The sequence below is a fragment of the Micromonospora pallida genome (assembly GCF_900090325.1).
Classification (GTDB): Bacteria; Actinomycetota; Actinomycetes; order Mycobacteriales; family Micromonosporaceae; genus Micromonospora; species Micromonospora pallida.
In genome coordinates this window covers 286,469-401,811 of sequence record NZ_FMHW01000002.1, presented here as the reverse complement: position 1 = coordinate 401,811, position 115,343 = coordinate 286,469, and the positions used below count along the sequence as shown (strand labels likewise).

Below are 115,343 nucleotides of genomic sequence, written 5' to 3'. Positions count from 1 at the left end.
CGGGCAGGCTCACCCTCCCCGGCCTTCCGGTTCACCTAAACGTCACCACGTCGGGGGCGCTGACGTCGATGGTGTCGGCATTCCGACCGAGCAGGGTGGTCGCCACCCGGGCCTTGTCCGCGCCCCGGGTAGCGTCGCCCCAGACGACCGTGCGTCCACCGGAGAGCCGGACCGTGATCCGGGCCAGCCCCTCCACGGTGACGTCCACCAGCGCCTCCCGGAGCTGCGGGGTGAGCGCGGCGAGCACGTCCAGCGCCGCGCGGGTCTCCGGGTCGTCCGGGCCGGGCCGGGCCACCCGTGCCAACGGCAGGTCCGCCGGGCGACTCGGCTCGGTCCGGAACGCCACCCCGGCCCGGTCCACCACGACGAACCGCTCCCCCTGCGGGACCACCGCCACCGGCGTCCGTTCCACCACCCGTACCACCAGGGACCCCGGCCACTCCCGGGTCACCGTGGCCCGCTCCACGGGCGGCAGCTCGCCGATCCGGCGGGCCGTCGCCGCCAGGTCGACCCGGGCCAGTGGTACGCCGTCCGGCACCGCTGCCGCCTCGCGGACCTGCACCGGGGTGACCAGCTCCGCGCCGACCACCCGTACCTCGCGGACGCCGAACAGGCCGGTGCCGAGTAGCACCCAGGCGACCAGTCCGGCCAGGGCCAGCACGCCGCCCGCCACCGCCCACGGCAACGCGGCGCGCAGTCGGCGCTGCCGGGCACGCTGCATGAACCGGCGGGTCGACGGCGGCACCGCGTCGGTACCGGCCCGGACGAGCTGCCACCGGCGGGCCGGGCCGCGCCGTCCGCCGGGCTCCGCGCCGGCCGTCCGCCCCCGCGCCGGGCCGGGGCTCATCCGGCCGCGGGCGACGCGCCGGCCGTACCGGCGGTGGGGGCGTCTCCGGCGGCTTCGGTGACCGGCGCGGTGGTGGTGCCGACCGGGGGCCCGGCGGGCGCCGGCCCGGCCGCGCCGGGATCACCGGTACGGGCCAGCAGCGCGTCGAGGAGCTGGTCGCCCATCAGCGAGATCGGCGGCGCGCCCATGGTCACCACCACGTCGCCGGGGCGGGCCCGCCGGGCCACCTCCACCGGCGCCGCCTCCCACGAGTCGACGAAGACCTTCCGCTCGGCCGGCAGGTCGATCGCCTCGATCAGGGCGGCTGACCCCTCCCCCGGCTGGCGCAGCTCCCCCGGGCCGAAGACCTCCAGCAGCACCACCTCGTCGGCGATGGCCAGTCCCTCGGCGATCTCCGCCTGGAGATCGCGGGTGCGGTAGAGCCGGTACGGCTGGAAGACGACGATCAGCCGGCCGTCCCCGGCCACCTCGCGCAGCGTCTGCAGGGCCAGCGTGATGGAGGTCGGGTGGTAGGCGTACTCGTCGTAGACCAGGACGTCGTCGGCGACCCCCTTGCGCTCGAACCGCCGCCGGACCCCGGGGAAGGCCGCCAGCGCGTCCGTGGTGGCGGTCGTCGGCAGCTCCAGCAGGTACGCGGTGAGCACCGCGGCGGCGCTGTTGAGTCCCATGTGGCGACCGGGCACCGGCAGGCGGATCTCCCCGAGCGAGCGTCCGTCCACCTCGGCCAGGTAGCGGACCCCCCGGGCCGACGAGGACATCCCGGTCAGCCGCAGGTCGGCGTCGGGCGCCTCGCCGTACGTGTGCACCCGGCGACCCTCGGCCCGCAGCGTCGCGGCCAACTCCCGGGTGGCCGGGTCGTCGGCGCAGGTGACGATGAAGCCCTCCGGGTCGGTGAGCCGGGCGAAGTCGGCGAAGGCCGCCTTCAGGGTGGCGAAGTCGCCGTAGGTGTTGAGGTGATCGGGCTCGATGTTGGTGATCACCGAAACGAACGGCCGGTAGATCAGGAACGACCGGTCGCTCTCGTCCGCCTCCACCACGAAGTACTGCCCGGTGCCGTGGTGCGCGCCCGAACCCACCTCGGAGATCTCCCCGCCGATGACGAACGACGGGTCCTCCCCGGCCTGCTGGAGCACCATGGTCGCCATCGAGGTGGTGGTGGTCTTGCCGTGCGTGCCGGCGATCGCCACCGCCCGCCGTCCGGTCATCGCCGCGGCCAGGGCCTCGGAGCGGTGCAGCACCCGCAGCCCGCGCCGGCCGGCCTCCACCATCTCCAGGTGGTCCGCCGGAATCGCCGACGAGTAGACCACGGTGTCCACGCCGTCGAGGTTGGCCGGTTCGTGGGTCATGTGGATGGTGCCGCCCAGGGCGCGCAGCCCGGCCAGCGAGGGCCACTCCCGCAGCTCGCTGCCGGTGGTACGGATGCCCCGGGTGAGGAAGAGCCGGGCCAGGCCGCTCATGCCGACCCCGCCCACCCCGATCAGGTGGATGGTGCCCAGGTCCTCGGCGGTGAGTGTGCCGGCCGGGGAGAACTGCGCGGTATTCATCAGGTGCCTTCCGTCGTAATCGCCCGGGTCATCGGGCCACCGCCTCGTGGACGAATCGGAGCAGCGCCTCGTCGCCGTCGCGGCGGCCGTAGTTGGCGGCGGCGGCGCCCATCTCGGCGAGTCGGCGCGGGTCGCGGATCAGCGGGATCACCGTCCGCTCCAGCCAGTCCGGGGTGAGTTCACCGTCGTCGACCAGCAGCCCGCCACCGGCCTCCACCACGGGCAGCGCGTTGCGCTTCTGCTCCTGGTTGCTGTGCGGGTACGGCACGTAGATGGTGGGCAGCCCGATCGCGGCCACCTCGGCGCAGGTCATCGCGCCGCCCCGGCCGAGCATCAGGTCGGCGGCGGCGTAGCCCAGCTCCATCTCGGACAGGTAGGGCAGGGTGACGTACGGCACCGGCAGGTCGGAGGGGATCGGCACCGGCTCGTTGCGGGCGCCGATCACGTGCAGCACCTGCACGCCGTAGCGGGCCAGCTCCTTGGCCGCGCCGGAGACCGCGAGGTTGATCGAACGGGCCCCCTGCGAGCCGCCGGCCACGAAGAGGACCGGCAGGTCGGGACGGAGTCCGAAGCGGGCCCGGGCGGCGTTGCGGTAGGCGACCCGGTCCAGCCCGGCGATGCCCCGGCGCAGCGGAACCCCGACGACGCGGGCGTCCCTCAGCACCTCGGCCTGCACCGGCTGGTGGGGGAAGCCCACCGCCACGTGCCGGGTGAACTTCATGCCGAGCCGGTTGGCCACGCCCGGCGGCACGTTGACCTCGTGGATGACGATCGGCAGCTCCCGCCGCCAGGCGGCGAGGTAGCCGGGCACCGAGACGTACCCGCCGAAGCCGACGACCACGTCGGCGCGTACCTCGTCGATCACCTTGCCGGCGGCGCGGGCCGCGGTCCACATCCGCGTCGGGGTCTTCACCAGGTTCATGTTGACCGAGCGGGGCAGCTGGTAGGCGGGAATCGTCCGCAGGTCGTAGCCGTGCGGCGGGATCAGCTCGTTCTCCAGGCCCTTGGGTGTGCCCAGGCAGGTGATCCGGACGTTCGGGTCGTGCCGGCGGAGGCAGTCGGCGAAGGCGAGCAGCGGGTAGATGTGCCCCCCGGTGCCCCCTCCACAGAGCACCACCGAGCGCAGCGGACCCATCAGCGTCTCCTCTCCCGTGCCGATCCGGCACGCGCCCGGGTGCCCCGGACACGCGGCACGGTCTCCTCGTCGTCGTCTTCCCGCCGCGCCCGCGCCCGGGGTACGGACCCACGGGCGGCCGGGGGCGTCGCCGGCCGGCGACGCCGGCCGGGAAGCGGCGGCAACGGGGCCCACACTAGTCGGACCCATTTGGCCGGTGGACGGGCGTGCAGGGCTCGGGCGGCGTCCGGCTCGGCGCGGGCGAAGGAGGCGAGCATCCCGATCGCGGCGAGGGTGACCACCAGGGCGCTGCCACCGTCGGAGATGAACGGCAGGGGCAGGCCGGTGATCGGCAGCAGCCCCACCACCCCGCCGATGTTGATCACGGCCTGGCTGACCAGCCAGGTGGTGACGGCGGCGGCGGCGAGCCGCCGGAACGGGTCCTCGACCCGGCGGGCGATGCGCAGCCCGGTGTACGCCAGCACCGCGAACAGCACCAGCACCACGACGCAGCCGACCACCCCGAGTTCCTCGGCGATGATGGCGAAGATGAAGTCGTTGTCGGCCGCGGGGAGCCAGTTCCACTTGGTCCGGCTCTGGCCGAGCCCGGTGCCGAACCAGCCGCCCAGGTCGATGGCGTAGCGGGCCTGGTCGGCCTGGTAGCAAGGATCGCCACACTGGTCCGGGGGAGGCCGGTTGATGAAGTAGGTGAGCCGGGCAAGGCGGTAGTTCTCCTCGCCCTTCTCGCCGGAGCCGGCGCCGAGCGAGGCGACCGCCACCAGCAGGCCCACACCGATCAGACCGACCACGGAGAGCACGGCGAAGACCCGCTTACGGACCCCGGCCGCCCAGAGCAGTCCGATCACCAGGGCCAGCAGGCAGAGCATGGTGCCCAGGTCGTTGTAGCCGACCAGGACGAAGAGCAACCCGACCACCGGGAAGAGCGGGGTCGCCAGCTCCTTCCACCAGCCCAGCTTGACGCCCTTGCGGGCGACCACGTCGGCGCCCCAGAGCACCATGGCGAACTTGGCCAACTCGGAGGGCTGCAACCCGATCGGGCCGAGGTAGAGCCAGAGCAGCTCCGCCTCGAACGGGCCGATCTTCGGATCGGTGTTGAACAGCCGGCCGTACGCCAGCAGCAGGTTGAGCAGCACCAGCAGCCCCACCGACAACCCCAGCAGCGGTCCGCCGAGCACCCGGAAGGTACGGGCCGGCAGCCGCTGGCAGGCCCAGAAGGCCACGATGCCGACCACCGCGAAGATCGCCTGCTTGGTGAGCGCGGCGAAGGCGTTCCCCTGCTCGGCGTACGCCTTCACGCTGGTCGCCGAGAAGACCATGGTCAACCCGATGACCAGCAGCAGGCCGGCGCTGGAGATCAGCAGGTAGTACGAGGCCAGCGGCCGGGCGAGCAGACCGCGCAACGCCGCCAGCCCGCCGACGGCGTCCAGCCCGCGCAGCGGCGCGGGCGGGTCGGCGGTACGCCCCGCGACACTGCCGCGCGACTGCCCGTCGACCGTCCTGCCGGTTTCCCTGTCCTCCCCCACCCGCCCATCATCGCCGCTGGTGCCGCCGGCTTCGCGCGGAACCCCCGACTCTCGGCGTGTCGGCTGCCGCGCCGGGGTGGTTGCAGGGGTCCCCTGCTACCGCTTTTTGCGTAACAAGGGACCCCTGCTACCACCCGACGGGGCGTCACCACCCGACGGGCGTCAGCCGCCAACGTTGGCGAGGAACTCGCTGTAGAAGAGGCCGAGCGCGATGGCCACCCCGATGCCGGCGATGATCCAGAACCGGACCACGATGTTGACCTCGCTCCAGCCGGCCAACTCGAAGTGGTGCTGGAGCGGGGACATCCGGAACACCCGCTTGCCGGTGGTCTTGAAGGAGATGATCTGGATGACCACCGACATGGTGATGATCACGAAGAGCCCACCGATGATCGGCAGCAGCAGCACGGTACGGGTGGACATCGCCATGCCGGCGATCAGCCCGCCCAGGCCGAGCGCGCCGGTGTCGCCCATGAAGATCCGGGCCGGTGAGGTGTTCCACCAGAGGAAGCCGACACAGGCGCCGGCCGCCGCGCCCGCGATCAGCGCGATCTCCAGCGGGTCCCGGACGGTGTAGCAGTAGTCCTCGGTGTAGTTCGGGTCGGCGCACCAGTGCCGGTACTGCCAGAACGCAATCAGCGCGTACGCGGCGAGCACCATCACCGACGCGCCGGTGGCCAGGCCGTCCAGACCGTCGGTGAGGTTGACGCCGTTGGTCGCCGCCATCACCACGAAGATGAAGATGACCACCGAGGCGATCTTGCCGATGTCCAGCGCCGGGATGTCGCGGATGAAGCTCAGGGTGGTGCTGCCGACGGTCTCGACGTTGGTGATCGCGCCGCTCGCGTCGGTCATGCTGCTGGGGAAGTAGAGCGCCACCACCCCGAAGACCGCGCCGACCAGGATCTGGCCGAGCAGCTTGCCCCGCGCGCTCATGCCTCCGCTGTTGCGCTTGCGGACCTTGAGGAAGTCGTCGATGAAGCCGACCGCGCCGGAGAACACCATCAGACCGAGCAGCACCAGCGCGGTGATGGTCGGCTCGACCTGGGCGATCTGCTGGTCCGGCAGGGTGGTCAGGGCCAGGTGCCCGGCGACGTACGCGATGACCGTCGCGACGATGAACACCACGCCGCCCATGGTGGGCGTGCCCTTCTTGCCCTGGTTGCTGGCGAGGCCGATGGATCGGATCGGCTGCCCGGCCTTGAGCCGGGTGAACACCCGGATGGCGATCGGGGTGGTGAGCAGCGAGACCAGGAAGGCCACCCCGATGGCCACGATGACGGCCCTCATGAGGCGCTCTCACCTCCGGTGCCGACACGCAGCGCGTCGACCACCTCCCAGGTGCGGTACCGGGAGCCCTTCACCAGGACCACGTCCCCTGGCCGTAGCTCACTGCGGAGCGCCTCGACGGCCGCCGCCTGATCGGTGAGCAACACCGATTCTCCTCCCCAGTTCCCTACCGCTGTCGCGCCTGCTTGGATCGGTGCCGCCGCCTCGCCCACCACGAGCAGCCGGTCGACACCCAGTTCGGCCGCGATCCGGCCGACCTCCTGGTGCCCGTCGACCTCGAACGGGCCGAGTTCGGCCATGTAGCCGAGCACCGCGATCGTCCGCCCGTCCCGCCGCATGCCGGCCAGCGCGCGCAGCGCGACCGCCATCGACGCCGGGTTGGCGTTGTACGAGTCGTCGATCACCGTCACCCCGTCGGGGCGGTCGAAGACGTCCATCCGCCGGGTCGAGACCAGCCCCAGCCCGCCGAGCGCCTCGGCCAGGTCGGCCAGGGGCATGCCCAGCTCCCGGGCCACCGCCGCGGCGGCCAGCGAGTTGGAGACCTGGTGCCGGCCGGTCAGTCCGAGCCGCACCGGGGCGCTGCCCTCCGGCGTGACCAGCGTGTACGAGGGGCGTCCCCGGTCGTCCAGCGTCACGTCGGTGGCCCGCACGTCGGCGTCGACCGCCTCGCCGTAGCGGACCACCCGGCCCCGGGTACGGGTGGCCATCGCCGCCACCAGCGGGTCGTCGGCGTTGAGCACGGCGAGCCCGTCGACCGGCAGCGCCTCGACCAGTTCCCCCTTGGCCAGGGCGATCGTCTCCCGGGAGCCGAACTCCCCGAGGTGCGCCACCCCGACGTTGAGCACCACCGAGATCCGGGGCGGCACCACGTCGCAGAGGTAGCGGACGTGCCCCACCCCACGGGCGCCCTTCTCCAGCACCAGGAACCGGGTCTCCGGCCCGGCCTGCAACGCCGTGTACGGGTGGCCCAGCTCGTTGTTGAACGACCCCGGCGGGGCCACCGTCGGGCCGAGCCGGACGGCGAGCTGGGCGATGAGGTCCTTGGTGCTGGTCTTGCCGGAGGAGCCGGTGACCCCGACGACGGTGAGCCCCGGCAGCCGGTCCACCACCGCGCGGGCCAGTCGCCCCATCGCGGCGAGCGCGTCGGCGACCAGCACCATCGGCACGCCGGGCACCTCGCGGGTGCCGAGCACGGCGACCGCGCCGTCGGCCACCGCCCGGGCCGCGTAGTCGTGCCCGTCGACCTGGTCGCCGGGGAACGCGACGAACAGCCCGCCGGGGCGCACCTTGCGAGAGTCGAACTCGACCGGGCCGGTCACCGTGGCCTGCGGGTCGCCGGCGACCAGTCGCCCGTCGACGGCGGCGGCCACCTCGGTCAGCGTCAGTGCGATCACGACTGCCCCACCCGGTCAGCGAAGCGGGCCCGCAGCGCGTCGGCCAGCTCCGTACGGTCGTCGAACGGCAGCAGTTCGCCGCCGATTTCCTGGCCGCGTTCGTGCCCCTTGCCGAGCACGGCGACCACGTCGCCCGGACCGGCCAGCCGGACCGCCTCGTCGATGGCAGCCCGGCGGCCGGCCACGTCGCGGACGGTCACCGGCCGGGCGTCCGGCGCGCTGGCCGCTGTCTCGGCGCCGGCCCGGACCTCGGCCCGGATCGTGGCCGGATCCTCGGTGCGGGGGTTGTCGTCGGTCACCAGGACCACGTCGGCGCCCTGTGCGGCGGCCGCCCCCATCACCGGGCGCTTGCCCCGGTCCCGGTCGCCACCGGCCCCGATGACGCAGATCAGCCGGCCACCGTCGACGGTCAGCTCACGCAGCGCGGTCAGCGCCGCCACGATCGCGTCCGGCTTGTGCGCGTAGTCGACCACGCCCTTCACCGGGCCGGGCGCGCGGACCAGCTCCAGCCGCCCCGGCACGCCCGGACAGTCGGCCACCCCGGCGGCGGCGGTGGCCGGGTCCACCCCGACGGCCACCAGGCTGGCGAGGGCGAGCAGGGCGTTGGCGACGTTGTGCCGGCCGGGCAGCGCCACTCCGGCGGACAGGGTCAGCCCGTCCGGGCCGTGCGCGGTGAACCGCTGGGCGTAGTCGGCGTCGTCGACGTCCGAGGCCCACCAGGTGGCGGTCGGGTCACCGGCGGCCGAATAGCTGACCGTGGCCGACCTGAACAGCGGACGCAGCGCCGGGTCGTCGAGGTTGAGGATCTCGGTGGCACAGCGGCCGTCGAAGAGCCGGGCCTTCGCGGCGAAGTAGTCGGCGGAGTCGGCGTGGAAGTCCAGGTGGTCGGAGCCGAAGTTGGTGTAGCCGCCGACGGCGAACCGGACGCCGCCGACCCGTCCCATGGCCAGCGCGTGGCTGGACACCTCCATGACCACTGCGGTCACCCCGCGCTCCCGGGCGGCGGCGAGCATGGCGTGCAGGTCGGTGGCCTCCGGAGTGGTCCGGACGCTGTCCACCACCAGGTCGCCGAGGCGGGTCTCCACGGTGCCGATCAGGCCGGTGGTGTGCCCGGCGGCGCGCAGCCCCGACTCGACCAGGTACGCGGTGGAGGTCTTGCCGGCGGTACCGGTGACCCCGATGACGGTGAGTCCCTCGGTGGGGTCGCCGTAGACGGCGGAGGCGAGCGGGCCGAGCGCATCGCGCGGGTCCGCGACGACCAGCACCGGCAGACCGGTGTCGGCCACTGCCGCCCGCCCGGCCTCGTCGGTCAGCACGGCCACCGCCCCGGCCGCCGCCGCACCGGCGGCGAACTCCGCGCCGTGCCGACGGGCGCCAGGCAGCGCGGCGTACAGGTCGCCGGGGCGGACTTCCTGGCTGGCGTGGGTCACCCCGGTCACCGGCACGTCCGCGGCCTGCGCCGGCGGCTCGACACCGAGCCGGGCGGCGAGCTCGCCGAGCCGGACTCCGATCACGGTACGGGGGCGTGGATTGCCGGACACGGCGTCAGACCCTACCCGGTCGGTCGCTGGGGGCCGCACAGCCGCCCCGGTGGTTCGTCCCCACTCACCGATGATGTCCCGATGTGCCTGGTCAGCGCGGATAGACCGTGAACTCCGGTCGCTTCTCGGCAGTCGGGGGCACCTTGTAGTGGCGCAGGGTGAAGCCCATCATGTCCCGGAAGGCGGGACCGGCGATCGCGCCGCCCCCACCGCCCGGGGTGTGTGCGAAGACGGCGATCACGTAGCGCGGGTTCTCCGCCGGGGCCATGCCGATGAACGAGGCGACCTCGCCGGGCTGCCGTTTCCCGTCGACCAGCCGCCAGCCGGTGCCGGTCTTGCCGGCGATCCGGTAGCCGGGGACGGCGGCGGTGAGGCCGGTGGCGCTCTCGACGGTGGTCACCGCCTCCAGGATGGTACGCAGCGCCTTGGCGTTCTCCGGACTGAGCACAGGCCGGGTGGCCGACGGCTCGGTCGGGGTGCGCTTGCCCTCCGAGTCGATCGTCTCCTTGACCAGGCGGGGCTGGACCCAGGTGCCGTTGTTGGCGATCGCCGCGTACACGGCGGCCATCTGCAACGGGGTCGCGTCCACGCTGTGCCCGATCGGCACCGACCCGGCCGACGAGTCGCTCCACTCCGCCGGGGGCAGCAGCCGGCCGGACGCCTCGCCGGGCATGCCCACCCCGGTCGGCTTGCCCAGGCCGAACCGCTGCTGGTACTCGTACAGCTTCTCCTTGCCGAGCCGGTCGGCGATCGTGATCGTGCCGACGTTCGAGGAGTACGCCATCATCCCGGCCAGGCTCATCGTCCGCCCGTTCGCCTTGTGCGTGTCGCGGAACGGGGTGTCCCCCTTCACGATGACGTTCGCCACCGGGAAGGCCGTGTCGGGCGTGATCACGCCCTCCTGGAGGGCTGCGCCGAAGGTGATCGCCTTGTGCACCGAGCCGGGGTCGACCACGAAGCTGGTGGCGGCGTCCGTCCGGTCGGTGGGCTTGCTCTTCCTCGGGTCGGCGGCGTTGTAGGTGGGGTGGCTGGCCTGGGCCAGGATCTCGCCGGACCGGATGTCCATCGCGACCGCCGCGCCGGTACTGCCGCTGACCTTGGCCATCTGGTCGCTGAGGATCTCCTGGAACCGGTACTGGAGATCCCAGTCGAGGGTGAGCGTGAGCGAGCTGCCCGGCTTCGCCTCGGTGGTCTCGCTGCGGCCGCCGGGGATCGGCGCGTTCAGGTCGCCCGCGCCGCCTTCGAAGATCCGCTTGCCGTCCACGCCGGCGAGCAGGTCGTCGTAGCGGGCCTCCAGCCCTTCCAGCCCGACCATCTCCTGGCTGGTGAAGCCGATCAGGTTGGCCGCCAGGTCGGCGCCGGGCACCTCGCGGCGCTCGTCGCGGTGCGCGCCGATGCCGGGCAGGTCCAGCGCCATGATCTTCTTGGCGGTGTCGATGGTGACGCCCCGGGCGAGGTACTCGAACTCGGACGGGGTGCCGCCCGGCCGGACGCGCGGGGCCATCCGCTCCGCCAACTCCGACACCGGGATGCCGAGCAGCGGGGAGAGCGCCTTGGCGGTGGCCGGGACGTCCTCGACCCGGGTCGGGTCGGCGAAGACGTACCGGGCCTCGACGCTGTGCGCCAGCACGTTGCCGTTCCGGTCGTAGATCGCCCCGCGCGGGGCCGGCAAGTCCACCGTCCGCAGCCGGTCGGTGACCCCGCCGCCGGCGTACGCGGGCGCCTCCACGGCCTGGAGCGCGACCAGCCGGATGCCGATGACGGCGAACAGGGCGAGGGTGAGGACGGTGCCGAGCCGCAGCCGGCGGCGCGGGTCGGCGAGCAGGAGCGGACGGCGGGGCTTGCGGCTGGGGCGCCGCGCGGTGGACGCCGGCCGGGGGGTACGGCGGCGGGGTGGCGGCTCGTCGCCCCGGGCGGCCCGGGTGTCGGCCGGTTCGACGGTACGGATCACCGTGGCGCGGGTGGTCGGGGCAGCCCGGCGACCGGTGCGTCCGGCGGTGGCCCGGCCTCCGTCGAGCACCTGGAGGGCCGGGCGGAACGGATCGGCGGAACGGGCGCGGCGCTGGTCCGCGCGGGTGGTACGGCGGGCGGCGGCGGTGCGCTCCTCGCGCTCGCTGCGGCCGGGCAGCCCCGGCTGGCGGGCGGCGCGGTCACCGGCCCGCGCGGTGCCCGCGCGCTCGTCGCGCTCCTCCCGGCTCTCCCGGACGGTACGACCCCGAGGCGTGTACGAGCGTGCGTCGGAGATCCCGCCGACGCCCGGCTCACGTGGCTCGCCGCCCCGGTTGCCGGCGGCACGCGACGAACCGCGCCGGGAGCCTGTGGCGTCCCGGCGCGGTTCCTCTGGTCTCGGGGCCACGGGTCAGTCTCCCGCGCCCTGCTGGCTGGTGATGGCCGGCTGGCCGCCCGCCGGGCGGGGTACGCCGATCAGTTGGCCGTCCGGCAGTTGGATGAAGGCTGGATCGTCCGACTCGACCAGCCCCAGCTTGCGGGCCTCGGCGGTCAGGTTGCCCGGCGCCTCGGACTCGGCGATCCGCTTCTCCAACTGCTGCTGGTCGACGTCGAGCTTGGCCTGCTGCTGCTGGAGCTTCTCCAGCTTGAAGGCGTTTTCGTTGATCTTGGTGTTGACCAGCAGGATGCCGAGCACCCCGCCGACCACCAGGACCAGGACCATCCCCACGAAGGGCGCCCTCGGCACGGAGACCGGCGGCGGCGGTGCCACCCGCAGCCGCGGCGCGGTCGGCCGGGTGCCGCCGGTGGCGCGCTCCTGCGGCCGCAGCGCGGCACTGCCCTGGGTCGGGAACTCGCGCGCCCCCCGGGCGCGAGTCTCACCCGGTCGCTGGGTACGGTCCGATGCGGTGGCACCGGCGCCGACCCGCGTGGTCCGCGCCGCCGCGGTCCGGCCCCCCGACCGCGGTGTACGCTGCCCCGCGCCGGGGAGCTCCCGGCGCTCGCGCTTGTTGACGTTCATGATCCCTCCCCCTCTTCCTCGTCCGTCGTCCTGCCGTCGTCCGGGACCGACCCCGGGTCCACACTGGAACCCTTGGTCAACCCCACCCCCTGGTGCATCGCCCTGACCCGCCGGCGGTACCGTTCGCGTCCGGCACCTTCCCGGCGTTCCGCGTCGGGGTCGATCCGCTCCGCAGCCCGCAGCCGCACCGAGGCGGCCCGTGGGTTCGCCGTGACCTCCGCCTCCCCGGGCAGCTCGGCGCCCCGGCTGAGCAGCCGGAACGTCGGGCCGGTGCCGGGCAGTTCGACCGGGAGGTCCACCGGACCCCGAGTGCGGGCCCGATCGGCGAGCGCCGCCTTGGTGAGCCGGTCCTCCAGCGAGTGGTAGGACAGGACCACCATGCGGCCACCCACGGTCAGCGTGTCGAGCGCGGCCGGCAGTGCCGTCTCCAGCACCGCCAGTTCCTTGTTTACCTCGATCCGTAAAGCCTGAAACGTTCTCTTTGCCGGGTGTCCGCCGGTTCGTCGGGCCGGTGCCGGAATGGCCTCCACCACCAGTTCGGCCAGCCGGGCCGACGAGGTGATCCGCGACCGTTCCCGCTCCCGGATGATCGCCGAGGCGATCCGCCCGGCGAACCGCTCCTCGCCGTAGGTCCGCAGGACGCGGGCCAGGTCCGGATGGGCGTAGGTGTTGACCACGTCCTCGGCGGTCGTCCCCCGGGTCTGGTCCATCCGCATGTCCAACGGGGCGTCCTGCTTGTAGGCGAAGCCCCGGTCGGGCTCGTCCAACTGCAACGAGGAGACGCCGAGGTCGAACAGGATCCCGTCGACGGCCGGCACCTTCAGCCGGTCGAGGACGTCCGGTAGTTCGTCGTAGACCGCGTGCACCAGGTGGACCCGGTCGGCGAACCGGGCCAGCCGGGCCCGGGCGTGCGCCAGGGCCTCGGTGTCCCGGTCCAGGCCGATCAGCGTGGTCCGGGGGTGCGCCTCGAGCACCGCCTCGGCGTGTCCGCCCAGTCCCAGCGTGGCGTCGACGTGGACCGTCGACCCGGGCCGGTCCAGCGCGGGGGCCAGTAGCTCGAGACACCGCTCGAGCAGCACCGGCACGTGCGTGCCACGCAACTCCCCCATGTCGACCCCCACTGGTACCGGACCTTCTCTCTCGTGTTGTCTGCGTCGGCGCTCCGACACCCCTCGTACCGCCAGATCCCCATCCGCTCCCGCCCGCTCCCCGACCGCGGCTCGAGGAGACCGGATCGTGCCCCTGGCACCGGGGAAGGGGCGCCAGGAACGCGAAGCGGCTGGAGATCTCGCAGTACGTCGGGCGTCGTCGCACGCCCTACAGACCGCCGGGCAACACCCCCTCGGAGATGTCGGAGAACTCCTCCTCGTTCGCCTCGAGGTAGGTGTCCCACGTCGAGCGGTTCCAGATCTCCACCCGCGTATGCGCGCCGATGACCGCCAGGTCGCGGTCGAGGTCTGCGTACGCACGCAGGTGAGCGGGGATGGTGACCCGACCCTGTTTGTCGGGAACCTCGTCGTGCGCGCTGGCGAAGAAGACCCGGCTGTACGCCCGCGCGGCCTTGTGCGTCATCGGTTGCTGACGCAACTGGTCGGCGATGCGCTGGAACTCGGGCGCGGGGAAGACGTAGAGGCAGTGCTCCTGCCCTTTGGTGATCACGACACCCCCCGCCAGTCCGTCCCGGAACCTCGCCGGAAGAATCAACCGGCCTTTGTCGTCCAGGCGTGGAGTGTGGGTGCCGAGAAACACGGCCCAACCCCCTCGCCCTTCGGCGGCGTTCGCGGCGCCGCTGACCCCCCGGGCCGGTGGGCCCTCCCGGCCTCACCAATGCGCTCCACTCTACTCCACTTCCCTCCACCCGCAACCAGAATCGACCGTTCGGCGCGTCGCGCGAAAAGACAAAACCGCACGTCAGAGCGGGTGGAGCGAAGTGGAGGGGTGGAACCGCCCGTCGGCCACGTCCGTTTTCCGACATTGATCGACTCCATCCGGTGGACCAAGATCCACCCGCCCGGCGGGCAACCCGCCGCCGCCCGGCGACAGGGCCGTCGCCGGGCGGCGGAGCGCCCGCGTCCGCCCGGCCGAGCAGCCACCCCGGCAGGTGGAGGTCCCCGCCCGAACGGTTCACCGTCGGCAACGATCTGACGGAGTGACCGGTCCGGTAACCTCGCTCGGGTGACGGACGCGAAGATGCCCCTACGGGCAAAGGTGGCCAGCTCCGTGTCGCGTACGGCCGCGGCACTGTCGCGGGCCGCGGGCCGTGGAGACGGCTCGGTGATCGGCGGATGGATCGGCCTGAAGATCGACCCGGACCTGCTGGCCCACCTCTCGGCGGGGCGGGCCATCGCCCTGATCTCCGGCACGAACGGCAAGACCACCACCACCCGGCTCACCGCCGCGGCGGTCGGCGTGCTCGGCACCGTCGCGACCAACTCCTTCGGGGCCAACATGCCCACCGGCCACACCTCCGCGCTGGCCAAGGCCGGCAGCACCCCGTACGCGGTGCTCGAGGTGGACGAGCACTACCTGGCCCAGGTCATGGAGGCCACCGAGCCGCACGTGGTGGCCCTGCTCAACCTCTCCCGGGACCAGCTCGACCGGGCCAAGGAGGTGGCGATGATGGCGCAGCTCTGGCGAGCCGCGCTGGTCCGCCACCCGGAGCTGCGCGTGGTGGCCAACGCCGACGACCCGATGGTGGTCTGGGCGGCCACCCCGCCGGCCAGCCACGACCACCGGATCACCCCACCCGCGGTGACCTGGTTCAGCGCCGGCCAACGGTGGCACGACGACTCGTGGGTCTGCCCCGAGTGCGGGTCGTCCATCGAGCGCAACGGCGAGCAGTGGTGGTGCACCGGCTGCCCGCTGCGCCGGCCACAGCCGCACTGGGTGGTCGAGGACGACGGCGTGGTGGACCCGACCGGCGCGTGGCACAAGGTCGTCCTCCAGCTCCCCGGCCGGGTCAACCTCGGCAACGCGGCCACCGCCCTCGCCGTCGCCGCCGAGTTCGGCGTCCGTCCGGTGGACGCGGTCTCCCGGCTCGGCTCGGTCACCTCGATCGCCGGCCGGTACGCGCAGGTCGACCGGGACGGGCGCAACATCCGGCTGCTACTGGCGAAGAACCCGGCGAGCTGGCTGGAGGCCTTCGACATGGCCGACCACGCGCCGACACTGCTCTCCATCAACGCCCGCGACCCCGACGGCCTGGACACCTCCTGGCTGTTCGACGTCGACTTCGCCCCGCTGCGCGGCCGGCAGGTGTTGATCACCGGCGACCGGGCCTTCGACCTGGCCGTCCGCCTCGACGTCAACGACGTGCCGTTCCAGCACGTCCGGTCGTTCGGCGAGGCGGTCCGCAGCGTGCCGCCGGGCCGGCTGGAGGTCATCGCCAATTACACCGCGTTCCAGGACATCCGAGCGGAGTTGGACCGTGTCAACTGAGAGCCTGCGCATCGTCTGGATCTACCCCGACCTGCTCTCCACCTACGGCGACCGGGGCAACGTGCTGATCCTGGCCCGCCGGGCGCGGCAGCGCGGCATGCCGGTCGAGGTCTACGAGGTCCGTTCCGACCAGCGGCTGCCCACCGCCGCCGACATCTACCTGATCGGCGGCGGCGAGGACGGCCCACAGGCGCTCGGCGCGCAGCGGATGCTCGCCGACGGCGGGCTGCACCGCGCGGTCGCCCAGGGTTCGGTGGTCTTCGGCGTCTGCGCCGGCTACCAACTGCTCGGCACCTCGTTCTTCGCCAAGGGCGCCCGCTGCCAGGGGCTGGGCCTGCTCGACCTGGAGTCCGACCGGGGTCCGTCGCGGGCGGTCGGCGAGCTGGCCGGGGAGATCGACCCACGGCTGGGCATCCCGTCCCTGAGCGGCTTCGAGAACCACGGCGGACGGACCCACCTGGGGCCGGGCGTCGCCCCGCTGGCCCGGGTCACCGCCGGGGTGGGCAACGACGGCCAGACCGAGGGCGCCTGGCGGGGCAAGCTGCTCGGCACCTACTCGCACGGTCCGGCGCTGGCCCGCAACCCGGCCCTGGCCGACCTGCTGCTGAGGTGGGCCACCGGGGCGCACCAGCTCCCGCCGCTGGACGACACCTGGCCCGATCGGCTGCGTGGCGAACGCCGGGCCGCGGTGGCCGCCGCCCGACCATGATCCCGACGGTCCGGCGGCTGCTCGGGCAGCGGTCGGCCGTCCGTTTCGCGTCCCTGCTGCTCCTGCTGGGGTGCTTCGCGCTGCTGCTGGTGCTGGTGCCCCGGCCGGAACTGGCCGAGCTGCCGGCGCACGCCGACCGGCTGGGCCGGGCCGCCCCGGTGGCCGCCATCGTCGGTGGCGCGCTGCTGATGGTCGCCCTGGTGCCGCGTACCTTCGTCACGCTGGCCTCGGGGGCGCTCTTCGGTTCCCTGGCGGGGGCCGGGTACGCCCTCGGCGCGGCGCTGCTCGCGGCGGCGCTCGGGTTCGCGGTCGGCCGGGTCCTCGGCCGGGACTTCGTCGCCGAACGGACCCGGGGCCGGCTCGCCCGGCTGGACGGTTGGTTCACCCGGCAAAGCGTGCTGGGCGTGATGACCGTACGGCTGCTGCCGATCTCCGGGTTCGGGCTGGTCAGCTACGGCTACGGCACCACCGGCGCACGGCTGCTGCCGTTCCTGGTGGGCAGCGTGCTCGCCTCCGCGCCCACCGCCTTCGGCTACGCGGCGCTCGGCGCGGCGGCCAGCACGCCGGACGAGGTGAACTGGCTGACCGTCACCCCCGCCGGGCTCGGTCTGGTCGCCACCGTCGCGCTCGGCCACACCTGGTGGCGGGCCGAACGCGCCCGCCGACGCGCCGGAGCCGGGACGGTTAGCCCGCCGGGGTGACCAGGTCCGGCATCGCGGTGGTCAGCCCGCGGGAGTGACCAGGCCGGCGTCGTAGGCGGCGATGACCAGGTGCACGCGGTCCCGGACGCCGAGCTTGGTGAGCAGGCGTCCGACGTGCGCCTTCGCGGTGGCCACGCTGATCACCAGTTCGGCGGCGATCTCGCTGTTGGACAGGCCCCGACCGACCAGCGTCAGCACCTCCCGTTCCCGCCCGGTCACCCCGTCGAGGGGCCGGGGGCGGGCAGCCGGCGCGGCACGTCGGGCGAACTCGGCGACCAGCCGACGGGTGACGCCCGGCGCGAGCAGGGCGTCACCCGCTGCCACCACCCGGATCGCGCCGAGGATGTCGTCGAGGGCCATGTCCTTGACCAGGAAGCCGCTCGCCCCGGCCCGCAACGCGGCGTGCACGTGGTCATCGTCGTCAAAGGTGGTGAGGACCAGGACCCGGCTCGGACCGCCCTGCGCGGTGATCGCCGCGGTGGCCCGGATGCCGTCCATCCCGGGCATCCGCAGGTCCATCAGCACCACGTCGGGCCGTACGTCACGGGCCAACCGGACGGCGTCCGCGCCCGTGCCCGCCTCGCCGACGACCTCGATGTCGGGCGCGTCCGTGATGAGCACCCGCAGTCCGGCGCGGACCAGCGGCTGGTCGTCGACGAGCAACACCCGGATCCGACCGGACCCGGTCCCGGCGGTCTCCCCCGGCGCGGTCACCGCGTCACCGCCGCCGGCAGGGGCAGCCGTACGGCGACCCGGAAACCTCCATCGGGACCGGGAGCCGCGGTGAATTGACCGCCCAGCAGCCCGACGCGCTCCCGCATGCCGACGATGCCGTGCCCCTCGCCGCCGACCGGCCCACCCCGGCCGTCGTCCACCACTTCCACACCCAACTCGTCGGCACGCTGCTCGACCACCACCCGGCAGGTGTCGGTGCCGGCGTGCCGCACCACGTTGGTGACCGCCTCCTGCACGATGCGGAACACGGCCAGGCCGATGTCGTCCGGTACGGCTTCGGCCCGCCCGACCCGGCGCAGGTCGACCCGGACCCCGGCGTCCGCCCCGGCGGCGACCAGCCGGTCCAGGTCGTCCAGGCCGGGCGTCGGATCCAGCGACGACGCGGACGCCGGGCGACGCAACGCGCCGAGCGTGCGCCGGAGCTCGGCGAGGGTGTCCCGGCTGGTGGCCTCGATGGTCCGCAGCGCGGCCCGCGCCTGCGCCGGCTGGGTGTCGATGACCCGGGCGCCCACACCGGCCTGGATGGCGATGACCCCGATGCTGTGGGCCACCATGTCGTGCAGTTCCCGAGCGATGCGCAGCCGCTCGGCGGTGACCGCCTCGGCGGCGGCGTGCGACCGCAGCGTTGCGGCGTAACGGCGTCGGGCCCGCACCGAACTGCCCACCGTCGCGGCGGTGACGATCGCCAGGATCGAGAGGACGGCGCGGTTCACCGGGTCCGTGCCGGGGTTGACGAAGGCCACGACGATCTGCACCACGAGCACCAGCACGGTGGCCGGCAGGGCGAGCCGGCGGGAGCGGCTCGCGGTGACCACGCCCACCGTCACGTCCACCACGAGGAACTGCAGGTACCAGATGTCGGAGAGATAGCTGGCCTCGGCGGAGTTGACCGTCAGGGTGACCACGGTCGCTCCGGCGAGCATCAGCCCGAGGGCGACCAGGGGGCGTCGCGGCAACAGACCGGCGGGAAGGGCGACCACCAGGGCCGGCAGCAGGTAGCGCATCGGGATCCACCAGTCGCCGAATCCGAGTCCGCCGCCGGTCTCCGCCATTGGGGCGTAGAGCACGACGACGGGTTGCGCGGCGACGCCCACCCAGGGCAGCACCGACGACAGGACGGCCGGAAGGCGGCGCGGCGGCACGGCGACAGGCATGCCGCACACGGTAGCCAGGCCGGGCCGGGGTGGACATCGGCCCGTGGGCGTACGCCCTGGGGCGTACCGCCGGTGGTCGGATGTGGCCGCCAGCCCGACGACCGGGCGGGGGCGGCCCGACAGCCTGGACCACATGATCCGACTGACCTCGCTGACCAGACGGTACGGCCGCACGACGGCCGTCCACGACCTGACCCTCACCGTGCGCTCCGGTCACGTGACCGGATTCCTCGGCCCCAACGGGGCCGGCAAGTCCACCACGCTCCGCATGATCCTCGGTCTCACCGCGCCGACGAGCGGCACCGTCACGGTGGACGGTGTCCGGTTCCGGGACCGGCCACGCGGGCTGCGCCACGTCGGCGCGCTCCTCGACGCGGCCGACGTGCAGGGCGGACGCGGTGCCGAGGCACACCTGCGCGCCCTGGCCCGCAGCAACGGCATCCCGCGTTCCCGGGTCGACGCGACGCTGCGCGAGGTGGGCCTCGCCGGGGTGGCCCGGCGGCGGGTCGGCGGATTCTCACTCGGCATGCGGCAACGGCTCGGAATCGCCGCCGCGCTCCTCGGTGACCCGCCGGTGGTGCTCTTCGACGAACCGTTCAACGGGCTGGACCCGGAGGGGGTGCGCTGGGTGCGCGGCCTGTTCCGGGAGCTGGCCGGTCAGGGACGGACGGTCTTCGTCTCCAGCCACCTGATGAGCGAAATGGAACACTGCGTCGACCGGCTCGTCGTCATCGGCCGGGGACGGCTCCTCGCCGACCAGAGCCTCGCCGAGTTCGCCGCGACGAGCGGTGGGAGCACCGTGTCCGTCCGCACCCCGCAGGAAGGCGCGCTCACCGCCCGGCTGACCGCGGAGGGCGGCGTGGTCCGGGCCGAGGACGACGGGACGGTCACGGTGACCGGCCTGAGCGCGGCACGGGTCGGCGACCTCGCCGCCGCCCACCGGATCCCGGTGCACGAGCTGGTGACCCGTACCCCCTCGTTGGAACAGGCGTTCATGGCGCTGACCGCGACCAGCGTCGAGCACCGCGCCGGGGAGGTGGCCCGATGACCACCGCCGACCACCGGAACACCGCCGCCGGCCGGGGTGGCGTCGACGCTGCTCGGGGCAGCGGCGACACCCGCCCGGCCACGGCGACCGGGCCGGTCCGCTTCCAGGACCTGGTCGCCGCCGAATGGATCAAGCTCTGGTCGCTCCGGTCGACCTGGGGCGCCCTCGGGCTGATCCTGCTCGCCACGGTCGGGTTCGCTGTCCACGCCAGCCTCGACACCCGCCGCCGGTGGGCGGACTGGCCGGCTGACCGTCGGGACGTGCTGAACCCCCTGTGGGACGCGTTCCCCCAGCAGACGCCGCTCTTCGTGGTGCTCGCCGCGAGCAGCCTCGGCGCGGTCGCGGTCGGCGGCGAGTACGCCTCCGGGATGTTCCGGACGACCTTCGCGGCGGTCCCGGCGCGCGGGTCCGTGGCCGCCGCGAAACTCGCCGTGCTGACCGCCGCCACCACGGCCCTGGGGCTACTCGGTTCGGCGACCGCCTTCGGTGTCTCCCAGGCGATCCTGGCCGGACGGGGTGGCATGTCGGTCGGTGAGCCGGGCGCGCTGCGGGCGATCGTCGCGTCCGCGCTGCTGGTCCCGCTCTGCACTCTCGTCGGCGCCGGGCTCGGCGCACTGGTGCGTCACACCGCGCCCGCGATCGTCACCGCCGCGACCGTCCTGCTCCTGCTGCCCACTGCGGTCGACGACGACGAACGGTGGACCGCCCTGCTCCGGCACTCCATGCCGGTGCCCGCCTGGCAACGTCTGATCGAGCGCGGCGACGCACCCCCCTGGGTGGACATCGCCCACCGGGCCACGGTCGGCGGCGCGTGGGCCACGTACGCCGGCTGGGCGCTGGTGGCCACCCTGGTCACCGTGCTGGTCGTCCGGCGACGCGAGCCCTGACGACCGGAGCGGATCAGGACGGGGACCGGCGGGGCCGGGCGGTCAGTGGCCGCCGGGCTCGCCGGTCTGTTCCCAGATCGCACTCATCTCGCGGAAGGCCTGCTCCATGAGCTGCACCATGGCCCGGCGGGCACGTTCGCCGTCGCGTCGCTGGATCGCCTGGGCCACCTCCGCGTGCAACTGGAGGGCCTGCTCGTGCGGCTGGTGCGGCATGAGGTGGTGCTGGTGGCGGCCGGTCAGCACCTCCGCGACCAGATCCTGTAGCCGGACGAACATCTCGTTGCCGGAGGCCACCAGGATCCGCCGGTGGAACTCGATGTCCAGTTCGAGGAAGCGCTCCTCGTCCCCGGCCTTTCCGGCGGCCCACATCTTGGCCGCGAGCCCGACGAGGTCGCTCGCCTCGTCGTGACCGACCCGTGCGGCGGCGAGCAGGGCGGCGTGCGGCTCGACGGCGGTACGCAGCTCGGTGATCGAGCGGAGCTGGGCGATGCGGCCGGACGAGGCGAGCCGCCAGCGGATCACCTGCGGGTCGAAGACGTTCCAGGCGTCGTTCGGCCGGATCATGACCCCGACGCGGCGACGGGTCTCGATGAACCCGATCGAGGCGAGCACCCGCAGCACCTCGCGGACGACCGATCGGGACACGGCGTACCGGTCGACCAGGTCGTCGATGTTGAGGACCATCCCGGGTCGCAGTTCGCCACCGCAGATGGCCGTGCCGAGGTTGTCGAGGACCCGGGCGTGCAGACCAGCCTCGACCGGGACGACGAGGGCGACTGCCGCCCCTGGGGCGGACTCTTCCACGGGTTGGAGCATATCAGTTGGGTCTACCCCTTGAATAAATCTGCTTTTTCGGCCTAGCATCCCGTTGTTAAGCGGACGTAAAACGCCAGGTGGCGACCGTCGAGACGACGGACACGTCCCCCCGGCAGGCGGCCGGCCCCCAACGCGGCCACGGCATAAGGAGAGTTGGACGTGAGACGTCGAGCAGTCATCGGCACCACCCTGGCGGCGGCCATCACCCTGGGCCTGACCGCCTGCGGCGGCGGGGACGACGCCGCAGCGTCGAACACCGTGCGCGTGACGCTGGTGAACCACGTGTGGAGCGAGAACATCAAGAAGGCCCTGCCGGAGTTCGAGAAGCAGTCGGGCCTGAAGGTAGAGGTCACCCAGCTCGGCGAGGACCAGCTCTCCGACCAGTACAACGTCAAGCTGAACGCCGGGTCCAGCGACCTCGACGTGATGATGTACCGGCCGTTGCAGGAGGGGAAGCTGTTCGCCTCGAACAAGTACCTCGCCGACCTGACCGACAAGGCCAAGTCGGACGGCGCGTTCGAGTTCGGTGACTTCCAGGCCGGACCGGTGCAGGCCACCACGCACGAGGACAAGGTGGTCGGCGTACCGATCATCACCGAGCAGGAGGTCCTCTACTACCGCAAGGACCTGCTGGAGAAGTCGGGCTTCACCGCCCCGCCGACGACCCTCGACCAACTCAAGGCGCAGGCGGCGAAGGTCGAGGCGGACAACCCGGGCGTGGCGGGCTTCGTGTCCCGCACCGGCAAGGCGGCCGCCGTGACGCAGTTCTCCAGCTTCCTCTACAGCTTCGGCGGCGACTTCGTCGACGCGAGCGGCAAGGCCTCGGTCAACACCGAGCAGGCCAAGCAGGCGTACGCCTACTACGGCGGGCTGCTGCGGGAGCACGGCCCGGAGAACGTCAGCACCGACATGAGCTGGTCCGAGGCGATGGCGATCTTCACTCAGGGCAAGGCGGCGTTCTACACCGAGGCCAACTCGCTCTACAAGAACGCCACCGACCCGGCCAAGTCGAAGGTCTCCGACACGGTCGGCTTCGCAGCCTTCCCCGCCGGCCCGGCCGGCTCCAAGCCGTACAACATCCCCTCCTGGGCGCTCGGCATCAACGACGCCTCCAAGAACCAGGACAACGCCTGGAAGTTCATCCAGTGGGCGGCCGGCAAGGAGCAGGCACTGGCGCAGCAGAAGGCCGGCGTGCCCGGCGCCCGCGCCTCGGTGTGGGCGAACCCGGAGGGCACGGCAACCTTCCCGAAGGACCTCGCCGAGGCCACCACGGCCAGCACCGCCAACGGCGTCGGACACGACCGTCCGCTGGTGGTGAAGGTCGCCCAGGCGCGGGAGATCGTCGGTCAGCCGATCGTCGACGCGATCACCGGCAAGGACTCGGCCGCCTCGGCGGACGCGGCCAACGAGGCGTTCCAGAAGTTCCTCGACGACGAGGCGAAGTAGCCCGAAGCGCAGGTGGCGGGGCCGTCCGGCCCCGCCACCCGAGCGCCGGGACCTGGCCCTGACCCACCGGGAGACCTCATGTCAGCCGTCACCACACCAGTCACCAGATCGCCCGATAGTCGTCCGGCCTCCCCGGATACGTCGGCCTGGTCGCGCTGGGCCAACGAGCACCGCAAGTGGCTCTTCGCGGCACCCGCGATGGCGTTCGTCGCCGTTCTGATCGTCTTCCCGGTGGCGTGGACCGGATACCTCAGCCTGACCGACGCCGAGGGTTCGGTACGCGCCGAGTCCGAGTTCATCGGCTTCCAGAACTACCTCGACGTCCTCGGCGACACCGACCGGTTCTGGCCAGCGGTGTGGCGTACGGCCGCCTTCACCGGGGTCGTGCTCTTCTTCGAGATCGTGCTCGGCATGGCGATCGCCCTGCTGTTGTGGCGACCGTTCCGTGGCGAGAAGTGGGTCCGGGTCGCGATCCTCCTGCCACTGGTGGCCACCCCGGTCGCGGTCGGCATGATGTGGCGGCTGATCTTCGATCCCAACATCGGCATGGCGAACCAGGTGCTCGGCTGGTTCGGGATCGGCCCCCAGCCCTGGCTGGCCGGTCAGGGCTCGGCCCTGCCGACGACGATGTTCATCGACATCTGGCAGTGGACCCCGATGGTGGTGCTGATCCTGCTCGCCGGCCTGACGTCGCTCTCCGACGAGCCACAGGAGGCGGCGCTCATCGACGGCGCCAGCACCTGGCAGCGGTTCCGGCACGTCACCCTGCCGCTGGTGATGCCCACCGTGATCGTGGCGATCCTGCTGCGCGGCATCGACGCGCTGAAGACCTTCGACATCCTCTACGCCACCAAGGGACGCGGAGGCGGCTCCTTCCACGAGGTGGAGACCCTCAACGTGTACGCCTACGGCCTGAGCTTCGACTACAACGAGTACGGCGTCTCATCGACAGTTCTCATCATCTTCTTCCTGATCATCATCGGGGTGATGTGGGCCCTGACCTACCGCAAGAAGGGGCTGGACCGATGAAGCTGCGCAGGCCGTACAAGATCTTCCGGACGGTGGCGCTCACCCTGGTGGTGCTGTCGCTGATGGCGCCGCTGATCTGGATGATCGCCGCCTCGTTCAAGACGAACGTCGACATCTACGACACCGACAAGGCGTTCGCCTTCTCCCCCACGCTGGACAACTACGCCAACGTGCTCCAGCAGGCGAACTACGTCCAGTTCATCGGCAACAGCCTCTGGGTGGCGTTCGCCGCCACCGTGCTCTCGCTCCTGCTCGGGGTGCCCGCCGCGTACTCGATGAGCCGGTTCAACATGAAGAAGTCCGCGCTCGTCGTGCTCATGGCGCGGGTCATCCCCGGCGTCTCGCTGCTGGTGCCCTGGTACTACGTCTTCTCGAACCTGCAGATGGTCGGCGGGTTCACCGTGCTGGTCCTCAGCCACATGTTCGTGTCGCTGCCGCTGATCGTCTACATCATGATGGGCTACTTCGACGGCCTGCCGACCGAACTCGAGGAGGCGGCGCTCGTCGACGGGCTGACCCACATCGAGGCGTTCCGGCGGATCACCCTGCCGCTGTCGGTGCCCGGCATCGCCACCGCGGGCATCCTGTCCTTCATCTTCTCCTGGAACAACTTCATGTTCGCCCTCGTGCTCTCCGGCGCCGACACCAAGACGCTCCCGGTGGCGATCTTCGACTTCGTCGGCTACGCCAGCATCGACTGGGGCGGCCTGATGGCGGCGGCCACCGTGGTCACCCTGCCGATCATGCTGATCGCCCTGTTCGTACAGAAATACGTCGTCTCCGGCCTCACCGCCGGCGCCACGAAGGGCTGAGAACAGCATGACGAAGATCGCACGGGTGGAGACCTTCCTGGTCGCGCCGCGTTGGCTGTTCGTCCGGGTCGAGACGGAGTCCGGCATCGTCGGCTGGGGCGAGGCGACCTGCGAGGGACGGTCCGAGACCGTCCGCACCGCCGTCGAGCAGCTCAGCGAACTGCTGGTCGGCCGGGACGCGCTGCGCATCGAGGACCACTGGCAGGTCATGACCAAGGGCTCGTTCTACCGGGGCGGGCCGATCCTGGCCAGCGCCGTGGCCGGGCTCGACCAGGCGCTGTGGGACATCGCCGGCAAGCGGTACGGGGCACCGGTACACCAGTTGCTCGGCGGCCCGGTCCGGGACCGGATCCGGGTCTACGGCTGGGTCGGCGGCGACGAGCCGAACGAGGTCCGCGACCAGATCAGCGCCGCGATCGAGACGGGCCTGACCGCGGTGAAGATGAACGCGTCCGGTCGGATGAGCGCGGTCGCGTCGGTCGCCGAACTCGACGGGGTGGTCCAGCGGGTGGCCGCCGCCCGCGAGGTGCTCGGCGACGAGCGGGACGTCGCGGTCGACTTCCACGGCCGGTTCACCCTCGCCACCGCCCGCCGGGTCGCCCCGCTGCTCGAGCCGTACCGGCCGTTCTTCCTCGAGGAACCGGTGGTGCCGGAGAACTCGCACCTCATCGGCGAGTTCGTCCGGTCCACCACCACGCCGGTGTCGACGGGTGAACGGCTCTACAACCGGCAGGAGTTCCTACCCGTGCTCCAGGCCGGCATCGCGGTCGCCCAGCCGGACCTCTCGCACGCCGGTGGCATCACCGAGGTACGCAAGATCGCGGCGCTGGCCGAGGTGTACGACGTCCAGCTCGCCCCGCACTGTCCGCTCGGGCCGATCGCGCTCGCCGCCTGTCTCCAGGTCGGCTTCGCCACGCCCAACTACCTGATCCAGGAACAGAGCATCGGCATCCACTACAACCTCGGCGCCGAGGTGCTCGACTACTGCCTCGACAAGGCCCCGCTGACGTTCGTCGACGGGTACGTCGAGCGACTCACCGGGCCCGGCCTCGGCATCGAGATCGACGAACACGCCGTACGGACGGCCGACAAGCGCGGGCACGCCTGGCGTAGCCCCACGTGGCGGCACGCCGACGGCTCCTACGCGGAATGGTGATCAGATGACCCTCAACCTCGGCGCGGAACTCGCTGCCGCCCGTCTTCTCGCGGTGATCCGTAGCGCCGACGCCGCCAGCGCGATCGCCACGGGCACCGCCCTGCTGGAGGAGGGCGTACGCCTCGTCGAGGTCGCCCTCACCACACCGGACGCGGTCCGGGCCATCGAGGCGCTGCGCGCGGTCGCCCCCGCCGGGGCCCTGGTCGGCGCGGGCACCGTGCTCACCGCCGCCGACGTCGCCGAGGTGACCGCCGCGGGAGCGCAGTACGTGGTGACGCCGGCCGTCGTCGAGTCGATCGCCGAGGCGGCGCGTCGGGGTATCCCGGTCGCCGCCGGGGCGTTCACCCCGACCGAGGCGTACGCCGCGATGCGGATGGGGGCGTCGGCGATCAAGCTGTTCCCGGTGTCGGTCGGTGGGCCGGCGTACCTCCGGGCGGTGCGCGACCCGTTCCCCGACATCCCGTTCGTCGCGGTCGGCGGCGTCGGCCTGGACGACGTGCCCGGCTACCTCCGGGCCGGCGCAATCGCGGTCGGCGTCGGCGGGCCGCTGGTCGGCGACACCGCCTCCGGCGGCGACCTGGCCGCCCTGCGGGTGCGGGCGCGCACCTACCTCGCCGCCGTCCGGGAGTCGGCCGCAGCATGAGCGTGCCGGATCTGCTCACCCTCGGCGAGTCCATGGTGTCGCTGCGCTCGACCGGACCGCTCGCCGTCGGTGGGTCGCTGACCATGCACCTCGCCGGCGCGGAGTCCAACGTGGCGGTGGGGGTGGCCCGGCTGGGTCACCGGGCCGTCTGGGTCGGCCGGGTCGGCACCGACGAGTTCGGCGAGTACGTGCTGCGGCAGCTACGCGCCGAGGGCGTCGGTGTCGACGGGGTGACCCGGGACCCCGACCGGCCGACCGGCCTGATGGTGCTGGAGCGGCGCACCGCCGACCTGACCAGGGCGCAGTACCTCCGGGCCGGTTCGGCCGGCTCCGCGCTGAGCGTCGACCACCTGCGGGCGCCGCTGGCCGCCGGAGCGCGGCTCCTGCACCTGACCGGAATCACCCCGGCGTTGTCCGACACCGCGCGCGCGGCGACCGGGTGGGCGGCCGAGACCGCCGCGAACGCGGGAATCCCGGTGTGCCTGGACGTCAACTACCGCGCCCGGCTCTGGTCGCGCGACACCGCACGTGCGGTGCTCACCCCGCTGGCGGGCCATGCCTCGATCGTCGTCGCCTCCGCCGACGAACTGGACCTCCTCGGTGAGCCGGGGGCCGACGAGTCCGCCGTCGTGGCGGACCTGTTCCGGCGGGGCGTGCACACGGTGCTGGTCAAGCTGGGCGCGGACGGCGCCCGCGCGCACACCCCGGACGGCGTCCGGCACGCCGGGGCGCTGACCGTGACCGCCGTCGACACCGTCGGCGCCGGGGACGCGTTCACCGCCGGTTACCTGTCCGGCTGGTTCGACGGACTCGACCTGCCCGGTCGGCTGCGCCGCGCGGCCACCCTCGGTGCGTTCGTGGTCTCCAGTCCCGGCGACTGGGAGGGACTGCCGCGGCGCGCCGAACTGTCCCTCCTGGACGGGCACGAGACGGGAAGCGTCATCCGCTAGCCGCGCCCGTGCACCCCTCAAGGAAGAAAGGCATCCCGTGAAGATCGTCGCAGCTGACGTCATCGTCTCCAGCCCCGACCGCAACTTCGTCACCCTGAAGATCACCACTGACGACGGCATCACCGGTCTGGGCGACGGCACCCTCAACGGACGGGAACTCTCCGTCGCCTCGTACCTGAGCGACCACGTCGCCCCGCTGCTGATCGGCCGCGACCCGCACCGCATCGAGGACACCTGGCAGTTCCTGTACCGCTCGGCCTACTGGCGGCGCGGTCCGGTCACCATGGCCGCCATCGCCGCGGTGGACGTCGCCCTGTGGGACATCAAGGCCAAGGCCGCCGGCATGCCGCTGTACCAACTGCTGGGCGGGGCGTCCCGGACCGGCATCATGGCCTACGGGCACGCCTCCGGCCGGGACCTGCCGGAGCTGTTCGACTCGATCCGTCGGCACCTCGACCTCGGCTTCCGGTCGATCCGCGTCCAGACCTCCGTGCCCGGCATCAACGCCGTGTACGGGGTCGCCTCGCAGCCCAGCAGCGGTGGCACGCGGTACGACTACGAACCGGCCCAACGCACCCCGCTGCCCGCCGAGGAGGACTGGGACACCCGCGCGTACATGCGCCACCTGCCTGGTGTGTTCGAGGCGGTCCGCAACGAGTTCGGCCCGGAACTGCCGCTGCTGCACGACGGTCACCACCGGATGACCCCCATCCAGGCCGCGAAACTGGGCAAGGCCCTCGAACCGTACGACCTGTTCTGGTTGGAGGACTGCACTCCGGCGGAGAACCAGGAGGCGCTGCGGCTGGTCCGGCAGCACACCACCACACCGCTGGCCATCGGCGAGGTCTTCAACACGGTGTGGGACTACCAGACCCTCATCCGCGAGCAACTGATCGACTACGTCCGGTCCGCCGTCACCCACACCGGCGGCATCACGGCCATGCGCAAGCTGCTCGACTTCGCCGCCCAGTACCAGATCAAGTCCGGTATCCACGGCCCGACCGACATCTCACCGGTCGGCATGGCCGCCGCGCTGCACCTGGACCTCGCCATCCACAACTTCGGCATCCAGGAGTACATGCAGCACGGGCCGCTCACCAACGAGGTGTTCCGGCAGTCGTTCACCTTCACCGACGGCTACCTGCACCCGGGCGAGCAGCCCGGAATCGGGGTGGAAATCGACGAGGCCGCCGCCGCGAAGTTCCCGTACGTGCCGGCCTACCTGCCGTTCAACCGGCTCAAGGACGGGACCGTCCATGACTGGTGACGGTCGTCCGGGCGGCCCACCCCGGACCCGGCACGTGGTCGTGATGGGAGTGTCCGGGGCGGGCAAGACGACCGTCGCCCGGGGGATCAGTGCCCGCGCCGGTTTCGCCTTCGCCGAGGCCGACGAGTTCCACCCGCCGGCCAACGTCGACCGGATGCGGGCAGGCGTGCCGCTCGACGACGCGGCACGCCTGCCCTGGCTGCGTGACCTGGCCCGGTGGATGGCCGACCGCGCTGCCGACGGCGTGTCGACCGTGCTGGCCTGCTCGGCGCTGAAGCGGTCCTACCGCGACGTGCTCCGCCAGGGGCCGCCGCACGTCGAGTTCGTCCACCTCGACGGGTCGGCCGAGGTCATCCGGGATCGGTTGTCCCGGCGGGCCGGGCACTACATGCCGACCAGCCTGCTGGAGTCCCAGCTGGCCACCCTGGAACGGCACCACCCGGACGAGTCGGTGCTGGTGCTCGACGTGACGCTGACCCCGGACGAACTCGTCTCGGCGGCGCTCGCCGGGCTCGGCCTGTCGACCGACGTCGCCGTCGACGGGTAGCCGCGACCCGGGTCGCGGTACCCGCCGCACGGTCGACCCCGACGCCGGGGACGGTCACCCCGCCGGGGTGACCGTCCCCGGCGCCCAGGACGTCCCGGCGCTCAGGCTGTACCCGACGCTCCGGTCGTACCCGGCTCGATCGTGCGGACGACCCGGGCGGGATTGCCCACCGCGACCACGTTCGCCGGCAGGTCCCGGGTGACCACCGCGCCGGCGCCGACCACGGTGTTCTCCCCGATCGTCACGCCGGCCAGGACGATCGCCCCGCTACCCAGCCAGACGTTGTCGCCGATGGTGATCGGCTTCGCGGCCTCCCACTTCGCCCGGCGCGGCTCCGGGTCGATCGGGTGAGTGGGCGTCAACAGCTGCACGTTCGACCCGATCTGCACGTCGTCGCCGATGCTGATCGGTGCCACGTCCAGGGCCACCAGACCGAAGTTCGCGAACGACCGGGCGCCGACGCGGATGTGGCTGCCGTAGTCGACGCGCAGCGGAGGCCGGATCTCCGTACCCTCGCCGATCGTGCCAAGCAACTCGGTGAGCAGCCGGCGACGCTCCTGCGGGTCCCGGGCCGACGTGGCGTTGAACGCGTCCGTCAGGTCCATGGCCCGCAGGCTCTGCTCGGCCAGCTCCGGGTCGTCGGCGAGGTACGGGTCACCGGCGAGCATCCGCTCGCGCATGGAACGCCCATCAGGGAGAACAGCCATGTGCCCGAACCTACCCAGGTGCGGCGACCCGCGTCGGGAGAGGTGGCAGGAGCCCCTGAGTCGGTGACCAGGGGCCCCTGCCGGCGCGGGTCAGGCGACCACCGACACCATCCGGCCCTTGACCACGATGACCTTGCGCGGCTCCCGGCCGCCCAGCGAGGCGGCGACCGCCTCCAGCGCCGCCGCCCGGACCGTCTCCTCGGCGGCGTCGGCGGGCACCTCGACCCGGCCCCGGACCTTGCCGTTGACCTGCACCGGGTAGGTGACCGTCTCGGCGACCAGCAGGGCCGGGTCGGCGGTCGGGAAGTCCACGTACGTCAGGGAGGTGGGGTGCCCCAGCCACTGCCACAGCTCCTCGGCGACGTGCGGGGCGAACGGGGCCAGCATCAGCACCAGCGGCTCGGCCACCTCGCGCGGCGTGGCGGCCAGTCGGGTCAGCCCGTTGGTCAGCTCGATCAGCTTGGCGATCGCGGTGTTGAACCGGATCCCCTCCATGTCGCCCCGGACCCCGTCGATCGCCTTGTGCAGCAGCCGTCGGGTGGCCTCGTCGGCCGGGTCGTCGGTGACCCGCAGCGCGCCGGTCTGCTCGTCGACCACGGTCCGCCAGACCCGCTGCAGGAACCGGTACGAGCCGACCACCGCGCGGGTCTCCCAGGGGCGGGACACCTCCAGCGGGCCCATCGACATCTCGTACACCCGGAAGGTGTCCGCGCCGTACGCGGCGCACATCTCGTCGGGGGTGACCACGTTCCGCAGCGACTTGCCCATCTTGCCGTACTCGCGGCGGACCTCGGTCTCGCCGTGGAAGTACCGGCCGTCCCGCTCGACGACCTCCTCCGCCGGCACCGGCGTGCCCCGCGAGTCGCGGTACGCGTACGCCTGGATGTAGCCCTGGTTGAACAGCCTCCGGAACGGCTCGAACGACGAGACGTGGCCCAGGTCGAACAGCACCTTGTGCCAGAACCGGGCGTACAGCAGGTGCAGCACGGCGTGCTCGGCACCGCCGACGTACAGGTCGGTCCCGCCGCAGTCGCCCGCGCCGCGCGGTCCCATCCAGTACCGCTCGTTCTCCGGGTCGACGAACCGCTCGTGGTTGGTCGGGTCCAGGTAGCGCAGCTCGTACCAGCAGGAGCCGGCCCACTGCGGCATCACGTTGGTCTCCCGGGTGTACCGCTTCGGACCGTCGCCCAGGTCCAGCTCGACCTCCACCCAGTCGCGGCGACGCGACAGCGGGGTCTCCGGGTCGGTGTCGGCGTCCTCCGGGTCGAAGGTGCGCGGGGAGAAGTCGTCCACCTCGGGCAGTTCCACCGGCAGCATCGACTCGGGCAGCGGAATCGCGCTGCCGTCCTCGTCGTACACGATCGGGAAGGGCTCGCCCCAGTAGCGCTGCCGGCTGAACAGCCAGTCGCGCAGCCGGTAGGTGACCGCGCCGGTGCCGTGCCCGTTCGCCTCCAGCCACTCGATGATCCGGGCCTTCGCGTCGGTCACGCCCAGGCCGTTCAGGTCCAGGTCGCGGTCGGGCGCGGCGCTGTTGATGGCCGGCCCGTCCCCGGTGTACGCCTTCCCGTCGAAGCCGTCGGCCGGCTGCACGGTACGGACAATCGGCAGGTCGAACGCCTCGGCGAAGTCCCAGTCCCGCTCGTCCTGCGCCGGCACCGCCATGATCGCGCCGGTGCCGTAGCCGGCCAGCACGTAGTCGGCGATGAAGATCGGAACCGGCGCGTCGTTGACCGGGTTGGTGGCGTAGGCGCCGACGAAGACGCCGGTCTTCTCCTTCGCCTCGGCCTGCCGCTCCACGTCGCTCTTCGCCGCCGCCGCCTTCCGGTACGCCTCGACGGCCTCGCGCGGACTGGCGTGCCCGCCGGTCCAGGCGTCCTTCGTCCCGGCCGGCCAGGCGGCCGGCACCAGCGCGTCGACCAGCTCGTGCTCGGGGGCCAGCACCATGTACGTCGCCCCGAAGACGGTGTCCGGCCGGGTGGTGAAGACCCGGATCGGGGCCGCCGGGGTCGGGAAGTCGATGTGCGCACCGGTGGAGCGGCCGATCCAGTTGCGCTGCATCAGCTTGATCGGCTCCGGCCAGTCCAGCGTGTCCAGGTCGTCGACCAGCCGGTCGCCGTACGCGGTGATCCGCATCATCCACTGCTTCAGGTTGCGCTTGAAGACCGGGAAGTTGCCCCGCTCGGAGCGGCCGTCGGCGGTGACCTCCTCGTTGGCCAGCACAGTGCCCAGCCCCGGGCACCAGTTCACCGGGGCCTGCGAAACGTACGCCAGCCGGTGGCCGTCCACGACCTTCCGCTGCTCGACCGGGGTCAGCTCGGCCCAGGGACGGCCGTCCGGAGTGGACCGGGTGCCGGCGGCGAACTCGGCGACCAGGTCGGCGACCGGGCGGGCCCGCTGCGCGTCCGGGTCGTACCAGGAGTTGAAGATCTGCAGGAAGATCCACTGGGTCCAGCGGTAGAAGTCGGTGTCGATGGTCGCCACCGACCGACGGTCGTCGTGGCCCAGGCCCAGCCGGCGCAGCTGCGCCTGGTAGCGCCCGATGTTCGCCTCGGTGGTGGTCCGCGGGTGGGTGCCGGTCTGCACCGCGTACTGCTCGGCGGGCAGGCCGAAGGCGTCGAAGCCCATCGTGTGCAGCACGTTGTGCCCGGCCATCCGCTGGTAGCGGGCGAAGCAGTCGGTGCCGATGTAGCCCAGCGGGTGCCCGACGTGCAGGCCCGCACCGGACGGGTAGGGGAACATGTCCAGCACGTACAGCTTCTCCGCGCCGGCCCGGGGGTGCCCGGGGTCGGCCAGCGGGCCGGTCGGGTTCGGGGCGTGGAACGTACCCTCCCGCTCCCAGATGTCCTGCCAGCGCTGCTCGATCTCACCGGCCAGGGCCGCGGTGTACCGGAACGGGGGGATGTCGCTCGCGGCTGCCTCAGTCATGGCGTGTCCTCGCTTCGCTCGTGGCCGCCGGGGCCGACGCCTCGGCCGTGCGGTGACGCCCCGCCGCGGGACGTCGTGCTGGTGACGCCCTTCGTGGGGACGTCGGGGTTCGGGGCGCCCTACACCGGGACGCCGGGTTGGTGACGCTCCGTCGCGCGGACGGACGCCAGGTCGCGGTTCGCCGTGGTCTGCTCGAGGGCACAAAAAAGCCCCTCACGCAGGAGGGGTCGCCGTGCTGTCGCGCTGTCAGCGCATCAGCACGGCCCGGTAAGGAGCAGGTGGAAACCGGCCATGACCGGCAGTGTACCCGTCCGCACCCGGTCCGTGCCGGGGGCTTCCACCCGGCGGGACGGCAGCCAACCGCCCGGGTGCCCGACCACGGGACATCGCCCAGATCCCCCGTCAGACGGTTATTAGGTACGTAACCGACCGTCTACCTGCGGCGTTCGGCGTAGCCGGGAAACATGGTTAGCCTGAGATATCAGAGATTCCTGCGGCACAAGAGGCTCGACGGGCGCAACCCAACGGCGGGTCCAGGTGCTCTTTACAGAGCTGCCGTCCAGGCGACGAGAGGGAGGCCCGTTGACACAACAGACCTGGGACGAGGTGGGCGGCGTCCTGCCGCACGACGAGTTCCGCGCCGCCAGTGAAGCCATCGTCGCCAACATCGAGCAGGTCATCGAGGGTAAGACGGCCACCGTGCGGCTCGCCCTCGCCGTTCTGCTCGCCGAGGGTCACCTGCTGATCGAAGACGTCCCCGGCGTCGGCAAGACCAAGCTCGCCAAGGCGATGGCCCGGTCCATCGACTGCACGGTACGGCGTATCCAGTTCACCCCCGACCTGCTGCCCAGCGACGTCACCGGGGTCAGCGTCTACAACCAGGAAACCCACGACTTCGAGTTCCGGCCGGGTGCCGTCTTCGCCAACCTGGTCGTCGGCGACGAGATCAACCGGGCCTCGCCGAAGACCCAGTCGGCGCTGCTGGAGTGCATGGAGGAACGGCAGGTCACCGTCGACGGGGTCACCTACCAGCTACAGACCCCGTTCATGGTGATCGCCACGCAGAACCCGATCGAGATGGAGGGGACGTACCCGCTCCCCGAGGCGCAGCGCGACCGGTTCACCGCGCGGATCGCCATGGGCTACCCCGGCCCGGAGGCCGAGCTGGCCATGCTCGACGGGCACGGCGCGGTCGACCCGCTGTACGACCTGCGCGCCGTCTCCGACGCGGCGACCGTCCGGCAGCTCATCGCCACGGTCCGCGAGGTGCACGTCGCCGACGCGGTCAAGCAGTACGCCATCGACCTGGTCACCGCCACCCGCGAGGCCCCCGAGCTGCGGCTGGGCGCGTCCCCCCGGGCCACCCTGCAACTGCTGCGCACCGCGCGGGCGGTCGCCGCGCTCGAGGGACGCGACTACGTCCTCCCGGACGACCTCCAGGCGCTGGCGGTACCGGTGCTGGCACACCGGATCATCCCGACCGCCGACGCGCAGCTGGCCCGGCGCACCACCGACGCGATCGTCTCCGACCTGGTGCACCGGCTGACCGTGCCGCAGGAGCGCAAGCGCTCCCAGTACGACACCCGACCGGCCACCGGCGGGAACGGCCGCTCCGCGTACGAGCCGCGGAGGCGGTGACCGTGCGCGACGGGCTGCGCGGGCTCACCACCCGTGGGCGGTCCTTCCTGGCGGCCGCGGTGGCCGCCGCCATCTCGGCGCTGCTGCTCGGGGAGCGGGACCTGCTCCGGGTCGCGGTGCTGCTGGCCGTGCTGCCGCTGCTCGCCGCCGCGTACGTCGGGCGCAGCCGGTACAAACTCGCCTGTGTCCGGTCGCTGGATCCGCACCGGGCACCGGTGGGGGCCAGTTCCCGGGTGGTGCTGCGGTTGCAGAACATGTCCCGCCTGCCCACCGGAACGCTGCTGTTGGAGGACCGGCTGCCGTACGCGCTGGGGAGCCGGCCCCGGGTGGTGCTGGAGCGGCTTGGCGCCCACCAGGCCAGCTCGGTGGCGTACACCGTCCGCGCCGACGTGCGCGGCCGGTACGAGGTGGGGCCGCTCGGGGTGCGGATGACCGACCCGTTCGGTCTCTGTGAGTTGAGCCGGGCCTTCCCGAGCACCGACCGACTCACGGTGATCCCGCAGGTCACCCCGCTGCCGTCGATCCGGCTTCCCGGTGAGTACGCCGGCAGCGGCGACAGCCGGGCCCGCTCGGTGGCGGTGCACGGCGAGGACGACGCGGCGACCCGGGAGTACCGGAGGGGCGACGACCTGCGCCGGGTGCACTGGAAGTCGACCGCCCGCACCGGGGAGCTGATGGTGCGGCGCGAGGAACAGCCGTGGGAGAGCCGCGCGACGGTGGTGCTGGACACCCGCGCGTACGGCCACCGGGGCGAGGGGCCGACGGCGAGCTTCGAGTGGGCCGTCTCGGCCGCCGCGAGCATCACCGTCCACCTGCGACAGGCCGGCTACAAACTGCGCATGGTCACCGGGTCCGGGGCCGACGTGGACGCGGCCGAGGCGACCGGCGACGGTGTGCTCCTCGACCACCTCGCCGAGGTCCGACTGGAGCAGCGGGGCGAACTCACCACCCTGGTCGAGCGGGTCCGCCAGCGCGCCGACGGCGGGCTGATCATCGCCCTGCTCGGTTCGCTGAGCACCGCCGAGGCCCAGTTGCTGGCCGCCCTGCGCGGCAACGGCGCCACCTGCGTGGCCTTCCTGTTGGACAGCTCGAGCTGGCTCAACCTGCCCGAACGGGCCCGTGCCGAAGCGCAGCAGGCCCACGGGTCCGCCGCGCTCGCCCTGTTGCAGAGCGGGTGGCGGGTGATCGGCGTGGAGCACGGCAGCCAGCTTCCGGCCCTCTGGCCGCAGGCGGCCCGCGGCTCGCAGGGGTTCGCCATGCGGGCGGCGCTGGCCGAGACGGTGGCCGGGGGCGTGAAGTGAGGGGGGACGAGTGATCGCGAACCGGGGGCTCGGCCTGGTCGCGGCGGCCGCGACGGTGCTCGCCGCCGCGCCGCTGTCGGCGATCTTCCAACGCTGGACCTGGCTGGTGCAGTCGATCATCGCGGTGGCGGTGGTCGCCGGGGTCGCCGCCCTGCTCCGGATGCTCCGGGCACCGTTGTGGGGACAGGTGCTCGGCATGGCGGGCGGGCTGCTGATCGCGCTGACCTGGATGTTCCCCAGCGGCAGCGAGCTGGCCGCCGTGCTGCCCACGCCGGGCACCATCGGCCACTTCGGCGAACTGCTCAGCCGGTCGGTGCAGGACATGCGGTCGTACGGGGTGAAGGTGCCCGACACCGACCCCCTGCTGTTCATCACCGTGCTCGGGGTGGGCGGGGTGGCCGTGGTGGTCGACCTGGTCGCCGTGGGTCTGCGCCGACCCGCCCTGGCCGGTCTGCCCATGCTCGCCATCTACTCGGTGCCGGTCGCGGTCTACGTCGAGAGCGTCCCGCCGGTGCCGTTCGTAATCGGCGCGGCCGGCTACCTCTGGCTGCTGGTCAGCGACAACATCGACCGGGTCCGCCGGTTCGGCCGCCGGTTCACCGGGGACGGCCGGGACGTCGACATCTGGGAGTCCTCCCCGCTGGCCAGCGCCGGACGTCGGCTGGCCGTGGTCGGGGTGGTGGCCGCGGTGCTCACGCCGCTGGCGGTGCCCGGGATGACCGGGGGGCTGCTGGACCGTCTCCAGTCCGGCACGGGCAACGGCAACGGGCAGGCCGGGGTCGGGGTCGGCTCCGGCCGGGTGGACCTGTTCGCCGCGCTCCGGGGCGACCTCAACCAGTCCGAGGTGACCGATCTGGTCACGGTGACCACCAACGAGCCCAACCCGTTCTACCTGCGCTTCGGCGTGGCCGACGACCTACAGCCGAACGGTTTCCGAGTCCGCAACCCGTCCGGCCGGACGGTCCGGAACCTGCCCGACCCGGCCGAGGGGGTGAACCCCGCGATCCAGCAGGACCGCTACCGGGCCAGGATCGAGACCACCGAGGGCCTCAACATGCGGCTGATGCCGGTCTACGCCGAACCGGTACGCACCGACGGGCTCAACGGCAACTGGCTGTACGACCGGAACCTCCAGATCGTCTTCTCCAACCGGGAGAACTCCCGGGACAAGAGCTACGAGTTCGACTACGTCCGCTCCCGCTACACGCCGGAACTGCTCCGCCAGGCCCCGTCGTTGTCCCCGGCGGACACGATGGTGCAGCGGTTCACCGACACCCCACCGGCCGCCGAGGTGGACGCCCTGGTCGAGGAACTGATCGAGGAGCGCCAGACCGACTACGACCGGGTTCGGGCGATCTACGACCACTTCTCCGCCCGGAACGGCTTCCGCTACTCGTTGAGCACCGAGGGCGGCACCAGCGGCCAGGACATCGTCGACTTCCTCAACAACAAGGCCGGTTTCTGTCAGCAGTACGCCGCCGCGATGGCCTGGCTGGTCCGGGCGGCCGGCATCCCGGCCCGGGTGGCGTTCGGCTTCACCAACGGCACCAGCAAGGACGGCGACACCTACGTCCTGACCAACCGGAACCTGCACGCCTGGACCGAGGTCTACTTCGCCAGCATCGGCTGGGTGCCGTTCGACGCCACCCCGGCGTACGGGGTTCCGGGCAACGCCCGCTCGGACTGGGCGCCGGACAACGACGCTCCCGACCCGGTCGCACCGTCGGCCGGCGCCCCGACCGCGCCCGGCGAGACCGACCCGTCGGCCGGGCCGGCCGGTCCGGACGAGGCCAGCCGGAACATCGAGGAGGGGTTGGACCCCACCACCGCCGGCGGCGAGATGCAGCAGGCTCCGGTCTGGCCGTGGTGGACGGCCGCCGCCCTGGCGTTGCTGGTACTGCTGACCATGCCGGCGCTGCGCCGGATGGCGCTGCGTCGTCGGCGCGGGGCCGCACCGCCCGCCGCGCCGGTCCCCACGGCGGTACGCGAATCCACCGGGCTGACCGACGCGAGCGCCCCGGTGGTGGTGGTCGAGGCGGACGCCGACACCGCCCGCGCCCGGGCGCACGCGGCCTGGGACGAACTGCTCGACACCCTGGTGGACTACCGGCTCCGGGTGGACCGGACGGAGACTCCCCGGGCCACCGCCGACCGGCTGGTCCGGGAGACGCTCACCGAGGACGATCCGGCGGCCACGGCGGTCCGGCTGCTCGGGCGGGCCGAGGAGCGGGCCCGCTACGCGCGGGACCCGATGGCGGGCGGCGAGCTGCACCCGGCACTCGGGACGGTCCGACGCGCGCTCGGCGCCCAGGCCGACCGGCGTACCCGGTTCGTCGCCGCGACCCTCCCGCCGTCGGTGCTGCTGCGCTGGCGCACGACGGTCACCGACACCTCCTCCCGGCTGGTGGCGGCGACCGGTAGGGCCCGTACCCGACTGCTGCGGTGGAATCCCCGACGCCTGCTGGCGGGCCGACCAGCCCGCTGACCCGAGACCGAGACCGACGCCCGGTCGGCCCGCCCGGTGGCACCTTTCACCGGTCGGCCGACCGGGCGTCGGCGTCACGCCCCGGGGGCCGCCCCTCCCTCGCCCGCCGGACACCCCGACATGCCGCATACCGGTGTCCCCCCGTGTCGGGAGACCCCGATATCCCGCATCTCGGTGCCTCCCCACGCCCGGACGCCCCGACATGCCGCATCTCGGTGCCTCCCCACGCCCCCGGCCCCGCCCTGCCGCCGGAACCCCAGCTCCCGCAGAACGTCCTCTCCCCGCGCCGGGAGACCCCGATATCCCGCAAATCGGGGTCTCCCGACAGCAGGACACCCCGACATGCCGCATTTCGGTGCCCGGCTCAGGAGGGAGGGCGGCTACGGGCGGGTGACACGGATTCTTCGACGGTCGGGGTGACGGGGTGGAGGGCCGACGCGGGCAGCGGGGGTCGCGGCCGGTTCCGTCGACGGCAGCCGGTCCCCAGCGGCCGGCAGTCGGCGGGCGGCGGGCGGTGGGCGGCAGCCGGTCCCCAACGGCCGGCAGTCGGCGGGCGGCGGGCGGTGGGCGGCAGCCGGTCCCCAGCGGCCGATGGGCGGCAGTCGGTTCCCAGCGGCCGGTGGGCGGCAGTCGGTTCCAGCAGGCAGTGGCCGCAGTTGGCCCAGTGGGCGGTAGGGCCGCCGGGGGGCGGGAGTCGGCCGGTCTTGGCGCAAACTCACCCACCCCGGGCCACGCCGAGAAGCCCAGGGTCCCGACACGAGGCCGGCGCTGGGCACGGTGGTACGACGCGGGGCGGGACGCCTGTCCCACCCCCGTCAGCCGGTGGTCAGCGGTGCCCCTCCGGGCGCTGCCGCCAACGGTCCTCCAGCCGGTCGAGCAGAGATGACCGGCGGCCGGCACGTCCCCCTGTCCGGGGACGCCGGCGACTGGTGGTGCCGCCGACCACGTGCAGGTCGGGCGACTGCGCCCGGCGGTGCGACTGCACCGCGAACGCCGCTGACGCCAGCATGACGACGAACCCCGCCACTGCGAGCGGCGGGGTTTTGATCACCGCACCATAGACCAACACGGCCAGGCCAGCGATGATCGCGCCGGCAGCGACGAGCAGACGACGCCGCGCGTGGAAACGCGGGTCGCTGGCGCGCACGGCCGAGGCGAATTTGGGGTCCTCGGCAAGCGACCGCTCGATCTGCTCGAACAGCCGCTGCTCGTGCTCCGAGAGCGGCACGGCACTCCTCCCCGGTCACGTTGGTCGGCCCGTTCGGACCGACAGACCGTGGCAGCCAACCGGCTGCTTACCCGCAAGTCTACGAGGGCCCTCGCGCGTCGGAAAGCGGGACGACCTATGGGTGGCGCGGATTTTCACGTCGACGCTGATCGCGGCCCTCCAGAAGACTCGCCGGACCTATGACGGACCGCCCGAAACGGGCAGCAGCGGCGTCCGCGGCCGCTTCCGCCTCACGCCATCCGTGCTCGGGAGCACCGAGGGCGAGCTGCCTCGGGGTGGTCTCGGCGGCACTGAGCCCCTCGACCCGTACGCCCACCAACCGAATGAGTTGCCCCGGTTCGAGGGCGGCGTAAAGCGCCCAGACCGTGTCGAATATCTCCCGTGTGACGTCGGTCGGCGTGCCCAGGGTGCGGGACCGGCTGACCAGGGTGAAGTCGGCCAGCCGCACCTTGAGCGAGACCGTCCGCCCCACCTGACCGGCCCGGCGTAGCCGGGAACCCGCCTTCTCGGCCAGGGCGAGCAGCGCCCGCCGGATCTGCCGGGGGTCGTCCACATCGGTGTCGAAGGTGGTCTCCGCGCCGATGGACTTCTCCACCTGTTCGGGGCTGACCCCGCGCGGATCCCGCCCGTGCGCCAACTCGTGCAGGTGGCTGGCGGCGGCCTCCCCCACCGCCCGGCGCAGCATGCCCGTCGGGGCCTCGGCGAGGTCGCCGATGGTGGCCAGGCCGAGCCGGCGCAGGGTCGCCGCGGAGCGCTCACCGACGCCCCAGAGCGCGTCCACCGGCAGCGGATGGAGGAAGTCCAGCACCCGGTTGGCGGGGACCACGAGCATCCCGTCCGGCTTGGCCCGGGTGGAGCCGAGCTTGGCCACGAACTTCGTCGGCGCCACGCCGACCGAGCAGGTCAGCCCCTGCTCCTCGGCGACCCGGGTCCGGATCAGCCGGGCGATCTCGGCCGGGCGACCGAAGAGGCGCCGCGCGCCGGCCACGTCGAGGAACGCCTCGTCCAGGGAGAGCGGTTCGACCAGCGGCGTGACGTCCCGGAAGATCTGCATCACCGCCCGGGACGCCGCCGAGTAGGCCGGGAAGTCCGGCGGGAGGAAGACCGCGTGCGGGCAGAGGGAACGGGCCCGTGCGGTGGGCATCGCGCTGCGGACCCCGTACCGCCGGGCGGGGTAGCTGGCGGAGCTGACCACGCCGCGCGGGCCGATGCCGCCGACCACCACCGGCCGCCCGCGCAGCTCGGGGCGGTGACGGACCTCCACGGACGCGAAGAAGGCATCCATGTCGACGTGCAGGATCGGGCAGCCGGTGTCGTCGGCGTCGGGACCGAAACGCGGATCACCCCCGCGTGGCAACGACTGGCTACGCCCCATTACCGCAGGCTAGCCGGCGGGTACGACACTCAGCCCCGGACCACCAGCAGTGGGATTGTCATCTCGGCGGCGGTGTCCGCACCGTGGTAGGCCACGAGCCGCGACTCGATCGGGTGCTCCGAGCGGGTGGCCACGATCGCCCAGGTGTCCCGGCAGACCACCACCACATCGCCGATCCGCTGGAGGTGGGACTCCGGCACCGGGCCGAACCAGCCGGTGGTCACCGCCTCCGCGCGGGTCAGCACCCGGGCCGCGTCGCCGAGCACCCCCGACCAGGTGTCCACCACGTCGGCGACGGCACCCGGCGCCACGTGCAGGTACCGGACCCGTGGCTCGCCGGCCACCACCCGGACCCCGGCCCGCAGCCGGGGGTCGGCGTCCAGGTCGATCCGGTGCTCCTCGGGGATGTTCAACTGCCCGTGGTCGGCGGTGACCAGCAGGGCGGCGTCGCCGGGCAGTCCGTCGACCAGGCGGGCCAGCAACCGGTCGACCTCACCCGCGGCGACCCGCCAGAGCGGCGAGTCCACCCCGTGCAGGTGGCCCTGCCGGTCCAAATCCGGGTGGTAACCGGAGACCAGGGTCGGTCCGTCCCCGGCGGCGAGCGCGGCGAGCATCTCGGTGGCGAGCGCGTCGCCGTCGGCCGCGCCCCGGTACTCGCCGCCCCGGTTCGCGGCCACGGTCAGGCCGCTGCCGTCGTACTCGGGACGGCTCACCACGGTCACCGTCACGCCGGCCGCACGGGCCCGTTCGAGCTGGGTGGGGACCGGCTGCCAGTGCCGCGGCTCCGGTTCCCGGCCCCACTCGATGTGGCTGAGCAGCCGGTCGGTCTCCGGCACCCGGACCCGGAAGCCGAGCACCCCGTGCGCGCCGGGTGCGACCCCGGTGCCCAGGCTCACCAGGCTGGTCGGGGTGGTCGACGGGAACCCGGCGGTGAGCCGCCGGCCGAGCAGGGAGTAGAGGCCGAACAGGGTCGGCGCGTACGGCCTCGCGGTGGGGATCTGGTGCCAGCCGAGCCCGTCGACGAGCAGCACCGCGACCCGGCGGATTCCGTCGAGGTCGGCGGTGAGTCCGAGCGGGTCGGGACTGCCGGGTACGCCGAGCACGGCCAGCGCGCTGGGCAGCACGTCGGCGAGACTGCCCCCGCCGTACCGGGGGGCGACCGGGTCGAGCGGGCCGGTCATGCCGGGAGCGGGCCGGGTCGGCGAGCGAAGAGGTGCAGCTGGGCGGCGAGGTCGCGGTAGGGCGGCTGGGCCGCCAGTGCCCGTTCCAGCTCCAGCAGGGCGGCCGGTTGACCGTCCGCGACCGCTGCGGGGAGCAGGTCGGCGAGGACGCGTACCCCGTGGATCTCCTCGACGGCGAGCCCGGCGGCGCGTAGCAGCGCGGTGGCGCCGTCGGCGTCGTACCGTCGGCGCAGGGTGTCCCGGGGGCCGGCGCTGCCGGACGGGTCGACGGCGAGGGTGGCCGCGGCGGCGAGGTGGCCGTTCATCGCCCGGCCGAGCACCGCGGCGGCCCGCCCGGCGACCAGCACGCTCGCCGCGCCGCCGGGCCGCAGTGCGGCGGCCAGCGCGGTCACCACCGGCGCCGGGTCGTCCACCACCTCGAGGACGGCGTGACAGAGCACCAGGTCGACGCTGGCCGGCTCGACCAGGTCGGCGAGCGCGTCGCCGTCGCCCTGCACCGCGTGCACCCGACCACCGACGCCGGCCTCGGCGGCCCGGCGGGTCAGCGCGGCGAGCGCGTCCGGGCTGGCGTCGACGACGGTCACCCGGTGTCCTGCGTGGGCCAGCGGTACGGCGAAGCCGCCGGTGCCGCCGCCCACGTCGAGCACGGTCAGCTCCGCGTCGCCGCGCCGGTCCAGCTCGGCCTGGAGCACCGACCAGATGACGGCGGTACGGGGGGTCAGCGGCGGCCCGGTGAACCGGCCTCGTGTCTGCTCCACCCGGTCGAGCCTAGTCTCGGCGGGCGGTGTGTGGCGGGACGCCCTCCGCGAGGCACGACCCGGACACCGGGCCCACCTGGCGTTCGCACAGGTGGATCAGCACACCATCCTGGCGTTCGCGCAGGTGGATCAGCACGACTCGGTCGTCGCCGTTTCGTCGTCCATGACCTGCGCCCGGCGGTCGTTGGCGACCGGGCCGGCGGTCACCGGGTACTCGCGCGGCTCGGCGTGATGGCTGGGCACCCAGCCCGCGCCCAGACGGGTCCGTCGGGCGTTCGCGACTGCCTGCGCTGACTGGTGAATCATCATCGATCCCCCTGATGTGAGACGAAACGGTTACTGCTCCGAGCATGATCACAAGAGCAGTCGGCAAGTTCTCCACCGGGTCGACCCCGAAACGTCCGCCGGATGTGTTCTTCGCCGCTGGACCGGCCCGCCGGCCCCGCGCGCGTTGCGGCGGCGCCGGCCGACACGTCACGCTCTGCGGGTGCTCCTGCTGATCGCCGCCTTCGGCATCGTGCTGCTCGGCGCCTTCGCCCAGTCGGTGAGTGGCTTCGGGTTCGCCCTGGTCACCGTACCTCTGTTGGCTATGGTCATCGACCCGCGCACGGCGGTGGTGGTGACCGCGCTGACCAACATCGCGCTGAATGTGGCCGCCACCGCCCGGGACCGCCGGCATGTGCGGTGGCGGGTGACCGGCGCGCTGACCGCCACCGCCCTGGTCGGTGTGCCGATCGGTCTGCTGGTCCTGGTGACCCTCCCGGAGCGCCTGCTCAGCGTGCTCATCGCGGTCGTCGTGCTCGGGTGCGTCGCGCTGGTCTGGTCCGGGGTCCGGCTACGCACCGGCCGGGCCGGGATCGGCGCGGTGGGCGTCCTCGTCGGGGTGCTCACCGCCGCCACCGGCACGAACGGGCCGCCGCTGGTCGCCGTCTTCCACTCCCTCGGGTACGACCCGCGCACCTTCCGGGCCACCTTGGCGGCGGTCTTCGCCGGTGCCGGGCTGATCGCGCTGACCGGGTTCGCCCTGGCCGGCCGGATCGACGGCGAGGTGCTCCGGCTGAGCCTGGCGACGCTGCCCGCCGTGCCGCTCGGCTGGTGGCTGGGGAACCTGGTGTTCGACCGGATCCCGCCGTTGGTGTTCCGCCGGATCGTCCTGGTCGGCCTGTTGGGCAGCGCGGGCGCGGCCCTCGCCGCCGTCGCCGCCTAACCCACAAGACTTCTTGTACGTCATGTCTTGTTGGTTTAGCCTGTCGGCATGCCCGAGTCTTCTTCGGCCCTGCACCTGACCGACCCACGGGCGATGCGTGCCCTCGCCCACCCGACCCGACTACGGCTGCTCGGTGAGCTTCGGGAGCATGGACCGCAGACGGTCGGCATGCTCAGCGACCTCGTCGACGAGGCGGTCGGGTCGGTCAGCTACCACCTGGGCAAACTCGCCGAGCACGGCTTCGTGGTCGAAGCCCCGGAGTTGGCGCGTAGTCGCCGTGAGCGGTGGTGGCGGGCAGCGCATACGCGCACGGAGTGGGAACCGTTCGAGGTCCTCGACGACCCCGAGCGCAAGGCCGCCTCGGACCTGCTGCGCCGCGCTGTCCTGCAGCGCTACGCCGACCGGTTGCAGGCCTATCTGGACGCCGAGGCCACCCTCGAGCCGCACTGGGTCAGAGGCACCGCCAACAGCGACAACCTGCTGCACCTGACCAGCGACGAACTGCTGGAGCTGCGCGCCGACCTGGAGGCGCTGGCCGCCCGCTGGACAGCCCGCAGCGATCCGGAACGCCCCGGCGCAGAACGGGTCGCGCTGATCTACCACGCGTTCCGGTGGCCGCGGTGAGCGCCGCGCCACGCCGTCGCGGCCCACTGGCGGGCTTGCTGATCGGTCACGTCATCTCGCTGACCGGCAACATGTTGACCATCATCGCGTTGCCGCTCTACGTACTGGCCGAAACCGGCTCCGCGGCCGCCACCGGCATCACCGGGGCAGTCGCCACCGCGCCGATCGTGCTCGGTGGCGCCCTCGGCGGAGTGGTCGTGGACCGGATCGGCTACCGCCGCGCCAGCATCATGGCCGACCTGGTGTCCGGCGTCACCATCGGGGCTGTTCCGCTGCTCGACGCCACCGTCGGACTGCCGTTCTGGGCCCTGCTGGTCCTGGTGTTCGCCAGTGGACTGCTCGACACCCCCGGCCAGACAGCCCGCAACGCGCTGCTGCCGGAGGCGGCCACGGCGGCCGGCGTGCCACTCGAACGAGCGATCGGCTGGTACGAGGCAACCGAACGCGCCGCCCGCCTCATCGGCGCCCCGGTCGCCGGCCTGCTGGTCGCGGCGCTGGGATCGCTGACCGTGCTGGCCATCGACGCCGCCACGTTCGCCGTCTCCGCCGCCGTCGTCGCCGCCCTGGTCTCGGCGTCCCTACGCCCGGCCGAACGAACCGCCGACGACGGCGGCAACTACTGGCACGACTTCGCCGCCGGCGTACGCTTCCTGCTCACCGAACCACTGCTGCGCGCGCTGGTCCTTCTCGTGCTGGTCACCAACTTCTTCGATGCCACCAAGTCCAACGTCCTGCTGCCGGTGGTCGCCCAACGGGAACTCGGCGGCGCGGCCGCCCTCGGCCTGCTGGTCGGCACCATGGGCGGCGGCGCCCTGGTCGGTTCCCTGGCGTTCAGCGCCATCGGACACCGGCTGCCCCGACGGGCCACCTTCGTCACCGCCTTCGCCGTGGGCGGGGCACCACCGTTCTGGAGCCTGGCAGCCGGGTTTCCCCTCCCCGTGCAGGCGGCCGTCTTCGCGATCGCCGGACTCGCTGCCGGGGCCATCAACCCGCTCATCGGCGCTGTCAAACTCGAACGCGTGCCGGCGCACATGCGCGCCCGCGTCTACGGCGTCATCGGCGCCGCCGCCTGGGCCGCCATCCCCCTCGGCGCGCTCAGCGCCGGCTTCGCCAGCGACCACGTCGGCACCACCGCCATCCTCGTCACCGTGGGCGTCGGCTACTTCCTCGTCGTCCTGACGCCGCTGCTCGGAGGACCCTGGCGCACCATGGGTCGACCGCCATCAGACCAACGGCAGCAGGACCCGGCAACGGTCACCGCCTGAGCCGAGGTGGGATCCCGGTGTGTTGTGTCGCCTGTTCGGTGTGTGGCTGCGCTGCACCGAGATCAGTGTGCGGCTGCGCTGTACTGGGATCGGCGTGTCGTGCAGCTGATCTGCCACGAATCCCGGCAAGCCGAACCCTGCCGCATCCGGGCCGATCAGGTGGGTCAGCGGAAGTCGCGGGAGGTGGGGGTGACCGGAGCGTCGATCGGGTCGAGGCGGTCGGCGGTGAGGCTGGTGACGCCCTCGTGCCGGTGCAGGATGCCCCGGACCACCAGGGCGCTGCTCGTCTTCGCCACCCGCCGGTAGCGCTGCCAGAGGCCCGGTGAGCAGCTCACGTTCAGCATGCCGGTCTCGTCCTCGAGGTTGAGGAAGGTGACCCCGCCGGCCGTGGCGGGACGCTGCCGGTGGGTGACGATGCCGCCGACCCGGATCCGCCGACCGGGTTCGACCCGGCCGAGCCGGGCGATCGGCACCGCGCCGAGCGCGTCCAGCCGGTCCCGGAGGAAGCGGGCCGGGTGGCTCTCCGGGGAGAGACCGGTCGCCCAGACGTCGGCGACCAGCCGGTCCACCGCGTCCATCCCGGGCAGGGTGGGCGCGGTCACGCCGGTCACCGTGCCGAGCAGCCGGCCGGGCCGGTCCTGAGCCGCCGCGCCGGCCGCCCAGAGCGCCTCCCGCCGGGTCAACCCGAAGCAGGCAAAGGCGTCCGCGGTGGCCAGGGCCTCGAGCTGCGCGGCGGTGAGACCGACCCGCCGGGCCAGATCCGGCATGTCCCGGTACGCCCCGTGCGCCGCCCGTTCGGCCTCGATCCGCTCGGCCACCCCGTCGCCGAGGGTACGCACACCCGACAGCCCCAGCCGGACGGCCGGGCCGCCCAGCCCCCAGGCGTGCGGGGGCTCCCCCGGCCCGCTCCCCCACCGGGTGCCCGGGGTGGACTCCAGGGTGGCCTTCGCGCCGCTGGCGTTGACGTCCGGGCGGCGCACCTCGACACCGTGCCGGCGGGCGTCCTCGACCAGGGTCTGCGGCGAGTAGAAGCCCATCGGCTGGGCGTTGAGCAGCGCGGCCAGGAACGGGGCCGGGTGGTAGCGCTTGAGCCAGGAGCTGGCGTACACCAGGTAGGCGAAGCTCATCGCGTGACTCTCCGGGAAGCCGTAGCTGGCGAAGGCGGAGAGCTTGCGATAGACGTCCTCGGCCAGCTCGCCGGTGATGCCGCGCTCGGCCATGCCGGCGTAGAGCCGCTCGGCGATCCGGGCCATCCGTTCCGCCGACCGTTTCGCCCCCATCGCCCGGCGCAACTGGTCGGCCTCGGCCGCGTCGAAGCCGGCCAGGTCGATGGCGAGCTGCATGAGCTGCTCCTGGAACAGCGGTACGCCGAGGGTCTTCTCCAGCGCGTTGCGCATCAGCGGGTGCGGATAGGTCACCGGCTCGTGGCCGTTCTTGCGCCGGATGTACGGGTGCACCGAGCCGCCCTGGATCGGGCCGGGCCGGATCAGCGCCACCTCGACCACCAGGTCGTAGAAGCAGCGGGGTTTCAGCCTCGGCAGGGTGGCCATCTGGGCGCGGCTCTCCACCTGGAACACTCCGACCGAGTCGGCCCGGCAGAGCATGTCGTACACCTCGGGGTCGTCCAGCGACATGTCGCCCAGGTCCAGGCTCATGCCGATCATGTCGTACCCGTAGTGCAGGGCCGACAGCATGCCGAGGCCGAGCAGGTCGAACTTGACCAGGCCGACCGCCGCGCAGTCGTCCTTGTCCCACTGGAGGACGCTGCGGCCGGGCATCCGCCCCCACTCCACCGGGCAGACCTCGATCACCGGGCGGTCGCAGATCACCATGCCGCCGGAGTGGATGCCGAGGTGCCGGGGGAAGGTCTGGAGTTCGTTGGCGTACGCCACCACCTGCTCGGGGATGCCCTCGGCGTCGACGGCGGCGACCGCGCCCCACCGGTCGATCTGCTTGCTCCAGGCGTCCTGCTGGCCCGGGGAGAAGCCGAACGCCTTCGCCACGTCCCGCACCGCCGACCGGGGCCGGTACGAGATGACGTTGGCGACCTGGGCGGTGTGCTCCCGGCCGTACCGGGTGTAGACGTGCTGGATGACCTCCTCCCGGCGGTCGGACTCGATGTCCACGTCGATGTCGGGCGGGCCGTCGCGTTCGGGGGCGAGGAAACGTTCGAAGAGCAGCCGGTGCCGGACGGCGTCCACGTTGGTGATCCGCAGCGCGTAGCAGACCGCCGAGTTGGCCGCCGAGCCCCGGCCCTGGCAGTAGATGTCCTGCTCCCGGCAGAACGTGACGATGTCGTAGACCACCAGGAAGTAGCCGGGGAAGCCGAGCTTCTCGACCATGTCCAGCTCGTGGTCGAGTTGCGCGTACGCCTCGGGGTGTGCCGCGCGCGGCCCGTAGCGTTCCCGCGCGCCCTGCTCGGTGAGGTGCCGCAGCCAGCTCATCTCGGTGTGCCCGGCCGGCACCGGGTACGCCGGCAGCTTCGGCGCGACGAGGTGCAGGTCGAAGGCGAGTTCCCGGCCGAACTCGGCGGCCCGGGCCACCGCACCCGGGTACCCGGCGAACCGGGCGGCCATCTCGGCCCCACTGCGCAGGTGCGCGGTGCCGGCGGCGGGCAGCCAGCCGTCGATCTCGTCCAGGCTGCGCCGGGCCCGTACGGCGGCGAGCGCGGTGGCCAGCCGGCGCCGGCCGGGCGTCGCGTAGTGCACGTTGTTGGTGGCCACCGTGGGCAGGCCGGCGGCGGCGGCCAGCTCGGCGAGGGCGTCGTTACGGTCGGCGTCGACCGGGTGCCCGTGGTCGGTCAGCTCCACCGCGACCGTGTCCGCGCCGAACAGGGCGGTCAGCCGGTCCAGCTCCCGGGCGGCGGCGTCGACACCTTCGGTGAGCAGGGCCGCCGGCACGTGCCCCTTGCGGCAGCCGGTGAGTACCAGCACGTGGTCGCGCAGTTCGTCGGCGACCTGCTCCAGCCCGCCGTAGTCCGGGCGGCCCTTCTCGCCGCCGCGTAGCTGGGCCCGGGAGATGGTGGTGGCAAGCCGGGCGTACCCCTCAGGGCCGTGCGCGAGCAGCAGCAGGTGCGCACCAAGCGGGTCCGGTTCACCGTTCTGCGGGGCGGGCAGGCCGAGGGAGAGTTCCGCGCCGACGACGGTGGGCAGCCGCAGGGCACGGGCCGCCTCGGCGAAGCGGACCACCCCGTAGAAGCCGTCGTGGTCGGTGACGGCGAGCGCGGTGAGCCCGAGCCGGGCCGCCTCCTCGGCCAGCTCCTCCGGGTGGCTGGCCCCGTCGAGGAAGCTGAAGTTGGTGTGCGCGTGCAGCTCCGCGTACGGCACCACGCCGTCGGGGCGGGGCAGCTCGGGTGCCTCGTAGTACGGGCGTTTCCGGGTCCAGGCCGGGGCGTCCCCGCCGTCGCCGTCGACCGCGAGGGGGTCCACCACGTGCAGGTGCCGCTCCCCCGAACGGCCGACGCCGGCGGGCCGCCCGGAGGGCACTCGCTCCAGCTCCGACCAGGGCAGCTTCGGGTTGTGGAAGCTCACCGCGCCCCGCTCCCCGTCGGGAGGTGAGGGCCGCCGCCCCCGATCGTGGTGGGCGCCGGCCCTTCCCGGGGCACGAACCCGCCACGATCTACTTTCCGATCAGTCATAGATCGCCTCCACCAGCCACTGGCCGGCCTCGACCGCCACCAGCAGGGCGGCACCGTCGGCGAGGAGGAACTGGAAGCGGGCCGCCCGCCGGGCCTCGGCCGGGGCCCACCATCGTTCGTCGACCGGCCACGGCCCGGCCCAGCCGACGATCTCCACCGGCGGGGCGGAGCCGACGGCCACCCGGGCCGGCGCGGCGGTGAGTTGGAGCCGGGCGCTGACCCCGACCGGCTCGCCGGTGGCGTCGTGCACGGTCGCGGCGAGCGGGGCGGGCAGCACCACGGCCGGCGCGGGTGGTGGCAGCCGGCCCGGCCACGGCGGCAGCTCGGGACGCGTCGGGGTTGCGCCTCCCGGGCGCGCCCGGTGGCCCTTCGACCAGCCACCCGAGCCCGATCCCCGTCCCGACTGACCGGCCGGCACGCCGACCTGGCCGATCGCCCCGTCGGGACTGGAACCCGTCGGACGTTCGGCGACGGGCCAGGTCGGGTCGCCGGAACCGGAACCCGTCGGATGGCCGGCGGCGGGCCCGGCCGGGTCGCCAGGACCGGAACCCGTCGGATGGTCGGCGGCGGGCCAGGTCGGGTCGCCGGGACGCGCGGGAAGGCGCTCGTCCCCCCACGGCACCAGGTGGACCTGGTCGGTCGGGGAACGTCCGCCGCCGAGCACCGCGGTCACCACCGACTCCGGGCCGAGCAGGCCCTGCACGCGGCTCAACGCCCGGTGTGCCCGCTCGCGTTCCTCGCCGGTGCCGCCCCAGAGACCGGGCTGCAACCCGACCTGGGCGAGCACCCCGTCCGGCACCAGCCGCAACCGGATGATCCCGGCGGTGGGGCGGCCCGGCCGGGCGGCCCCACCGGAGAGCCAGCCGTCCAGTTGCCAACGCAGCCGGTCGGCGATGGCCGTGGCGGTGAGCAGCCCGTCGTGCCGCCAGACCCGGTGCAGTTCCTGACCGTGCGCGGTGACCGCCTCGACCCCGAGCCGGGTGCAGGCCAGACCGTGCGCGGTCAGCCGGTCGTGCAGCCGCTCGGCCAGCGCCCGGGCGGCGAACGCGGCGGCGTCGACCCGGTCGAGCGGCTCGTCGTAGTCGGTGCTGACGGTCAGGTCGGCCGGGGGTTGCCGGACGGCCAGCGGGCGGTGGTCCCGCCCGGCGGCGAGGCGGTGGGCCAGCGCCGCGTCGAAGCCGAACCGGGCCAGCACGTCCCCGGCGGGGAGCGCGGCGAAGTCGCCCAGCGTCCGGATGCCGAGCCGGCGCAGCAGGTCGGCCAGGGCCGGCCGGCCGAGCGCCTCGATCGGCAGGGCGGCGAGGAACTCCGGGGTGCCGCCGGGCGCCACGACCTGTCCGGTACGTGCGGCGAGTCCGGCGGCGAAGGTCCCGTCGGCGATGCCGATCTGACTCTCCACCGCGCATGTCTGGGCGACATGTTCGATGATCCGCTCGGCCGCCGCCTCCTCACCGCCGAAATACCGGGCCGGACCCCGGGCAGCCACCGCACAGGCTCCGGGCCGGATCACCTCCACCCCGGCGACCAGGTCCTCCACGGCGGCGACCACCGGCTCGAACGCGCGGGCGTCCCGCGACGGGTCGTACTCGACCACGGTCAGCCCCGGACAGCGACCCTGTGCCTCCCGTCTGCGCAGGCCGCGCCGGACGCCATCGGCACGGGCGCGTTCCGAGCAGGCGACCACCCGGTTGGCGTGCAGGATGGCGACCGCCCCGGTGGCGGGCACCCCCTCGACGATCTCGGCGGCGATCACCGGCCAGTCCGGGCACCAGAGCAGCAGGGTCCGGGCGACGCGAGTCGGCGAGTCCACGGCACGCGCTGGCGGGGAGGCTGGGGTCACGCCGAACCGACCAGGGTCAACGGGCCCCGTCGCGGTGCCACGGCGGGCGCGGTCGGCCGGCCGGTCGCGGACCGGGGGACGACCCGGGTACGGCCGTCACCGGGAAGCCACACGGTGATTTCCTTCGGCCGGGCCGCTGCGCCCCGGCCCCGCGCGGAGACGGTCACCTCACGCCGGCGGAGCCGGCCCCGTCCCGGCCCGATCCCCTCCCAGGTTCCCCGGACCACCTGCAACGTGACGTCGGCCCCCGCCCACCGGCCGTACGGGACGAGGACGCTGCCGCGCTGCCGGGCGCGGGCGGCCAGCCGGCTGGCGACCGAGGCGGAGACCGTGGCGGGGACCGCGGCGACCACCACGTCGACCCCGTCGATCAGGGCGGCGACGACGGTGGGCCACTCCGGACCGGGATGGGGCACCAGGGCGAGCCGGTCCAACGCGATACCGGCCTCGGCCGCCGCCACCGCGCCGAAGGCCGGCACCCCGACCACGGCGCACCAGGAGCCGGCCCGGGACGCCTCGGCGAGCAGCGCCAGCATCAGGGACGTCCCGCCGCTGCGGCGGGGCTGGCCGGCGGCGACCGAGACCGTGCTGCCCCGGCGCAGGCCCCGGTTGGGCAGCAGCCCGGTGAGTTCGGGCAGGACCGGCAGCACCCGCTGGACGCCCGCCGGGTCGGACGCGCTGGCCGGCCGGACCAGATCGGTCAGCGCGGCGGAACCGAGCACCATCCGGCCCGCCATGGGCAAGCCCCCCGTCGTGTCGTTCTGGATCAGTGGTGTGGCGACATCCCGCGTGCCCGGTCGCGCCGCCCGTCGACGACATGCGCCAGCTGTCCGCAGTCGACGTGCGGACAGCCCCGGCGGCCGGCCCGGTCAGGGCCGACTCCGGTCAGGCGGCGAGCCCGTCGAGGGCCGGTTGGTGCGTCAGACCGAGCGTCGTCTCCACCACCGCGACGAACTGTTCGGCGGCGCGGAGCAGGTCGTCGGCCTCGCGGGCGGTCACCACCCGGGGGATGCCGGCCTCTGCGGCGGCCCGCTTGCTGGCGCCGGCGGCGAAGAAGGTGGCCCACTCACCCAGCTCGGGGGCGACCCCGGCGAGCAAGACCCAGACACTGGTGATCCGGTTGCGCCGGGCGGGTGCGGGACGGGCGCGGGCGGCCAGCAGGGCCGCCGCCGCGCGCAGCGCCGCCAGGTGGGCGGCGGCGTAGCGCAGGCCGTCGGGACGAGTCTGCGCGGCCTCGGCCAGCCCACGGCGGGCCACGGCGAGAAGCTGGGTCGGGGTGCGGTGCGGCAGCACGTGCGCGGGCACCGTGGGTGCCGGGTTGGACGGCATGACTGTCTCCTCCGCGTCGCCGAGGCGGCCACGCCACCGGCGGAGGCGGATTCCGCCCGGCGGCGTGGCCTGGTCTGGGTGGTGCGGAGGAAGACGCACCCGGGACGGCCGGCCGGGTGTGGACGCTTCCCCACACCACACCCGGCCGGCTTGACCGGCGGGTTCGTCGTCCGCCGCCCGGGGGTCGTGGGCGGCGGACGACGATCCTGCCTTGACGGGACCGGGCTCGCGACTGCCCGGTGCCCGGTGCGGTCCGCGGCACCGCACCGGCCCGGGAGCGGAGCCGCGAAACACCCCTCCCGGGCAGTGGGAACCGGCGCCCGAGTCAATCGAACACCCGTTCTAACCACTGCTGACAGTACACCCTGCCGCCGACGAAAACGCAACGTGTGACGCGCTCCGACCTCGGTAACCTCGCAGGCGTGATCAACCCCCGCCCCGCCCTCGGTGTCGCCATGGTGCTCACCTCGGGCGCCCTCTTCGCCGTCAACGGCACCGTCTCCAAGCTGGTGCTCCGCGCCGGCATCGACGCGCCCCAGCTCACCCTGCTCCGCGCGGCCGGCGCGTTCACCGTCCTGCTGGCGCTGAGCCTGCTGCTCCGCCCCGGCGCCCGCCGGCTACGGGTCACCGTCGGGCAGGTCCCGCTGCTCGTCGCGTACGGGCTGACCGGGTTCTTCCTGGTGCCGATGCTCTACTTCGTCGCCATCTCCCGACTGCCGGTCGGCATCGGCCTGCTCTTCGAGTACTCCGCCCCGCTGCTGGTCGCCCTCTGGGCCCGGTTCGGGCAGCGGCACCCGGTCCGACCCCGGCTCTGGGCCGGCCTGGCCCTGAGCCTGATCGGGCTGGCCTGCGTCGCCGAGGTCTGGGGCGACCCGAAGCTCGACGGTCTCGGCGTGCTGGCCGGGATCGGGGCGGCGTTCTTCCTCGCGCTCTACTACGTGTTCGGCGCGCGCGGGGTCGAGGGGCGGGACACGCTCTCGCTCTGCACCTGGGCCTTCGGGGCCGCCGCCGTGGCCGGCCTGCTCACCCGGGCGCTCACCGGGATCGGCGACTGGACGCCGCTGGCCGGCACCAGCGGGGGCGTACCGGTTCCACTGCTGCTCGGGTACGTGGTGCTGCTCGGTTCGGTGGCGCCGTACCTGCTGGTGGCCGGGGCGATGCGGCACCTGCCGGCGACCAGCGTCGGGATCGTCGGCATGGTCGAGCCGGTGCTCGCCGCAGCGGTCGCCTGGGTGGCCCTCGGCACGACCGAGGCGCTCAACGCCGCCCAGCTCACCGGCGGCGTCCTGGTGCTGCTCGGGGTCGCGTTGGCCGAGACGGCCCGACTCGCGCCCTCCGGGACGCCCCCGGCCCCTGCCGCGACGACGACCGCCCAACCCGCTCCACCGGACACGGTCGCCGTGGTCCCCACCGGCCCGCCCGAGCGGCGTTGATCAAACGGTTCGCGTCAGCTTCCCGGCTCCGGGTGACGCGAACCTCTTGATCAACGCGGACGGGCGCGGGGCGGCGGGGGTGCCGAGGCGGAAGGCGGCGGGGGGCCGGGGAGAATGGGGCGTATGCAGCCACATCCCAATGTGCGGGCGGTGCAGGACGCGCTCGACGCCGCCACGGCGCGGGACGGTTCCGGCGGGCCCGCCATCGTCCGTCTGCTCCCCGACGCGGTGCACACCGCCGCGGCGGCGGCCGAGGCGCTGGGGGTGTCAGTGGGCGCGATCACCAACTCGCTGGTCTTCGACGCGGACGGCACACCGCTGCTGGTGCTGACCTCCGGGGCGCACCGGGTGGACACCGCCGGGCTGTCCGCCTCGCTCGGGGTCACCCGGCTGCGCCGGGCCACCCCGGACTTCGTCCGGACGCACACCGGGCAGGTCATCGGCGGGGTCGCCCCGCTCGGTCACCCCGCCCCGCTGCGCACCCTGGTCGACACCGCGCTGGCCGGTCACCCCGAGGTCTGGGCCGCCGGCGGGGTGCCCCGGGCGGTCTTCCCCACCACGTACGCGGAACTGCTGCGGATCACCACCGGCACCCCGGCCGAGGTGGCGTGAACGGGCCGGAGTCCGTCCCCGGGCTGGTCACCCTGCACGTCTGGCGGGTCGGGCGGACCGACCTGCCCCGGGTGCTGCCCCGGATGGCGTTCGGCCCGCGCCGGCTGCGCGCCACCGACGGGGTGCGCTTCGCCAAGCTGCTCGGCACCGGCACGGGCGACGGTTTCGGCCCCGGCGACGTCGACCCGACCCGATGGGCCGCGCTGACCGTCTGGGCGTCGGCCGAGGCGGCGGCCGGCTTCGACACCTCCCCGGTCGGCCGCTCCTGGGCCCGACTCGCCCGCGCGGCCGTCCGACTCGACCTGCGGCCGATGTCCAGCCGGGGCGAGTGGTCCGGCCGGCGGCCGTTCGGCGACCCCGCGTGGCCAGCCGCCCCGGGTCCGGCCGCCGCCACCTCACCGGCCCGGATGGCACCGGTGCCGGCCGGCTCAACGCAGGCCGGTACGGCCGCCGACACCTCGGGGTCGGGCACCGCCGGCAGCCGGACGACCGGACCGGTGCTGGCGCTGACCCGGGCCCGGCTGCGGCCCCGGCGGGCGGTCACCTTCTGGCGAGCCGTCCCTCCGGTGGCCGCCGCGCTGCGCCACGCGCCCGGCCTGCTCGCCCGGTTCGGCGTCGGCGAGGCCCCGGTGGGCTGGCAGGGCACGGTCAGCGTGTGGCGTGACCCGGCGAGCCTGGTCGGGTTCGCGTACCGTCACCCGGAGCACCGGGCCGCGATCGCCCGTACCCCCACCGTCGGCTGGTACGCGGAGGAACTCTTCGCCCGGTTCGAGGTTCGCGCCGTGGTGGGTGACCGGGCGGTGCTGGGCTGGACCGGTGACGACGACACGGAAACGGTGGAGGACGGACGGGTATGAGGTTGGTGCGGTGGACGCCGGACGATCTCGTCCGGCGGTTGGACGACGTGGTCGCCGTCTACGGCGAGGCCATGGGGTACCGCCCGGAACTGCTGGAGTCCCGGCGCGGTTACATCGCCACCCACGTCCGCCGGCCGGGCTTCCGCGCGGTGGCCAGCCTCACCACCGAGGGGCACCTGGCCGGTTTCGGGTACGGCTACCTCGGCGTACCCGGGCAGTGGTGGCACGACCAGGTCAGCCGGGCGCTGGACCCGACCCGGCGCGACATCTGGCTGACCCGCTGCTTCGAGGTCGTCGAGCTGCACGTCCGGCCCCCGGCGCAGGGGCACGGTCTCGGCGCGGGGCAACTGCGGGCGCTGCTCACCATGGCCGAGGGGAGCACCACGCTGCTGTCCACCCCGGAGGCCGACGAGGAGCGCTCCCGCGCCTGGCGGCTCTACCGCCGGTTCGGCTTCGTGGACGTGCTGCGCAACTTCCACTTCCCCGGCGACGAACGCCCCTTCGGGGTGCTCGGCCGGCCCCTCCCGCTCCCGCCGCCGGCCCCTGCCGGCCCCACCACGTCCGCCGGCCCGGCTGTCTCCGGCCCGCACCCGTCGTGACCGGTGACGGGTCCGCGCCCACCGGAGCTGGCGCGCCCCGGCTGACCTGGGTGCTGCTCGGCGTCCTCGTCCTCGCCCAGATCGGCTACCCGCTCACCGACGGGGGTACCCGGGCCGCCCTGACCGTGGCCACGGTCGTCCTCGGCTACCTGCTCTCGGTGGGCCACGCGCTGCTCACCCGGGGTGTCCGGACGGCGGTGACGCTGGTCGCGGTCGCCACCGGCGGCGGGTTCGCCGTCGAGGCGCTCGGCGTGGCCACCGGATTCCCGTTCGGCGGCTACCACTACTCCGGCGCACTCGGGCCGAAGCTCGCCGGGGTGCCCCTGGTCATCCCGCTGGCCTGGACCTGGATGGCCTGGCCGGCGTGGCTCGCCGCGACGCGTCTCGTCCGACCCGGCGTACGGCGGATCGCGCTGGCCGCCGTCGGCCTGGCCACCTGGGACCTCTTCCTCGACCCGCAGATGGTCGCCGAGGGGTACTGGCGCTGGCGGGACGCCAGCCCGGCGCTGCCCGGCCTGCCCGGTGTCCCGGTCACCAACTACCTCGGCTGGCTGCTGTTCGGGCTGCTGGTGATGACGCTGCTGCGCCCGCTGGCCGGGGCGGCGGCCGGCCGGACCGGACCGGCCGACCAGCCGATGTACGCGCTGTACCTGTGGACGTACGGGTCCAGCGTGCTGGCTCACGCGGTCTTCCTCGGGCTGCCCGCCTCGGCGGCCTGGGGTGCGGCCGGCATGGCGGTGGCGGCGGTTCCCCTGGCGGTGACCCTCGCCCGGGGACAGCGGCGGCAGCGGCCGTCGGCAGGGGCCGAACGCCGGCGGGTGGACGCCGCCGCATGACCGGCCCGGTCGTGGCCGTGCTGGTCCTGCTGGCCGGGCTCGCCGCGTTGACCGGGCACACCCTGGTCAACGCCACCCGCTGGCTGCGTCGCCCCGCCGAGCGGCCGGCCGTGGTCGACGAGCCGGTGGCGGTGCTGCTGCCGCTGCGCGACGAGGCCGCCCGGGTCACCCCGTGCCTGCGGGCGCTGCTGGCCCAGCGGGGCGTACCGGGGTTACGGATCATGGTGCTCGACGACGGCTCGACCGACGGCACCGCCGAGGTGGTGCGCGCCGTGGTCGACGACGACCGGCGACGCCACGCCGGGGGACACCCGGTGGTCGGCGCCGACCGGCGGGTCACCGTGCTGACCGGGGTCGCGCCGCCGCCGGGCTGGCTGGGCAAGCCGCACGCCTGCCACCAGCTCGCGCAGCGCGCCGACCCGGCGGCCACCGCGCTGGTCTTCGTCGACGCCGACGTCGTACTCGCCCCGGACGCGGTGGCGGCGGCCGTCGCCGAACTGCGCGCCGCGCGGGTGACGCTGCTGTCGCCGTACCCGAGGATCCTGGTGGCGACGGTGGGCGACCGGCTGGTCCAGCCGCTGTTGCAGTGGCTGTGGCTGACCTTCCTGCCGCTGCGGGCGATGGAGCGCTCGGCCCGGCCGTCGCTGGCGGCGGCGGGTGGGCAGTTCCTGGTGGTGGACCGGGCCGGCTACACCGCCGCCGGTGGGCACGCGGCGGTCCGGGACCGGGTGCTGGAGGACATCGAGCTGGCCCGCGCGGTGAAGCGGGCCGGCGGGCGGATCGCCCTGGCCGACGGTTCCCGGCTGGCCGACTGCCGGATGTACGACACCTGGCCGCAGCTACGCGACGGCTACACCAAGTCGCTCTGGGCCTCGTTCGGCCACCCGGGCGCGGCGGCGGCCGTGCTGACCCTGTTCGGCCTGCTCTACGTGGCACCGCCGCTGCTGGTCGCCGCCGCGCTGGTGGCCGGCGCGCCGACGGTCGCCGCACTCGCCGCCGCCGGCTATCTGCTCGGCGTCGCCGGGCGGGTGGTCAGCGCCCGGGCGACCGGTGGCCGGTGGTGGCCCGACGCGCTCGCCCACCCCGTATCGGTCGTGGTCCTCGGTTGGCTGACCGTCCGGTCGTACCATCTGCGGAAGCGACGCCGCCTCTCCTGGCGCGGGCGTCCGGTCGGCTAGGAGGGCGCGACGCATGGCTCGGGTTGTGGTCGTCGGTGCCGGGGTGGGTGGGCTGTCCGCCGCCGCCCGGCTGGCCGCGGCGGGACACGAGGTGACCGTCTTCGAGCAGGCCGACACCGTCGGCGGGAAGCTCGGCCGGTACACCCACGACACACCCGCGGGATCGTTCCACTTCGACACCGGGCCGAGCCTGCTCACCCTCCCTGAGGTCTTCACCGAACTGTTCGAGGCGACCGGGGCGAAGCTCGACGAGTACCTGGACCTCGTCCCGCTGGACCCGATCGTGCGGCACGTCTTCCCCGACGGTGGGCCCTGCCCGGCGACCGACGCAGCGACCGGCGGCCGGACGATCTTGGACTCCTGTGCCGACCCGGTGGAGTTCACCGACCGGATCGGCGCGGCCTTCGGGGAACGGTCGGCGGCCGACTGGCAGGGCCTGTGGCGACGCGCCGGGCGGGTGTGGGAGGCGTCCTGGCGGGACGTCCTGTGCCGGCCGGTCGACTCACCCCGGGACCTGGCGGCGCTGGCCTGGCGGCTGGGCGACCTGGCCGCGATCGCGCCCGGCCGTACCCTGCGCGGGCTGGGCCGCCGCCACCTGGGCGACCCCCGGCTGCGGATGCTGCTCGACCGGTACGCCACCTACACCGGCGCGGACCCGCGCCGGGCCCCGGCCGCGCTGGTCGCCGTCCCCTACGCCGAGCTGGCCTTCGGCGGCTGGTACCTGCGCGGCGGGCTGGGCACGCTCGCCGACGCGCTGTTGTCGCGCTGCCTGGACCTCGGTGTGGTCGTGCAGACCGGCACCGCGGTCACCCGGATCGACGCGGCCGGCGGCCGGGTCCACGGGGTACGCCTGCGTGGGATCGCCGCGCCGGTCCCCGCCGACGTGGTGGTGGCCAACGTCGACGCGCTGACCGTCTACCGGGACCTGCTGCCCAGCCCCGGCCGGCTGGCCGGGCTCGCCGACCGCAGCCTCGCCGGGTTCGTGCTGCTGCTCGGGGTACGCGGGCCGACCGGCCTGGCGCACCACAACGTGTTCTTCCCGCGCGACACCGACGCCGAGTTCGACGCGGTCTTCGGCGACCCGGGGCGGGGCCGGCGCGCCCGGCCGGCGGTCGACCCGACCGTCTTCGTCACCGTGGCCGACGATCCGTTGGTCCGCCCGGCCGACCACGAGGCATGGTTCGTGCTGGTCAACGCGGCCCGGCACGGCACGGCCGCGTCCGCCGTCGACTGGCGTCGGCCGGGGCTCGCCGAGGCGTACGCGGACCGGATCCTGGACGTGCTCGCCGAGCGGGGGATCGACGTGCGGGACCGGCTGCTGTTCCGCGAGATCCGCACCCCGGCCGACCTGCACGCCGCCACCGCCACACCGGGCGGCGCGATCTACGGTACGGCCGGCGGCTTGCTGCGGCCGGCCAACCGCGCCCCGGCGTACGGCGTGCACCTGGTCGGCGGCTCCACCCACCCGGGCGGCGGCCTGCCCATGGTGACTCTCTCCGCCCGGATCGTCGCCGACCGGATCGGCCCGTCCTGAGCGCTTCGTTGGTAGCGCTTCGTTGGTAGCGCTTTGCTGGTAGCGCTTCGCTGGTAGCGCTTCGCTGGTAGCGCTTCGCTGGTAGCGCTTCGTTGGTAGCAGGGGACCCCTGTTACCGCTTTTTGATGAGGAAGGGCCCCCTGCAACCACCTCACCCCGGCGGGCGGACGGCCTCAGCGCCCCCGGGCCGACGCCGGGGCGTCAGCGGCCAACAGGGCCCGGCGGACGGCGGCGAGGAGCTGCCCCAGCCCGAACCCGGCGAGCAGCACCCAGACGGCGGTGGCCAGGGTGATCGTGCCGGCGGCCAGCTCGGGCCGGATCAGCCCGGTCAGTCCGGCCAGCAGCAGCCCGACCAGCGCCACGCTGACCCGCGTCGGCCGCTCCCCCACCGTCACCGCGCCGATCTCACGCATGCCGGCGGAGACCGCCCGGGCGCGGACGTACTCGTGCAGCCAGGAGAGCGCGCCACCGGCCACCACCAGCGCACCCGGCGCCCCGACCAGCCAGAACGCCAGCAGCCAGGCGACCTCACCGAGCCGGTCGGCCAGCGAGTCGTAGAGGTAGCCGAGCCGGGTGGTCCGACCGGTCACCACCGCCACCGCGCCGTCCACGCTGTCGGCCACCGAGGCGAGCAGGACGAACAGCGCGCCGAGGAACGGGCCGTCCACGGGGCGTACGGCGAGCAGTGGCACCGCGAGGCAGAGCAGCACCCCGGCGACGGTGACCGCTGTCGGGGAGACCCGCAGCCGGCCCAGTAGGTAGCCGAGGTGGTACGCGAACCGCAGCCAGCCGCGCACCACCGGGGCGGCCACCCGGGGGTCGAAGCCCCCGTGCAGCCGGGCCCAGACGGTCGCGTAGTCGTCCCATCTCAGCGGAGTGCCCACCACGGATCAACCGTAGGCGGGCACCCGGGATGTCGCGGCTACTCCCTCACACCCGCGCGCCGACCTGGAGGTTCCGCCAGACCTCGCGGGTGGCCGTGGAGCGGTTCAGGGTGATGAAGTGGATTCCCGGGATGCCCTCGTCGAGCAGCCGTCGACACATCTCGCTGGCCTGCTCGATGCCGAGCTGACGGACCGCCTCCGGGTCGTCGCCGACCCGCTCGAACCGCTCGGCGAGCGCGGGCGGGAAGGGCGCGCCGGAGAGTTGCTCGGACCGGGCGATGGTGGCGAGCTGGGTCACCGGCATCACCCCGGGCAGGATGGGGGTGTCACAGCCGGCGGCGGCCACCCGGTCGCGCAGGCGGAGGTAGTCGTCGGCGTCGAAGAACATCTGAGTGATCGCGAAGTCCGCGCCCGCCCGGCACTTGCGGACGAAGTACTCGGTGTCGGAGGCGACGTCCGGCGAGCGGGGATGCCGGTACGGGAACGCGGCGACCCCGACGCTGAAGTCACCCGATTCCCGGATCAACCGGACCAGGTCCTCGGCGTAGCGCACCCCCTCTGGGTGGGCGACCCACTCCCCGGTGGGGTCGCCGGGCGGGTCGCCCCGCACCGCCAGCACGTTGCGCACCCCCACCCCGGCCAACCGGCCGATCACGTGTCGCAGCTCGGCGACGGAGTGGTTGACCGCGGTCAGGTGCGCCATCGGCAGCAGGGTGGTTTCGGTGGCGATCCGCTCGGTGACCGCCACGGTGGTGTCCCGGGTCGAGCCGCCCGCACCGTAGGTGATCGAGACGAACGAGGGACGCAACGACTCCAGCTCACGGATCGCCTGCCAGAGCAGCGTCTCGCCCGCCGGGGTCTTGGGTGGGAAGAACTCGAAGGAGAAGGTCGGTTGGCAGTCGCGGATCAGCTCCCCGATCGAGGGCTGGGAGCTGGGGAGGACCGAGGGAAGACCGAGCGCCACCCCACGACTCTACCGGGCCAGGGTGCTTCCGAACGCCCCCGTCACTGGGGGGCCGGTCGAGGCTCGCTGGTGGGAATCGTCGTACCCCTCAGGTAGACCGTGAGGCAGCGCGGGGAGCCGGTGGGGTCGGTCGTCCGACGTGCGGGGGTCAGCAGTCCGATCGACGGCGTACGGTCCGGGTTTCCGGCCGCCGACGTCGCCGCGCCGACTCTCCCGGAGGCCAGCCATGATCCCGCCCCCGCCGCACGGTCCGGAGCTGTTCGGGCCCCTGCTCGCCCGGCTCCGGCTGGCCCGGGGCTGGAGTCAGGCCCACCTCGCCGCCCAGCTCTGCGCCGCCGCCGGGGTCCCCACGCTCAGCCGGCACGAGGTCTCCCGCTGGGAACGGCAGGTCCGCGTACCCGGGGAGTTCTGGCTCGGCTGGCTCGCCGTGGTGCTGGCGGTGCCCCGGCGTCGGCTGGCCGGGGCCGCCGCGGCGAGCCGTCGCGGCGACGCGTACCCGGTGACGGACGGCTCCCGGGCACGACGGGCGCTGCTGGCCCTGGCCCAGCGGTGGCTGGCCGACCCGGACGGCGCCCTGCTGCCGCCCGGCCCGCCGCCCACCGGCCCGCCGACCGCCAGTCCACCGACCGTGGGCGGCGACCGGGCCGGCTGGCGGGACGACCCGGCGGGCTGGCTGGCCGAGTTACGCCGGCTCGACGATCTGTCCGGTGGTGCCGATCTGGCCGGGCTGGGCGCCGCCCGGTTGGCTCGGGTGGCCCGCGCGGTGCGGCTGGCCGGCCCGGCTGGGCGGCGGCTGCTGCTGCCCGTACTGGCCGAGACGGCACAGCTCGCCGGCTGGCTCGCCGCCGACGCCGGTGACCCGGCCGGCGCGCTGGCCACGTACCGGCTGGGGCTGCGGGCTGCCGCGACCGCCGGTGACCGGCTGCTGGCCGGGCACGTGCTCGGCTCGGCGAGCCACCTGCTCGCCGGGGTGGGTGACCCGGCCGGGGCGCTGCTGCTGGCCCGCACCGCCCACACCGGGGTCGGGCCGGGCGCCCCGTCCGGGCTGCGGGCGGTGCTGCTGCACCGGGCGGCGCTGGCGGCCGCGCTCGGCGGCCGGCACCGGACGGCCGAACGGGCGCTCACCGCCGCCCGGCACGCCGCCGACCGACACGATCCGCGCCGGGAGCCGCCCTGGCTGTACTGGCTCGACCCGACGGAGCTGGCCGCGATGACCGGCCGGACGCTGGCCCTGCTCGGCCGGCCGCTGCGCGCCGAGCCGCTGCTGCGCGCTGGTTGCCGCCCTGGGCAGCCGCGCACCACGGCGGTCTACGGGGCCTGGCTGGCCCGCGCCTACCTGGATCTCGGCGAGGTCGAACTGGCCAGCGCGACGGCCGGGGAGGCGCTGCTCGCCGCCGTCCGGGCCGGGTCTGCCCGGGCGGTGGGTCCGCTCGCCGAGGTGGGACGCCGGCTGACCGCGTACCGGTCGGAACCGGCGGCACGCCGGCACTCGGCGCTGGTCACGGCCGCCGGTCCGTACCTTCCCCGGCGCGTCACACCCCCGGTGGTGCGCGGTCGTCGACGGCGACCGGCTAGCGTCGTGGCGTGACCCACGCAGCTCCCGTATCCCCCGTCGACCGTGCCGGCCTGCGACAACGCGTCGACAAGGCGCTGACCGAGTTCCTCACCAACCAGCGCGGCTGGCTGACCGGGGTCGATGAGGCGCTGGCACCGATCGCCGAGGCGGTCGAGGCGTTCGTGCTGCGGGGTGGCAAACGGCTGCGGCCCGCGTTCGCCTACTGGGGTTACCGGGGTGCCGGTGGGGTGGACTCCGACCAGGTGGTCGCCACCCTCGCCGCACTGGAGTTCGTGCAGGCCAGCGCGCTGATCCACGACGACCTGATGGACCGCTCGGACACCCGGCGCGGTGAGCCGGCGGTACACCGACGGTTCGCCTCCCGGCACCGCGCCGCCGGCTGGACCGGGGACGCCGAGGGCTTCGGCGACGCCGCGGCGATCCTCCTCGGCGATCTCTGCCTGGTGTGGTCCGACGAACTGCTGCACGGGGCCGGGCTGGACGCGCGGACCCTCGCCCGGGCCCGGCCGGTCTTCGACGAGATGCGTACCGAGGTCACCGTCGGGCAGTACCTGGACGTGCTGACCCAGGCTACCGGGGACACCTCGCTGGAACGGGCTGGGAAGGTGGCCCGCTACAAGTCGGCCAAGTACACCGTCGAGCGGCCGCTGCTGCTCGGTGCCGCGCTGGCCGAGGCGCCGCTGGAGGTCGAGGCGGCCTACTCGGCGTACGGGCTGCCGCTGGGCGAGGCGTTCCAGCTCCGCGACGACGTGCTCGGGGTGTTCGGCGACCCGACGCAGACCGGCAAGCCGGCCGGGGACGACCTGCGCGAGGGGAAGCGGACGTACCTGGTGGCGGCGGCCGTGGCGGGGACCGGCGACGCGGGGCGGGCGCTGATCGACCGGCATCTCGGCGACCCCGAGCTGGACGAGGCGGGGGTGGCCCGGCTCCGCGAGGTAATCACCGCCAGCGGGGCGCTGGGGCGTACCGAGGAACGGATCGCCGCCCTCACCGACACCGCGCTGGCCGCGCTCGGCACTGTCGACCTGGAGACCGAGGCCCGGCAGGCGCTGGTCGACCTGGCCATCGCCGCCACCCGCCGCGCCGACTGACCCACCCGGACGGCGTCGAGGCCGGCACACCGGCCCCCACCTGTGGTGTCGCGGCCGGCACACCGGCTCCCACCCGGGCCGCATCGAGACCGGCGCCGGTTCCCACCCCGCCGCATCGAGGCCGGCACCCCGCCCTGCGGTCAGCGGCGGCGGAGGAGGCGGCTGCCGTCGCCGGCGGTCGGGGTGCGCTGCACGCCCCGCCGGCCCAGCCAGACCCACACCGAGAGGGTCAGCAGCACCAGCGCGAACCCGAAGGCCAGATCCTCCACCGGCGCGTACACCAGGCGCACGCCGACGATCGCCGCCGGGTCGTACCGGACGATGTTCCGGCCGGTGAGGATCCCGTTGGAGATCAACTGGAAGAACACGACGATCGGGTAGGTGGCCCAGAAGACCGGGCGCAGCAGGAGCCGGGTGCGCAGCGCGTACAGGTCGACCAGGACCGCGCAGACCGCACCGAGCAACGCGGCGGCGGTGTACGTCATGCTCGCTCCCCCGGTCCCGGCGGCGGGGCGGCGGCGGTGCGGCCGGGCCGAGGCAGGACGGCGGCCGGGCGGCCGGGCGGGGCGGCGGGTTCGTCCCCGGCCGGCCAGCGGTTGACCGCGCGTACCGCCTCGAAGCCGAGGATCGCGCAGACCGGCACGACGACGAAGAAGAGCAGTTCGTCCAGGGGGAGGCCACCGGGGAGAAACACCCCGGTGACCTGCTCCGGGTCGAAGGTCCAGTGCCCGGCGGCGATCGCCGCGAGGTCCCAGAGCACGAAGACCAGCACCACCGGCACCAGGGTCAGCAGCAGGCGACGCCAGCGGCGCAGCACGTTGACCCGGAACACCGGTTCCAACCAGAGCGCGCAGACCAGGCAGCCGGCCAGCACCCCGAGGTAGGCGAACTGCCGCACGGTCAGAAGCCGAGCGCCTGGGCCCGGCGCTTTACCTCGCGGGCCAGGTCGCCGCCGAGGGCCACGGCCGGGGTGCCGGGCAGGGTGTCGTCGGGCTCGTACAGCCAGCGCAGCGCGGCGTCGTCGTCGTAGCCGGCGTCGGCGAGCAGGTTGAGCACCCCGGGCAGGTGCTTGAGCACGGTCTTGTTGGCGACCAGGTCCACGGGGATCTTCCGGACCCCGTCCCGACGGACCGCGACCAACTCCCGGTCGCGGATCATCTGGTGCACCTTGCTGATCGACACGTCGAGGCGTTCGGCGACATCGGGCAGGGTCAGCCAGGCGTCGTCGGCGGCGGGACCGGGGACGGAAACGGCCCGGTCGGCGGGTACGGATTCGCTCACCCGATCACCCTGCCACGTCGCCCCGACGGGCGACCAACGGGACCGGACGGCAGGCGCGTCGAGGTGACGATACGGCGTCACTATGGCATCCTGTTCTGCCGTCGCCGGTCGTACACATAGACTGCCCCCCGATGGACACACAGGTCGCCGACACGTTGCTGGGCTCGCTGATCGACGGGCGCTACCGCATTCGCGGTCGCGTGGCCCGAGGCGGCATGGCGACCGTGTACACCGCCACCGACGAGCGCCTCGAACGCACCGTCGCCGTCAAGATCATTCACCCCACCCAGGCGCCGGACCCCCGGTCCCCCCTGGCCGGTTTCGTCGAGCGGTTCACCGACGAGGCCAAGACCATCGCCCGGCTCACCCACCCCAACGTGGTCGCCGTCTACGACCAGGGCACCCACCGTGGCCTGCCGTACCTGGTGATGGAGTACGTCCGGGGTCGGACCCTGCGGGACGTGCTGGCCGAACGGCGCCGGCTCAACCCGGACGAGGCACTGGCCATCACCGAGCAGATGCTCGCCGCGATCGGCGCGGCACACCGGGCCGGCCTGGTGCACCGGGACGTCAAACCGGAGAACGTGCTGGTCGCCGAGGCGCCCACCGGCGGCGCGGCGAACCTGGTCGACAGCGTGGTGAAGGTGGCCGACTTCGGCCTGGCCCGCGCGGTCGAGGCGAGCGCCGACGAGGAGCAGGGCACCCAGCTGATGGCGACCGTCGCGTACGTCGCGCCGGAGCTGGTCACCGACGGCCACGCGGACCCGCGGACCGACGTCTACTCGGCCGGCATCGTGCTGTTCGAGATGCTCACCGGTCGGGTGCCGTACGACGGCGACCGCCCGGTGGACGTCGCCTGGCAGCACGTCGACCGGGACGTGCCGGCCCCGTCCACCCTGGTTCCGGGGCTGCCGAAGGCGCTCGACGAGCTGGTCGTCCGGGCCACCCGCCGGGAGCCGGGCACCCGGCCGCCGGACGCCGGGGCGTTCCTGGCCGAGGTGCAGGTGGTCCGGGAGGACCTCGGCAACAACAACACGCACACCGCCGTGCTGCGTCGGGTCGCCGACGACACCGTTTCGGCCGTCGCCCAGCCGACCATGGCCGTGGCGTCGGTCCGCCCCGCCGAACGGCCCTCCTGGGCCCGGCTACCGGAGCCGAAACCCGGCCGCCACTCCCCGAACACCGCGCCGGACCAGCCGCACCGACGGCGGGCCGCCCCGACGGGGAACAGCCCGTGGGACCGGCTGCGCCGGCAGGTGTCGGAGGCCGCACCGGGTCGGCTGGCGCTGGTCGCCGCCGTGGTGGTGGTCGGGCTACTCCTCGCCGGTGGGGGCTGGTGGTTCGGCGTCGGCCGGTACACCGTCGCCCCCGAGCTGGTCAGTCTGACCAAGGCCGAGGCGGAGACGCAGGCCTCCCGCGCCGGTCTCAGCCTCACCTACGCCGACCCCCGGTACGACGCGAAGGCGCCCCGCGACAGCGTCCTGGCACAGGAGCCGGCCTCCGCCGAACGCATCGTCAAGGGCGGCACGATCACCCTGACCCTATCCCTCGGTCCGGACCGTTTCCCGGTGCCGGACGTGGTGGGCAAGGAGTACGAACTCGCCGAGGCCGACCTGCGCCACCTGGGGCTGGAGGTAGTCAAGGGACCGGCCCGCTACGACGACAACCTGCCGGCCGGCGTGGTGCTGGACACCAACCCCAAGGCGGACGCCGAAGTGAACGTGGGCGCCAAGGTCACCGTGGTGGTGAGCCGGGGACGCGCCCCGATCACCGTGCCGAACCTGGTCGGCAAGAGCGTCACCGACGCCCGGAAGGAGCTCCAACAGCTCGGCCTGGTGCCGGTGGAGACCTACCGCGACTCGGACCGGCCGAAGGACGAGGTGATCGGGCAGTCGCCCGCCGACGGCTCCGGCGTGGAGAAGGGTGCCGAGGTCAAGATGGAGGTCAGCAAGGGACCGGCCCCGGTGGCCGTACCCCGGGTGGTGGACATGCCCTGTCCGCAGGGCAAGCAGGTGCTGGAGAGCCAGGGCTTCCCGGTGGTGGTGCAGTTCAACCCCAACGGCGTGGTCCGCTTCCAGAACCCGCCCGAGAACTCCCAGGTCGCCCCGGGCACCCCGATCACCATCGGGTGCTTCTAGGTGGCTGGCACCGACCGGCCCATCGGATCGCACACCCCCACCTCCGGCGGGTTGGCGAAGGCGGCCCTGCCGTACGCCGACGCGGCCGGCTCCGAGGTGGTGCAGGTCTACGTCTCCAACTCGCGGGGCTGGGCGCTACCGCCCGGTGACCCGGTCCAGGACGCCCGTTTCGCCGAGGGCTGCGCGGCCCGGGGCCTGCCCGTCTTCATCCACGCGTCGCTGCTGGTCAACCTCGGTTCGCCCACGCAAGCAACGGTGACCCGCTCGGTGGAGACCCTGGCGCACGCGCTGCGGCGCGGCCGGGCAATCGGCGCGCGGGGGGTGGTGTTCCACGCCGGCAGTTCGGTGGACGCCGCCCACGACGCGGCCGCGATGCGGCAGGTGCGCGAGTCGCTGCTGCCGCTGCTGGACGCCACCGGGACGGACGGCGGGCCGATGCTGCTGGTCGAGCCGAGCGCCGGGGGCGGCCGGTCGCTGGCGTCCCGGGTAGAACAGCTCGGACCGTACCTGGACGCGGTGGACCGGCACCCCTGGCTGGGGGTCTGCTTCGACACCTGCCACGCCTGGGCGGCCGGGCACGACCTGGCCGTCGAGGGTGGGATGACCGCGACCCTGGACACGCTGGTGGCCACCGTCGGGGCGGACCGGCTGCGGCTGGTGCACGCCAACGACTCGAAGGACCTCTGCGGCTCGACCCGGGACCGGCACGAGAACATCGGCAAGGGCACCATCGGCGAGCCGGCGTTCGCCGAGCTGATGGCCCACCCGGCCACCGCCGGCGTCCCGGTCGTCGTGGAGACCCCGACCGAGCAGCACGTCGGCCACGCGGCCGACATCGCCACCCTCCGTCGCCTGCGTCCCTGACCGCCAGGCCCGCTCTCAACCCCGTCGATCATGGAGTTCGGGCACCACCCAAACCTCGCGATCGTCACCAATCGCACACCACAACTCCATGATCGACGAAGCGGTGGGGCGTGACGGTTGGTGCCGCGCCGACCTGATCGTCGGACTACGTCAGTCGGCCAGGACGCGGGTGAGGACGGCGATGGCGCGGTCGATGCCGGCGTCGTCGACGTCCATGTGGGTGACCAGGCGGGCGACCCGTGGCCCGAGCACCGACACCAGCACGCCCTCGGCCCGCGCGGCGGCGGCCAGGGCGTGCGCGTCCAGCGACGACTTGGTCAGGTCCAGCGGCACGATGTTGGTGCGGACGGTGCCGGCGAGCACCCCGGACGGGGCGATCGCCTCGGCGAGCCGGGCAGCCTTCGCGTGGTCCTCGGCGAGTCGTGGCACATGGTGGGCCAGCGCGTACCGACCGGCGGCGGCCAGAATGCCGGCCTGCCGCATGCCGCCACCCATCCGCTTACGGATGAAGCGGGCCCGCTCGATCCGCTCCGCGCTGCCGACCACCAGCGAACCGACCGGAGCGCCGAGCCCCTTGGAGAGGCAGACCGACAGGGTGTCGAAGAGGCCGCCGTACTCGGCCAGCGGCACGCCGTCGGCAACGTGCGCGTGCCAGATCCGGGCACCGTCGCAGTGCAGCGCCACCCCGGCGTCGTCGGCGACCCGGCGCAGCGTACGCAGGGTGTCCAGCGGAATCACTCCGCCGCCACCCCGGTTGTGGGTCTGCTCCACCGCGATCGCCCGGGTGGGCACCGCCCAGTAGCCGTCCGGGCGGATCATCGCGGCGACCACGTCCGGGTCGACGTCCCCGCCCACGGCCGGCCAGGTCCGCGACGAGATGCCGCCGTACGCGGCCGCGGCGCCGATCTCGTACGTGACCACGTGCGCGTCGGCGTCGCAGAGCAGCTCGTGGGCCGGGGGCACAACCAGTTGCAGGGCGATCTGGTTGGCCATCGACCCGCTGGGGGCGAAGAGCGCCGCCTCGTGCCCGAAGAGCGCGGCGACCTCGGCCTCCAGCGCGTTGACGGTCGGGTCCTCGCCGTAGACGTCGTCGCCGACCTCGGCGGTGGCCATCGCCTCCCGCATCCCGGGCGTGGGGCGGGTGACGGTGTCCGAACGCAGGTCGACGATCATGTCAGCCACGCTGTCTCCTTTCGGCCGCCGACTGCGGGGCCCGCAAGCTCACTCCTCGCGTCAGCCACGGTGCCCCCCTCCGGCCGCCGACTGCGGGGCTCGCAAGCTCGCTCCTCGCGTCAGCCACGGAGCATCTCCGCGACGAGGAAGGCCAGCTCCAGCGACTGCTGGGTGTTCAGTCGCGGATCGCAGGCGGTCTCGTACCGGCCGGGCAGGTCGAGGTCGGCGATGTTCTGCGCGCCGCCGAGGCATTCGGTGACGTCCTCACCGGTCAGCTCGACGTGCAGCCCGCCCGGGTGGGTGCCCAGGCCCCGGTGCACCTCGAAGTAGCCGAGCACCTCGTCGACGATCCGGTCGAAGTGCCGGGTCTTGTACCCGTTGGAGGACTCGTGCGTGTTGCCGTGCATCGGGTCGCACTGCCAGACCACCTTCGCCCCGGCCGCGTCGACCTTGGCGACGATCGGCGGCAGCGCGTCCCGCACCTTGTGGTTGCCCATCCGGCTGATCAGGGTGAGCCGGCCGGGCACGTTCTCCGGGTTGAGCTTCTCGCAGAGTTCGAGCGCCTCGTCCGGGGTGGTGGTGGGGCCGAGCTTCACCCCGACCGGGTTGGCGATCCGGGAGATGAAGTCGATGTGCGCGCCGTCGATCTGCCGGGTCCGCTCGCCGATCCAGAGGAAGTGCCCGGAGAGCCCGTACGCCCGGCTGTCGGAAACCCGGGTCAGCGCCCGGTCGTACTCGAGGGCGAGGGCCTCGTGGGAGCAGTAGAGCGTGACGGTCCGCAGCGCCTCCTCGTCGGTCATCCCGCAGGCGCGGATGAAGGCCATCGCCCGGTCGATCTCCCGGGCGATCGCCTCGTAGCGCTCCCCGGCCGGGGAGTGCTTGACGAAGTCCTTGTTCCAGTCGTGCACCGCATGCAGGTCGGCCAGCCCGCCGGCCAGGTACGCCCGGAGCATGTTCATCGCCGCGGCGGAGTTCGCGTACGCCCGGATCATGCGCTGCGGGTCGGCGACCCGGGCCTCCGGCGTCGCCTCCAGCGAGTTGATCATGTCGCCGCGGTAGGCCGGCAGGCCCCGCGCGTCGGTCGGCAGCGAGCGGGGCTTGGTGTACTGCCCGGCGACCCGGGCGACCTTGACCACCGGCAGGGACGCGCCGTAGGTCAGCACGATCGCCATCTGGAGCAGGGTGCGGGCGTTGGCGAGCAGGTGGCTCTCGGTGTTGTCGGCGAAGGTCTCCGCGCAGTCGCCGCCCTGGAGCAGGAAGGCCTGCCCCTCGCAGACCAGCGCCAGCCGGTGGCGGAGTTGGTCGACCTCGTACGGGGCGACGACCGAGGGGACGGTGTCGAGCACCTCGCAGACCTCGGCGACCGCTGCCGGGTCGGGCCACGGCGGGGTCTGGGCCCGGGGCAGGTCCCGCCAGTTGTCCAGGCCGAGCGCGGCGTCCTCGGCGGAGTCGACGGTCGGGCGGCTGGTCTGGAGTCCGGGACCACCGACGGAGGGGTAGCTCAACTGGTGCCACTCATGGCGCATGCCGGAAAGCCTACGGCGACGAGGGTGACCGATCGCCGCCGAGGGGGGCGGGTATCGGTGGTTGGGAGGTGGCCCGCGGCCTACCCGGCAGTCAGGGGGGAGGCCGTCGGGGCCGGCGAGTTCCCGCCGGGGGCCTCCTCGGCGATGCACCAGTCGGCGCCGTTCCGGGTCACCGTGAACAGCAGTCCCCGGGTGGCCGCCCGCTCGTCGACGGACACCGTCACCGAGGCGCTCACCTCCTGCCCACGCGGGCCGGGACGGACGTCGGTGACGGTCGCCTCCGGGACGGTGAAGTGGTCGGCGAAGTCACCGTTCGGGCCGGTCGCGGCGGCGTCGAAGGCCGGGTGCGCGGTGGCGCAGAACTGGCTACGGCCGGCGGCGAGGTCCTTGGCCACCATCGCGTCGAGGTACGCCTGCACCCGCTCCCGGGACCGGGTGGCCGCCTCCTCGGCGGGCGCGCGGTCCGGCTCGTCGGCCGGCTCGTCCGCGCCGAATCCGCACCCGGACAGGGCGAGCGTCAGCACGGCCAGGGCCACCATCAGCGTGCCCCGCCTCTGCGCGGTCCCCCGCCTCACCGCCATCGAAAGCCTCCTCGCCCGCAGCGTCGAGCCGACCAGGCCGCGAGTCTTCCACATCGACGCACTTGCACGTGTTCACCATCGGGCACACACTTCAGTTAGGTTTCCTTACCATTCTTGGGAGCTTCTCATGAACCAACGACGCAGAGCCCTCGCCGTCGTCGCCGTCGGCGGGGTCGGGGCCGCACTCTCGCTGGTCGCGGTCGGTCATGCCGGGGCACACGGCAGCATGCAGTCCCCGATGAGCCGGACGTACACCTGCTTCCTGGAGGGGGCCGAGTCCCCCGACTCGGCGGCCTGCCAGGCGGCGATCGCCACCGGCGGCACCCAGGCGGTCTACGACTGGCACGAAGTCAACATCGCGAACGCCGCCGGCAACCACCGTCAGCTCATCCCGGACGGCCGCCTGTGCAGCGCGAACCGCGACAAGTACCGCGGGTTCGACCTGGCGCGGGCCGACTGGCCGGCCACCGCGCTGCCGTCGGGCGGCACGTGGACCTTCGCCTACCGCGCCACCGCCCCGCACCGGGGCACCTTCGAGCTGTACCTGACCCGCCCCGGGTACGACCCGACCCAGCCGCTGCGCTGGGCGGACCTGGAACGGTTCCACACCGCCACCGACCCGGCCCTGAGCGACGGGGCGTACCGGATGACCGCCGCGCTGCCACAGCGCACCGGTCGGCACCTGGTCTACTCGATCTGGCAGCGCTCGGACAGTCCGGAGGCCTTCTACACCTGCTCCGACGTGACCTTCGGAGGGACACCTCCGACCACCCCGCCACCGACCACCCCGAGCCCGACTCCCCCGGCCACCACCCCGCCACCGACCACCACCCCACCGCCGAGCGGGACGCCCGCCTGGCAGGTCGGGGTCGCCTACGCCGTGGGCGCCCGGGTCAGCTACGCCGGACGGACGTACGAGTGCCGGCAGGCGCACACCTCGCTCGCCGGCTGGGAACCGCCGAACGTCCCCGCCCTGTGGTTGGCGCGCTGACACGAGAGGCGGGGAGGAGCAGAAGCTCCTCCCCGCCGCCGGTGGGGCATCGGTACCACCGTCAGCCGAGGCCACCCCGGATGGCACCGACCAGCTCACCGTTGCCGGTGTCGCCGGAGAGCTCCCAGAAGAACGCGCCGCCGAGGCCCTGGTTCTTCGCGTACGTCATCTTGCCGCCAATGGTGGCCGGGGTGTCGTAGCTCCACCAGTTGTTGCCGCAGTACGCGTACGCCGTGCCGCCGACGGTGCCGTTGGCCGGGCAGCGGGTCTTGAGCACCTTGTAGTCCTCGATGCCCTGCTCGTAGGTGCCCGGCGCGGGACCGGTGGCGGAGCCGCCCGGGGCCGCCTGGGTGACGCCCGTCCAGCCCCGGCCGTAGAAGCCGACCCCGAGCAGCAGTTTGCTGGCCGGGATGCCCTTGCTCTTGAGTTTCTGGATCGCCGCGTCGGAGTTGAAGCCCTGCGTCGGGATGCCGGGGTACGAGTACAGCGGCGAGTGCGGGGCGGTCGGGCCCTGGGCGTTGAACGCGCCGAAGTAGTCGTAGGTCATCACCATGAACCAGTTGAGGTTCGACGCCGCCCCGGCGTAGTCGGTGGCGTCGATCTTGCCCCCGCTGCTGCCGTCGGCGGTGATCGCGCTGGTGACCAGTGCCGAGGAGCCGAACCGGGACCGCAGCGCGGAAACCACGTTCTTGTACGCGTTCGGGCCGCTGGCGTCACAGGTCAGGCCGCAGGCGTTCGGGTACTCCCAGTCGATGTCGATGCCGTCGAAGACGTCCGCCCAGCGCGGGTCCTCGACCAGGTTGTAGCAGCTCTCCGCGAACGCGGCCGGGTTCTGCGCGGCCTGGGTGAAGCCGCCGGACCAGGTCCAACCGCCGAAGGACCAGACCACCTTCAGGTGCGGGTACATCCGCTTCAGCTTGCGCAGCTGGTTGAAGCTGCCGCGCAGCGGCTGGTCCCAGGTGTCCGCCACGCCGTCCACGCTGTCCGCCGCGGTGTACGCCTTCTCGTAGTCGGCGTAGCTGTCACCGATCGTGCACCGACCCCCGGTGGTGTTGCCGAAGGCGTACATGATGTGCGTCATCTTGGCGGCCGAGCCGCTCGTGTGGATGTTCTTGACGTGGTAGTTCCGGCCGTAGACGCCCCACTGGGCGAAGTACCCGACCACCTTTTTGTCGCCGGTCGGCGGCGGCGTGGTCGGCGGCGGGGTCGTCGGGGGCGGGGTGGTCGGCGGGGCCGTGGTGGGCGGCGTGGTGGTCGGGGGCGGGGTGCCGCCGCCGCACGGCGCACCGTTGATGGTGCAGTTCAGCGGGGCCCGGTACGCCCCGGTGCCGTTGTAGCCCCAGCTGAACGTGCCGCCCGGCGCGATGCCGCCGGCCCAGCTCTTCTTGACCGCGACGTAGTGGTCGCCGCTGCGGGTGACGTCGGCGTCCCAGGAGCTGCCGATGCTGGTGCCCGCGGGAAGGTCGAACTCGATGCGCCAGGTGCTGACCGTGGCGTCCGAACCGTTGGTGATGGTCACCCGCGTCTCGTGACCGGTGCCCCAGTCCTGCACCCTGGTGAAGCTCGTGGTCACGCTGCCGGCACCGAAGGCCGAGGTCATCGGGACCGCGGCGACGGTCACGGCGACCACGGCGCTGGCCCAGAGGGCCCGGCGGAGTGATCTTCTCATGCGCGTCTCCCTAAACAGTTAGGAAACTTTCCAGAATGTGGTTGAGACGCTACTAACGCCGTCATCACTTCGTCAAGATGTGCATGTATCGATTTCTTCGCCGACAGTCGCGCTGGTCGCCGCGACGCACCCCCCGCATGGCGGCCGACGCCCCCCACGTGGTGGCCGACACCCCCGTCGTGACCGGCACGCCCACCCGGTCGCGGCCCGGGCGTCAGCTCGACGTCACCCCGGGTTCACCGCGCCGACCGGCCCGGCGGGTGCCGACCCACCGGTACGCGCCGGTAACCTCACCGCCATGAACGTCTTCGACATCGGGATCGACGCCCTCACCGGCGGTCCGGCCAACCACTCCGACCACCGTGGGCGGGCCCTCCTGGTGGTGAACGTGGCCTCCCAGTGCGGCCTCACCCCGCAGTACGCCGGCCTGCAGAAGCTGTACGACGCCTACGCCGCACGCGGGCTGGTGGTGCTCGGGGTGCCGTGCAACCAGTTCGGCGGGCAGGAGCCGGGCGGTCCCGACGAGATCGGCGAGTTCTGCCAGGTCAACTACGGGGTCACCTTCCCGCTGACGGAGAAGGTCGAGGTCAACGGCCCCGGGCGGCACCCGTTGTACGCGCTGCTCACCCAGACCGCCGACGCCGACGGCCGCACCGGCGACATCCGCTGGAACTTCGAGAAGTTCCTCGTCGCGCCGGACGGCACGGTGGCCGCCCGGTTCGCCCCGACGGTGGAGCCGGACGCCCCGGAGCTGCACGCGGCGATCCAGCGGATCCTGCCGGCGACGAACTGAACGACCGGCGGCCTGGCTCTCGCCCTACACCTCGCCTCGACCGGGTCGATGGCACGCGCGTTCACAGTGGGACGCGAGCACCGTCCACGACAGCGAGCGACCCGGGGAGCAGCATGACCGCGACCAGCCGACCCATCGGCTACTGGCTACGACACCTGCATGGCCTCATCGAGGCACAGTTCGAGGCCGCCCTCGCCGAGGACCGGCTCGGCCGGCGGCACTGGCAGACCCTGCACCTTCTGCACGAGGGCCCACAGACGTCCGTACAGGTGGCGGACGCCCTGGCGCCGTTCGGCGCGGACCGGGGCGCCACCGTGGACGACCTGGCCGCGCGCGGCTGGGTGACCCGTGGCGACGACGGCCGGCTCACCCTGACCGAGGCCGGCCGGACCGCCCACACGCAGGTGGCCGCCCGGGTCGAGGCGGCCCGCGACCTGCTGATGCGCGGCCTCACCACCGAGCAGTACGTGGAAACGGTACGGGTACTCGCCACGATGGCCGACAACCTGGAGTCGGCCCGACCGGCGGCGGATGCCGCAGCCCGATAGCGGCACGTCGGAAGCCGGCAAGGCACGTCAGGGGTCGGCAACGGCAAGCCGCCGCCCGAGGTCCGGTGGCGGCGTGCCCGCACCGCCGATTCCGCCGATTCCGGCACTTGTGCCGTCATGCGGCAGACACGCGAGCCGACCAAGGTCGGGCCCGCCGCGTCGGTACGCGGCGGGCCCGGATCAGGTGGTTCCGGTTCAGCCCGCGACGGAGCGGAAGACCGGGTAGTTGCCGCCGGTCTGGCCGGCCGCCGTCGGGTGGTACGAGACACCGAGGTCGAGGAAGTTCAACGCGTGCAGCCACTTCTCGCCGTAGCTGCAGAGCTGGTGGCCGACGAAGGCGCTGCGCACGTCGGCGAAGCGGAACCCGTGCGCGGTGGCCCGGCTGCGGGTGATGTCGTCCACCAGGTTGATGCCCTCGTTGATCTTCGCTCGGGAGGTGTCGCTGAGCCCGACGCAGGGGGTGTTGATCTGGTAGAAGACCGGGTAGCCGACGACCACCACGCGGGCCGAGGGCGAGCGGCTCTTGATGCCGTTGTAGACGTTGTCCAGCAGGCGGGGCAGGTCGTTGCGAGCCTTGACCATGGCGGCGTCCACCGACGCCACGCACTCGGTCGTGCCGTAGAGCACGCAGGCGGTCATGATGTTGGCGAAGCCGACGTCGTTGCCGCCGACCTGGACGCTGACCAGCGTGGTGGTCGAGCTGAGCGCCGAGAGCTGGGTGTTGATGACGCTCGTGGTGGTGGCGCCCGAGCAGGCGACCGAGCGGTAGGAGGCCGGCCTGACGTTGGCGTTGTACAACGCCGGGTAGGCGTTGGTGCTGCGCTTGCAGGAGCCGCTCTCGCTCGTGTAGCTGCCGGCGCCGACGCCGGAGGCGTACGAGTCACCGAGGGCGACGTAGCGGTCGGTGGCCGCCGCCTGGGCGGGAAGGGCCGTGACGAGGGTGGCGCCGAGAGCCGCTGTCAGGCTCAGGGCGAGGGTTGCCAGACGGAATCTCCGCACGTCGCACACTCCCGGGGGCTAGGAGAAAGATCAGCAAGAGATAGATATCACTTAATGACCCCCGCCCGGAAGAGCAGTCAGCGGTTAACGTCGAGATTTTTCGATACCGAACCCCTGCGCGTAGATCGTCGTCAACCTGAACGACATCGGACATTCGACAACCCCGGCGGCGAACGCCGGGGCAACGGACCGCCGCGGCACGCCGCGGCCCGCCGCGGCCCCGCTGGCGGGTGACACCTCCCCGCGCCACGACGAAACCGGCCCTCCCGGCCGGCGCGGGACGGTGCGCCCCGGCGTGACCGCTGGATACGGAGGACCGCGCGCCACGCCAGCCCTCTGCGCTCTGTCAATCTTGGACAGTTACCGTCGTGTCAGAACGGTAACTGTCCAAGATTGACGGTTGGCCCGCGAGGGCAGCGGGCGGTCAGACGCCGCCTTCGGTGAACTGGTCGGAGAGATGGATGCGGTGGGCGGGCACGCCGGCGGCGAGTAGCCGCAGCCGGGAGCCGGCGTTCATCGCGGGCGGGCCGCAGAGGTAGGCCTCCTGGCCGGGCCGCAGGTGGGGCAGGGCGAGGGTCAGCGTGTCCCCCATCTCGGACGGTGGACCGGGGTGACCGGTCCACTGTCCGACGGCGTCGTGGTCAGGAAGCCCTGACCATCTCCTTCTCGCGCGCCCCCTCCCGCCGCCGGCTCAGCAGGTGGTCCAGGGCCCAGCGGCCCGGACCCAGGACCGCGATGAGCAGGAACCCCCAGCAGAACAGCACGGCGGGTTCGCCCCGGTTGTTCATCGGCAGCAGCCCCGTCGGCTGGTGCACCATGAAGTAGGCGAAGGCCATCGAACCGGAAGCGAGCACGGCGGCCGGTCGGGTGAAGAGCCCGATCAGGACGAGCGGGCCCGTGATGACCTGGATCAGCGAGCCGTACCAGTCCGGCCAGAGGCCGACCGGGATGGGCTCCCCGGTGTTCATGAAGCCCTCGAACATACCGAAGACCGTGGACAGCCCGTGCGTCGTGAACAGCAGTCCAATGACTATCCGGAAGAGGTTGTACACCGGCTCGCTGAGGCGGTTGACAGTCACAAGCATCCCTTTCGTCGACCCGTAACTCATGGGCGTTGCACTGGTCGGCGCTGGTTCTCGGGGCACCAGCGGGCTTGCCACCTCCCTCGACAGTGCCTCGGGTGACACCCGGCTGCGGCCCGGCGCTGTCGGAGAAGTCGAATTCTGACTCCGCAAGAAGTCCGTCACACCTTTATGCGACATTGATGCCGTTAAGTCAATAGATATCCTGTCCACAGTGGACGATGTCGGACCTGGGATGGGGCAAATGATCCGTTCCAGGACCGGAACGTCCGTACCCATGTCCACGATGGAAGGTGCGAAACGGTTCAGCGGCCCGACCCCCCGATCTCCGGAAAGATCGCTGACCGGCGGGTCAAGGCTGCGCCGCAGGGTAGCCGGCATCCGTCCGCCCCGGGGGCCAGGTCGCGCCGACTTGCCGGATTGGCGGGTTGTCACCCCACGCGTGGGCACGGGCGAGAGCGGGCAATCACGCCGACACCAGCACCACAGCCGACAGCAGCGCGCATACCAGCCGCCGGCCGGACACAGTGGAGCAGTCGGCGCCGGCCCGGGGAGAATGCCCGGATGGGGAGGGCGGGGTCAGGTGGCCTGGGCGGCCAGCTCCCGGGCCCGGTCGCGGGCCGCCTCGAGGGCGGCGAGCAGCGCCGCGCGTACGCCGTGCTTCTCCAGCTCGCGTACGGCGGAGATGGTGGTACCGGCGGGCGAGGTCACCGCCTCGCGGAGCTTGACCGGGTGTTCGCCGGAGTCACGCAGCATGACCGCCGAACCGATGGCGGTCTGCACGATCAGGTCGTGGGCCACCTGGCGGGGCAGGCCGAGCAGGATCCCGGCGTCGACCATCGCCTCGACCAGCAGGTAGAAGTAGGCCGGGCCGGACCCGGAGAGGGCGGTCACCGCGTCCTGCTGCGACTCGGGCACCCGGATCGTCGCGCCCAGCGGCTTGAACATCTCCTCGGCCAGGGCGAGGTGCTCCCCGGTGGCGTGCGTGCCGGCCGAGATCGCGGTCATCGCCTGGTCGACCAGGGCCGGGGTGTTCGTCATGACCCGGACGACCGGGGTGCCGGCGGGCAGCCGCCGGCTGAAGAAGCCGGTGGGCAGGCCGGCGCAGAGCGAGATGACCAGCTTCCCGTCGGGGATCTTGGGGCCGATCTCGTCGAGCAGCACCCCCGCGTCCTGCGGCTTGACCGAGATCGCGAGCACCTCCGCGTCCCGTACCGCGGTGAGGTTGTCGACCACCCGGACGCCGTACCGGGTGGCGATCTCCTCGGCACGTTCTGGGCGACGCGCGGTGGCCAGCAGCCGGTCGGCCGGCCAGCCCGAGCGCAACAGCCCGGAGAGCATCAGCTCACCGATCTTCCCGGCGCCGATCACCGCGACCGTGTGCACCTCAGCCGACATTCCCCCGTACCCCTTTCCCCACCGCCCCGCGACCGCCGTCGGATCGCGACGGCCCGGCTGGTCGGGGGCGACGGACGCCTGGACGCCCGTCGCCCCCGCTCCTGGTCAGCTACCGAAGAAGACCTCGGCCTCGGCGTACCGCTCCAGCGGCACGGTCTTCAGCTCGCGGGTGGCGTCGGCGAGCGGCACCCGGACGATGTCCGTGCTCTGCATGGCGACCATCTTGCCCCAGTCGCCCTCCTGCGCCGCGTCGATCGCGTGCAGGCCGAGACGGGTGGCGAGCACCCGGTCGAAGGCGGTCGGGGTGCCGCCACGCTGGATGTGGCCGAGCACCACGGTGCGGGCCTCCTTGCCGGTCTTCGCCTCGAGCTGCTCGGCCAGCCACTGGCCGATGCCGCCGAGCCGGACGTGACCGAAGGCGTCCAGCTCCTGGTTGTGCAGGACCATCTGGCCGTCGAGCGGCTGCGCGCCCTCGGCGACGACGACGATCGGCGCGTACTGGTGCTGGAAACGCTTCTCGACGTAGCCGGCGACCTGCTCGACGTCGAACTGCCGCTCCGGCAGGAGGATCACGTTGGCGCCACCGGCCAGGCCGGCGTGCAGGGCGATCCAGCCGGCGTGCCGCCCCATCACCTCGACGACCAGCGTCCGGTGGTGGCTCTCCGCGGTGGTGTGCAGCCGGTCGATCGCCTCCATGGCGATGTTGACGGCGGTGTCGAAGCCGAAGGTGTAGTCGGTGGCTCCGAGGTCGTTGTCGATGGTCTTCGGCACGCCGATGACCTTGACGTCCAGCTCGTGCAGCTTGGTGGCGACCCCGAGGGTGTCCTCACCGCCGATGGCGATCAGGGCATCCACGCCCTGGGCGGCGAGGTTCTCCTTGATCCTCTCGACGCCGTTCTCGATCTTGAATGGGTTGGTGCGGGACGAACCGAGGATGGTGCCGCCGCGCGGCAGGATGCCCCGGACCTCCGCGATGCCCAGCGGTCGGGACAGACCCTCTAGCGGGCCCTTCCAGCCGTCCCGGAAGCCCACGAACTCGTGACCGTAGGTAGCGACACCCTTGCGGACCACCGCCCGGATCACCGCGTTGAGACCGGGGCAGTCGCCACCGCCGGTGAGCACGCCAATACGCATGATCTGCTCATCCTCCTGGAGCCTCGGTTAGCCCAAACAAAGCCCCAGGATATGGGTCAAATCAGACCTCGGCGCCGTTGCCGGCCCGGGGCGGGCCGTCAATGCGCACTGTAGTCGGCGGGCCCGCACGCCGGCAGCGCGCCCCGGAAGAGTCCACCGGCCGCCCCGGAGTGTTCACCGTTCAGTAACTGACCGCACGGTGGTCGCCCGTCCGGGGCGGCCGCCCGGTCACCGCCGCCCGGACGGCCCCGAGCAGCTCGACCACCGCACTGGTCGGCGAATCCCAGTACTCGGCCGAACTGGCCCGCACCTTGATCAGGGTCAGCCCGGGCGTGTCCGGCCCCTCCGGAAACCAGACCCCCAACCCGGGGTGCCAGAGCCGCTCGATGTCGACCCGGTCGTTCTCCTCCCGGGCGGTGCCCGAGATGGAGATCCAGGTGTGTCGGCGTTGATCGCCGAAGGCCGCGTTGACCTCTGGGTTGACCCGGATCTGCCGGACCTTGGCCGAGTTCGACCGGGCGAAGAACCACAGGTCGCCGGTGAATTCCGTCACCTGGAGCACCATCGGACGGCTGACCTGCCGGCCGTCGACTCCGATCGTGGTGAGCATGCAGACGCGCGCGTCGCGGATGAGTTCGGTGACCCGGCGCCGGGCGTCGGCGTCCGTGGTCGGCTCACGACTCATGGCGGTCACTCCTCGGGTCGGTTCCACACCGAGCCGGGTGTCCCCGCCCCGCGCCGGCTCGCCGTCGAAACCGGTGCCCGGGACGGAACGGACCAAACCTCATAGGCCGGACTCGACCGCACGGCCCGCATTCTCCTGCCGGTGGACGTGACCCCGGCTCCCGCCGGCGGGAGGGTCAGCCGCCGGTCATCGCCCGCCACCGGGCCAGGTTGTGCCGGGCGTCGACCAGCGCGTCGTGCCGGGCCGCCTCGGCCGCCGGCAACGACGGACGGCCCCGGTCGTCCCAGAGCTGCCGCAGTTCCTTGGTGAACCGGGGGATCTCCCGGGGCAGGGTGGTCATCGAGCCCCAGAGCTGGGCCAGCGCCACGTGGTCGTAGGCGGCGTACCACGCCCAGAGCTCGATCTGCTCGCCCGACCGACCACGGACCGGCTCGGCCAGGAAGTCGAGCAGGTCCTCGCGGAGGCGCTCGCGGGAGCGCCAGGCCCGGTCGGCGGGCGAGGGCAGCTTGTCGAGCACGTTACGACGCACCCAGGGCACCGCGCGGGAATCGTCGAACTCGGTGGAGACGGCGTAGAACTCGCGGCCGTACTCGTCAACGACGCCGATCGACACGAGGTCGATGGTGCGGCCGTCCTCGATGAACTCACAGTCGTAGAAGTAGCGGTAAACCATCCCCACCATCCTCGCGTACTCCGGTGACGGCCCGACCAGCGGGGCGGCGAGGAGCGACGTCGGCCCGGACGGCGGGCGCGGGGGCCGAGGCCGGCGGCGGGACGGCGTGCGAGCGGTGGCCGGGTGGGTGGGTGACCGTCCGGGTCGGCCGGAGGGCCGGCGCGAGGGTGGTCCCGCCCCCCGCGCCGGCCGTCGCGGCCGTGCCGCGACCCGCGCCACCGCGCCCCCGTGCGGTCGTCGCCCGACGGTGGACCCGCCCCGTCACGATGGCATTCGTCGCAGCTCAGGATTGTCACGGAAGTGCTTTCAGGGGTGTACAGCAAGCGACCGGGGCGTCATGATCTGATGTGTACCGCTACCGGACGCCGAACCGGTGTCAGTTCACCTCCACCCGGGGGCTGTCAGGTTCACCCGGCTGCGAGTTGTGGTCCTTGACCGGGGAGGGGTTGGGCCGTGGAAATGCGCCTGCCGGAGCCGGGCGACGCGCTCACGGGAGTGGAGATGTTCGCCGGCCTGGAGCCAGAGGTCCGGCAACGGGTGATCGCGGCGGCGGTGCCGCGCACGTACCGCAAGGGGCAGTTGCTCTTCGTGGAGAACGACCCCGGCGAGTCCCTCATCGTGTTGCGTCGGGGCGCGGTGGCGGTGTTCCGCACCGCTCCGACCGGGGAGCGGGCCGTACTGTCGGTGATCCGACCACCGGACGTGCTCGGTGAGGTGTCCCTACTCGACGCTTCCACCCGCTCGCTTTCCGCCGAGGCGATCGAGGACTGTAGCGCCCTGGCGCTGTCCCGACCGGCCTTCATGGAGCTGGTGCACTCCAACCCGCGCATCCTCGACGCGGTGATGCGCTCACTGGGCGCTCTGATCCGCCGGCTGACCGAGCAGAACGCCGACCACGTCTTCCTCGACCTGCCCGGCCGGGTGGCCAAGACGCTGGTCCGGCTGGCCGGCGAGAGCCAGGCTCCGATGATCACGATCGAGCTGAACCAGTCCCAGCTGGCGGAGATGGCCGGGTGCTCCCGGCAGAGCGTCAACCAGGCGATCGGCTCGTTCGCCAGCCGGGGCTGGCTGCGCACCGAGGGGCGCCGCATCGTGGTGACCGACGTGGCGGCACTGCGCCGCCGGGCGGGCATGGCCGACCGCTGACCCGGGACGGGCACCGTCCGCCGGTGCCCGTTAGCCGGGCGACCGCATGGGATGGACCGCCGGTCGGCGTACCGGGGCTGAAGACGACGGTGTCCCGCGCGCCGGATGGCGCGCGGGACACCGGTTGGTCGCGTCGGTCAGGGCTTCGTGCTGGTCGGCCCGACCCAGTCGGTGGTGTCACCACCGCCCGACTTCGGAACCTCGGTGACGACGCCGCTGGCCTGGAGCTCGGCCAGGGTCGCGGCGTCCACATCGACGGTGTCCCCCGCAGCGTGGTTCACGCCGTCGCCGTCGGTCCATGCCGAGTTCAGCCGGACGTACACCATGGAACTCTCCCCCTGTGTGATCGAATCTGGGCTGACTGAATGTAGCCGTTCCTCGCGACAAAGACACTGTCCGTAAGCCAACAGGCGGGTACCCGACAGCAGCTTGTTACCGGGATACTGACGGTCGACGGCCCCCGCGGGCCGTCGACGGCCACTTTCGGTCACCGCCGCGCCGGCTCGACAGTCCGGCCGGCCTACTCGGCTCGGATCGTCCCGGGAGGTTGGCATCGCCGCCCACTGTGTCCAGTGCGGCCGACCCACTGCGCCCGACGACCGCTTCTGCGGTGGCTGCGGTGCGGAACTGGCCCCCACCTGCGAACACTGCGACCGGCCGCTCGGCCCGGACGCGGCTTTCTGCACCGGTTGCGGGCGGGCCCGGCCGGGGCGGGACGCGCGCCCGGTGGTCCGGGTCGGCGGCGCCAACCCGACCGCGGCTCCGCAGGAGGACCGCCGTCGGGTGAGCGTCCTCTTCGTCGACCTGATCGACTTCACCCCGTACGTGGAACAGTCCGACCCGGAACTGGTCCGGGGGTTGCAGACCGGCTTCTTCTCCGCCGCCCGCCGGGTCATCGGCCAGTACGGCGGGGTGGTGGAGAAGTACATCGGGGACGCGGTGATGGCACTGTTCGGCGCCCCCGTGGCGACCGAGACCGACGCGCTGCGCTGCGTCCGGGCCGGGCTCGAGCTGCAACGGGTGCTGGCCCGGTTCGCTCCCGTGGGCGCCGACGGGCTGCGTTTCCGGGTCGGGGTGGCCACCGGTGAGGCACTGGTGGACGTGGCCGCCGCGCACCACGGCGGTCAGGCCATCGTGGCCGGTGACGTGGTCAACACCGCCTCCCGCATGCAGTCGGTGGCACCACCCGGCGGTGTGCTGGTCTGCGGTGCGACGTACGCGCTCACCCGCGGCGCGGTCCGGTACGAACAGCAGCCGGCGGTCACCCTCAAGGGGCGCTCGTCGCCGACCGAGGTGTGGCTGGCGCTCGGCGCGGCCCAACGGCGCCAGCCGGACCGGGAGCCGGACGGCACCCCGCTGATCGACCGCGAGCACGAGCTGGGCCTGCTGGTCAACGCGCTGGACCGGGCCACCCGGGAGCGGATGCCACAGCTGGTGACGGTGTTCGGCCGGGCCGGCATCGGCAAGAGCCGGCTGGTGCGGGAACTGTACCGGCACACCGGGGCCGACACGGACGCGTCGCTGACCTGGCGGACCGGGCGGTGCCCGCCGTTCGGCGAGAACGTCACCTTCGCCGCGCTGGCCGACATCGTCAAGTCCGAGGCCGGCATCCTCGACACCGATCCGGCCACCGCCGCCGCGCCCCGGCTCCGCGCCGCCGTGGCCGACCTCGTCGGCCCGGGCGAGGCGGACCGGCTGGTCGACGCGCTACGCCCGCTGGTCGGCCTGCCCGGCCCGACGCTGCCGGCCGAGGAGACGCAGTCCGCCTGGCGGCGGTTCCTGCTGGCGTTGGCCGCTCGCCGGCCCACCGTGCTGGTCTTCGAGGACCTGCACTGGGCCGACGACAAGATGCTGCGCCTGGTCGAGCTGCTCGGGGCGTCCGCGCGGGACGTGCCGCTGCTGGTGCTCTGCACCGCCCGGCCCGAGCTGATCAACCGGGACCCGACCTGGGCGGGCACCATCTCCGGCTCGCTGACCATCACGCTGCCGCCGCTGCGGCCGAGCGGCATCACCTCGCTGTACGCGCACCTGTTCGGCCAGTCGGCCTTCTCCCCCGACCTGATCAACCCGCTGGTCGAGGTCGCCGACGGCAACCCGCTCTACGCTCACGAGTACGTGCGGATGCTGATCGAGCAGGGTTTCCTGCGTCAGTCGGGCCGGGGCTGGCTGCTGAAGAAGCAGGACGGGCTGCCGATCCCGGACAACGTGCACGCGGTGATCGCCAACCGGGTCGACCTGCTCGACGCGGCCGACCGAGCCGTGCTTCTGGCTGCCTCGGTGGTCGGCCCGCAGTTCTGGCCGGGTGCGGTCGCCGCCGCGCTCGGGCAGCCGGTCGAGATGGTGGAGCGGGCCCTGCGTCGACTGGGGCAGCGGGACTTCGTCGTCGAGCTGCCCGCGTCCACCATGGCCGGGCAGGCCGAGTACCAGTTCCGGCACGTACTGGTCCGGGACGTCTGCTACCAGCGGCTACCCCGCACCGAGCGGGTCGCCCGGCACGAACGGACCGCCGACTGGATCGACGCGCTCGCCCGGGGCCGGGACACCGACCTGGCCGAGGTGCTGGCCAACCACCGCTGGGCGGCGCACGAGATCGCCCGTACCCTCGGACTGGACACCCGCCGGTACGCCACGACCGCGCGCGAGGCGCTGCACCGGGCGGCGCGGCGGGCGTACACCCTGCACGCCCTGGACGCGGCGGCGCACCACACGACCCGCGCGCTCGGTCTGGCCGACGACGCCGACCCGGTGGACCGGCTCCGGTTGGAGCTGCTCGGCGCGGAGATCTCGTTCTTCCGGGACGGCGCGGCGTTCCTCGACGCCGGCGGCACCGAGACCCTGACCGACCTGGCCGAACGGCTCTTCACGTACGGGGACGTCGGTTGTGCCGCCCGGGCGTGGACGCTGCTCGGCCGCTCGGCGTGGATCCGGGCCGACCGGGACACCGCCCTGGTCCGGCTGGCCCGGGCGGTGCAGCTCTTCGAGGAGCTGCCCGACAGCGAGCAGAAGGCCGACGCCTACGCCGAGCTGGGGCGGCTGCACATGCTCAACAACGAGAGCGCCGAGGCGGTGGCGGCGGCCAGCACCGCCGCCAGCATCGCCGACCGGCTCGGGCTGGTGGAGGCCCGGGTGGGCGCGCAGATCACCGCCGCCACGGCGCGCTACCAGGCCGGTGACCGGACCGGGGTGGACGAGTTGCACGCGGCCTTCGAGACCGCGCGGGAACAGCAGTTGCTCGCCCTGCCCCGGGCGATGCAGAACCTCGCTTACGTGGTCTGCGAGGAGGGCGACTGGATCCGCTCCAACAAGCTGCAAAACGAGGCGGCGGAGCTGTCCGGGTCGCCCGGGCTGACCACGGGGTACTCCCGCGAGGTGATGCGGGCGTACTTCGAGGGCGAGTTCGGGGCGCTGCTGGCCGCCGCGGACGCCTTCGTGGACACCCCGACCGGCCGGTGGGACATGCAGGTCCGGGGGCTCCGTGCGTACCTGCGGATCCTGCGCGACGAGCCGGTGCCGGGCGAGCAGGGCGGCCGTCCGACCGCGTCGGGGCCACTGCCCGGCGACCGAAGCGGCCGTCCGCCGGGAGCGGGGCCGGTGCTGACCGCGGTGGGTCCGGAGACGCCCCGGCCGGTCGACGACGTCAGCGACGCGTTGGACACCGCCCGCCGCAGCGGCTTCCGGCGGCTGCACTGGACGACGCTGGGCATCAGCGCGCTCTGCCGGGCGTTGCAGGGGCGCACCGGCGAGGCCGGGGAACTGCTGACCGAACTGGACGACTCGTGGTCGGCGGTGCCAGCGCTGCTCAGCGGCGAGTGGATCGCATCGGCGGCGTACGCGTCGGTGCTCTGCGGACGGGACACGGCCGTGCGGGTGCGCGGGATGCTGGACCGGGCGCCGCACCATACCCCGTGGACCGACGCCGCGCGGCAGACCGTCACCGCGGCGCTGGCCGCCAGCGACGGCGACCACGGCCGGGCCGGTCAGCTCTACGGCGCCGCCGCCGAGCTGTACGGGCGGATCCCGTCGGCGACCGACCGGATGCTCGCGCTCGCGCTCTCGGCGAAGGAGCTGGAGCGGGCAGGTGATCCGGCGGGCGCGGCGACCGTGCTGGGCGAGGTACGCGCCTTCGCCCTGCGCAACCGCGTCCCCGGTCTGCTCCGCCTCGGCGACCCGGCCCTGTCCACCTACCCCGCCTCCCCCACCCTCGCCTCCTGACCCCTGCTCCAGGCGATCACCATGCACGGCCGCCACGCGCGGTCGCCCGCACGCAGCCGCCGCACGCGGCCGGTACGCGCGGCCGCTACGCGTGGCTGGTCAGGAGGTTCGCGTCGTCGTGCGCGCTCCCGACTGACGCGAACCTCCTGGTCAACGCACCAGGGCGGGGGTGGGGGGTTGGTTCTTGAGCTTCTGGGCGTAGATGTCGACGTACTCGCGGCCGGAGAGTTCCATCAGCTCGTACATGATCTCGTCGGTGATCGCGCGCTCGACGAAGCGGTCACCGGCCAGACCGGCGTACCGGGAGAAGTCCAGCGGGGCGCCGAAGCGGATCTTCACCTGGGCGACCTTGGGGATGAGCTTGCCCGGCGGCTGGATCTCGTCGAGGTTGACCATGACCACCGGCATCACCGGGGCGCCGCTCTCCAGGGCCAGCCGGGCCACGCCGGTCTTGCCCCGGTAGAGCCGGCCGTCCGGGGATCGGGTGCCCTCCGGGTAGATGCCGGCGATGCCGCCGGACCGGAGTATCGCGAGCTGTGCGTCCAGGGCCGCCTGGGCGGCCCGGCCGCCGGACCGGTCGATCGGCAGGGTGCCGGTGCCGGTGAAGAACATCCGGGTCAGCCGCCCCTTGATCCCCTTGCCGGTGAAGTACTCGGCCTTGGCGACGAAGGTGACCCGCCGGGGCACGATCAGCGGGAGGAAGATCGAGTCCGAGAAGGAGAGGTGGTTGCTGGCCAGGATCACCGGCCCGGTGGCGGGCAGGTGCGCGAAGCCCTCGACGTGAGGTCGGAAGATCAGCCTCAGCCAGGGACCGAGGATGACGTACTTCATCAGCCAGTACAGCACCGGTGTCCTTCCCGCAGGGGTCCGCGACGGCACCGCCGGAGCGTCCGGGGCGAACGCCGAGCGTCGGCCGAGGGCCCACGAACTGTCGGCCCTGAGCCTACGAACCGGAAGCCATGCCTCACAACGCGCGCCCCGGAAACCCACCGGTACGGCTGGTGCACACCGGGCGGCCCGTCCGCCGCGGACCGGATGGCAGCCCTCCCCCGCCCTGCCTTCCCCGCGCGCGACATGCTCGCACCTCCCGCACAAACAGACAAAAATCCACGGCTTCGACCTGCGGTGGCGTCGTTGACTTTCGGCAACGCGCCACAACGCACTCCCGGAACCGGGGGCGGACGTGTCACGATTCAGGACACGGCGTGCGGGCGGGGGCGCCGGAGGACCTGCACCGCCAGGTGCGAGGAGGAGGACGCCGGTGTCAGCGGGAGGGGCACGCCGGGGACGGCGGGACAACGGGCTCGACGCGAGCGAGTACGCCGTCGCCGGCGACGTGGATCCACGTGTCGGTGAGCACCTGCTCGACGTGCTCGCCGCCGGTGGCATCGCCGCGTACCTACAGCCCTCCGCCGACCTGAACCCGGTGACCCGGACGACCACCGTGCCGCCCCGGCCGATCGACCGGCTCTACGTCGACCGCTCCCACCTGACCACCGCCCGGGACTACCTCAGCCAGCTCAGCGACGAGGGCATCAGTGGGCAGACCCGTCCCGGCGAGCCCGACGTCGAGGCCGAGTGGGCGCGGATCGTGGCCGGCTTCCACCGCGCACCGACCCCCGGTCCCACCCCCTGGCCGGCCGCCGAGGAGTTGGACGACACCCCCGAGACGACCGGTGGCGCGCTCGGCCGCACCGAGGAGGGCTCCGGGCCCACCGTGACCGGGGTGCGTCCGCTCCAGTCCGCCACCGACGTCTCCGGCGTCTCCCTCAGCCGACGGCACGACGAGCCGTCCCTGCTGGACGGCCTGGACACCTTCGGGGCGGACCTGCCCGACGACCCGGACGACGAGGGTTACACCCCGCCCCCGCCGCCGCCGCTGCCTCCGGTCTCGAAGTACGCCGTGGCCGGCGTGCTGGCGATCGTGGTCGGTTTCGTGCTCTTCCTCTTCCCGTCGCTCCTGCCGGCGGACCGCGCGGTGGTGACCCTGCTCGGCTTCACCGGCATCCTCGGCGGCTTCGTCACGCTGATCTGGCGGCTGCGCCCCGGCGACCCGGAGGACCACGACCCGGACGACGGCGCGGTCGTCTGACCGGCCCCGTTCGGGCACGATTCCGCGCCGCACACTCCGGAGGCGGGAAGTAACAGTGGTGTAACTTACCGTCAGTAGAAATTACGGCGTACCGTCACTTCCCTCGCTGACTGCCCGGATCCTCCCCGCCCGGGCGGTCGCCCCTCGGCAGATCGGAGTGACCGAGATGCGACAGCGTCCCCTCGTGGTGGTGGCCAACCGCCTTCCCGTCGACGACAGCGTGGCGCCCGACGGCGCCTGCGAGTGGCGCCGCAGCCCCGGTGGCCTGCTGAGCGCCATGCACCCCCTGCTGCGGTACTCCCCCGCGACCTGGGTCGGTTGGGCCGGCGGCACCGGTCCGGCGCCCGCGCTGCCGGACGTGGACGGCGTCCGGCTGCACACCGTCCCGCTCACCCCGGAGGACTTCCGGGACCACTACGAGGGCTTCGCGAACGCGACCCTCTGGCCCCTCTACCACGATGCGGTCGAGCAGCCCGAGCACCACCGGCGCTGGTGGGAGGCGTACCAGCGGGTCAACCGGCGGTTCGCCGAGGCAGCCGCCGAGGTGTCCGAGCCGGGTGGGGTGGTCTGGGTGCAGGACTACCACCTGCAACTGGTGCCCGCCCTGCTCCGCGAACTCCGTCCCGACCTGCGGATCGGCTTCTTCCTGCACGTGCCGTTCCCGCCGCCGGAGTTGTTCATGCAGCTCCCCCGCCGGGCCGAACTGCTGCGCGGGATCCTCGGCGCGGACCTGGTCGGATTCCAGCGCGCCCATGCCGCGCACAACTTCGCGCAACTGGTCGCGAAGGTCATCGGCGTGCCCGCCACCGACCGGCAGGTCGAGGTGGACGGCCGTACCGTGCGGGTGGGTGCCTTCCCGGTCTCCATCGACACCGCCGAGATGGCCGCGTTGGCCGCCCGGCCGGACGTGGTGGCCCGGGCCGACCAGCTCCGCCGCGATCTGGGCGACCCGGACCACGTGATCCTCAGCGTCGACCGGATGGACTACACCAAGGGCATCGAGCACCGGCTGAAGGCGTACAGCGAGTTGATCGCCAGCGGCCACGTCAAGGTCCGGGACACCGTCCTGGTGCAGGTGGCCGTGCCCAGCCGGGAACGGGTCGGGCAGTACCAGATCCTTCGGGACCGGGTCGAACGCGAGGTCGGACGGATCAACGGCGAGTTCGGCCGGGTCGGCGAGCCGGCGATCCACTACCTCACCCAGCCCTTCGACCGGGCCGAACTGGCCGCCCTCTACCGGATGGCCGACGTGATGGCGGTGACCCCGCTACGGGACGGGATGAACCTGGTCGCCAAGGAGTACGTCGCCGCCCGGGTGGACGACTCCGGCGCGCTGCTGCTCAGCGAGTTCGCCGGCGCGGCGGCGGAACTGTCCGAGGCGTACCTGGTGAACCCGCACGACCTGGAGGGGCTCAAGCAGGGACTGCTCGCGGCGTTGCACGCCGACCCGGCGGACGCGGCGAGCCGGATGCGGGCGATGCGCGAACACCTGCACCGGTACGACATCCGCTCCTGGGCCGGCTCCTACCTCACCGCGCTGGACGAAAGCGGCTCACTGCTGCACGAGATGATCACCGACTGAGCCGGCGGCGGGCCGCCCACCCCGTCAGTGGCGGGATGGGCGGCTACCTCACACCGGCACGACGGTGGGTGCCGGCTCCTTGACCAGCCAGTCGAGGACCGCGTCGATCGGCTCCCGCCACCGCGCGTCGAGCATCAGGTCGTGTCCCATGCCGGGGAAGAGCAGCGGAGCCACCCCGTACCGTCGGGCGGTGCGGGTCAACGCCGCCGTCGGGACGACCCGGTCGTCCGGGCTGCCGAGCACCAGCACCGGCGGGTTCCCCACCGCCGGCTCGAGCCCACCGGGGAACAGCAGCCGCCACTGCGCACGCCGGCCCGCCCGGCCCAGCCGGGTCAGGTGGGCCCGGGCAACGGTGTCGGGCAGTTCCGGGCTGAACAACTGCCGCCGGTTGAGCCGCAGCCGCCCGCCCCAGAGCGCGGGGAGCGTACCCAGCGGGTTGCGGCGCAACGCCGCGCCGAGCATGCCCCACCCGCCGAACACCGGGGCGGCGAGCACCCCCGCCCGCGCCGGGTAGCGGGCCAGCGCGTGCGCCACCACCAGGGCCCCCGCGCCGTGCCCCACCAGCACCGCCTGGCGCGGCAGCTCCGCCACCACCTGCACCACGTCGTGGGCGTACGCGCGCAGCGACGCCTCCGGCGCCGGTTCGCTGCCGCCGTGCCCGCGCAGGCTCATCGCGTGGGCGGGGAAGCCCCGGGACGCGGCGTGTTCCAGCCAGTGTTCGGCGAAGGCCCACGCGCCGTGGCCGAAGCCAGGGACGAAGAGCAGCGGCGGCCGTCCCTGCTCCAGGTCTGGCAGTGTGCTGAGCACCTCACGGCGGGCCGGAGGCACCGGACGGGCCCACTCCCGCCCCCGGACGATCCGCAGCCCACTCACTTGAGCCCCCTTCCGTTCGCGACTGCGGGGCTCCGCTCCGCTGCACTCCTCGCGCTCACCGCTTGACCGTCTCCAACTCGTTGAGGGCGCGCTGGACGGCGCGCAGGTAGTCGACGTGACCGACCTCGAACCAGTGCCGACTGCTCTCCTGGACCCGACCCGAGTAGCGCTTCCCGGCTCCGGCGGCGACCTTCGCGGCGAACGCCTCCGCCCGCTCGGGGCGGTACTGACGCAGCCGCAGCAGCCGGGCGACGAGCACCGCCTGCCAGTGCGCGAGCGGGAAGAGCCCCGAGTCCGGCTGGAGCAGGCCCACCACGGCGAGCGTCGGATAGCCCCGGGGAAGGCGTTCAGGTGGAGCGTGGGACGCCCGACGCCGTCGTCGTCGCCGAGGAGCTTCGGGTCGAGGAACTCGAAGCGGGTCAGGTAGCCGGTGGCGAAGACGACCAGGTCCGGGTCGATCTCCCGACCGTCGGTCAGCTCGACGGCGTACGGGTGGAAGCGCCGCACGTCCGGCACGGGCGTGATCCGGCCGTGGCCGACGTAGTAGACGAGCTGGCTGTTGGCGATCGGGTGGGTCTCGTACACCCGGTGGTCGGGCTTGGGCAGCCCGAAGCGGGTCAGGTCGCCGACGGTCAGCCGCAGCGTCCGGTGGTAGAGCCACTGCCGTACGCGCCGGGGCACCCGGAGCATCAGCATCAGGTCGTTGACCTGGTCGGCGGGTCGACCGAGGACGTACTTCGGCGCGTACCAGTAGCCGCGCCGGGTGGAGTGCCAGCAGGTGGCGGCCTGCTGGGCGGCCTCCACGGCGACGTCGCAGCCGGTGTTGCCGGCGCCCACCACCAGCACCCGCTTGCCGCGCAACTGGGCCGGGTCCTTGTAGGCCGAGGCGTGCATCGTCTCGCCCCGGAACTCAGCCAGTCCCTCGTACTCGGGCAGCTTCGGCGACCAGTTGTGGCCGTTCGCGACGACCACGGCGGAGTACCGGGAGGTGCGTTCCGGGCCGTACCCGCCGGTGCTGCGGGTGGTGACGTCCCAGCGGTCCCCGGCGACCGGCTCGATCCGGACCACCTCGGTGCCGAACCAGACGTGCTGACGCAGGTCGAAGTGGTCGACGTACCGCTCGAGGTACGCCAGCAGCTGGCTGTGGTGCGGGTAGTCCGGCCACGAGTCGGGCATCGGGAAGTCGGGGAACTGGGTGAACGGCCGCGACGAGATCAGGTGGGTGCTCGCGTAGACCGGACTGCGATCGTGCCGCCAGTTCCACGCGCCGCCGATGCCGGTCTCCCGCTCGTAGCAGTCGACACCGAAGCCGTGCTCCTTCAGGTTCTTCACCGCGGTCAGCCCGCTGGCCCCGGCGCCGATCACGCAGACCGTGTCACCGCGGTCGTAGACCGGACGGCCGTCGGGGGTGAGGGCGAGCGTGGCCGACGGTTCGTCTGGACCGCCGTGGTCGGTGGGGGTGGACACCGGGTTATCTCTCCTTGGGTACGCGTACGCGTGCCGGGTCGACGCCGAATCCTCTCCACTCCGGAGAGTGTTTGTCCAGCCCTGTCCGGTAACGCGATCAATCGGCCGCCGGCAACAGCAGGTCCACCAGGACGGGGAAGTGGTCACTGGCCCGGCGGGTGTTCGGGGTGTCGACCACGTCGTAGTCGACCACGGTGACCCGGGGATCGACGAAGAGCGCGTCGATCCGGCGGCTCGGATTCGCGCAGGAGTAGGTGAGCCTGTCGGCCCGGTCGGCGGCCACGGCCGTGTCGACGAGGCCGTCGGCGATCGTCCGCCACGCCGCCCCGCCCGGCCCCTCGTTGAGGTCCGCACCGACCAGCACCGGCCACCGCGCCGCCTCGACCTCCTCCCGGAACAGGACCGCCTGGGCGGGACGCTCCGCCGGGTCGGTCGACAGGTGGGTGCCGGCCACCACGAACCGGGTGGAGCCCCGGACCGAGCACTCGGCGAACGCCGCGCCGCGCAGGTGCCGGCCGGGGGTGAGCGGGAACCGCTGGCAGGAGGTGGCGTGCACCCGCACCCGCATGCTGGTCAGCAGCAGGTTGCCCAACGCGGGCAGGCCACCGGCGGCCACCACCAGGCCGAACGACTCGGCCAGGGCGGCGCACTTGCGTCGCCAGCGGAACCGGCGCGGCCCCTCCTGCACGATGACCACGTCCGGCTGGGCGGCCCGGACCACCTCCGCCAGCGCGGCCGTGTCGTCCCGCTGGGTGTGGATGTTGTACGACACCACCCGCAGCGGCACGCCCCCCATCAGTACGCCACCTTTCGTTCGCGACTGCGGGGCTCCGCTGCGCTGCGCTCCTCGCGCTTCACCATCAGATCCGCCGGGCGAGGTCGGCGGCGCCGATGACGCCGGCGGTGTTGCCGAGTTCGGCGGGGCGGATCTCGGCCACCGGGAGCCGCTCGCGCTGGGCGAGCGCGTTGGCGAACGACCGGCGGGTCGGGCCGAGCAGCAGGTCACCGGCGGCGATGACGCCACCGCCGACGACCAGCACCTGCGGGTCGAGGATCTGGGCCATGTCGGCGAGGCTGGTGCCCAGCCAACGCCCGACCTGGGCGAACGCCTCGGAGGAGACCGGGTCGCCGCCCTGCGCGGCGGCGGTGACCATCGGTCCGGTGATCGATCCGGCGTCCCCGCCGGCTAGTTCGAGCAGCGCGGTGGCCCGCTGCGGCTCCTGCCGGGCACCGGCCCGGGCGAAGCGGACCAGCGCGTTGCCGCTGGCGTACTGCTCGATGCAGCCGAGCCGGCCGCAGCCGCACGGGTGGCCGTCCGGGACGGTGAGCATGTGTCCCAGTTCGGCGGCGATGCCGTGGGCGCCCCGGATCAGCTCGCCGCCGAGCACGATGCCACCGCCGACGCCGGTGCCGATGGTGAACATGACCATCGAGTCGTCGGCGTGCCGGGCGGCGCCGTAGCGGAACTCCGCCCAGGCGGCCACGTTCCCGTCGTTCTCCACGATCACTGGCAGGCCCACCGCGGCGCTGACGTACGCCCGCAGCGGCTCGTCCCGCCAGGCCAGGTTGGGGGCGAACAGCACGGTGGACCGGGTGGCGTCGATCCAGCCGGCCGCACCGATGCCGACCGCGTCGACCCGGTGCCCGGCGGCCAGTTCCGTGACCACCTCGATGATGACGTCCCGGGTCTTGCCCACGTCCTCGGCGGGGGTGTCCCGTCGGATCTGCACCAGTACCCGGCCGGTGTCGTCGACCACACCGCCGGCCACCTTGGTGCCACCGACGTCGACTCCGATGGTCAGCGTCACCGCCGCCACTCCCCTCTGCTGTGCTGCCCGGCGCCCGCCGGCCGGTGGCCGGGCGGTCGCCGATGTGGTGGGTCAGGCCCCGTCGCCTGGCGAATCTCCGTCCGCGCCGTCGGGCACCCGCGCCGCAGGTACCACCGGACCCCTGGCCGGAGCTCGCGCCGGGTCCGGCCCGGCGGCGTCGACGGGCGGGTCGGCGACGGACGGGCTCGCCACGCCCTTGTCACGGGTCGCGGCGGACCAGACGTCCCGCGCGGGTGCCGGCTGAGAATCATGCCTGCTACGGGTGGCCTCGCGCCACACCTGATCATCATTGACCGGGTCCGGGACGGTGGTGGCGGTCGTCGTCCCGGCGTCGGGAGCGAACGCCCGGAGCAGGCTGGCGATCCCGGCCGCCAGGTCCCCGGCGCCGGTGGCCAGGCGCTCGGCGAACTCGGGGCTGGGGTCGCGCAGGGCGCGCATCGCCCGGCAGACCGGACAGACCTCGCACTCCGCCCCGCCGGTGGCGAACCCGTGGTTCGTGCCGGTGGCCCCGCCCGGGGCGGTGCCGGCACCGGGCGCGCCGTGGCCGAGGACGTCGGCGAGCATCCCGCCGAGCGAACCCCAGGACCCGGTCGGCGCACCGGCCGCCGCGAGTCGGGCGGTGGCCAGCACGGTGGCCACCAGCCGCTCCGCCTCCTCCCGGGCCGAACCCGGATCGGTACCTGCCATGGTGGGCTCCTCTACCGTGGCGACACTGCGGCCGGTTGGCTCAGCGGGTCGCACCGGGTGCTTCTACCCGGTGCTTCAGCTGCTTCAACGCCGTGTCCATGATCATTTTTTCGGCCTTACGGCGAAACATTCCGAGCATCCCGACGGCGAGTTCGACCTCCAGGGTGTAGGTCACCGTGGCGGTGCCGTCCGGGTTGCCGACGACGTCGTACGAGCCACGCTGGGCGCGCTGCATCCGGGAGGGGGCCACGAGGTGCCACTCGATTCGGGAGAGGTCCTCGGCGTACTCGTAGGCCAGCACGTACTCGTCGGCGAGCACGCCGGCGTCGATGGTGAACCGGACCTGGCTGGCGTAGCCGTCCTCGTACTCCTCGACCACCTCGGCCCGGCGTACCGTCTCGGTCCACTCCGGGTAGCGGGCGAAGTCGCAGATGACCGCGACCACCCGGTCCGGGGGCGCGTCGATGGTGATCGACTGGGTGGAGGAGTCCGCCATGGGGGGAGGCTACCCGGCCGGACGCCGTCCCGCCCCGGTCCACCCCGCGCACCCGGTCCGCGTGGCGACCAGGGGATGCGGGTAGGTTTCGACAAGGCCGTCCGGCTGGCCGACGGCTCCGGCCCGACCGTTGCGAGCAACGAGGAGTGCAGGTGCGCGAGTTCTCCGTCCCGCCGACCGTCACCGTCGGCGACGCGGCCAACCTCACCGACCCGGTCTGGGCGAACGCCGTCGCCGCGCCGGACGCGGTGCAGTTCGCGCGCCCGGTGCCGGCGGCCGACGGGGCGGGCCGGGCCTGGTCGGACGTGACCTGCCGGCAGTTCCGCGACGAGGTGGTCGCGGTGGCCCGGGGCCTGGTCTCCGCCGGCATCACCCGAGGCTCCCGGGTGGGGCTGATGAGCCGCACCCGCTACGAGTGGACGCTGCTGGACTACGCCATCTGGGCGGCCGGCGCGGTAACCGTGCCGATCTACGAGACCTCCAGCGCCGAGCAGGCCGCCTGGATCCTGGCCGACTCCGGCGCGGTCGCCTGCGTGGTGGAGACCGCCGCGCACGCCACCCTGGTCGCCGGACTCCGCGACCGGCTGCCCGAGCTGGACCGGGTCTGGCAGCTCGACCTCGGCGCGGTGGACGAACTGGTCACCCTCGGCGCGCCGGTCGCCCCCGAGGAGATCGAGCGGCGCCGCGAGGAGGTCCGCGCCGACGACGTCGCCACCATCATCTACACCAGCGGCACCACCGGCCGACCCAAGGGCTGCGCGCTCACCCACCGCAACATGTACGCCGACGTCGCCAACGCCGTCCCGGCGCTGCCGAACCTGTTCCACCCGGGCGCGTCGACGCTGCTCTTCCTGCCGCTGGCGCACGCCTTCGCCCGGCTCGTCCAGCTCGGCGTGGTGCAGGCCCGGGCCACCATGGCGCACTGCGCCGACACCCGCGACCTGGTCGCGGAGTTGCAGGAGTTCCGACCGACCTTCGTGCTCTCGGTGCCCCGGGTCTTCGAGAAGGTCTACAACGGGGCCCGGCAGAAGGCCGAGGCCGACGGCAAGGGCCGGATCTTCGACCGGGCCGAGGCGGTCGCGGTGGCCTGGAGCGAGGCACAGGACCGTCCCGGCGGCCCCGGACTCCGGCTGCGGTTGCAGCACGCGCTCTTCGACCGGCTGGTCTACCGGAAGCTGCGCGCCGCGCTCGGCGGTCGATGCAAGGACGCCATCTCCGGCGGCGCCCCGCTCGGCGCCCGGCTGGGGCACTTCTTCCGGGGCATCGGGATCACCATCCTGGAGGGCTACGGCCTCACCGAGACCTCCCCGGCCGCCTCGGCCAACCTGCCCGACGCCACCCGGATCGGCTCGGTCGGGCGGCCGTTGCCCGGCGTCACCGTCCGGATCGCCGACGACCACGAGATCCTCGTCGCCGGTGAGCTGGTGTTCCAGGGCTACTGGAACAACCCGGAGGCGACCGCCGAGGTGCTCACCGCCGACGGCTGGTTCCGCACCGGCGACCTGGGCCAGCTCGACGCCGACGGGTACCTCAGCGTCACCGGCCGCAAGAAGGAGATCATCGTGACCGCCGGCGGCAAGAACGTCGCCCCGGCCGTACTGGAGGACCAGGTACGCGCGCACCCGCTGGTCAGCCAGTGTGTGGTGGTCGGCGACCGGCAGCCGTTCATCGCCGCACTGGTCACCGTCGACGAGGAGGCGCTGCCGAAGTGGCGGGACTCGGCCGGCCTGCCGGCCACCGCCACCCTCGACGAACTGCGGGAGCACGAGGCGCTGCGCGCCGAGGTCCAGCGCGCGGTCGACGCGGCCAACCTGACCGTGTCGAAGGCCGAGGCGATCAAGGTGTTCCGGATCCTGCCGCGCGACTTCACCGAGGCCACCGGTGAGCTGACCCCCTCACTGAAGGTGAAACGGAACGTCGTGCACGAGACCTACGCGGCCGAGATCGCCGACATCTACGCGCGCTGACTACGATCCGTCACGTGTCCTCCTCCACACCCGCCCGGCCCCAGCCGCACCCGCTGGCGGCCACCGCCCGCGTGGTCATGCTCGCGCTGGTCGCCGTCCTCACTCTGATCGCCACCCGGGAGGTCGACCAGCTCTGGTGGATCGCCCTGCTGGCCCTGGCCGGCGTGCCGGCACTGCTCGCCCCGCGCGACCGGCTCCTCGGCCCGTTCAGCCGGGCCGCCGAGGTGGTGGTGCTGGGTCTGGCCGCCAGTCAGGTCGCCGCCGTGGCCGCCATCGGTGGCCCGATCGGCGGGCTCGGCGCCTCGGCGGTCCTGCCCTACCTGGCCGTCCCGGTCACCGTGACCGCGTTGCGTCGCCGGTTCCGCGAGGGCACGGCGCTGCTCGCGGTCACCGCGGTCACCCTGCTGCTCAGCGGGGCGCTGACCGAGGTCGACGGCCAGCGGCAGCTCGGCCAGCTCGGATACCTCGCGGTCTGCGCCCAGTGGCTGCTCCTGGCCGGGCTCGGGCTCTACGCGGCCAGCACCCTGCACCGGGTGATGGCGGTACGGACCGAGGCCAAACCCCAGCCCCAGCCGTACGCCGAGGCGACCCGGCTGCTGACCCAGCTGCGCAGCGTCGCCCGGCAGCTCCCCGGCGCCACCCTGGACCCGGGCGGCATCTCCGAGCATCTGCTGGAGGAGCTGCGGACGGTGACCCGGGCGGACCGGGCGGCGGTGCTCTCCGCCAGTGGCGGCGGTCGGCTGGTGGTGCTCGCCCAGGTCGGCGTGGACCGGGTGGACTGGGAGACCACGCTCGACGCGGACTCGGCCATCGCCGACGCGTGGGCCAGCCAGCAGCCGCAGACCGCCAACCGGTCGCAGGCCCGCTCGCACCGGGGCGGCGACGTCTCTGCGCTGATCGTGCCGCTGGTCGCCGGGGTCCGGACGGTCGGTCTGGTGGCGTTGGAGGCGGACGTGGCGCAGGCGTACCCGGCTCCGGTGGTGGAGAAGGTGACCGCGCTGACCCGCCCGGCGGCGCTGCGGCTGGAGGCGGCGCTCCTCTTCGACGAGGTGCGGTCGCTGGCCACCAACGAGGAACGGCAGCGGCTGGCCCGGGAGATCCACGACGGGGTCGCGCAGGAGCTGGTGATGGTCGGCTACGGCATCGACAACGCCCTGGCTACCGTGCACGACGACGCCGAGGAGACCGCCGACAGCCTGCGTACGCTGCGCCAGGAGGTGACCCGGGTGATCACCGAGCTGCGGCTGAGCCTGTTCGAGCTCCGCAGCGAGGTGGACCGGCACGGTGGGCTGGCCGCCGCGATCGCCGAGTACGCCCGCACCGTCGGCGCCTCCGGCGGGCTGCGGGTGCACCTGTCGCTGGACGAGTCGACCGCCCGGCTGCCCGCCGCCACCGAGGCCGAACTGCTGCGCATCGCCCAGGAGGCGGTGACCAACGCCCGCAAGCACGCCGGGGCGTCCAACCTCTGGGTCACCTGCGCGGTGGACCCGCCATACGCGCAGATCGAAGTGTCGGATGACGGTCAGGGAATTGCCGACCAGCGTCCAGACGGCCGGTACGGTCTTGCGATCATGGCGGAGAGGGCGGAACGTATCCGGGGCCGGTTGGAGATTCGTCCCCGGCAACCAAGTGGAACGACGGTGGCGGTGGTTCTCGGCACCTCGCCTCGACGCGATAACGTGCGCGGTAGCGCGACCGCAGGAGAAGGGAAGTAACCCGAGGATGACCACCAGTCCGATACCGGCCACCCGTACCAAGGTCCTCCTTGTGGACGATCATGACCTGATTCGTAAGGGCCTGCGTCACGCCTTCGAGCGGGACCGGCAGTTCGAGGTGGTCGGCGAGGCCGCCACCGCGGCCGAAGGGGTACGGCAGGCCGGCGCGCTCCAGCCCGACGTGGTGATCATGGACCTGCGCCTGCCCGACGGGAGCGGCCTGGAGGCCACCCGGGCGCTGCGCAAGTCCAGCGCGTCGATGGGCATCGTGGTGCTCACCATGTACGCCGGTGACGACCAGCTCTTCGGCGCCCTGGAGGCCGGAGCGAGCGCGTTCGTGCCGAAGACCGCGCCGGCCGACGAGGTGGTGGCCGCCGCCCGGCACGCCGCATCCTCCCCCAGCGCCTTCACCGCCGCCGACCTCGCCGAGGCGATGAAGCGTCGGCTCGCCCCGTCCGGCCCGCAGCTCTCGCCCCGGGAGGGTCAGGTGCTGCGGCTGCTGGCCGACGGGATGAGCGTCGCGGGCATCGCCAAGCAGCTCTTCGTCAGCGAGTCCACCGCGAAGACGCACATCTCGAAGCTCTACGAGAAGCTCGGCGCCGCCAACCGCGCCCAGGCGCTGATGACCGCCCTGCGACTGGGTCTGCTGGAGGCCCCGGACGCCCCGAAGTTCTAAGGCCGCACCTCGATCGGGAGGTCCACACCGCCGGCTCCGGCCTGGCGGGGTGGACCTCCCGATCGCTTTCCGGTCGGTCGCGTTCCACGCCGGCACCGGCCTGGTGGTCGGCCTCGGCAGCGCCCGCCGGGCCGTACGACGCCGTTGACCGGTAGGGGACGTGAATCCTATTTGCCGCAGTCTGGTCACTCGGGCGACGAACGGGCAGAATACCCGCGTGGCCCACGGGGGCGATCGTTGTCGGTACGAAGGGATGGGCGATGCGGCCGGACTGGGCAGCCGACACCATCGACGTCGAGCGTCCCAGTGTGGCCCGGATGTACGACTACTTCCTCGGCGGGTCGCACAACTTCGCCGCCGACCGGGCCGCCGCCAGGGCGATGATGGCCGCCATCCCGGAGGCCCCGTTGATGGCCCAGGCCAACCGGGCGTTCCTGCGTCGGGCCGTGCACTTCCTCGCCGGGGTCGGGGTGCGGCAGTTCCTCGACCTCGGCTCGGGCATCCCGACCGTCGGCAACGTGCACGAGATCGCCCAGCGGGTCGTACCGGACTCCCGGGTGGTCTACGTCGACGTCGACCCGGTGGCGGTCGCCCACAGCCGGGAGATCCTCAGCCGGCACGACCGGGCCACCATCCTCCAGGAGGACCTGCGCCGGCCGGAGCGGATCCTGGCCCACCCCGACCTGCGCGCTCTGCTCGACCTCGCCGAGCCGGTCGCCCTGATGGCCGTGGCGGTGCTGCACTTCGTCGCCGACGACGACCGACCGGGCGAGATCCTGCGCACCTTCCGGGACGCCCTCGCCCCGGGTAGCTGGCTGGTGCTCTCCCATATCAGCGACATCGGCCAGTACGGCGACGTCCGGGCCGACGCGGAGCAGGTCTATCGGGACACCGACACCCCGATCGCCCCACGCGACCGCGCCGAGCTGACCGGATTCTTCGACGGCTTCGAGCTGGTCGAGCCGGGTCTGGTGTGGGTGCCGCAGTGGCGGCCGGAGTTCCCGGAGCACGCCGACGACGCCACCCGGTCGGGCTTCCTGGGCGGGGTGGGGCGGCTCGGTGGGTGAGCCGACCCCGGAGCCGGGGTCCGGCCCGTCCCCCGGCTCCTTCGCCCGCGCCTGGGCCCGGGCGGTCGCAGCCACGAGCTACCTACCGATGACGCGGGAGCAGTTGGAGGTCTTCCTTCAGGGGCTCACCGACCGGCTCGCGGCCGCGTTGCGCGCCGAGCCCTTCGATCCCCGGGCCGGTCACCAGGTGGGGGCCGACCTGGTGACCGCGCACGTCGCCTCGGCCGAGGGGCTCGGCCGGACCATCGAGATCATCCAGCTCCGCCTGCTGCCCGACCTCGGACTGGTCGACGACGTCGAGGACCGGTTGGCCCGGCTGCTGGCGACCGTCGCCACCGGCTACGCCCGGGCGCTGCGGGACCGGACGCTCGACGCGCAGGAGTCGCTGCGTCGGGCCGCCATGGTGGCCCAGGCGCACGCCGACCGGGCCCTCCGGGAGAGCGAGGCACGGTTCCGGCACCAGGCCACCCACGACCCGCTGACCGGCCTGCCGAACCGCACGCTGTTCACCGAGCGCCTGTCGGCGGCGATCGACCGACCGGACCGGGACGACCGGCGGGTCGGGCTCTGTTTCCTCGACCTGGACCGGTTCAAGGTGGTCAACGACACGCTCGGCCACCAGATCGGCGACTCGCTCCTGGTCTCGGTGGGCCGGCGGCTGCGCGAGGCGGCCGGTGACCACCTGGTGGCCCGGCTCGGCGGTGACGAGTTCGTGATCCTGGTCGAGCGGGCCAGCGGCACGGAGGACGTGGTCCAGGTCGCCGAGGCGGCGCTGCGCGCGGTCAACCGGCCGGCCAGGGTGGACGGGCACGAGCTGACCGTCTCGGCCAGCATCGGCATCGTCGAACGTCCGGTGGCCGACACCACCCCGAGCGACCTGATGCGGGCCGCCGACAGCACACTGCACTGGGCGAAGGGGGCCGGCGGGGCGCGGTGGGAACTCTTCGACGTCGACCGCAACCGGCAGGAGCTGGCCCGGTACGCGCTCACCGCCGCCATTCCGGCCGCCCTCGAACGGGGTGAGTTCTACCTGGACTACCAGCCCCTGACCGCGCTCTGCGACGGCACCGTGATCGGGGCGGAGGCGCTGGTCCGGTGGCGTCATCCCGAGTTGGGCGAACTTCGGCCGGACCGGTTCATCGGGCTGGCCGAGGAGACCGGCCTGATCGTGCCGCTCGGCGGTTGGGTGCTCGCCGACGCGGCCCGGGAGGCGGGCGGCTGGCCGCCGGGCGGGCGGGCACGGGCACCGTTCGTCAGCGTCAACCTGGCCGTCCGCCAGGTGCACGCCCCCGGCCTGGTCCGGCAGGTGCGGGACCTGCTGGAGCGGACCGGCCTGCCACCGGAGCGGCTCCAACTGGAGATCACCGAGAGCGCCATGATGAGCACCACCGGGGAGCCGGTCCACGCGTTGCGCACGCTGGCCGAGGCCGGTGTGCGGATCGCCATCGACGACTTCGGCACCGGCTACTCGAACCTGGCGTACCTGCGCGACCTGCCGGTGACCGAGCTGAAGATCGCCGGGAACTTCGTCGCCGGGCTGCGGGGTTGCCCGACCGACCCGGCGAGCCGTACCGACGAGCGGATCCTCGCCTCCCTGGTCTCGCTGGCGCACGCGCTGGACCTCACCGTCACCGCCGAGGGGGTGGAGACGGCCGCTCAGGCCGAACGGCTGCGGGCGATCGGGTGCGACGCGGCCCAGGGCTGGCACTTCGGCCGCCCGGGGCCGGCCGGGCAGCTCCTGGACCGGCTGTGCCACGAGCGGACGGCCACGCCCACCGTCAGCACCGCACCCCACTGACGCACCTGCCCGTCACGCGGCGCGGAACGGAACGAACCCGACCGGGGGCGGTCAGCCGGCGAGCAGGTCGGTCAGCCGCCGCGCCTGGGTCTGCCAGCGCCACTCCCGCTCCACCCAGGCCCGTCCCGCCGCGCCGAACTGACGGGCCAGATCCCGGTCGGCGAGCAGGGTCGCCACCCGGTCGGCGAGCTGCGCCACGTCCCGCCCGCGCACCACGTACCCGGTCTCGCCCTCGCGGACCGCGTCCGGCGCGCCCCCGGAGTCCCCGGCCACCACGGGCAGGCCGACGGCGGACGCCTCCAGGTAGACGATGCCGAGTCCCTCCACGTCCAGCCCCCGGTTGCGGGTCCGGCAGGGCATCGCGTACACGTCGCCGGCGGCGTAGTGGGCCGGCAGTTCGGCGGCCGGGACGGTGCCGGTGAAGACCACGTCCCGCTCGACCCCGGTCTGCCGGGCGAGCTTCTCCAGGGTGCCCCGGTAGGGTCCGCCCCCGACCACCAGCAGCGCGGCGTCCGGCACCCGGCGACGGATCTCCGGCAGGGCCCGGATCAGCGTGTCCTGCCCCTTGCGCGGCACCAGCCGGGAGACGCAGACCACCACCGGCCGGTCGGTGAGGCCCAGGCGGGTCCGGACCGCCTCCCCGTCGACATCGGGGTGGTAGGCGTCGACGTCCACGCCGGGCGCCAGTCGGCGCAGGTCGGTGAGCCCGTGCAGGACCCGTTCGAGCCGTACCCGGGTGTAGTCGCCGAGGTAGGTGACCACGTCCGCGCCGCGACCGATGCGCCGCAGGGCGGTCCGGGCGACGGGTAGCGCGGCCCAGCCGACCTCGTGCCCGTGGGTCAGGGCCACCACCCGGCGGATCCCGGCCCGGCGACGCAGCCCCGGGGCGAGCAGCCCGAGCGGCGCGGCCGCCCCGAACCAGACCGTGTCGCAGTCGAACCGCCGGGCCAGCGCGGCGGCCCGGCGGGCGACCAGCGGGGTGGGCAGCAGCACGCGGGTGTTCTCCCGGACCACCTCGAACGGCTGGTCGGCGTCGAACTTGTCGGCGTCCCGCCAGGTCGACGCGTAGACCACCACCGAGCCGGTCGGCTGGTGCAGCGCCAGGTTGTGCACGAAGGACTGGATGCCACCGGGCCGGGGCGGGAAGTCGTTCGTGATCAGCAGCGTACGGCTCATCTGGCCTTCCTGGCGTGTGCGCGGGCGGCGGCCATCCGCTCCACGGTGGACGGGTGCGACGCCGAGTAGAGGTACTCCCAGCGGGGCGGGTCGGGGTCGGCGAGGTTCGCCCCGGAGAGCCGGCGCTGCATCGCCTCGAAGGTCACCGGGTCGCCGGTGAGGGCCAGCGCGTGCGCGTCGGCCCGGACCTCGACCCGCCGGGACAGGAACGCCTGGGCCGGTGTGCTCACCACCCCGACCACGGTGACCAGGGCGAGCAGCAGCGGGAACGCGCGGGGGTCACGGATCGAGTCGACCCCGGCCAGGCGCAGCAACGCGCCCCACGAGCCGACGAGGTAGAGGGCGACCACGGCCAGCGCGGCGCCGAGCGCGCCGATCACCGTGCCGACCAGCACGTCCCGGTGCTTGGCGTGGGACAGCTCGTGGGCGACCACGCTGGTCACCTCCGCCGGGGTCGCCTCCCGCAGCAGGGTGTCGTAGACGACGATCCGGCGGGTCGGCCCGTAGCCGGAGACGTAGGCGTTGACCGCGCGGGTCCGGCGGGAGGCGTCGGCGACCAGCACGTCCCGGACCGGCACGCCGTCCCGGGCGGCCAGGTCCATCACCTCCGTCCGCAGCGGGCCCGGTTCCATCGGGGTGAACCGGTTGAAGACCGGCTCGACCAGGACTGGCAGCACGAAGGAGAGGACCAGCACCAGCCCGGCCGCGCCGGCCGCCCCGAACGCCCACCACCAGCGTGGGGCGAGCCGGAGCACGGTGTAGAAGCCGAGCAGCGCGACCGCGCCGACGACCGCGCTGAGGGCGTACGACTTGAGCAGGTCGGCGGTCCAGCCGCCCCAGCCGTTGGTGCTCATCCCGTACCGGGTGAGGATCGCCTGCCGCCAGGCGGCGAACGGGAGGGTGACCAGGTCGGCGACGAGCACCACGGCGAGCCCACCGACCAGCGCCTGGGCGGTCCAGTGCCCGCCGAAGGGGCGCCCGGCCAACTCGACCAGGCGCGCGCCCAGCGGGGTGAGGCCGAGCAGGAGCGCCACCAGCAGCCCGACGACCAGGGTGCTCCAGACGCCGGGGCGCAGCGCGGCCCGGAACTCGCGGGCCCGCTCCACCTGGTCGGCCGGCAGGTCCCGCAAGGCGGCGAGTTGGTCGGCCCGGGGTGCCGGCGGACGGCTCCACGGGATCAGCAGCGCCACGCTGAGCAGCAGGGCGGCGCCCAGGACCACGAGGGTGAGCAGTGCCCAGCCGCGCGGACTCATCGGGCCACCGCGTCACGCCGTGTCCGGCCCATGCCGCTGCTCCCTCCGCCGTGCGCGGATCCATCCTATTGTCCCCGTCCGCCCGGCCTCCGACTCGCGCCACCATGGCGCCACCCGCCTTGAACCATGACGCCATCCCTCTTGAAGATGGCGCCATTGTGATGCCATCATGGCGCCATGAACCTGACGTCGTACGTCGACCAGCTCCGGGAGGAGCTGGCATCCGCCGCCGAACTCGGCGGCGACGAGGCCCGGGCGCTCGCCGAGCGACTGACCGGGCCCCTGGAGTCGGCGTTCCGGCTCGCCCTGCTGGACGCGCTGACCGCCGCCACCGAGGAGATCACCCGCGAGCTGGCACCGGGCTCGGTCGAGCTGCGGCTACGGGGACGCGAGCCCGGCTTCGTGGTGATCCCACCACCGGCCGGCCACCTCCCGCCGGACGACCCGACGACCACCGCCACCGTGACCTCGCCCGAAGCCGACGAGGGCGCGACCGCGCGGATCAACTTCCGGCTCCCCGAGCAGTTGAAGGCCCGGATCGAGGAGGCCGCCGGCAGGGAGGGCCTGTCGGTCAACGCCTGGCTGGTCCGCGCCGCCACCGCCGGCGTCACCGGGGCCCGGACCACCCCGCGCCGGGTCCCCCGGGGCGGGCAGCACTACACCGGCTGGGCCCGCTGACCCGTCCCACTCCCCGACCCCGTCCACCCGCCAGAAGGGATCTCCCGTGCCCACCTTCGACACTCCGACACCCGTCACCGCCACCGTCGACCTGGCCGCCGGTCACGTCCTGATCACCGCCACCGACCGCACCGACACCGTGGTGGAGGTCCGGGCCAGCCGAGCGGACGCGGAGTCCGACGTCCGGGCCGCCGAGCAGACCCGGGTCGAATACCTCGACGGTCAACTGCTGGTCCGCGCTCCCCGCCCCCGTGGGCTCGGCATGTTCGGCCGGGCCGGCTCGGTGGACGTGACGATCGCCCTGCCCACCGGCGCGACGCTGCGGGGCACCGCCTCGGCGGGCACGTTCCACGGCACGGGCCAGCTCGGCAGTTGCCGGATCCGCACCGGCTGCGGCGACATCCAGCTCGAGTGGACCGCCGACCTGGAGCTCGACACCGCCGCCGGGGACGTCCTGGTCGACCGGGTCGGTGGCGTCGCCCGGGTCAACACCGGATCGGGCAAGGTACGCCTGGGCGCGGTCGACGGCGACGCGGTGATCAAGAACTCGAACGGCGACAACCTCCTGGGCTCGGTCGACGGTGAGCTGCGGGTCAGCTCGGCCAACGGCGACATCGTGGTGGACCGGGCCGGGGGCACGGTGACCGCCACCACCGCCAACGGCGACGTGCGGATCGGCGAGGTCTCGACCGGCGCGGTGTCGGCCAGGACCGGCCGCGGCGGGATCGACATCGGCGTGCGGGACGGCACCACCGCCCGACTCGACCTGCGCACCGGGCACGGCAACGTGGCGAACCATCTCGAGGCGTGCGACCCGCCCGAGCAGCCGGCGGCCACCGTCCAGCTCACCGCGCACACCACGTTCGGCGACATCGTCGTCCGGCGCCGCTGACCCGGGCCGCTACCGGCCGCAACCCGGGCGACGCGGGCCGCAACCCGGGCGACGCAGGCCGCAACCCACCGGAGAACCAGGCAGCGTGAGCGGCGCGGGCCGACACGCCAGCCGGAGCGCGCGCCGGGCCGGCGCGTCGGTCAGGAGCGGGCCAGCCGGCGCAGCAACGCGTCCGCGCCGAGGGGGTACGCGCCGTGCCGGCGTACGCCGTCGGCGACCTCCCGGTCGGAGGAGACCACCACCACGGGGCGGCCCGGCGGCTCGGCCCGGACCAGCCGGCGGATCAGGTCGTCGGCGGTCTCCCCCTTGCGGGAGAAGAGCACCCGCACCCCGCGGGGCGACGGGGGCAGCCCGTGGATCCGCTCCGCGCCGTCGAAGACCACGGTGACCTCGTCCCCGGTCTGCGCGGCGATCCCGCCCAGGCCGGTGATCAGGCGCTTGCGCTGCTGTTCCAGGGACATCTCGCCGAAGCCGCGTTTGGTCACGTTGTAGCCGTCCACCACCAGATGCGCCTTGGGCAGGGCGAGCAACTGGTCCAGCCGGGCCGGGTCGTCGGTGTCCCGGGCGCGGGCGGCCGGGCCGGCCGGGGCGGCGGCCGGCTGGTCGGCGAGGGCGTCGGCGACGAAGTCGGCGGGCAGCCGCTCCACCGGGTCCAGGGCCAGTTCCCGCCGGAGGCCGACGGCCGCCTGGCCGATCGTCTCCAGCAGCAGCCAGAGCCTCGCGTCGTCGACCGACCGGGCGTCCTTCGCGCTGGCCTTGGCGACGCCGGCGACGGCCTCCGCCTCGGCCAGCCGGGTCTTGACCCGGCGCAGCTCGGCGTCGGCGTCGGCGGCGGCGCGGGTGGCCCGGCCCCGTTCGGTGGCGAGCAGTTCGTTGGCCCGGCGCTCCCGGGCCTGGGTCTCCCGCAAGGTGCGGGCCAGCACCCGGTGTTCCTCGCGGAGCTGGCCCAACTCGTCCCGGACCCGGGCCAACTCGTCGCGGAGCTTCTCCGCCTCGACGCGGGCCACGGCCCGGTCGTGCTCGGCCCGGGTCGCCCGCTGCTCGGCCTCCCGGACCAGTTCGGCGACGACCGCGCTGTCGGCCTCGGCACGCACCGCCGCGCCGCTGGCCTCGACCAGGTCACGCCAACCCACCGGACGGGCGAGGTATGCCAGCGCCGCCACCTCCACCGGGTCGGCGGCGGCCGGGGCGGTCCCCTCGAGGACGGCGGCACCGAGGTCACCGGCGTCGGACAGCACCCGGGCGGTGACCCGCTGCCGGAACAGCGGATCGGCGGTGAGCTGCGCGGCGATGGCCGCTGCGCCGAGCCGGGCACGCCGGTTGGGGGCGAACTTGGCCACCCGGCGCAGCGGCACCGGAACCTCGTCGGCGGGCAGGCCGGGCAGCACCGTCGCGGTGAGCGCGACGATGCGCTGCCGGACCGGTTCGGGCAGGACCGGCTCGGGTTCCGCCCCTCCCGACTCCGGTGTGGGCACGGCTGTGGTCTCGCCAGCGGCCGTGGCGTCGAGCCCAGCGGCGACCGTCCCCTGGTCGGGGAGGTGGTCGTCGTACGGCTCGGTGAGGGGCATGTGGTAAGTCTCCCACCGCGACCGGGCCCACCGCCCGGTGAGTGAGCCGATCTCTCATCCTAGGCCGTGGTAACGCCTGGGGCACCTGTTGCCGGAGTGTCGCACCGGGGCACTAGCGTGCCGCCCGTGACCGCAGGGGAGTACGTGCAGGAGACGCTGGCCGGGCTGGGCCCGGCCGGCGAGGGGATGGACCCCGCGCTCCCGCTGCACGCGGTGACCTTCGTCGTGGTCGACCTGGAGACCACCGGCGGAACGCCGGACGGCGGCGGGATCACCGAGATCGGCGCGGTCAAGGTCCGCGGCGGCGAGGAGCTGGGCATACTCGGCACTCTGGTCAACCCCGGCCAGCCGATCCCGCCCTTCATCACCGTGCTCACCGGCATCACCGAGGCGATGCTGCTGCCCGCGCCCCCGGTCGAGACGGTGCTGCCGAGTTTCCTGGAGTTCCTCGGCGACGCGGTGCTGGTCGCCCACAACGCCCCGTACGACGTCGGGTTCCTCAAGGCCGCCTGCGCCAGGCACGGGTACCGCTGGCCCAACCCCCGGGTGCTCGACACCGTGGCGCTCGCCCGCCGGGTGCTCACCCGGGACGAGGTGCCCAACCGCAAGCTGGGCACCCTCGCCGCGTACTTCCGGACCACCGTCCAGCCCACCCACCGCGCGCTGGACGACGCCCGGGCCACCGTCGACGTGCTGCACGGGCTGATCGGCCGGCTCGGCGGGCACCGGGTGCACACCCTGGGCGAGGCGATCGAGTTCGCCCGGGCGGTCACCCCCACCCAGCGCCGCAAGCGTTACCTCGCCGAGGGGTTGCCCAAGGCGCCAGGGGTCTACATCTTCCGAGCCGGCGACGGCCGACCGCTCTACGTCGGCACCTCCGGCGACATCGCGACCCGGGTGCGCAGCTACTTCACCGCCGCCGAGAAGCGGGCCCGGATGTCGGAGATGCTGGGCGCGGCCGAACGGGTGGAGGCGATCGAGTGCGCCCACTCCCTCGAGGCCGAGGTGCGCGAGCTGCGGCTGATCGCCGCGCACGCCCCGCCGTACAACCGGCGGTCGAAGTTCCCCGAGCGGATGCTGTGGCTCAAACTCACCCCGGGGCCGTACCCGAGGCTGTCGGTGGTCCGGGAGATCGGCCCGGCCGACGAGGCGTACCTGGGGCCGTTCGGCTCCCGGCGGGTGGCGGAGCTGGCGGCGGCGGCGTTCCACGACGCGCTGCCGCTGCGCCAGTGCACCCACCGGCTGTCGCTGCGCACCGTGACGCCGGCCTGCGCGCTGGCCGAGCTGGGTCGCTGCCCGGCGCCCTGCGAACACCGGATCACCCCCGAGGAGTACGACCACCGCGCGGCGCTGCCGTTCCGCGCCGCCACCGCCGGCGACCCCCGGCCGGTGGTGGACGCGCTGCTGGCCCGGATCGAGGCGCTCGCCGCTGCCCAGCGGTACGAGGAGGCGGCGGTGGTCCGCACCCGGCTCGCGGCGGCGCTCCGGGCGACGGTACGAATGCAGCGGCTTACCGCGTTGACCCGGATCGCCGAGCTGGCCGCCGCCCGCCCCGCCCGAGACGGTGGCTGGGAGCTGGCCCTGGTCCGGCACGGCCGGCTCGCCGGGGCCGGGGTCTCCCCGCCGGGCGTCCACCCACGGCCGACGTTGCGGCTGATCCGGGCGACCGCTGAGACGGTGCCGGCCGGGCACGGGCCGGTGCCCGCGGCCACCGCCGAGGAGACCGAGCGCATCCTGTCCTGGTTGGAGCGACCGGAGACCCGGCTGGTGGAGATGTCCGCCGGCTGGTCCTCCCCGGTGGCCGGTGCGGCCCGGTTCCGGGACCTGCTGGCGAAGGCCGAGCAAGCCGTCTCGGCTCAACTCTCATCCGAACGCCCATGAGCAACTGGCCGATCGGACGACGGCACCTCAAACTAGGCTGTTAGAGAAGTGCAGTCCTGCCCGATTCGTGGGCCTGCTCCCGGTTGCCGGACACCGGCGGCCGTGGAGCCGGGGTGAGGAGGTCCCAGGTGGACGTCGACGCCGGACACGGCGCCGCCCTGGGGGGCGCCCTTCCCACAGCCGGCGAGCTGCCGCTGGCCCGCCGACTGCGGTCGCTGCTCTCCTGGACGACCGCGGAGAACGACCCGGTCACCCCGCTCGTCCGGGCCCACCGCGGCATCCACGCCAACGCCGACACGGAGTTGCTGCGCAAGGCGTACTCGATCGCGGAGAACATGCACCGCGGCCAGTTCCGCAAGAGCGGCGAGCCGTACATCACCCACCCGCTGGCCGTCGCCGAGATCTGCGCCGACCTCGGCATGGACACCACCACCCTGGTCGCCGCGCTGCTGCACGACACGGTGGAGGACACCCGCTACACCCTTCAGGCGCTCGGCGAGGACTTCGGCCCCGAGGTGGCGCACCTGGTCGACGGGGTGACCAAGTTCGACAAGGCGTTCTACGGCAAGGCCGCCGAGGCGGAGACCACCCGCAAGATGATCGTCGCGGCCGGCAAGGACGTCCGGGTGCTGATCATCAAGCTGGCCGACCGGCTGCACAACATGCGTACCCTGGGCGTCCGCTCGGCGGCGTCCCGCAACCGGATCGCCACCAAGACCCTCGACGTGCTGGTGCCGCTCTGCGACCGGCTCGGCATCCAGGCCCTCAAACGGGAACTCGACGACGTCGTCCTGCTGCACCTGCAACCCGAGGAACACACCCGCATCCAGCGCCATCTGCACGACCGGCCGGGCTGGGACGCGTACCTGCGCGAGGTGGTCGCCCGGAGCCGGGTCGCGCTGCGTCGCAGCAAGGTGGACGCCACCGTCGCCCCCCGCCCGCGCCACCTCTACTCGATCTGGAAGGACACCGTGGCCGGCGGCCACACGATTCCGTTCGACCTCCCCCGGATCGCGATCGTGGTGGACGGCCCGGCCACCGACTGTTACGCCGCGCTCGGCGCGGTGCACGGGCTCTGGCGGCCGGTGCCGGGCCGCTTCAAGGACTTCATCGCCTCCCCGAAGAACAACCTCTACCGCTCGCTGCACACCACCGTGTGCGGCCCGCAGGACCGCACGGTCGAGGTGCTGATCCGCACCGAGGAGATGCACCGTCTCGCCGAGTACGGCGTAGCCGCCGACTTCCGGTTCCCCCGCGCCGACGGGACGACCCTCCGCGCCCGGCAACTGGACTGGCTGCGCCGGGTGCTGGACTGGGAGCAGGACGCCCCCGATCCGAACCAGTTCCTCCAGACGCTGCGCTGCGACCTCGCCGACGGGCAGATCCAGGTCTTCGCCGACGGGCGGCAGGTCGTACTGCCGGCCGGCGCCACCCCGGTCGACCTGGCGTACGAGCTGGGCACCGAGCGGGGCGACCGGTGCCTCGCCGCGAAGATCAACGGCCGGCTGGCGCCGCTCTCGTCCGAACTGGAAGAGGGCGACGTGGTGGAGATCTTCACCGAGACCGCCACCGACAACGGTCTCGACGCGCTCGGCGTGCCCCGGGGCCCCCGCCGGGAGTGGCTGGACTTCGTCAAGTCGCCGCACGCCCAGATGCAGATCAACCGGTGGTTCGCCGAGCACACCGAGCCGGGCATCTCGATCGCCGACAAGGTCCGCCTGGGCCGGGCCACCATCGGGCTGGCGTTGCGCCGGCACGACCGGGGCCTGGCCAGTGACCTGCCGCTGCTGCGCCTCTCCGAGGAGTTGGGCTACCCCGACCTGGAAACCATGCTGGTGGCCGTCTTCGACCGGGTACTCGACCCGGACACGGTGGTCACGCAGCTCATCGACCTGGTCGACCATCGACAGTGAGGGTTGTCCTCCCCCGGTGGGCCGGCCGGGCCGTGCCGGCCACTAGCCTGGGCCCATGACCCCCCGCTCCCGCACCGTCGCTCGGGCCGTCGTCTACCGGATCTTCTACCGGCTCCCGGTGTCCCTGCGTCGACGGCTGGTCCGGCTGGCCGGGCCGAAGTACACCGTCGGCGCGGTCACCCTGGTGCGGGACGCCGAGGCGACCGGAGCGGGTCGCCTCCTGCTGCTGCGTCAGCCGCCCGGGCACAGTTGGAGCCTCCCCGCCGGGCTGCTGCAACGGGGTGAGGAGCCGGTGGTGGGGGCCGCCCGTGAACTGGCCGAGGAGTCCGGGATCCGGCTCTCCCCCGACCGCCTGCGCCCGGCCCTGCCGAACGCGTTGGTGCACGCCCAGGGTTGGGTGGACGTGGTCTTCGAGACGGAGGTGCCGGCGTCGGAGACCGAGTTGGTGGTCGACGGCGCGGAGGTCTTCGAGGCCGCCTGGCATCCGCTGGACGATCTGCCCCGGCTGAGTCGGGCCACCGCCCGGCTACTCGGATACTACGGCATCGGTCCGCTCGCCGACGAACTGTCGCCCGGCTCCCGGCCGGAGGCGTGACCGTGCCGGCGGCCGGGGTCGAGGTCTGTGCGGTCGTACTCGCCGCCGGGGAGGGCACCCGGCTGCGTCCACTCACCGAGCGCGTGCCCAAGGCGCTCTGCCCGGTGGGCAACGTCCCCCTGCTCGACCAGGCCCTCGCCCGGGTCGCCGGGCTCGGCCTGGCCGGCCCCGACCGGGTGGCGGTGAACGCCTGCTACCTGGCCGACCAGGTGGTCGCCCACGTCGGGTCCCGGGCCCATCTCTCGGTGGAGCCGGGCGACCCACTGGGGACGGCTGGCGGCATCGGCAACCTGCGGCACTGGATCGCCGGACGGGGGGTGCTGGTCGGTAACGCCGACGCCTACCTGGCCGACCCGGCGGCCCCACCCGGACCGGACGTCGCCGCCCTCCTCGACGGGTGGGACGGCGAGACGGTACGCCTGCTCGGCCAGGCCGCCCCCGACCCGACCGAGCCGGGCACCTTCAGCGGTCACCGGTTCGTCGGCTTCTCGTTGCTGCCCTGGCGGCTGGTCCGCGACCTGCCGGCGACCTTCGGCGACCTGGTCCGGGCCATGTGGCGGCCGGCCGAGGCGGCCGGCGCGCTGGAGGTGGTGCCGTTCACCGGCACCTTCTACGACACCGGCACGCCCGGCGACTACCTCGCCGCGAACCTGCACGCCGCTGGGGACGACAACCTGGTCGACCGGGGCGCCACGGTGACCGGCAGCTGCGAACGATCGGTGGTCGGGGCGGGCGCGGTGGTCGCCGGCGCAGTGCGCCGCACCGTGGTCTGGCCGGGCGCGACGGTACGCGACGACGAGCGGTTGCACGAGGTGGTCCGGGCCGGCGCAGGGCTCACCGTCCCCGCCGGGGCCTGACCCCCGCACGCCGTCGCGACGACCCCAGCCGCCCGTCGCGGCGGCCTCCGGACCGCCGACACCGTTTCGGCGATGTGGGGCTGTCCAGGACGCCGGAGACCGCCGTTTCGGCGATATGGAGCCGATCAGCCCGTCGCGGCGTGACCCGGGACGGCGCCGGTACCGTCTCGGGGCTCCACTAGCATGGGCTGGACGTCGACGAACGGAGAAGTCGCCCGTGATCACCGCCATCGTCCTGATCGACTGCGCCACCGACTCGATTCCCGAGGTGGCCGAAACGCTGGCCGCCCTGCCCGGGGTCAGCGAGGTCTACTCGGTGGCCGGTCACGTGGACCTCGTCGCCATGGTCCGGGTCCGCGAGTTCGAGCAGATCGCCCAGGTGATCGCCGGCCGGATCTCCAAGGTCCCCGGCGTGCTCAACACCGAGTCGCACATCGCCTTCCGGGCGTACTCGCAGCACGACCTCGAGGAAGCCTTCGCGATCGGGCTGGCCAACGCCGACTGAGCCATCCGCCCCGGCCGGCCACCTGCGCACCGGGGCCGCCATGCTCCGCAGCCCACGCCGGGCCGGGGCTAACGCACCGGGGCCGCCATGCTCCGCAGCCCACGCCGGGCGGCCGGAAGCGCGCCTGCGCCGGCCACGTCAGTCCCCACCCGGCCGGCCCACTCGTACGAGCGCCGGTCCACCCTGCGGTGGACCGGCGCTCTCGGTGTGTCGTCAGCTACCCGTGGGGCCCGGCGTCT

101 protein-coding genes and 1 pseudogene (1 of these 102 cut by a window edge) are annotated in these 115,343 nt (G+C 73.4%); 49 read left to right on the top strand and 53 right to left on the bottom strand.

The features are described from left to right. Nucleotides 1-31 precede the first annotated feature (31 nt). The 11 genes from GA0074692_RS01990 to mraZ form a co-directional block, all read right to left on the bottom strand. A complete protein-coding gene (locus tag GA0074692_RS01990; protein WP_091638781.1) occupies nt 32-847 on the bottom strand; it encodes a cell division protein FtsQ/DivIB in 816 nt (271 codons plus the stop codon). After that, nucleotides 844-2,391 carry a UDP-N-acetylmuramate--L-alanine ligase gene (gene murC, locus GA0074692_RS01985; protein WP_091638780.1) on the bottom strand — a complete coding sequence of 516 codons (1,548 nt, stop codon included), beginning with the start codon at nt 2,389-2,391 and terminating at the stop codon, nt 844-846. Before murC ends, GA0074692_RS01990 begins: the two co-directional genes overlap by 4 nt. 28 nt (nt 2,392-2,419) lie before the next feature. After that, nucleotides 2,420-3,526, bottom strand: a complete 1,107-nt coding sequence (gene murG / locus GA0074692_RS01980) for an undecaprenyldiphospho-muramoylpentapeptide beta-N-acetylglucosaminyltransferase (protein ID WP_091638779.1) — start codon at nt 3,524-3,526, stop codon at nt 2,420-2,422. Further along, nucleotides 3,526-4,935 carry an FtsW/RodA/SpoVE family cell cycle protein gene (locus tag GA0074692_RS01975; protein ID WP_091652383.1) on the bottom strand — a complete coding sequence of 470 codons (1,410 nt, stop codon included), beginning with the start codon at nt 4,933-4,935 and terminating at the stop codon, nt 3,526-3,528. The genes murG and GA0074692_RS01975 overlap by 1 nt, the downstream gene beginning before the upstream one ends. Before the next feature lie 276 nt (nt 4,936-5,211). Beyond that, complete coding sequence (gene mraY / locus GA0074692_RS01970; protein WP_091638778.1) at nt 5,212-6,339, bottom strand: phospho-N-acetylmuramoyl-pentapeptide-transferase; 1,128 nt, start codon at nt 6,337-6,339, stop codon at nt 5,212-5,214. Then, nucleotides 6,336-7,733 carry a UDP-N-acetylmuramoyl-tripeptide--D-alanyl-D-alanine ligase gene (locus GA0074692_RS01965; protein WP_091638777.1) on the bottom strand — a complete coding sequence of 466 codons (1,398 nt, stop codon included), beginning with the start codon at nt 7,731-7,733 and terminating at the stop codon, nt 6,336-6,338. Before GA0074692_RS01965 ends, mraY begins: the two co-directional genes overlap by 4 nt. Further along, the gene (locus GA0074692_RS01960; protein ID WP_091638776.1) at nt 7,730-9,274 is read right to left on the bottom strand and encodes a UDP-N-acetylmuramoyl-L-alanyl-D-glutamate--2,6-diaminopimelate ligase; all 1,545 of its coding nucleotides are present in this window, start codon (nt 9,272-9,274) and stop codon (nt 7,730-7,732) included. Before GA0074692_RS01960 ends, GA0074692_RS01965 begins: the two co-directional genes overlap by 4 nt. Before the next feature lie 91 nt (nt 9,275-9,365). Beyond that, nucleotides 9,366-11,630 carry a peptidoglycan D,D-transpeptidase FtsI family protein gene (locus GA0074692_RS01955; RefSeq protein WP_091638775.1) on the bottom strand — a complete coding sequence of 755 codons (2,265 nt, stop codon included), beginning with the start codon at nt 11,628-11,630 and terminating at the stop codon, nt 9,366-9,368. Between the two features lie 3 nt (nt 11,631-11,633). Beyond that, nucleotides 11,634-12,242, bottom strand: coding sequence for a cell division protein FtsL (gene ftsL, locus GA0074692_RS01950; RefSeq protein ID WP_091638774.1), 609 nt, complete (start codon nt 12,240-12,242; stop codon nt 11,634-11,636). Next, a complete protein-coding gene (rsmH, locus tag GA0074692_RS01945) occupies nt 12,239-13,351 on the bottom strand; it encodes a 16S rRNA (cytosine(1402)-N(4))-methyltransferase RsmH (protein WP_091652379.1) in 1,113 nt (370 codons plus the stop codon). The genes ftsL and rsmH overlap by 4 nt, the downstream gene beginning before the upstream one ends. Before the next feature lie 208 nt (nt 13,352-13,559). Further along, entirely contained in the window at nt 13,560-13,991 is a 432-nt protein-coding gene (gene mraZ / locus GA0074692_RS01940; protein WP_091638773.1) for a division/cell wall cluster transcriptional repressor MraZ, read from the bottom strand. Between the two features lie 441 nt (nt 13,992-14,432). On the opposite strand from mraZ, the gene GA0074692_RS01935 reads away from it, so the two are divergent. From GA0074692_RS01935 to GA0074692_RS01925, 3 genes are read left to right on the top strand one after another with little or no spacing between them, the layout of a single operon-like run. Then, on the top strand, nt 14,433-15,680 hold the full coding sequence (locus tag GA0074692_RS01935) for a MurT ligase domain-containing protein (protein ID WP_091652374.1): 1,248 nt from the start codon (nt 14,433-14,435) through the stop codon (nt 15,678-15,680). Next, the gene (locus GA0074692_RS01930) at nt 15,670-16,389 is read left to right on the top strand and encodes a type 1 glutamine amidotransferase (RefSeq protein ID WP_091638772.1); all 720 of its coding nucleotides are present in this window, start codon (nt 15,670-15,672) and stop codon (nt 16,387-16,389) included. Before GA0074692_RS01935 ends, GA0074692_RS01930 begins: the two co-directional genes overlap by 11 nt. Further along, entirely contained in the window at nt 16,386-17,090 is a 705-nt protein-coding gene (locus GA0074692_RS01925; RefSeq protein WP_091638771.1) for a TVP38/TMEM64 family protein, read from the top strand. The genes GA0074692_RS01930 and GA0074692_RS01925 overlap by 4 nt, the downstream gene beginning before the upstream one ends. Nucleotides 17,091-17,111: 21 nt before the next feature. On the opposite strand, the gene GA0074692_RS01920 is transcribed toward GA0074692_RS01925, so the two are convergent. After that, nucleotides 17,112-17,804 (bottom strand): response regulator, encoded by a 693-nt coding sequence (locus GA0074692_RS01920; RefSeq protein WP_245730069.1) that lies wholly within the window; start codon nt 17,802-17,804, stop codon nt 17,112-17,114. Continuing rightward, entirely contained in the window at nt 17,801-18,979 is a 1,179-nt protein-coding gene (locus tag GA0074692_RS01915; protein WP_091638770.1) for a sensor histidine kinase, read from the bottom strand. Before GA0074692_RS01915 ends, GA0074692_RS01920 begins: the two co-directional genes overlap by 4 nt. A gap of 133 nt (nt 18,980-19,112) precedes the next feature. Here GA0074692_RS01915 and GA0074692_RS01910 point away from each other — a divergent pair, with 133 nt between their 5' ends. Then, a complete protein-coding gene (locus GA0074692_RS01910) occupies nt 19,113-20,027 on the top strand; it encodes an ABC transporter ATP-binding protein (protein WP_176738259.1) in 915 nt (304 codons plus the stop codon). Beyond that, complete coding sequence (locus tag GA0074692_RS01905; RefSeq protein WP_176738258.1) at nt 20,024-20,914, top strand: ABC transporter permease; 891 nt, start codon at nt 20,024-20,026, stop codon at nt 20,912-20,914. The genes GA0074692_RS01910 and GA0074692_RS01905 overlap by 4 nt, the downstream gene beginning before the upstream one ends. Nucleotides 20,915-20,956: 42 nt before the next feature. Here GA0074692_RS01905 and GA0074692_RS01900 read toward each other — a convergent pair whose 3' ends face one another. Continuing rightward, the gene (locus GA0074692_RS01900) at nt 20,957-21,718 is read right to left on the bottom strand and encodes a FadR/GntR family transcriptional regulator (protein ID WP_245730067.1); all 762 of its coding nucleotides are present in this window, start codon (nt 21,716-21,718) and stop codon (nt 20,957-20,959) included. A 171-nt stretch (nt 21,719-21,889) separates the two neighbouring features. Here GA0074692_RS01900 and GA0074692_RS01895 point away from each other — a divergent pair, with 171 nt between their 5' ends. The 8 genes from GA0074692_RS01895 to GA0074692_RS01860 all read left to right on the top strand — a co-directional run bounded on the left by GA0074692_RS01895 (nt 21,890) and on the right by GA0074692_RS01860 (nt 29,580). Continuing rightward, nucleotides 21,890-23,176: an ABC transporter substrate-binding protein gene (locus GA0074692_RS01895; RefSeq protein WP_176738257.1), complete on the top strand. Its 1,287-nt coding sequence runs from the start codon at nt 21,890-21,892 to the stop codon at nt 23,174-23,176. A gap of 78 nt (nt 23,177-23,254) precedes the next feature. Further along, nucleotides 23,255-24,205, top strand: a complete 951-nt coding sequence (locus GA0074692_RS01890) for a carbohydrate ABC transporter permease (RefSeq protein ID WP_218106522.1) — start codon at nt 23,255-23,257, stop codon at nt 24,203-24,205. After that, entirely contained in the window at nt 24,202-25,017 is an 816-nt protein-coding gene (locus GA0074692_RS01885) for a carbohydrate ABC transporter permease (RefSeq protein ID WP_091638767.1), read from the top strand. Before GA0074692_RS01890 ends, GA0074692_RS01885 begins: the two co-directional genes overlap by 4 nt. Before the next feature lie 7 nt (nt 25,018-25,024). Continuing rightward, nucleotides 25,025-26,173 (top strand): galactonate dehydratase, encoded by a 1,149-nt coding sequence (gene dgoD, locus GA0074692_RS01880; protein ID WP_091638766.1) that lies wholly within the window; start codon nt 25,025-25,027, stop codon nt 26,171-26,173. A 4-nt stretch (nt 26,174-26,177) separates the two neighbouring features. Further along, nucleotides 26,178-26,816 carry a bifunctional 4-hydroxy-2-oxoglutarate aldolase/2-dehydro-3-deoxy-phosphogluconate aldolase gene (locus GA0074692_RS01875; RefSeq protein ID WP_091638765.1) on the top strand — a complete coding sequence of 213 codons (639 nt, stop codon included), beginning with the start codon at nt 26,178-26,180 and terminating at the stop codon, nt 26,814-26,816. Continuing rightward, nucleotides 26,813-27,766 (top strand): sugar kinase, encoded by a 954-nt coding sequence (locus GA0074692_RS01870; RefSeq protein ID WP_091638764.1) that lies wholly within the window; start codon nt 26,813-26,815, stop codon nt 27,764-27,766. The genes GA0074692_RS01875 and GA0074692_RS01870 overlap by 4 nt, the downstream gene beginning before the upstream one ends. Before the next feature lie 37 nt (nt 27,767-27,803). Further along, on the top strand, nt 27,804-29,033 hold the full coding sequence (gene manD / locus GA0074692_RS01865) for a D-mannonate dehydratase ManD (RefSeq protein WP_091638763.1): 1,230 nt from the start codon (nt 27,804-27,806) through the stop codon (nt 29,031-29,033). Continuing rightward, nucleotides 29,023-29,580 (top strand): gluconokinase, encoded by a 558-nt coding sequence (locus GA0074692_RS01860; RefSeq protein WP_091638762.1) that lies wholly within the window; start codon nt 29,023-29,025, stop codon nt 29,578-29,580. The genes manD and GA0074692_RS01860 overlap by 11 nt, the downstream gene beginning before the upstream one ends. A 101-nt stretch (nt 29,581-29,681) precedes the next feature. On the opposite strand, the gene GA0074692_RS01855 is transcribed toward GA0074692_RS01860, so the two are convergent. Beyond that, the gene (locus GA0074692_RS01855) at nt 29,682-30,287 is read right to left on the bottom strand and encodes a sugar O-acetyltransferase (RefSeq protein ID WP_091638761.1); all 606 of its coding nucleotides are present in this window, start codon (nt 30,285-30,287) and stop codon (nt 29,682-29,684) included. Between the two features lie 90 nt (nt 30,288-30,377). Beyond that, a complete protein-coding gene (gene leuS, locus GA0074692_RS01850; RefSeq protein WP_091638760.1) occupies nt 30,378-33,212 on the bottom strand; it encodes a leucine--tRNA ligase in 2,835 nt (944 codons plus the stop codon). Between the two features lie 582 nt (nt 33,213-33,794). Here leuS and GA0074692_RS01845 point away from each other — a divergent pair. The 3 genes from GA0074692_RS01845 to GA0074692_RS01835 are packed head-to-tail and all read left to right on the top strand — an operon-like array spanning nt 33,795 to nt 38,636. Then, nucleotides 33,795-34,850, top strand: a complete 1,056-nt coding sequence (locus GA0074692_RS01845; RefSeq protein ID WP_091638759.1) for an AAA family ATPase — start codon at nt 33,795-33,797, stop codon at nt 34,848-34,850. Nucleotides 34,851-34,852: 2 nt separating this feature from the next. After that, nucleotides 34,853-36,151 carry a DUF58 domain-containing protein gene (locus GA0074692_RS01840; protein WP_091652361.1) on the top strand — a complete coding sequence of 433 codons (1,299 nt, stop codon included), beginning with the start codon at nt 34,853-34,855 and terminating at the stop codon, nt 36,149-36,151. A gap of 10 nt (nt 36,152-36,161) precedes the next feature. Beyond that, complete coding sequence (locus tag GA0074692_RS01835; RefSeq protein ID WP_091638758.1) at nt 36,162-38,636, top strand: transglutaminase TgpA family protein; 2,475 nt, start codon at nt 36,162-36,164, stop codon at nt 38,634-38,636. 826 nt (nt 38,637-39,462) lie between these two features. Here GA0074692_RS01835 and GA0074692_RS01830 read toward each other — a convergent pair. The 5 genes from GA0074692_RS01830 to GA0074692_RS01810 form a co-directional block, all read right to left on the bottom strand. Then, entirely contained in the window at nt 39,463-39,864 is a 402-nt protein-coding gene (locus GA0074692_RS01830) for a DUF3040 domain-containing protein (protein WP_091638757.1), read from the bottom strand. 115 nt (nt 39,865-39,979) lie between these two features. Continuing rightward, on the bottom strand, nt 39,980-41,239 hold the full coding sequence (locus GA0074692_RS01825; protein ID WP_091638756.1) for a DNA polymerase IV: 1,260 nt from the start codon (nt 41,237-41,239) through the stop codon (nt 39,980-39,982). Between the two features lie 29 nt (nt 41,240-41,268). Then, complete coding sequence (locus GA0074692_RS01820) at nt 41,269-42,420, bottom strand: alkaline phosphatase family protein (RefSeq protein WP_091638755.1); 1,152 nt, start codon at nt 42,418-42,420, stop codon at nt 41,269-41,271. Then, the gene (locus GA0074692_RS01815; protein WP_091638754.1) at nt 42,417-43,178 is read right to left on the bottom strand and encodes a methyltransferase domain-containing protein; all 762 of its coding nucleotides are present in this window, start codon (nt 43,176-43,178) and stop codon (nt 42,417-42,419) included. Before GA0074692_RS01815 ends, GA0074692_RS01820 begins: the two co-directional genes overlap by 4 nt. A gap of 129 nt (nt 43,179-43,307) precedes the next feature. Then, nucleotides 43,308-43,487 (bottom strand): hypothetical protein, encoded by a 180-nt coding sequence (locus GA0074692_RS01810; protein ID WP_091638753.1) that lies wholly within the window; start codon nt 43,485-43,487, stop codon nt 43,308-43,310. Between the two features lie 178 nt (nt 43,488-43,665). On the opposite strand from GA0074692_RS01810, the gene GA0074692_RS01805 reads away from it, so the two are divergent. From GA0074692_RS01805 to GA0074692_RS01795, 3 genes are read left to right on the top strand one after another with little or no spacing between them, the layout of a single operon-like run. Next, the gene (locus tag GA0074692_RS01805; protein WP_176738256.1) at nt 43,666-44,385 is read left to right on the top strand and encodes a sulfite exporter TauE/SafE family protein; all 720 of its coding nucleotides are present in this window, start codon (nt 43,666-43,668) and stop codon (nt 44,383-44,385) included. 48 nt (nt 44,386-44,433) lie between these two features. Continuing rightward, nucleotides 44,434-45,009 (top strand): winged helix-turn-helix domain-containing protein, encoded by a 576-nt coding sequence (locus tag GA0074692_RS01800; RefSeq protein WP_091638751.1) that lies wholly within the window; start codon nt 44,434-44,436, stop codon nt 45,007-45,009. Beyond that, nucleotides 44,997-46,274 (top strand): MFS transporter, encoded by a 1,278-nt coding sequence (locus GA0074692_RS01795; protein ID WP_342672821.1) that lies wholly within the window; start codon nt 44,997-44,999, stop codon nt 46,272-46,274. Before GA0074692_RS01800 ends, GA0074692_RS01795 begins: the two co-directional genes overlap by 13 nt. Before the next feature lie 164 nt (nt 46,275-46,438). Here the strand turns inward: GA0074692_RS01795 and GA0074692_RS01790 are convergent, their stop codons facing one another. From GA0074692_RS01790 to GA0074692_RS01775, 4 genes are all read right to left on the bottom strand, one after another. Continuing rightward, a complete protein-coding gene (locus tag GA0074692_RS01790) occupies nt 46,439-49,804 on the bottom strand; it encodes an error-prone DNA polymerase (protein WP_091638750.1) in 3,366 nt (1,121 codons plus the stop codon). A 99-nt stretch (nt 49,805-49,903) separates the two neighbouring features. Then, nucleotides 49,904-51,721 carry a DNA polymerase Y family protein gene (locus GA0074692_RS01785; protein WP_091638749.1) on the bottom strand — a complete coding sequence of 606 codons (1,818 nt, stop codon included), beginning with the start codon at nt 51,719-51,721 and terminating at the stop codon, nt 49,904-49,906. A gap of 26 nt (nt 51,722-51,747) precedes the next feature. Next, nucleotides 51,748-52,488, bottom strand: a complete 741-nt coding sequence (locus GA0074692_RS01780; RefSeq protein WP_091638748.1) for a hypothetical protein — start codon at nt 52,486-52,488, stop codon at nt 51,748-51,750. Between the two features lie 148 nt (nt 52,489-52,636). Then, complete coding sequence (locus tag GA0074692_RS01775) at nt 52,637-53,080, bottom strand: SAV_6107 family HEPN domain-containing protein (RefSeq protein ID WP_091638747.1); 444 nt, start codon at nt 53,078-53,080, stop codon at nt 52,637-52,639. Between the two features lie 422 nt (nt 53,081-53,502). Between GA0074692_RS01775 and GA0074692_RS01770 the strand changes: the two genes are divergently transcribed. The 7 genes from GA0074692_RS01770 (at nt 53,503) to GA0074692_RS01740 (ending at nt 60,129) form a co-directional block, all read left to right on the top strand. Beyond that, nucleotides 53,503-54,513, top strand: coding sequence for an EamA family transporter (locus GA0074692_RS01770; protein ID WP_218106521.1), 1,011 nt, complete (start codon nt 53,503-53,505; stop codon nt 54,511-54,513). 123 nt (nt 54,514-54,636) lie between these two features. After that, nucleotides 54,637-55,125 (top strand): YbaK/EbsC family protein, encoded by a 489-nt coding sequence (locus tag GA0074692_RS01765; RefSeq protein WP_091638746.1) that lies wholly within the window; start codon nt 54,637-54,639, stop codon nt 55,123-55,125. Then, nucleotides 55,122-55,982, top strand: coding sequence for a monooxygenase (locus GA0074692_RS01760; protein ID WP_091638745.1), 861 nt, complete (start codon nt 55,122-55,124; stop codon nt 55,980-55,982). The genes GA0074692_RS01765 and GA0074692_RS01760 overlap by 4 nt, the downstream gene beginning before the upstream one ends. Next, nucleotides 55,979-56,581 (top strand): GNAT family N-acetyltransferase, encoded by a 603-nt coding sequence (locus tag GA0074692_RS01755; RefSeq protein WP_091638744.1) that lies wholly within the window; start codon nt 55,979-55,981, stop codon nt 56,579-56,581. The genes GA0074692_RS01760 and GA0074692_RS01755 overlap by 4 nt, the downstream gene beginning before the upstream one ends. Continuing rightward, nucleotides 56,578-57,417, top strand: coding sequence for a carotenoid biosynthesis protein (locus GA0074692_RS01750; protein WP_091638743.1), 840 nt, complete (start codon nt 56,578-56,580; stop codon nt 57,415-57,417). The genes GA0074692_RS01755 and GA0074692_RS01750 overlap by 4 nt, the downstream gene beginning before the upstream one ends. Further along, nucleotides 57,414-58,595, top strand: a complete 1,182-nt coding sequence (locus tag GA0074692_RS01745; protein WP_091638742.1) for a glycosyltransferase family 2 protein — start codon at nt 57,414-57,416, stop codon at nt 58,593-58,595. The genes GA0074692_RS01750 and GA0074692_RS01745 overlap by 4 nt, the downstream gene beginning before the upstream one ends. Before the next feature lie 13 nt (nt 58,596-58,608). Continuing rightward, nucleotides 58,609-60,129 (top strand): phytoene desaturase family protein, encoded by a 1,521-nt coding sequence (locus GA0074692_RS01740; RefSeq protein ID WP_091638741.1) that lies wholly within the window; start codon nt 58,609-58,611, stop codon nt 60,127-60,129. Nucleotides 60,130-60,302: 173 nt separating this feature from the next. On the opposite strand, the gene GA0074692_RS01735 is transcribed toward GA0074692_RS01740, so the two are convergent. Both GA0074692_RS01735 and metF read right to left on the bottom strand, forming a co-directional pair. Then, nucleotides 60,303-61,016, bottom strand: coding sequence for a CDP-alcohol phosphatidyltransferase family protein (locus GA0074692_RS01735; RefSeq protein WP_091638740.1), 714 nt, complete (start codon nt 61,014-61,016; stop codon nt 60,303-60,305). A gap of 43 nt (nt 61,017-61,059) precedes the next feature. Further along, entirely contained in the window at nt 61,060-61,977 is a 918-nt protein-coding gene (gene metF, locus GA0074692_RS01730) for a methylenetetrahydrofolate reductase [NAD(P)H] (RefSeq protein WP_091638739.1), read from the bottom strand. A 226-nt stretch (nt 61,978-62,203) separates the two neighbouring features. On the opposite strand from metF, the gene GA0074692_RS01725 reads away from it, so the two are divergent. Both GA0074692_RS01725 and GA0074692_RS01720 read left to right on the top strand, forming a co-directional pair. Next, nucleotides 62,204-63,565: an NsdA family TPR-like regulatory protein gene (locus tag GA0074692_RS01725; protein WP_176738255.1), complete on the top strand. Its 1,362-nt coding sequence runs from the start codon at nt 62,204-62,206 to the stop codon at nt 63,563-63,565. Then, nucleotides 63,562-64,644 carry a polyprenyl synthetase family protein gene (locus GA0074692_RS01720; RefSeq protein WP_091638738.1) on the top strand — a complete coding sequence of 361 codons (1,083 nt, stop codon included), beginning with the start codon at nt 63,562-63,564 and terminating at the stop codon, nt 64,642-64,644. Before GA0074692_RS01725 ends, GA0074692_RS01720 begins: the two co-directional genes overlap by 4 nt. A gap of 140 nt (nt 64,645-64,784) precedes the next feature. Here the strand turns inward: GA0074692_RS01720 and GA0074692_RS01715 are convergent, their stop codons facing one another. From GA0074692_RS01715 to GA0074692_RS01705, 3 genes are read right to left on the bottom strand one after another with little or no spacing between them, the layout of a single operon-like run. Continuing rightward, nucleotides 64,785-65,129 (bottom strand): lycopene cyclase domain-containing protein, encoded by a 345-nt coding sequence (locus GA0074692_RS01715; RefSeq protein ID WP_091638737.1) that lies wholly within the window; start codon nt 65,127-65,129, stop codon nt 64,785-64,787. Next, on the bottom strand, nt 65,126-65,542 hold the full coding sequence (locus tag GA0074692_RS01710) for a lycopene cyclase domain-containing protein (protein ID WP_091638736.1): 417 nt from the start codon (nt 65,540-65,542) through the stop codon (nt 65,126-65,128). Before GA0074692_RS01710 ends, GA0074692_RS01715 begins: the two co-directional genes overlap by 4 nt. 2 nt (nt 65,543-65,544) lie before the next feature. Then, nucleotides 65,545-65,925: an Rv2175c family DNA-binding protein gene (locus tag GA0074692_RS01705; RefSeq protein ID WP_091638735.1), complete on the bottom strand. Its 381-nt coding sequence runs from the start codon at nt 65,923-65,925 to the stop codon at nt 65,545-65,547. 131 nt (nt 65,926-66,056) lie between these two features. On the opposite strand from GA0074692_RS01705, the gene pknB reads away from it, so the two are divergent. Together pknB and GA0074692_RS01695 are read left to right on the top strand one after the other, a co-directional pair. Beyond that, nucleotides 66,057-68,063 carry a Stk1 family PASTA domain-containing Ser/Thr kinase gene (pknB, locus tag GA0074692_RS01700; protein ID WP_091638734.1) on the top strand — a complete coding sequence of 669 codons (2,007 nt, stop codon included), beginning with the start codon at nt 66,057-66,059 and terminating at the stop codon, nt 68,061-68,063. Further along, entirely contained in the window at nt 68,064-68,927 is an 864-nt protein-coding gene (locus GA0074692_RS01695) for a deoxyribonuclease IV (protein WP_176738254.1), read from the top strand. 150 nt (nt 68,928-69,077) lie between these two features. Here GA0074692_RS01695 and GA0074692_RS01690 read toward each other — a convergent pair whose 3' ends face one another. The 3 genes from GA0074692_RS01690 to GA0074692_RS01680 form a co-directional block, all read right to left on the bottom strand. After that, nucleotides 69,078-70,109 carry a threonine aldolase family protein gene (locus GA0074692_RS01690; protein WP_091638733.1) on the bottom strand — a complete coding sequence of 344 codons (1,032 nt, stop codon included), beginning with the start codon at nt 70,107-70,109 and terminating at the stop codon, nt 69,078-69,080. Nucleotides 70,110-70,219: 110 nt separating this feature from the next. Beyond that, nucleotides 70,220-71,626, bottom strand: a complete 1,407-nt coding sequence (locus tag GA0074692_RS01685) for a class II 3-deoxy-7-phosphoheptulonate synthase (RefSeq protein WP_091638732.1) — start codon at nt 71,624-71,626, stop codon at nt 70,220-70,222. An 80-nt stretch (nt 71,627-71,706) separates the two neighbouring features. After that, complete coding sequence (locus tag GA0074692_RS01680) at nt 71,707-72,207, bottom strand: outer membrane protein assembly factor BamD (protein ID WP_091638731.1); 501 nt, start codon at nt 72,205-72,207, stop codon at nt 71,707-71,709. 127 nt (nt 72,208-72,334) lie between these two features. On the opposite strand from GA0074692_RS01680, the gene GA0074692_RS01675 reads away from it, so the two are divergent. Next, nucleotides 72,335-73,198: a lytic polysaccharide monooxygenase gene (locus tag GA0074692_RS01675; RefSeq protein ID WP_091638730.1), complete on the top strand. Its 864-nt coding sequence runs from the start codon at nt 72,335-72,337 to the stop codon at nt 73,196-73,198. Nucleotides 73,199-73,259: 61 nt separating this feature from the next. Here the strand turns inward: GA0074692_RS01675 and GA0074692_RS01670 are convergent, their stop codons facing one another. After that, nucleotides 73,260-74,867 (bottom strand): glycosyl hydrolase family 18 protein, encoded by a 1,608-nt coding sequence (locus GA0074692_RS01670; protein ID WP_091638729.1) that lies wholly within the window; start codon nt 74,865-74,867, stop codon nt 73,260-73,262. Nucleotides 74,868-75,165: 298 nt separating this feature from the next. Between GA0074692_RS01670 and GA0074692_RS01665 the strand changes: the two genes are divergently transcribed. Next, nucleotides 75,166-75,660, top strand: a complete 495-nt coding sequence (locus tag GA0074692_RS01665; RefSeq protein WP_091638728.1) for a glutathione peroxidase — start codon at nt 75,166-75,168, stop codon at nt 75,658-75,660. A 113-nt stretch (nt 75,661-75,773) separates the two neighbouring features. Continuing rightward, a complete protein-coding gene (locus tag GA0074692_RS01660) occupies nt 75,774-76,208 on the top strand; it encodes a MarR family winged helix-turn-helix transcriptional regulator (RefSeq protein WP_091638727.1) in 435 nt (144 codons plus the stop codon). Nucleotides 76,209-76,403: 195 nt separating this feature from the next. On the opposite strand, the gene GA0074692_RS01655 is transcribed toward GA0074692_RS01660, so the two are convergent. From GA0074692_RS01655 to GA0074692_RS01630, 7 genes are all read right to left on the bottom strand, one after another. Next, nucleotides 76,404-77,207, bottom strand: coding sequence for an SGNH/GDSL hydrolase family protein (locus GA0074692_RS01655; protein WP_091652346.1), 804 nt, complete (start codon nt 77,205-77,207; stop codon nt 76,404-76,406). A gap of 424 nt (nt 77,208-77,631) precedes the next feature. Then, a complete protein-coding gene (locus GA0074692_RS33720) occupies nt 77,632-77,799 on the bottom strand; it encodes a hypothetical protein (protein ID WP_176738253.1) in 168 nt (55 codons plus the stop codon). Nucleotides 77,800-77,848: 49 nt separating this feature from the next. After that, entirely contained in the window at nt 77,849-78,286 is a 438-nt protein-coding gene (locus GA0074692_RS01650) for a DoxX family protein (RefSeq protein ID WP_091638726.1), read from the bottom strand. Between the two features lie 582 nt (nt 78,287-78,868). Further along, nucleotides 78,869-79,687 (bottom strand): pyrroline-5-carboxylate reductase, encoded by an 819-nt coding sequence (gene proC / locus GA0074692_RS01645; RefSeq protein WP_091638725.1) that lies wholly within the window; start codon nt 79,685-79,687, stop codon nt 78,869-78,871. Nucleotides 79,688-79,792: 105 nt separating this feature from the next. Further along, nucleotides 79,793-80,821, bottom strand: coding sequence for a 6-phosphofructokinase (locus GA0074692_RS01640; protein ID WP_091638724.1), 1,029 nt, complete (start codon nt 80,819-80,821; stop codon nt 79,793-79,795). 181 nt (nt 80,822-81,002) lie between these two features. Then, a complete protein-coding gene (locus GA0074692_RS01635) occupies nt 81,003-81,506 on the bottom strand; it encodes a pyridoxamine 5'-phosphate oxidase family protein (RefSeq protein ID WP_091652342.1) in 504 nt (167 codons plus the stop codon). A 175-nt stretch (nt 81,507-81,681) separates the two neighbouring features. Further along, complete coding sequence (locus GA0074692_RS01630; RefSeq protein ID WP_091638723.1) at nt 81,682-82,179, bottom strand: polyadenylate-specific 3'-exoribonuclease AS; 498 nt, start codon at nt 82,177-82,179, stop codon at nt 81,682-81,684. Between the two features lie 453 nt (nt 82,180-82,632). Here GA0074692_RS01630 and GA0074692_RS01625 point away from each other — a divergent pair, with 453 nt between their 5' ends. After that, on the top strand, nt 82,633-83,325 hold the full coding sequence (locus GA0074692_RS01625; RefSeq protein ID WP_091638722.1) for a Crp/Fnr family transcriptional regulator: 693 nt from the start codon (nt 82,633-82,635) through the stop codon (nt 83,323-83,325). Between the two features lie 137 nt (nt 83,326-83,462). Here GA0074692_RS01625 and GA0074692_RS01620 read toward each other — a convergent pair whose 3' ends face one another. After that, nucleotides 83,463-83,651 (bottom strand): hypothetical protein, encoded by a 189-nt coding sequence (locus GA0074692_RS01620; RefSeq protein ID WP_091638721.1) that lies wholly within the window; start codon nt 83,649-83,651, stop codon nt 83,463-83,465. Between the two features lie 226 nt (nt 83,652-83,877). Between GA0074692_RS01620 and GA0074692_RS01615 the strand changes: the two genes are divergently transcribed. Continuing rightward, nucleotides 83,878-87,537, top strand: a complete 3,660-nt coding sequence (locus tag GA0074692_RS01615) for an adenylate/guanylate cyclase domain-containing protein (protein ID WP_091638720.1) — start codon at nt 83,878-83,880, stop codon at nt 87,535-87,537. Between the two features lie 150 nt (nt 87,538-87,687). Here GA0074692_RS01615 and GA0074692_RS01610 read toward each other — a convergent pair whose 3' ends face one another. After that, nucleotides 87,688-88,383: a lysophospholipid acyltransferase family protein gene (locus GA0074692_RS01610; protein WP_091638719.1), complete on the bottom strand. Its 696-nt coding sequence runs from the start codon at nt 88,381-88,383 to the stop codon at nt 87,688-87,690. A 415-nt stretch (nt 88,384-88,798) separates the two neighbouring features. Between GA0074692_RS01610 and GA0074692_RS01605 the strand changes: the two genes are divergently transcribed. Then, on the top strand, nt 88,799-89,629 hold the full coding sequence (locus GA0074692_RS01605) for a DUF308 domain-containing protein (RefSeq protein WP_091638718.1): 831 nt from the start codon (nt 88,799-88,801) through the stop codon (nt 89,627-89,629). Between the two features lie 166 nt (nt 89,630-89,795). After that, a complete protein-coding gene (locus GA0074692_RS01600; RefSeq protein ID WP_091652337.1) occupies nt 89,796-91,211 on the top strand; it encodes an alpha,alpha-trehalose-phosphate synthase (UDP-forming) in 1,416 nt (471 codons plus the stop codon). 48 nt (nt 91,212-91,259) lie between these two features. On the opposite strand, the gene GA0074692_RS01595 is transcribed toward GA0074692_RS01600, so the two are convergent. The 6 genes and pseudogenes from GA0074692_RS01595 to GA0074692_RS01570 form a co-directional block, all read right to left on the bottom strand. After that, on the bottom strand, nt 91,260-92,084 hold the full coding sequence (locus GA0074692_RS01595) for an alpha/beta hydrolase (RefSeq protein ID WP_091638717.1): 825 nt from the start codon (nt 92,082-92,084) through the stop codon (nt 91,260-91,262). A 55-nt stretch (nt 92,085-92,139) separates the two neighbouring features. After that, nucleotides 92,140-93,551, bottom strand: a pseudogene (locus GA0074692_RS01590) (flavin-containing monooxygenase). A 97-nt stretch (nt 93,552-93,648) separates the two neighbouring features. Then, complete coding sequence (locus GA0074692_RS01585) at nt 93,649-94,347, bottom strand: endonuclease/exonuclease/phosphatase family protein (protein WP_091638716.1); 699 nt, start codon at nt 94,345-94,347, stop codon at nt 93,649-93,651. Nucleotides 94,348-94,411: 64 nt separating this feature from the next. Then, nucleotides 94,412-95,359 (bottom strand): ROK family glucokinase, encoded by a 948-nt coding sequence (locus GA0074692_RS01580; RefSeq protein ID WP_091638715.1) that lies wholly within the window; start codon nt 95,357-95,359, stop codon nt 94,412-94,414. A gap of 72 nt (nt 95,360-95,431) precedes the next feature. Continuing rightward, nucleotides 95,432-96,067 carry a hypothetical protein gene (locus GA0074692_RS01575; protein ID WP_091638714.1) on the bottom strand — a complete coding sequence of 212 codons (636 nt, stop codon included), beginning with the start codon at nt 96,065-96,067 and terminating at the stop codon, nt 95,432-95,434. A gap of 40 nt (nt 96,068-96,107) precedes the next feature. Next, nucleotides 96,108-96,563: an SRPBCC family protein gene (locus tag GA0074692_RS01570; protein WP_091638713.1), complete on the bottom strand. Its 456-nt coding sequence runs from the start codon at nt 96,561-96,563 to the stop codon at nt 96,108-96,110. A gap of 152 nt (nt 96,564-96,715) precedes the next feature. Between GA0074692_RS01570 and GA0074692_RS01565 the strand changes: the two genes are divergently transcribed. The 5 genes from GA0074692_RS01565 to GA0074692_RS01545 all read left to right on the top strand — a co-directional run bounded on the left by GA0074692_RS01565 (nt 96,716) and on the right by GA0074692_RS01545 (nt 103,786). After that, complete coding sequence (locus tag GA0074692_RS01565; protein ID WP_091652334.1) at nt 96,716-98,530, top strand: AMP-dependent synthetase/ligase; 1,815 nt, start codon at nt 96,716-96,718, stop codon at nt 98,528-98,530. 71 nt (nt 98,531-98,601) lie between these two features. Then, nucleotides 98,602-100,245, top strand: coding sequence for a sensor histidine kinase (locus GA0074692_RS01560; protein ID WP_176738655.1), 1,644 nt, complete (start codon nt 98,602-98,604; stop codon nt 100,243-100,245). Nucleotides 100,246-100,252: 7 nt separating this feature from the next. Continuing rightward, nucleotides 100,253-100,921 (top strand): response regulator transcription factor, encoded by a 669-nt coding sequence (locus tag GA0074692_RS01555; RefSeq protein ID WP_030337723.1) that lies wholly within the window; start codon nt 100,253-100,255, stop codon nt 100,919-100,921. A gap of 260 nt (nt 100,922-101,181) precedes the next feature. Then, a complete protein-coding gene (locus GA0074692_RS01550; protein WP_091638711.1) occupies nt 101,182-101,988 on the top strand; it encodes an SAM-dependent methyltransferase in 807 nt (268 codons plus the stop codon). Between the two features lie 88 nt (nt 101,989-102,076). Further along, nucleotides 102,077-103,786, top strand: coding sequence for a putative bifunctional diguanylate cyclase/phosphodiesterase (locus tag GA0074692_RS01545; protein ID WP_091652329.1), 1,710 nt, complete (start codon nt 102,077-102,079; stop codon nt 103,784-103,786). Between the two features lie 51 nt (nt 103,787-103,837). On the opposite strand, the gene GA0074692_RS01540 is transcribed toward GA0074692_RS01545, so the two are convergent. Beyond that, a complete protein-coding gene (locus GA0074692_RS01540; RefSeq protein ID WP_091638710.1) occupies nt 103,838-104,962 on the bottom strand; it encodes a glycosyltransferase family 4 protein in 1,125 nt (374 codons plus the stop codon). Further along, nucleotides 104,959-106,215 (bottom strand): M48 family metallopeptidase, encoded by a 1,257-nt coding sequence (locus tag GA0074692_RS01535; protein WP_091638709.1) that lies wholly within the window; start codon nt 106,213-106,215, stop codon nt 104,959-104,961. The genes GA0074692_RS01540 and GA0074692_RS01535 overlap by 4 nt, the downstream gene beginning before the upstream one ends. Nucleotides 106,216-106,392: 177 nt before the next feature. Here GA0074692_RS01535 and GA0074692_RS01530 point away from each other — a divergent pair, with 177 nt between their 5' ends. Further along, nucleotides 106,393-106,893 (top strand): toxin-antitoxin system HicB family antitoxin, encoded by a 501-nt coding sequence (locus GA0074692_RS01530; protein WP_091638708.1) that lies wholly within the window; start codon nt 106,393-106,395, stop codon nt 106,891-106,893. A 46-nt stretch (nt 106,894-106,939) separates the two neighbouring features. Then, nucleotides 106,940-107,785, top strand: a complete 846-nt coding sequence (locus GA0074692_RS01525; protein ID WP_091638707.1) for a DUF4097 family beta strand repeat-containing protein — start codon at nt 106,940-106,942, stop codon at nt 107,783-107,785. A gap of 140 nt (nt 107,786-107,925) precedes the next feature. Here the strand turns inward: GA0074692_RS01525 and GA0074692_RS01520 are convergent, their stop codons facing one another. Continuing rightward, nucleotides 107,926-109,353 carry an NYN domain-containing protein gene (locus GA0074692_RS01520; RefSeq protein ID WP_091638706.1) on the bottom strand — a complete coding sequence of 476 codons (1,428 nt, stop codon included), beginning with the start codon at nt 109,351-109,353 and terminating at the stop codon, nt 107,926-107,928. A gap of 126 nt (nt 109,354-109,479) precedes the next feature. Here GA0074692_RS01520 and GA0074692_RS01515 point away from each other — a divergent pair, with 126 nt between their 5' ends. The 5 genes from GA0074692_RS01515 to GA0074692_RS01495 all read left to right on the top strand — a co-directional run bounded on the left by GA0074692_RS01515 (nt 109,480) and on the right by GA0074692_RS01495 (nt 115,104). Continuing rightward, entirely contained in the window at nt 109,480-111,234 is a 1,755-nt protein-coding gene (locus GA0074692_RS01515) for a DEDD exonuclease domain-containing protein (RefSeq protein WP_091638705.1), read from the top strand. 128 nt (nt 111,235-111,362) lie between these two features. Next, complete coding sequence (locus tag GA0074692_RS01510) at nt 111,363-113,147, top strand: RelA/SpoT family protein (protein ID WP_091638704.1); 1,785 nt, start codon at nt 111,363-111,365, stop codon at nt 113,145-113,147. 55 nt (nt 113,148-113,202) lie between these two features. Next, on the top strand, nt 113,203-113,742 hold the full coding sequence (locus GA0074692_RS01505) for an NUDIX hydrolase (protein ID WP_091638703.1): 540 nt from the start codon (nt 113,203-113,205) through the stop codon (nt 113,740-113,742). Between the two features lie 2 nt (nt 113,743-113,744). Continuing rightward, complete coding sequence (locus tag GA0074692_RS01500) at nt 113,745-114,599, top strand: nucleotidyltransferase family protein (RefSeq protein WP_091652325.1); 855 nt, start codon at nt 113,745-113,747, stop codon at nt 114,597-114,599. Between the two features lie 217 nt (nt 114,600-114,816). Continuing rightward, nucleotides 114,817-115,104: an Lrp/AsnC family transcriptional regulator gene (locus GA0074692_RS01495; protein ID WP_091638702.1), complete on the top strand. Its 288-nt coding sequence runs from the start codon at nt 114,817-114,819 to the stop codon at nt 115,102-115,104. 213 nt (nt 115,105-115,317) lie between these two features. Here the strand turns inward: GA0074692_RS01495 and GA0074692_RS01490 are convergent, their stop codons facing one another. After that, nucleotides 115,318-115,343, bottom strand: partial view of a DUF4142 domain-containing protein gene (locus GA0074692_RS01490; RefSeq protein ID WP_091638701.1) — the 3' portion only. 694 nt of this gene lie beyond the right edge of the window; only the last 26 of its 720 coding nucleotides appear in the window; the start codon falls outside the window, past its right edge; the stop codon is at nt 115,318-115,320.

Coding starts and splice junctions, on each gene's coding strand:
- GA0074692_RS01520 (WP_091638706.1), bottom strand. CDS start 109,353: ATGCCCCTCACCGAGCCGTACGACGACCACCTCCCCGACCAGGGGACG.
- GA0074692_RS01860 (WP_091638762.1), top strand. CDS start 29,023: ATGACTGGTGACGGTCGTCCGGGCGGCCCACCCCGGACCCGGCACGTG.
- GA0074692_RS01665 (WP_091638728.1), top strand. CDS start 75,166: ATGAACGTCTTCGACATCGGGATCGACGCCCTCACCGGCGGTCCGGCC.
- GA0074692_RS01585 (WP_091638716.1), bottom strand. CDS start 94,347: ATGGGGGGCGTGCCGCTGCGGGTGGTGTCGTACAACATCCACACCCAG.
- GA0074692_RS01935 (WP_091652374.1), top strand. CDS start 14,433: ATGCCCCTACGGGCAAAGGTGGCCAGCTCCGTGTCGCGTACGGCCGCG.
- GA0074692_RS01810 (WP_091638753.1), bottom strand. CDS start 43,487: ATGATGATTCACCAGTCAGCGCAGGCAGTCGCGAACGCCCGACGGACC.
- GA0074692_RS01635 (WP_091652342.1), bottom strand. CDS start 81,506: ATGAGTCGTGAGCCGACCACGGACGCCGACGCCCGGCGCCGGGTCACC.
- GA0074692_RS01915 (WP_091638770.1), bottom strand. CDS start 18,979: ATGCCTGTCGCCGTGCCGCCGCGCCGCCTTCCGGCCGTCCTGTCGTCG.
- GA0074692_RS01505 (WP_091638703.1), top strand. CDS start 113,203: ATGACCCCCCGCTCCCGCACCGTCGCTCGGGCCGTCGTCTACCGGATC.
- GA0074692_RS01875 (WP_091638765.1), top strand. CDS start 26,178: ATGACCCTCAACCTCGGCGCGGAACTCGCTGCCGCCCGTCTTCTCGCG.
- GA0074692_RS01570 (WP_091638713.1), bottom strand. CDS start 96,563: ATGGCGGACTCCTCCACCCAGTCGATCACCATCGACGCGCCCCCGGAC.
- GA0074692_RS01885 (WP_091638767.1), top strand. CDS start 24,202: ATGAAGCTGCGCAGGCCGTACAAGATCTTCCGGACGGTGGCGCTCACC.
- GA0074692_RS01890 (WP_218106522.1), top strand. CDS start 23,255: ATGTCAGCCGTCACCACACCAGTCACCAGATCGCCCGATAGTCGTCCG.
- GA0074692_RS01745 (WP_091638742.1), top strand. CDS start 57,414: ATGACCGGCCCGGTCGTGGCCGTGCTGGTCCTGCTGGCCGGGCTCGCC.
- GA0074692_RS01765 (WP_091638746.1), top strand. CDS start 54,637: ATGCAGCCACATCCCAATGTGCGGGCGGTGCAGGACGCGCTCGACGCC.
- GA0074692_RS01530 (WP_091638708.1), top strand. CDS start 106,393: ATGAACCTGACGTCGTACGTCGACCAGCTCCGGGAGGAGCTGGCATCC.
- GA0074692_RS01725 (WP_176738255.1), top strand. CDS start 62,204: ATGATCCCGCCCCCGCCGCACGGTCCGGAGCTGTTCGGGCCCCTGCTC.
- GA0074692_RS01800 (WP_091638751.1), top strand. CDS start 44,434: ATGCCCGAGTCTTCTTCGGCCCTGCACCTGACCGACCCACGGGCGATG.
- GA0074692_RS01715 (WP_091638737.1), bottom strand. CDS start 65,129: ATGACGTACACCGCCGCCGCGTTGCTCGGTGCGGTCTGCGCGGTCCTG.
- GA0074692_RS01545 (WP_091652329.1), top strand. CDS start 102,077: ATGACGCGGGAGCAGTTGGAGGTCTTCCTTCAGGGGCTCACCGACCGG.
- GA0074692_RS01775 (WP_091638747.1), bottom strand. CDS start 53,080: ATGCCGTCCAACCCGGCACCCACGGTGCCCGCGCACGTGCTGCCGCAC.
- GA0074692_RS01910 (WP_176738259.1), top strand. CDS start 19,113: ATGATCCGACTGACCTCGCTGACCAGACGGTACGGCCGCACGACGGCC.
- GA0074692_RS01575 (WP_091638714.1), bottom strand. CDS start 96,067: ATGGCAGGTACCGATCCGGGTTCGGCCCGGGAGGAGGCGGAGCGGCTG.
- GA0074692_RS01660 (WP_091638727.1), top strand. CDS start 75,774: ATGACCGCGACCAGCCGACCCATCGGCTACTGGCTACGACACCTGCAT.
- GA0074692_RS01870 (WP_091638764.1), top strand. CDS start 26,813: ATGAGCGTGCCGGATCTGCTCACCCTCGGCGAGTCCATGGTGTCGCTG.
- GA0074692_RS01925 (WP_091638771.1), top strand. CDS start 16,386: ATGATCCCGACGGTCCGGCGGCTGCTCGGGCAGCGGTCGGCCGTCCGT.
- GA0074692_RS01555 (WP_030337723.1), top strand. CDS start 100,253: ATGACCACCAGTCCGATACCGGCCACCCGTACCAAGGTCCTCCTTGTG.
- GA0074692_RS01990 (WP_091638781.1), bottom strand. CDS start 847: ATGAGCCCCGGCCCGGCGCGGGGGCGGACGGCCGGCGCGGAGCCCGGC.
- murC (WP_091638780.1), bottom strand. CDS start 2,391: ATGAATACCGCGCAGTTCTCCCCGGCCGGCACACTCACCGCCGAGGAC.
- GA0074692_RS01550 (WP_091638711.1), top strand. CDS start 101,182: ATGCGGCCGGACTGGGCAGCCGACACCATCGACGTCGAGCGTCCCAGT.
- GA0074692_RS01685 (WP_091638732.1), bottom strand. CDS start 71,626: ATGCGCCATGAGTGGCACCAGTTGAGCTACCCCTCCGTCGGTGGTCCC.
- GA0074692_RS01740 (WP_091638741.1), top strand. CDS start 58,609: ATGGCTCGGGTTGTGGTCGTCGGTGCCGGGGTGGGTGGGCTGTCCGCC.
- GA0074692_RS01825 (WP_091638756.1), bottom strand. CDS start 41,239: ATGGGGCGTAGCCAGTCGTTGCCACGCGGGGGTGATCCGCGTTTCGGT.
- GA0074692_RS01905 (WP_176738258.1), top strand. CDS start 20,024: ATGACCACCGCCGACCACCGGAACACCGCCGCCGGCCGGGGTGGCGTC.
- GA0074692_RS01535 (WP_091638709.1), bottom strand. CDS start 106,215: ATGAGTCCGCGCGGCTGGGCACTGCTCACCCTCGTGGTCCTGGGCGCC.
- GA0074692_RS01675 (WP_091638730.1), top strand. CDS start 72,335: ATGAACCAACGACGCAGAGCCCTCGCCGTCGTCGCCGTCGGCGGGGTC.
- GA0074692_RS01820 (WP_091638755.1), bottom strand. CDS start 42,420: ATGACCGGCCCGCTCGACCCGGTCGCCCCCCGGTACGGCGGGGGCAGT.
- dgoD (WP_091638766.1), top strand. CDS start 25,025: ATGACGAAGATCGCACGGGTGGAGACCTTCCTGGTCGCGCCGCGTTGG.
- ftsL (WP_091638774.1), bottom strand. CDS start 12,242: ATGAACGTCAACAAGCGCGAGCGCCGGGAGCTCCCCGGCGCGGGGCAG.
- GA0074692_RS01780 (WP_091638748.1), bottom strand. CDS start 52,488: ATGGCGGGCCGGATGGTGCTCGGTTCCGCCGCGCTGACCGATCTGGTC.
- GA0074692_RS01640 (WP_091638724.1), bottom strand. CDS start 80,821: ATGCGTATTGGCGTGCTCACCGGCGGTGGCGACTGCCCCGGTCTCAAC.
- GA0074692_RS01680 (WP_091638731.1), bottom strand. CDS start 72,207: ATGGCGGTGAGGCGGGGGACCGCGCAGAGGCGGGGCACGCTGATGGTG.
- proC (WP_091638725.1), bottom strand. CDS start 79,687: ATGTCGGCTGAGGTGCACACGGTCGCGGTGATCGGCGCCGGGAAGATC.
- GA0074692_RS01630 (WP_091638723.1), bottom strand. CDS start 82,179: ATGGTTTACCGCTACTTCTACGACTGTGAGTTCATCGAGGACGGCCGC.
- murG (WP_091638779.1), bottom strand. CDS start 3,526: ATGGGTCCGCTGCGCTCGGTGGTGCTCTGTGGAGGGGGCACCGGGGGG.
- leuS (WP_091638760.1), bottom strand. CDS start 33,212: ATGACTGAGGCAGCCGCGAGCGACATCCCCCCGTTCCGGTACACCGCG.
- mraY (WP_091638778.1), bottom strand. CDS start 6,339: ATGAGGGCCGTCATCGTGGCCATCGGGGTGGCCTTCCTGGTCTCGCTG.
- GA0074692_RS01855 (WP_091638761.1), bottom strand. CDS start 30,287: ATGGCTGTTCTCCCTGATGGGCGTTCCATGCGCGAGCGGATGCTCGCC.
- rsmH (WP_091652379.1), bottom strand. CDS start 13,351: ATGGGGGAGTTGCGTGGCACGCACGTGCCGGTGCTGCTCGAGCGGTGT.
- GA0074692_RS01755 (WP_091638744.1), top strand. CDS start 55,979: ATGAGGTTGGTGCGGTGGACGCCGGACGATCTCGTCCGGCGGTTGGAC.
- GA0074692_RS33720 (WP_176738253.1), bottom strand. CDS start 77,799: ATGGGGGACACGCTGACCCTCGCCCTGCCCCACCTGCGGCCCGGCCAG.
- GA0074692_RS01620 (WP_091638721.1), bottom strand. CDS start 83,651: ATGGTGTACGTCCGGCTGAACTCGGCATGGACCGACGGCGACGGCGTG.
- GA0074692_RS01600 (WP_091652337.1), top strand. CDS start 89,796: ATGCGACAGCGTCCCCTCGTGGTGGTGGCCAACCGCCTTCCCGTCGAC.
- pknB (WP_091638734.1), top strand. CDS start 66,057: ATGGACACACAGGTCGCCGACACGTTGCTGGGCTCGCTGATCGACGGG.
- GA0074692_RS01540 (WP_091638710.1), bottom strand. CDS start 104,962: ATGAGCCGTACGCTGCTGATCACGAACGACTTCCCGCCCCGGCCCGGT.
- GA0074692_RS01670 (WP_091638729.1), bottom strand. CDS start 74,867: ATGAGAAGATCACTCCGCCGGGCCCTCTGGGCCAGCGCCGTGGTCGCC.